The organism is Flavobacterium suaedae, assembly GCF_014642915.1.
GTDB classification, from domain to species: Bacteria; Bacteroidota; Bacteroidia; order Flavobacteriales; family Flavobacteriaceae; genus Flavobacterium; species Flavobacterium suaedae.
In genome coordinates, this window is the sequence record NZ_BMJE01000006.1 from 115,344 (window position 1) to 219,235 (window position 103,892).

Genomic DNA, 103,892 nt, shown 5'->3' on the forward strand with positions numbered 1-103,892 from the left:
AATGTAGCAGGGTATGACCGTACGCCTACACAGTTAACAAAAGCATTACAGTCAGAAGGTATTACGGTACATTTTGATGATGATGTAGTGCATATAGAAAGTTTAAGTAAAGAAAAAGAAAATACACTGGTTGTAGTAACACCGGCAGTGCCTAAAAATCATTCACAATGGAATTATTTCCTTGATAATGATTTTGAAATTAAAAAGCGTGCAGAAGTATTAGGGCTTATAACCAAAGGTACATTTTGCTTTGCTGTTGCAGGTACACATGGTAAAACAACCACATCTAGCATACTGGGGCATATACTGTATGAAAGCGGGGTAGATGTTACCGCATTTTTAGGCGGAATAGTAGAAAATTACGGTTCTAACTTAATTGGTAACGGGACTACTGTAACGGTAGTAGAGGCTGATGAATTTGACCGCTCCTTTTTACACCTACACCCGAATATAGCTTGTGTAACCAGTATGGATGCTGACCATTTGGATATATACGGTGATGCCACAGCTATAGAGGCTTCTTTTATAGAGTTTGCGGATAAAGTAAAAGATAAAAAGAACTTGTTTACACCACCCGCAATACCGCTTGATGCTGTAACAGTTGGTATAGATGATGATTCGGTATATGTAGCGAATAACGTGCATATAGAAAACGGCTGGTATGTTTTTGATATAAAAACCCCAACCGAGGTACTGAAAAATGTAAAGTTTGGGTTACCGGGCAGGCATAATTTAACCAATGCTATGTTGGCATTTGCTATGGCATATTCGTATGATGTAGCACCTGAAAAAATAGTAAAAGCGTTAGCCTCTTTTAAAGGGGTAAAGCGTAGGTTTTCATATCAAATAAAAACGGATGATTTAGTGTATATAGATGATTATGCACACCATCCTACAGAGATTGAAGCAGTGCATCAAGCAGTTTCGGAATTGTATGCCGATAAAGATGTTTTAGTGGTGTTTCAACCGCATTTATTCAGCAGAACTAAAGATTTTGCACAAGGTTTTGCAGAAAGCCTTTCGAAGTTTAAAAATGTGGTTTTACTGGATATATATCCGGCAAGAGAAGTACCAATTGAGGGGGTGACATCAGAGTGGTTACTGGGAATGATTACAAGCCCGGAAAAACAACTGGTAAGTAAACTGGAACTACTGGAATTAATGAAAAATACAACTGCTGATGTAGTAGTAACTATTGGGGCAGGAGATATAGGAGAAATGGTTCCTGAAATTAAAAAAGTATTAAATGAAAAGAATTAACTGGAATAACATAAGGCTTGTGGTAATACTGCTCGCAGTAGTGTTTCTGTATTCTTTTTCAGGAAACAGAAATGAGACAAGATGGCTTGAAAAATCAGAGGTTTCATTTGTTCAGCCGGAAAATTTTATTACCCTGGATGAAGTTAATAAGTTGTTGATACAAAATTATGACACTGTTACGGACATAAGGAAAGATAAGCTAGATTTGAATAAACTGGAGAAGTCTCTCGACCAAAATCCAATGATTGAGAAGGCAGAGGTTTACACTACAGTTGATGGTAAACTTAAAGCAATTATCAGGCAGAAAACGCCTGTTGCACGGGTTTACAAGGGGGCGAAATCTTACTATATAGATACGGAGGGGGGTGAAATGCCACTTTCTTCAAGCTACACGGCACGTGTGCCGTTAGTAACAGGAGCGCTTGATAGTGTAGAGCCATCAAGGCTACAGCAGGTACTTCTGTATCTGTACAAAAACGATTTTTTAAAGAAAAATATTATAGGCATACAGGTAACGCCAAACGGCAACCTGAAAATGCTGAGCAGGAATTATGATTATGTTATAGAGTTTGGGAAGCCTGTAAGTGTAGAAAGAAAGTTTAAAAACTATATGGCTTTTTTGCAGGATGCTGTAAAAAGTAAAGCTATAGAAGAGTACAAGACAATAAATCTGAAATTTACACAACAGGTTGTGTGCACCAAAAAATAAAATATGGAAAGAGATAGTATTGCAGTAGGTTTAGACATCGGTACAACAAAGATTGTGGCGATGATAGGAAAGGAAAATGAGTATGGTAAAATGGAGATTTTAGGCGTAGGCAAGTCTAAAAGTCTTGGTGTTGCCAGAGGTGTTGTAAACAATATTACCCAAACCATACAGTCTATTCAGCAAGCCGTACAGGAGGCTGAAGCAGATTCAGGATATAAAATTAACGATGTGGTGGTAGGTATAGCCGGCCAGCACATACGCAGTATACAGCATAGTGATTATATAAGCCGTAACAACCCCGAAGAAGTAATAGGCGAAAAAGATATTGATTTGCTTATTAACCAGGTGCACAAACTGGCAATGTTACCGGGAGAGGAAATAATACACGTTTTGCCGCAAGAGTTTAAAATAGACGGGCAAACCGAAATAAAAGAACCTATTGGTATGTATGGTGGCAGGCTGGAAGCCAGCTTCCACGTAGTAGTAGGGCAGGCATCATCAATCCGTAATGTGGGTAGATGTATTAAAAGCGCAGGGTTAGACCTTTCCGGTCTTACATTAGAGCCTTTAGCATCGTCTGACGCGGTACTTAGCCAAGAAGAAAAAGAAGCAGGTATTGCTTTAATTGATATAGGTGGCGGTACTACTGATTTAGCCATTTTTAAAGATGGTATTATCCGCCATACAGCAGTTATACCATTTGGTGGGAATGTAATTACTGAGGATATAAAAGAAGGCTGTTCGATTATAGAAAAACAAGCAGAACTGCTTAAAGTGAAATTTGGTTCGGCTTGGCCGGGAGAAAACAGAGACAATGAAATTGTTTCTATACCGGGGTTAAGAGGTCGTGAACCGAAAGAAATATCGCTTAAAAACCTGTCTAAAATAATACATGCCCGCGTGGTAGAAATTATAGAGCAGGTGTTTGCAGAGATAAAAGCTTACGGGCATGAAGATCCACGCAAAAAACTGATAGGCGGTATAGTGCTTACAGGAGGTGGTTCTCAGTTAAAGCATATAAAGCAGCTTGTTGAGTACATTACAGGTATGGATACTCGTATAGGTTACCCTAACGAGCATTTAGCAGGCGATTCGGATGAAGAAATTTCAAGCCCGCTTTATGCTACCGCAGTAGGTTTGGTTATGAACAGTATTCGTAACAATACCAAGAGTGCTACGCCATTGGTAGAAATGCAGAAACCTGTACAGGAGCCTGTAACAAGTGGAGAACCACAGTTTGACCCTGTAACTAAGCCTGAGGCTGAACAAGAAGCTGAAGCTGAAACAGCGACAAATGAAAAAGAAGAAGTGACAGAGTCGACTGAGAAACGTGTAAAACGTTCATTTTTTGATAAGTATATAGATAAAATAAAAGATTTTTTAGATAACGCAGAATAAAAACCCTATGAATATGAGCAACTCAGAATTTGGAAGTATTTCGTTTGATTTACCTAAAAATCAGTCAAACGTAATCAAGGTAATTGGTGTAGGAGGTGGCGGTAGTAACGCTATTAACCACATGTTTAAGCAAGGGATCAAAGGTGTTGATTTTGTAGTGTGTAATACTGATTCTCAGGCACTGCAAAATAGTGCGGTACCTAATAAAATACAGCTTGGTGTAAACCTTACAGAAGGGCTTGGTGCAGGTGCTAACCCTGATGTTGGGCAGCAGGCTGCATTAGAAAGTATTGAGGACATTGAAAAAATGCTTGATACGAATACCAAAATGATATTTATTACCGCAGGTATGGGTGGTGGTACCGGTACCGGTGCAGCCCCTGTAATTGCACAACTGGCAAAAGAAAGAGAAATACTAACTGTTGCTATTGTAACAATACCTTTCCAGTTTGAAGGTAAGGTGCGTGCAGAGCAGGCACAGAATGGTGTTGAAAAACTAAGAAAACAGGTTGACTCTTTAATTGTTATTAATAATAACAAGCTGAGAGAGGTATACGGTAACTTAGGCTTTAAAGCAGGATTCTCTAAAGCTGACGAAGTGTTATCTACAGCTTCAAGAGGTATTGCAGAAGTAATTACACACCACTATACTCAGAATATTGACCTTAAGGATGCTAAAACAGTACTGGCAAACAGCGGTACAGCTATAATGGGTTCTGCTGTAGCCTCAGGTGAAAGCAGAGCTAAGGATGCTATTGTAGATGCGTTAGATTCTCCGTTATTAAACGATAATAAAATTACAGGTGCCCAAAACGTATTGTTGCTCATCGTTTCGGGTACTAATGAAATTACTATTGATGAAATAGGAGAAATAAACGATCATATTCAGGCAGAAGCAGGACACAATGCCAATATTATAATGGGTGTTGGTGAAGATGAGTCTTTAGATGAATCTATTGCAGTAACTATTATTGCTACAGGCTTTAATATAGAACAGCAAAATGATATTGTAAATACAGAGCCTAAAAGAATAATTCACGCACTTGAAGAAGAGCAACGATTAGAAACCAGTTTTGCTCAAAAAGCTTCAACGCCTTCATTTGATTTTTCTCAGCCAGCAAAGGAAACTCAAAATGAGGAAACACAGCCAACTGCAGAGCAGGAGGATGAAAAAATAGTGTACTCACTTGAAGATGATGTAACTGAAAAAAAGCAGGAAGTTCAGGCGGTAGAGAATGACAAACCTGCGTCTGAAGAGTATATAAATGACCTTGATGTTTTCTTTGAAATTGTTTCTCCTGAACAGGAAAAAGCAAAACAGGAAATAAAAGACGTAAGAGATATTGAAGTTGTAGACCCTGAATTTGTTGTAGCACCTAAAAAAGAGGAACAGGTTACTTTTTCTTTTGATATTGCTAATGAAAGCCCAAAAGCTGAAATAATACATGAAGAACAGCCACAAAGCCGACTTTTTGAAACTACAGAGGAAATACGTAATATTCAGGTAAACGAAGCTGTACAGGTAAAACCGGAAGTTTCGGCTAAACAAGAAGCAGAGGTTATACGTTACTCATTAGAAGATTACTTAGAAAAAGAACAAGAGTTATTACAATCCAAGCCTGCTGCTAAAAAGCAAGAAGAGCCTGTAAGCGAAGAGCTAAACATAACGCTTAAAAAGACAGATGATGTTGAAACAGCTTCAAATACAGTAACTTCACACGAAGAAGTTTCTCCTGTAGAAATGACTATTGAGGAAACATTACGTATGAGGGCAGAGGAGCGTCGTAAAAAAATGAAGGACTTTAACTATAAATTCCATAATAATTCTTCATCTAAAATAGATGAGATAGAGAAAGAGCCTGCATATAAAAGAATGGGGATTGATTTAAATGAATCACGTACTGATAATACTAAGTCGCGCTTTTCTTTAGGAACAGATAGTAACGATGATTTACAGTTACGTTCTAACAACTCTTTCCTGCATGATAATGTAGATTAACTAACCCAAATACTATAATGTAAACCCGGAAATAGAATGTATTTTCGGGTTTATTTTTTTATCTTCGCTGGCAAATTTATAAAAATCTGTACCTATGAGTTTACAAACACAGATAATGGACGCTATGAAAAGTGCAATGAAGTCTAAAGACACTGTGGCACTTGAAGCATTAAGAGCGGTTAAATCAGCTTTATTATTAGCTAAAACAGAGAGTGGAGCGCAAGAAGAGCTTTCGGAAGTGCAAGAAATAAAAATATTACAAAAACTGGTAAAGCAACGTAAAGACAGTGCTGCCATATATGTAGAACAAGGACGTGAAGATCTTGCAGAACCTGAAATAGCACAAGCTAAGGTTATAGAGCAGTTTTTACCTGAACAAATGTCTGAAGAGGAGATTGAAGCTGTAGTGAAAAAAATTATAGCTGATAATGGTTTCTCCGGTATGGCTGATATGGGTAAAACCATGGGTGTAGCCTCTAAAGAGCTTGCCGGTAAAGCGGATGGTAAAACCATTTCTGCTGTTGTAAAAAAATCATTAGCATAAATAACTTTATACTAGGCCCCGTAGTTCAACTGGATAGAATATCAGATTTCGGCTCTGAGGGTTGGGGGTTCGAATCCCTTCGGGGTCACTTGATGGGACAAATTCAAAAATGATGAATTTGTCCCTTTTTTATTTCTATTTAAGTCTTTGTCTATCAGTGTGATATACTTGATTGCTTCATTAACTCGGGTGGTTCGATATTCAAATCCGTCAAAAGTTAGATTTTCAGGAAAGACCGAACCAATGATCTTTCTTTTTTGCGTAATTGTCCCTGTTTCATACAAATAGCCCAATTGTGAAAGATTGCTGATTGCCTTACCCCACAGGGGTTCCACGTTTTGCGTGTCTGTAATCGAACTTGTGAGTTTGGCTTCCAGCCTGTTTATTTTTTTATCGGCATCCGCTTTCATCATTCGGTAATCGTCCGCTTCAATATCACCACATAAAAGCAGTTCCCTGGCTTTACTCAGTTTATTGTTTTCATCCTGTAAACGAATTTTTAACTGCTGTATATTTCCGATCCTGTCTCTGGTTTTTGATTTATATACGGAAGTAATGACTTCTTTAAATAGGTTGAGCCTAGGAATGAAATACACATATTTCCCAATTTCGGAAATGATCTTTTCATTCATATCTTCGGCCTTGTGTCTGAATTTACAGCCACCAGAGCAATGGTAATAGTAATAATAATGGGAACGCCCTTTCGACTTGCTACCGGTCAGCATACGTCCGCAATCCGGGCAAATCACAAATCCACGTAATGGAAAATGAACATCCTCCTTCATTTTAGCCCGCATTACTTTTTTACGACCGTCGAGCACATCCTGTACATCATAGAACAAAGCTTCGGATATCAAAGGTTCATGTTGCCCCATCACCAGCTGGCTTTCTTCATCTTTGTATTTAGGTATAAATATTTTACCGCAATACATAGGATTACGGATAGCTGTCCAGAAATTATTCTTACTGCATTTCAGCCCCTTTTCCTTTGCCATTTTCCATACCTGCTCGGTACTGAACATATTTTTCGCCAACTCTTTGAATGCCCATTTCATAACATCGCTTTGGACTTCCCTTGGGGCAATATATTTTTTACCGCTTTCGTTGGATTTATTGATGTATCCAACCGGTGCCGTTCCCATCCAACGACCTTCTTTTTTAGCCCTGCGCATTCCATGAAATACATTCAATGCCCTTCTGTCATTTTCCACTTCAGGGGCAGCCAGATAAAAGGCAAGCATCATTTTATTTTCAGGAATGGATAAATCGAGCGGTTGCTCTACCGCCTGCGGTTCTACCCCCAATCGTCTCAATGTACCGATCATCTGATAAGCATCCCCTGCATTTCGGCTAAACCTGTCCCATTTGGTAAACAAGATCAAATCGGACTGTCCTCTGGATTTACGAAGGATGCCCAACAGTTTTGTCCAAGAAGGACGTTTTGGGTTGTTGTTGGACCACCTTTTTGAAAAGTTACTCATCAATAAAAATGGTATCAGTGATTTTGACCGGTCAGTCTACCTTCAACACTATAACCACAAGGAAAACATAAGAGCTGCCAATGCATGGTACCAGACCTTCGGTGAAGATATTGCACATAAGAAGGACTATACTAAAATTAAGAATCCCACAAAAGGAATTGCGTCATCGGCTAATTTTAAAATTTTGGATAGTTTTCTTTCCAATAACGTTGACGAACATGAAATGACGGAAATAACGGAATGCGGTCATTTTCTTCAAGAGGAGAAACCCGAACAAATTGCAAGGGAAATCTCGGATTTCTTGAAATAAAGTAACATAATTCAAAAAAAGCTGTATCAGACACATCCAAAAAATAATAACTGACCAGAATTCAAGCCTAATATTTAAAACCTAAATAATCAATTACAAAAAAACAATACTATTATGACAGAAAATAATAAAAAAATTCTACAGAAAGCAAATGAAGCTGTTTCTAAAGGCAATTATGAGGAATTTCTTCAATATTGCACTGATGATACTAAATGGACATTTATAGGTGATCAGGTTCTTAATGGAAAGGAATCCGTCCGAAAATGGATGTTCAATGAATACATTGAACCCCCAAAAAATGAGGTAAAAAATTTGATTACCGAAAACGATTACCTTACCGCAATCGGTAAAATCGCAGTGATGAATGAAAATGGAAAAAGCACTACATACTCTTACTGTGATGTATGGAGGTTTCGTGATGGAAAAATGGCTGAACTAATGGCCTTTGTAATCGAGCACAAGGATTAGAAAGACGGCAAATAATAAAAAAATTAACTAAACTTGAATTTAAAAACGTTTATCCTTGATTTGAAAACTATTTAAATTTACGTGCCATGTAGTTTTGTAAAAAACAAATAATATGAGCACACAGAAAGTCTGGTTTATTACAGGAGCCTCAAAAGGAATGGGGCTAGAAATTACAAAAGCCGTTTTAAATGACGGAGGAAATGTCATCGCGACAACCAGAAATACGGAACTACTTTTAGAACAAATTATAGATCACAAGGATCATTTATTTCCTGTAGAATTGGACATCACCAATGAAGGGGACATTGAAAATGCAATTTCCAAAGGCATTGAAAAATTCGATCGAATAGACGTAGTGGTCAATAATGCAGGTTACAACCTTTTGGGAAATATTGAAGAACTAAGCGATAGCGAGTTTAGGAAAACAATGAACGTAAATGTTTTTGCAATGGCCAGTATCATTAGAAACGTTTTACCACATTTGCGCAGGCAAAATTCCGGGCATATCATTAATACTTCCTCTATGATGGGCTATATGGGCTATGCTGGTAATGGAAGCTATAATGCATCAAAATTTGCCGTTATAGGACTGTCCGAGGCTCTTGCTCAAGAGGTTGCTCCTTTTGGTATTAAAGTGACCATTTTGGCTCCAGGAACCTTTCGGACAAATTTTATGAATGAGGAAACCCTTAATGTTGCGCAATATAAAATCGATGAATATAAGTTAGAGAAGCAGGTGGAACAGTTCACGGGATTTGATGGCCAACAATTAGGTGATCCCAAAAAATTGGCAGAGGTATTACTTCAGATTACGGAAATGTCTAATCCACCCTTGCATCTTCCATTAGGTTCTGATAGCTACTATGCTATTTTGGAAGTTCGTAAAAAAGAAAGGGAAGAAATGGAACAATGGAAAGATTTATCTTTATCTACTGATTTTAAACAAGCATAGTGTGAAAAAAGCTGCTCCTTATAAAATTAAGTCAATTTCTGAACTTCATAAGTTATTTGGACTGTCAAAGCCCTATCATCCATTGATAAGTGTGATAGATTTTGAACTTCTGAAGTTTGATGATAACAAAATTTGGAGCAGCTTTTTCTATGATTTTTATTGTGTAGCCTGTAAAAAAGGATCTTCTGGAAAATTCAGGTACGGACAAGGTAATTATGACTTCGATGAAGGTGTGATGAGTTTTACCAAACCTGGTCAAATTTTTTCAGTCACCAATCCTACAGATGACCCAGTATCGGGTTATATGCTCGTCTTCAAACCTGAGCTCATTCGGCATTATGAGTTGGGAAAGGTCATTGGAAATTATGGGTTCTTCTCTTATTCCACTGCGGAGGCCTTGCACCTTTCTGAAAAAGAGGACAAAATAATGATGAATCTTATGCATCAAATTCAGGATGAACTGAAAAACAATATTGATCATTATAGTCAAGATCTAATTGTTTCCCATATTGATCTGCTTCTCCATTATGCAAAGCGTTTTCACAATCGGCAGTTTCTGACACGAAGTGCAGTAAATAATGATTTAGTGGCAATGATGGAAGAATTAATTGATTCCTATCTAAAATGTGACGCTGCCCTTTCGGGTCTGCCCACAGTTAAATGCTTTGCGGAAAAGCTCAACGTTTCCCCTGATTATTTAAGTGATCTGTTGAGAAATGTGACAGGTAAAAATGCTAAAACACATATCCAAGAATCTGTAATTGATAGAGCTAAAGAACTACTCTCAACTACCGATTTAAGTGTTAAGGAAATAGCTTTTGATTTGGGCTTTGAGCATCCCCAATCATTCAGTACAATGTTCAAAAAGAATACCCAAAAGACCCCAATGCAATACAGGGCATTATTTAATTAAGGAAATTACTAGCCCATTACATGGAGAGGCATAAGCAATAAAAGAATGGATGTCTTGCTCAACTCAAATGCCGCTCCATAACAATTTAACTACAATAAATACCAATCTGATTACTTTTTAGGAAACGACAACTAAGAACTTTGCAACAGATTTAAAAGATAATTTAGTATGCAGAATCTTAAAGAAAAAGTAGTCGCTATCACTGGTGCAAGTAGCGGAATTGGAAAAGCCATTGCCACAAAGCTGGCTGCCGCGGGAGCAAAAGTAGTACTCGCCGCTCGCCGTGAAGAAAGACTAGTGGAAATTGTATCAACTATTACTGAAAAAAATGGCGAAGCAATTTATGTAGTGGCAGATGTTTAACATAGGGCAGACTTAGATAAGTTGGTTGAAAAAGCCGTAGCTGACTTTGGAAGATTGGATGTAATGGTGAACAATGCAGGGGTTAGTCAATTAAGCCAAATTGATGAACTTGATGTAGAAGGTTGGGAACAAATGATAAATGTAAACCTGAACGGTACTTTGTACGGAATGGCAGCAGCGATTCCCGTATTTAAAAAACAACAATCCGGACACATTGTAAACATCATTTCTACGGCAGGGCTTACCATAACCCCCACGATGGGTGTCTATGCCGGAACTAAAAATGCGATAAGGACAATTTCCGAAGCTTTTCGGCAGGAGTCTGATGGAACTGTCAGAATTACGGGTGTTTCTCCCGGTTTTGTCGATACGGATTTTGCCGAAAATATTAAAAACGACCAAATGCGAACTGCCATTTTGAAAAGTCGTGATGAAATTGCCATAAGCCCTGATGCAATTGCAGGTGCTGTAATCTATGCGATCAGTCAACCTAAAGAAGTGGAAATTGGTGATATTGTGATTCGACCAGCGGTTCAAAACTAAAAAATAGTTACCTTCAAGGTTATGGGAGCGAGTAACTCAGAAATAAAACCATTTAAAAGCATATCTGCATTAATGCGATATTTGGGGTTGCCCGCCCCACAACATCCCTTATTCACACTGGTAGATTATAATAAAACACCGCAACTGGAAATAAACAGTGAACAAAAATTAACTATTGATTTTTATAAAATTTCTTTTAAAAATAGTTTTAGTGGAAAAATAAAATATGGGCAGGATTACTATGATTTTGACGAAGGTGGACTGGCGTTTTTAAAACCTGGTCAAATTGTAACTCCCTATGAAGATATGGAAAGTTATGAAGGCTATGCTTTATATTTTCATCAAGATTTTATTCGCAAGTTTCCGGTAGGCACTGAAATTAAATCCTATGGTTTTTTCTCCTATAATGTTTCCGAAGCACTTTTTTTATCGGCCAAAGAAAAAGCTATTGTCGAGCAATTATTTCAAACCATAAATGCTGAATCCAGAGAAAACATCGATCAATTTAGTCAGGAGGTATTGGTATCACAATTAGCTTTATTGTTAAGCTACAGCAAGCGTTTTTATAACCGTCAATTTATTACCCGAAAAGAAATAAACCACGAAATTATAACCTCGTTGGATCAAATTTTGGAGCGGTATTTTCAAGATAAAAGCGGACTGGATAATGGCTTGCCTTCTGTAACATTTCTTAGCAACAAACTCGGTCTTTCCCACCGCTACCTGAGTGATTTGTTATGTTCTCTTACGGGACTAAACACTCAGCGATATATTCAGAAAGCTATCATAGAAAAGGCAAAAGAAGAACTATCAACAACCAATCTGTCCGTAAGCGAAATAGCCTATAATTTGGGTTTTGAATATCCCCAATCGTTCAGTACAATGTTCAAAAAGAATACCCAAAAAACCCCACTGCAGTTCAGGGCACTGTTCAATTGAAAAATACCGCTGGTACTGGAGAAGCAGTTGATCATTGGTAGATGTTCATATTCTCATCATAAATAGGACTTTCTATTGCTAAGAAATTCAAAATACTATGAAGGACATGGTGTTATGATAGTGTTTTATTTGACTTCAACTTTTTATAGTCATCTGATAACCATACTATAAAAATCCAATTCTTTAAACAACATTCCTTAAGTATTTCCAGTAAAAAATTTCCTCTAGATACTGTTCCACAGACACGGGCTTTCGACCCAATAGTTTTGCCATTTGTAAACTGTCACTATCTAATTCACCATGTCTTGTAGCCGAGGCAAAACCTCCTATTACTTTAGCACAAGCTTTAGGCATCCCCTGATCAATAACAGTTTTAAGAAAGGTATCTAGGCTAGGACTTAAATAAGTGATGTTTTTGCCAGTGATTCGAGAAATATATTCTGCTATTTCTGAGAAGGAATAACTATTTTCACATACACTATAGATCTTATTTTTGTGACCATTAGAGATTAAGACCTTGGCTGCGGTCTCGGCCATTTCACTCCGTAGTGCAAGACCTATTTTCCCATTACCGGCTGGCAGGTAAATTCCATGTAAAAAGATTTTGTCCCCCAAAAATAAAGGCAATATGTCCATGTAAAGTCCATTTCGCAAAATGGTATAATTTAGACCACTTTCTTTAATGGCATTTTCTGTTGCCAAATGAGAATTTAGTACAGACTCGATAAGCGAGAAATTTACTTTTTTATGATCCTGGCTTGTGTAAAGAATATATTTGACATTAGATTCTACAGCTGCATTCACAACTTGAATATGCTGCATACTGCGGTTTTCTAGTTCATTACTTGAAACAAAAAGCAATTTGTCAATACCAGAAAAGGCCTTTAACATTGAACCGTAATGATTATAATCGCCAAACACAATATTTACGTTTAAGGACTTTAATTTCTCAACTTTTGTATCGTCTCTAGCCATTGCATAAATCAAACTTTCATTCACCCCGTTTTCGATTAAAGATTCAACAACTGCATACCCATAATATCCGGTAGCTCCCGTTATTAATATTTTATCTTTTTTTTTCATTTGTTTTTAAGTAAGCTTTCTCAATTGATCTTAAAATTTGTAGGTGAAACCTATAGTAGGTGTGTTTTCGATATAGTCCGAAGAAATGGTCAACTTCTTTTTTCTTTCATAAGGTTTGGTAAACAAATAACTCATTCCAACACCTATTACAGCACCTGCTAGCACATCCCAACCATCGTGCTTGGTTGCTTTAATCCTTGTATATCCAACATATCCTGCCAAGAGGTAAGCAGGAACGCCGTATTCCCAACCATATCTTTTTTGTACAAATGCTGCACTGGCAAACGCAACAGATGTATGACCGGATGGAAAACTATTGCTATTTTCTCTATTCGGCCGCTCTTTGTTTATGGCTAGTTTTAAACCATACGTTAATACAATAGTGCCTGCCAGCGCTTTGGAAAATTGGTAAGTTCCTTTCTGACCATCTTTCCAAATGAATGTAGAACTCATAGCTAAGGCTGGCATTGTAACAAGCAAAATATCCCCTGCTGTCTTATGAGCATTTTGGGATGGAGTAAGGGGTTTTACCTGTCCATACGCTAGTGACGAACTCAAAATTACAATAGCAGCTAGGGCTTTAAAGCCGCACAGACTTTTTAATGAAATTGTGACGTTACGCATAAGTTTCAAAATGATGTATTTAAATAAGGATAAAGAGCATTTTCAACAAGAACCATCAGCGTATCGATTTTCACCTCCTTGGTATTTACGGCAATACTACCTTCGTTATAAGGCTTATATTTTTCTATGTCTGTAATTGAGAATAAACCAATGACAGGGGTGAGGGAAGAGCTAGCCAGATGCATTATTCCAACATCGGCTCCAATGAAAACATCTGTGCTTGCAATCATCGCTGCCAATTCCCGTATGTCGGTGAAATACAAAACAGGGATTTTAAAACTAATTTTAGAGACAGTTTCTTTCGGAAATACTTCAATGATGTTTACATCTGGAAATACTTTCTTTAAGTGTTCATATAAATTAAGCCACCATATTTCTGTATAGCATTTGGTATCGGTGGTATGGGTGTATAAGCAAATAGTTGGTTGTGCATTTTGCACTATATCATATACCAAACTACCGCCATTTATCAGTTCCTCATTCGCAAGTCTCAAATCCAAGTTAGCTGGGATCACATCATTTGACTTAAGCCCTATAGTGGGCAAAAACTCCCGCAAAGAATAGATCACTTGTTTTGCGATATGACTTTGTTTTTTATTTTTATGGCTATCTCCTAAAAACTTGAATGTTGCATTTGAGATTTTCGTAAATAATCTTCCAGAAAAAGATTCCTTGACGGCATTTATGGCCAAATCATATCTCTTGCTTCTAAGCTGTAAAATTGTTCTTATGTATTTTATGAAGTTTTTGAAAGGTTTCTTCGGAAATTCAATAACCTGATGAACATTTTCATAATTTTGATATAGCTGGATAGCACAAGATTGATTTACCAGCAAATCGATCTCACTATTTGGGAATGTGGATTCTAACTCCTGAATCAACGGGGAAAGCAACAGTAGATTTTCTAATCTATGATTAGGTCTACATATTAGGATTCTTTTTATATCATCATTGTTGCGGAGCGTTTCACTTATCTTATTTTTAAAACTGGAAGTAAGATATCTAAATGCCTTCCACTTTATAGCGTTAATGATTTTTTTCGGATTCATTTATAAAATTTTTGTGTTGAGCTTTCAGGGAGTTCATCAGTGCGGAAAATAGTAGGAAGAATAAAAGTGGTTCGGGGGTGCGTATTCAAAATTTATTTTTATGGCTAAATTTGATTCATTTAATCATCAATAATTTAAGGGTACTAAAACTAAATTTCATAAGTAAGTAATTATAAAAAGGTCGAAAACGACAATAAAATAAGGCTCTCACAGTAAATGAGGGCTTTTTTTGTGCGCAAAACAAACGTTCGCTTTTGTACTTTTTATTACCATTTAACTACCATTTAAAAAAGGTTTAAATAAGCTTTTAAAGCCGTTACTACTATATAGCCGGGCAAATATACCTGTTATTACCATAAATGCTGTAAAAACGCCTGTTTATGGTAGTTTGCGATGGCACTATGCAGGCATTACTGCAATTCATTTTAATACTACGCAATATGTTTAAAGCGAAATTTTAATATATATCCGTTTTACTATTGGGTTGGCAAATGGGTTGGCAAATGGGTTGACAAATAAAAGCATTAATATTTACTATAAATAACCCCGTAACAACGTTTAAAAACAGTTTAAACGCTAAAAAAAGGGTTAAAACCACCCCCAAAAACGCTATTTAAACACCTTAATACTATTTAATTAACTGATTTTAAGTTATTTAGTAATTTAACTCATCGAATTAACCCGAATACTGGCTTTTACCAATGCTAAAGCCCTTACCCGGCTCAGTTCTATATCCCTGTCCGGGTGGTGCTGGTTTTCGCTAACTAGCTTTATCCAGTCGTCACCCTTTTCGCTTTTTTGCAGCCATTTCACACTAACAATTTCGTCACCATCATAGTCAATACTTATAATGTACATTTCACCATAAATCAGTCCGTTTTTAATGTCGTGCATTTGTTTATACATCACAATATCGCCGCTTTTTAATAGCGGGTACATACTATCGCCCGTTACATAAACAGCTCCATCACACTTTGGCAGGTTTGGTATCTGTATATGGTCTATCGGCTTAGTTTCTTTACTATCCCTAAATAAAGTTACAACTCCAGCTGTAGCTTCCAAGTTGTATAATGGTATTGATTGATGCTGTTGCATGTTGTCAGTTTTAAGACTGTATACACTTACAGGTTCACTCATATATTTTTCAGAAATATCGGCATTTTTAATCATACTGCCTTTACCAGTTAAAAGCCAATTTAAATCCACTTCTTCAAACAAGTTTGACAGGTCTAAAATAATTTGATAAGAAGGGCTGTTATTTTTATCCCTTTCCAGTCTGTATAGCTTCTCTGCTGATTTATAGCCTAGTAATTTTGACAATTCCCCCATATTCTTTATGCCTTTATAATCGCATAACTGAATTAAATTGTCAAAAAAGTTTGTTTTTTTACTCAAAATAGTTTGTTTTACTCAAATTTGTTTGTATGTTTGTCCTGTACAAAAGACAAAAAATGAAAACAAGCAAACCTACAAAAAAAAGAAACAACTACAATGAGGATATCCTTAACTCATTAGCAAAAAAATTCGGCTATTCTGTAGACTATATAAGAAAGTGCTTGAGAGATGACCGTAAAGGAATTATGCCTGATGTAATTAAAAAAGAATACAAGTATTTAGAAAATATTGCTAAAAAAGCAGTTGAAACTAAAATTAATACCTCTGAATAATTATGAAGCCTACACCATTTGAATATTACGAGGGTAAGCTTGGTGTAAAAATCAGCTTCTTAATTTGTGACAGGGATTTTCACATGGATAGTTTAAAGGTTATTGCCTACAATACACTTTACTATAGAACAAAAAGGAAATCAAGCCCGGAACAGTTTTTACGCAGAGCTTCATTAAATAATGATGCGTTAGTACTGTTTTCATCTCTTTGCCAGGAATGGCGGGACAGGCTTACGGTAAAGTTTGGAAGCCCCAAGCAGGAAGTTAAAAAAAGCTGGTTTGCCCAGCATTACGAAGCGGATAAAAAAGCCTTTGATTTTTACATGGCCCACCGTTACGGAGAGGAAAACCGAAAACTTGATACTTCGCTGATTGAGCGATACACTTATAACGCTTCGGTGCTTAATACGGTTATACGTGTAAAAGCCAACCGCAAAGCCTACTGCCGAACGTTAGGATGTACTAAAGTTGATATTTGGGACAGCCTGAGTAAAGATGTAAATGCCTTTAGAGATGTAGAACACACGCTGCCCACTACTAAACGCGGTTTACAGATGAAAGTGAAAGCGTACCAGGAACAGGGTTACATCGCTTTAATTTCCGGTAAGTTAACCAACCAAAACGCCGCCAAAGTAAAAGAGGACACCCAAACGGCGTTACTTGATGAACTGCTGGCAAAACATACTAACCTTGATAATACACAGGTAGCCAACATATATAACAGTGTTGCAGGTATACAGGACTGGAAAACCATAACCCCGCAAACGGTGGCTAACCGCAAACAGGAAAATAACCTGGTTATTTATGCCGGGCGTAACGGAAAGGCGAAGCTGTTAGACCATAAGTTAATGCAGGTTAAACGTAAAGCCCCGAGTAAACCGATGCTTTACTGGACAATGGACGGGTGGGATGCTGAATTGCTTTACCAAAAAGCAACAATAAACGCACAGGGCAACACTGTTACCACCTACCATAACCGATTGACGGCTGTAATGGTGTTAGACCCTTATAACAAGTATATAGTAGGTTATGCCATTGGGGAACGTGAAAGCCCTGCACTTATAAAAGAGGCATTGCGTAATGCGATGCAGCATACTAAAGAACTGTTTGGGGATTATTACCGCCCGTACCAGTTGCAAACGGACAGGTACCAAATAAAGCACCTTACCCCAACCTATGAAGCCTGCACGGTACACTATACCCCGGCTAATGTAAACAGCAAAAAAACAAAGGTTATTGAGCCGTTTTTTAATCGCTTTAATAAGGAGTATTGCCAACTTTTTGACAATTGGAGCGGGCATAATGTGGATAGCGGCAGTAAAAACCAACCCAATGACGAGGTGCTGAATAAAATAAGAAAATCATTTCCTGATGAAAACGGATGCCGCCAGCAATTGATTGGTTCAATAGAAGCGGACAGGGCTAAAAAAGTAGCGGCCTTTGTTGAAAAATGGCAAGAAGTAGCGGAGGAGCACAAAAGTATAATGAGTTTTGAAACCTACCTGCAATACTTAGGCGAAAAAACAGGCTATACTAACAAGCTAAGCCCTTCCGGATTGTTACCCACTATTAACGGGATAGAGCGTTGTTTTGACAGCTTTGACATCAACTTCCGCAAACTATTCCATATTGATTGGTGTGTAATGTATGACCCTGCCGACCTGAGTAAAGTACTGGTAATGGATGCGGAAAGCAAAAGCGGCAAGTTTGTAAAGCTGCTGGGGAACTACTCCTTTGTACTTGATGAAATATACATACAGCCTATGGCACTTGCCGACCGTGTGGAAGGCGATGCAGCAGAAAAACAGCGTATTACTGATTACAACGATAATGTAATGAAATACATAACTAATGAGCGTGCTGATAATGCTGATGTGTTACACGAATTTTTAAGTAAACCCCAACTACAGGACACCCTTGCAAAACACTTGCTAGTTGACAGCTTAGGACACCACAAAGACCATAATAACAGCCATAAGATTAATAAAAAAGCGCAAAAGGTTTTGGAAGTACAGGAAGCAAGAACGGAAAAAGCCGAAGCCAGTGACTGGCGCACCCAACAAAACGACTACCACAAACAACGCATTAACCTTAACGACTATATATAATGACAACGGAAACTAAAAAACAGATTATAGAAGCAGCTTTAAGTTATATGGATGCGCACCAACTAAGCGCAAGCCAGCTAGCAACCAAAGCAAATGTAAATAAAGGTTACCTGAGCAAAATGTTACGTTTTGACTTTACGTATGAAGCAGGCGGAAAACAGGGTGACATATCCGCTCAAAATTTTATAGCCCTTGCCAACTGCATAGGTTTACCACTAACAAAGCAGTATTGGGAAATACGGGAAACCGAACAGCTTATACACGCCCTTAGTAATTTGAAAGATGCTAAAGAGCATGGTGCTACTAACGTAATAATAGGCGAAACCGGTTCGGGCAAAACGTTTACCATAGGCATTTTTGCAAAGCAACACCCGCACGACACTTTTGTAGTTAAGGTGGGCAGTAGCGACAATTTAGGCGACCTTATTGACAAATTGATTGATGCACTTAAAATTACTACCGGGAAAACCAAGAGTACAAAATTAAGAGCCATAGCAAAGCACCTGCACCACCTTAAAGGGCAGGGCTACAAACCCCAAATAATTTTTGATGAAAGCGAATACATGAAGCAGCCGGCACTATGTGCCATTAAGGAACTATACGACAGCCTTATTACGGTTTGCAGTATTGTACTGGTAGGTACTAACCAGCTACAGGAAAATATAGACAAACTGCGAAAGCGTAATAAGGCGGGCATACCGCAGTTTTACCGAAGAATAAAATTTGGCTACAGGGCATTACCGCATATTGACAGGAGTTACAGGAATTTCCTTACTGATATTGAAGACAGGGCATTGCGTGTTTTCCTGCAAAAAAATTGCGACAATTACGGAGAGCTACACGATGCGCTTGTACCCGCCATGAGAGAGGCAGACAGGTTGCGGGAACCGCTTACCGTGCAACTGGTTACTAAAGTATTAGGAATACCACAAAACATGCTGGCGTAATGAGTAAAAAGTTACCAAAAGTAATAACGGTAGCCAATGTATTGAACCAAAGTGTATCGCTTATTGATTTAAAAAGTATTGACACCGCATTATACCAAGCCTTCGGGAACGTTCAGAAACGTGGTGTTTGGTTTATATACGGCGGCAGTGGTAGCGGTAAAAGCAGCCTTGCACTCGCCATAGCAAGAGCGTTATGCCTTTCGGCTGATTTAAAAGGTATAATTAACGAACTGGAAGAAGAACTGGACGATTTAGACTTTATAAACCGCATAAAACTGTACAAAATGCAGGATGTAAAGTTTTTTAGCGCCGGATATGATTATGAGCAGCTTAACGAATACCTGGACAGGCGTAACAGCCCCGAAGTAGTAATTATAAACTCGGCAAGCTACTTTTTTAAAAAAGTAGAGCAGTATTTGGAATTTACCCGAAAGTACAAACGCAAAAAGATACTGATTATAACAGGGCATGCCAAAGGTAATAACCCTTACAGCGAACTGGAAGTAAAGATAAAATACGATGCCAATAAAAAAATATTTTGCTACGGCTACTTAGCCAATTGCCAGGGTCGGACAATAGGCCCTAATGGCGGTAACTATGTTATTTGGCAGGAAGGCTATGAAAAGGTTAGGGGAACCGAAATAAAAGAGGAAACTAAAAAGTAAGGATATGAAAGCAATTTATGAAATACTGGGGCTAACCCCACAACGTTACGAGGAGCTTGTAACTGACCTTTTTGTTAACTGGGCCGGAAAGCATTGCATTCGCCCTACCGATTATCAGCATATACTTGCCAACCCTGCTATTTCTAAATGGTTTCGTTCGGAGCTTAGTTTTATTGAGGAGGATTTAAAAGAAGATATTTCAGATTATGGAAGCGAAAAAATATCTCCCTATAAAGGTGAAAAAATATATGCAGTAGGTACCGAGCGTATTTTAAACCATTACCCTAAATCACTTTTAGAAGCTGCGCAACCGCTTAAACGAGGTGTAACACTAACAATACAAAGAGGCATTCCTATTTCATATTTAAAACTCAACTGATATGGATATACAAAGCAAAATACAGGAACTAAACGAGTGGTTAAAAAACAACCCACACCACCAAGACAGTACAGCAGTATTACAACAAAAGTGGGAACTGGAACGACAAAGTGAATTACAAAATGAGAGAGAAGGAACACATAATTAGCAGGCTTGCAGAGCTACATATAGCACTGCAATGGAGTACCCAACACGCCACTATGGAAGTTAGCACTGCATTAACCGTTGGCGAGCGAATTATGGTAAACCAGGAACGAGCCGCCCTTTTCAGAGAACTGGAAAACGATGCGAAAAACTTTAAACAAAGCCCCACGGTAGAAGAAAAAGTAACCGGAATACTATACCTGATTAAACGAATGAACTGGCAACCTAAAGATTAAAACCTATGACACGATTAAAAACAAAAAAAATAACAGTGAATTTTTTACAGCGAAAAAGTGCTGATTTTTTCAGAGGAAAAAGAGCAATAGTAAAATCAACACTTTTCAATGGACGAGGAGAAACATTAGCAGAAGGCACTATTGTGTTTATAAGAGGGAAAAATCATGATTTACCTACAAGCTGCCTTGATATTAAGCATGATGAAACTAAAATAAAAATGGATTGTGTTTTCTGCGAAAATTTAGAGCTAATAGAAAACCCCGAAGAAATAGAAGTAAACAACCCCGAAATTTTACAATAACATGGCAGAAAAACCAAAAACAGCAGCAGAGCTACGGCAGGAACTAGCTGAAGCAGAAGCACGGGAGCGTGCCGAGAACGAAAAGAACCGCAAAGCCTACGAAACCCTGAAAGATGAAACCGTTACCACCCTTTGCCGAGATGCTATAACACTTAATGCTGCCTTAGCAGATTTTAAAGAGCAGGCATTTACCGACACACAGGAAGTGTACAAACTGTTACAGGAGTATAGCGGGCGACACCGAGACGGTAAAGGTAACTTTACCATAGAAAGCAAAGACGGGCAGTATAGAGTGAGTTATAAAAGGCAAGGCAAATCGCACTTTGACGAACGAAGCCATCAAGCCGAAAAACACATTATCGACTTTTTCAACTCTAAATACGAGGGCGACCAAAACACCAAAGAAATGATAATGGCATTACTGGAACGTAAAAAAGGCGCACTTGATATAAACCTGATCCAAAAGCTGTATCAGTTTGAAGACAGGTTTGATGATGTTAACTGGAAAAAAGGAATATCACTCCTTAAAGAAAGTTACTCCTATAACCACAGCAAAGACTACATCAACTTTGAACATAAAGACAGTCGTGGCGAGTGGAAATCTATTGTATTACAATTCACAAACGTATAGCATGGCAGTAGAAATTATACAAACACAGGAAAATGTATACCGTGTTAATAATAAGTGCGTGTATATCGACAGCTATGACAATGCGAAGGCATTACAAGAATTAACCACCGCCGAAAATGAAGCATTTTTAAAGCACATAAACAGTAAAAATAAGTTGAGTTAGGTTAATGACGGTACCCGGTTGGCTGAGTTGGTTAAGCCCCTATAATCCCCCCCCCTTTAGGTGTACGCAGGTTCGAGTCCTGCACCGGGTTCTAAATTTTAAAAACAAAGTTTATGGATAACATTACCGAAAAAGTAAAAGAAGTAGTAGGCGGTCTTATAGACCAACGCCATAACTGCCGAGTAAAAACAGATGGTACAGAAGCCACAATTGAAATTAACATGATTGGAGCTTTAACCGATAAGCAAATTAAAGAATTACAGCCAATGGGGTTAATGACAATTAAACGCTCAGGCGCGGGGCTATCAATAACAATAAAAGGTAAAGTGGAAGCCTTAAAAAAACTATTCCCTTAAACCCGTAGTGGCACTTACTCAGGTTCGATACCTGAGACGGGGCGAATTTTAAAACAAAAGTTTATGCAAACAATTTATAGAGACAGTACAAACCACGATTTTGAGAAAACCAATCTTGTTACAAAGTATTCGAGAAAAGGTAATTATGATGATTACAAATGTACAAACTGCGGTATGAAAGGTAAATCGTATCGCCTTAATGAAATACAGGTTTCAGATACCTATTCGTCTTCTAATGTAGCGAATTGCAAAAAAGCTCCTTTATTCCAACCGCCAAAGAAGATTAAAATTACCCAATGCACAGCATCAGGAGAGGCGTTCAAAAATTTAACTAATGGTTCTGTACACGATGTTGTAACACCGCCCGAAGGTTATAAAAATGACTACAGAGGTGTTTGGGTAATGGGTGTTGGCGAACCTGTTAAAGTACTTAATAATGAATTTGAAAAAATAGAGTAATGAGTAAAGCAACATCAGTAGTAAGTATAGACTTTTTAGGGCTGTTAACAATAGTATTTATAATACTAAAACTAACAAATGTAATTAATTGGTCTTGGTGGTGGGTTACATCGCCTTTATGGCTGCCAATAGCAGGGGTGTTGGTAGCAGGAATAATAGGTTTTTTAATTGCTCTAATATTCAGTAAATAATGCAAGCAACTAAAGAACAAAAACAGCTAATACACATCAACACGCCCAACCGCGATACAAAAGAGGAATTTGTGCAATGGGCTACTGATGATAACGCAAAAACAAGCTGTAACGAGCTTTCGTTTGACGAGGCTAACAAGATACTGGTGCAGCTTAATTTAACGCCCCATAAGCCTAAAAATTACGCTGTATTTGATAAAAACAACAAACAGCACCGCACCATCCTAAGCCTGTGTATACAAAACGGGTTTTGTAAGCCCCACCCAAAGTATGGCAGGGTTGCCGATTTAGATGCTTTAAACACGTGGATGCACTCGGCAAAATGCCCGGTGCAAAAGCCCCTTAAAAAAATGGACGCAAAAGAAGTAAGCCGAATAATAGGCGCGCTTTCCGCAATGTTAAAAAAGAAATACAAATAATCATGACAACAGATATAACGACCATAACAGCAGTAGTGTTAATAATAGCTGCCTTTGTTATATTCCTAGTATTAGGAATATTTATAGGCGTAATACTGCACCGAAATAAAGATGTTGAAGACCCTACACTGAAAGGCTACCCAAAGTGCAGGTGTACCGATGGAACACACTGCGATTTATGGTGCATTGCTAAAGAAGTTTTTAAACGAAATTCCTAATGGCAAACTTAACACCCGCAGGAGGAAAAAACACTAAAACCTGCACGCACAGCAAACGAGTTACGCGAGTAACCTACGCAAGCGCAGGCTGTGAAGAAACAGCAGAATACTGCCGTGCCTGTGGTAAAAAATTAACCGATTATAAAATTGATTGCAGATGAGTACAGAAATATATTTTGCCTTTACTGGCGACAGAGGGCATAAAATAGAAATTAGAGAAATGAACGGTTTACAGCACTTTTTAGCCATGCAAAAATCAAAAGGCGATACCAATAAGCTAATGGAGGTATTACTTGAAGATTATGTCCTTATAAACGGCGCATCGGTTACTGTACCTGATTTAGAAAATATAAGCTGTGTTGATGTGCAACGAATATTTGAAGCCCTTGCAGCCCAAATACAGCCTATTAATGTAGGTAAAAAATGAAAGTCGAATTAAAACTAAAGCCCGGTAACCTTTGGTACTTGTCTAGTGTTTTAGAGCCTTTAACCAATATTACAAACAGTGATTTTGTACAGAAAACACACGACCAACGCACTATTACAAGCATACTTATTCCGGTGGCAGATGTTTTTACTAAGAAGTATAAAAACATAACCCGAAAATCTAACCTTTTTGATGCTGCTAAAAAGTATAAAGTAAGCCTGCTTTACCATGAGTGTAACGCGCTTAACCTGTTTTTAGCCGAAGCATGGAAGCAAGAAACAGACGATTACCGAAAACTACAGGCACACACTATAATGCTACAAATGGATAAACATTTTACGTAATGGAATTAAAAGACGAATTAATTACTGATTGGGAAACCATCATGTCAGGCATAAAGCAAACCGCCTCAAAAGTACCGGGGTGGAAAGTTAAAGTTTTAAAGGATAAGCATATAGTTATTAATAAGGATTGGAAAGTAATATGCCACTTTATAAATAATCAGTTTGTTGAAGCTGTAGTGTCTTATCAGGACGAAGACTATCTAACCGTACGGCATGTAAAACTATACACCGTAACCATCAATATAGTTTTGAACTATATAAAAATGAATACTTAGCTATGGAACAATTAACCACATACTTAGTTGAGGGCAGAGAAACAGGTGTTAAATTCCTGTTTAAATACGATTTAAACGGCTTTATAGCATCATTTCAGGTAACAGGAACACTAATGAACGAACAGCAAGTAAACTGGCTGTTTAAAGTACCCGAAGACGATGTTTGCCCGCGCTTTCCTGCAAAAGAAGCCGAATTTAAAATGCGGTGGATAGAAAGCAAGGAAATGAAAAAAAAGTTTGTAATAACCGTACAACCGCCCGATTTGAGCTTTGATGCTATGTGGCTTTTATACGACCACAAAGTTAGCAAACAGGATGCGCTTAAAGCCTATAAGAAACTTGCAAAAAACGAAGGCGACCTAATAAAGTGTTTTACTGCCATACCTGTTTACAATGCCTATATAGCAACAAAATCAACCGCCAAGCTCCACCTTTCCACCTACATAAACGGGCGCAGGTACGAAGACGAACTGCCAACACCAGTACCAAAATATAATAAACCAATTATCGGTAAAAACTTCAACCCGGTTATAGGCGATTTAGCAACTAAAAAAACAGATAAGTGATGAAAAAAATTAAAAGGATGCTTGCCTTTATGCTTAAAGACGAGTTAATAGAACTAGTAGAGCATAAGCATGTAAAACCCTACATACAAGTAGTGGAAGTAGCAAAAGAGTTTAATACTTTAAAACTTGAATTTGCAGTAAATGCAGATATAACTACCAACCAATTTGAATATGAAAACGCCTTAAACCAAGCCAAACAAAAGATGTTTAATGAGGTTGAAAAATGTATTCAGGTTTCATGTGCTCCGCTAATATCACATGAGTTTAGCCACCGCCGATTTGTGAGATTAACATTAAGAGTTCAAAAACCAAGCGTATGATACTACCATTCAGCACACAGTTAAACGGAAAGCCTACATACTTTCCTGAAAAGATAATAGCAGGGCTAAATAATTATAGCCTTATTGATGCGGAAACAGCCCATAAGCTAATGCTTGACTGTATTCTTAAAAAGAGTGGCATTTCTTACCCTATAAATTTTAATAGGGTATTAACACATACTCCAAAAAAGCACACAATACGTACCGACAAAAACAACCGTTGGCGTGCCGATATGCCAATACACTTTTACATTAATAACAGGCAACCGGATATGTTCCAGTTTGCGCCCGTTGTGCGGTGTGCAAGCGTGCAGGATATTCAAATAAACTGGTTTAGTGATATTCGTTCAACAGACCCATCTAAAATATCGCCTTTGAGGTTTAATTATGTTGATGTAATAGTTGACGGAAAATTAAAGAACATTGCGCAGGTAAAAATTTTATCACTTAACGATGGCTTTGAAACTATAGAAGATTTCTTTGCCTACTTCAATACCGACTTTACAGGCAAAATTATTCACTGGACAGACCTAAAATATTAATGATATGACAAAACAAGAGAGAATAAAAAAGAACCTTGAAAAAGTAGTTACACTTTTAAACAAAAATATTGATTTAGAATACGCTTTAATGCTCGAAGCTGCTGAAAGGTTTACCCACGAAGAAATAAATGTAGGCACGAAAAAAAAGCCCGTCATCAGGAAAGTAAAAATAATGCACTATACCGAAAACTTTACAGACGAAGATACAGGCGATACTGTACCAATACAACGTAAATGGATATGTGAAGTTGACGGCAGAAAGAGCGACGGTTGGGCAGTTATTAATTATCATACATTAGAAACAGTAGAAAGGATATGAAAAAAGATATTATAGGGAAGCAGGCAATTATTGATTGCCTCACAGAACAGTTAAGAGGGCTTGGTATAAAAGATATGTTACCAGGCAAAGAAGTAACAATCATTAACTACAACGGAAATTTAGAGCAGTTTGGCGACTGTTACGAGGTATCGGACGGTATGTTTCAAAACATTGGCTATGTAGTTCCATTAAGATGGCTAAATATTATTGAATAATGACACAAGAAATACAAAACACCGAAGCATTTAAAAAGCTCGCAAAGTTTCAGCAAACATTGCTAATAAAGCGCGATAACCGCATCCAAATACAGGATGCCATTATACAAGCCCGCAACATAGGTTACTTAGAGTGGGAAAGCAACAATAAAACCTTTCCACCCGCATGGAAAGGTATTGTAAAGGAGTTGGCACCAATAGAAATTAAAACACATGATGCAACAGCTTAACCTTTTTACCGAAAAAAACTGTTCCCATTGTGGGGAACCTATGGCACCCAACCCCAAAGCCCCGCACTTGGCTAATGGCTTTTACGACCAAGACACGCAGGAACTCGTACACTGGCACTGCAAAGCTACCCATTATGAAAAGAAGTATAAAAAAGGCATGGACGGCTTATATAGCGAGGTACCATTATTTTTATAAGTATGGAAACCCGTAAAAAATAAACCTATAAGTTTACTAGCTTCGCTCAAAACAAATAATCATGGATAACGAAAATGTAGAATATATAGATGCGGAAGGCAACCTATTATTTAAAGAAGTGATACCGTATGGTAATATCCCGCCCGTTGGCAGGCATGTAAAATGGCATACTTTTAAATGGGTAGTTTCGCACATCTTAGAAAACTGGGACAGCAAAAAAACAATAGTGACTTTGCAACTATTAACCGAAATTAATTAGCTTTGGTGTAATTAACATCAACTAAACAATTATGGGATTTTTAGATAAACAAATTAAAAAAATCGAAGAGAAATGTAAAGAAGAACTTAAAACTTTACTTTTAGAAGATGAAACTTTAGAAAAATTTTACCTAGTAAAAGAAGACTACTGTGCAATCACTAATTTAAGATTAATATTTGTAGATAACAGTTTTACAAGTAGTAAAAAAGCAACTACGGGAGTACCTTTTAATAAAATAAGTTTTGTTTCTTTAAAGAAAGGTGGAACTTTTACAATTTCAAAAGATGTAATAGTTCATGTAGGGAATAAGGATATTGAGATTGACTTATATGATACAAATCAAGCAATAGAAATATTTAAAATTATATCTAAAAAGATACTGTAATGAAAAAATTACTACTGTTTGCATTATTAATTATAAGCCTGTCATTACAAGCTCAGAACAAAGGCTATATTACAGGGCTAAAAAAATTGACATTGCAGGAAACATCTGAAATTGCCTCTGAAATTGCTTCATACTCTAATATGAAATTGCGGTTATATGAAGTTAAAGAAACCCCTGCAATACAAACATTATCATATAAATATGTCCCTGCTGAACTAACCGATGAACAGGTAAGTCATTATAAGTATTCTGCTGAGCAGGCTAAAAGCTTTATTATTGTTGATTTTTCGTTTTACATGGATGGCGAAAATAAAGATTTAGGCAATATAGGTGCTAAGCAATACAGGCTCAACGAGGTAAAAGCAAAATACAAAGTTGTTTTTACATATTGGAAAAAATACTTTCGACCTGATGCAGAACTTGTAACAACTATAAATAGTTATAAACACCAAAGATTTAAAGACTATGAAAGTAAAATAGATAGCTATATACGTAAAAATGGCGATATATGGGAACTCCACAATAATTAAATAAAAACCTCCTTTTCGGGAGGTTTTTTTATATCTGAAAAAATGTTATTTTTGTCATTATGTCAGGTTCAATGGATAAGAGTGTCAGTATAAATACATTAAGGCGTTATAAACTCATAGTAGAGCTTTATAAAGAGCATAAAACGGAGGATATACCTACTACACGTGTACTGAGAAAATACATTTATCCTAAATACCCTATTTCCCGCGCTACCCTATACACTATTTTAAACACTCCTGTAGATAAGCTAATTAAAGATTATGAAGCTGGCAGAACATTAAAAATGAGTTTTTAAACATTGTTTAAACCAATGGAATAGGTAATTAAATATTCCTGTATACCATCGTCGCGCCTTACCTTTCTTAAATTTACCCTTATTAAATTGTCATGTCCCGGCACAGGTCGAAACCCGTGTATTTTTTTGTGGACCTGCTCAATAATTCTATGTATTTTAAATGCTTTCTCTTTTTGAAAAACAGGTGCTTTAAGGCTTGAATTTGTTAACTTTAAGTTTGCCACCCTTAATACAATTGTACTTATTCCCTGCTGCCTGTTTTGCGGTTCTGCACTCCTGTCCCTGCCAATATCCGAAAAATCGGAACTCTGTATATCAATTATACAGCACGGCCATTTAACCGGGCAGTCATTCCCGTAGCTGTCAAGTTGTCCCCAGTCTTCATCTATATAGTTTAATTCCTCAACTGTATTAAGCTGTTCGTATAGTGCCTGTAATACTTCTATCATTTTTTAAATTGTTTAGCAAGTTCATTATTAAATTCTGCCATGTTTCTGTCAATAACATCTTTTACAATACCTGCTACCTGCGGGTGGTTACCAACCATTTGCCTTTTGGTTACTTTTATTTTATGCCCTACTTTCATTAAAGCAAGTGCTTTCCATTGTGAAGCCTGCACCCCTTTAGCCTGTTTATACATTGCCCAAAAATACCGTTTCATTTTTTCGGTTACGGTAATTTCGCCCCCCTCGTTATGTATAGCTGCGTAAGGCAAAGAGCTTGTAAAACTAATAGTGTTCTTTTTTACATCATATTCTATGCTCCTTCGCAGGTTCCCGCTACGCATCATTAAAGAACCTTTATTATTTATCAGTTTTGCTTGTGGCCACTTATCAGTAAAAAAACCTTTCCGCTCAAAATTTCGGTCAAACTCGTCGAGCAGGTCAACAGCCAGGTCTTGCGCTATGTTGTTTTCAAGTTCATCAATTTGCATTACTAATACTGTCTTTTACCTGTTTTGCTCCTTTAACTTTACTGTATGGGTGCTGTGGCGGAAATATCACTTTTTGCATACCGGGATTAAAACGGAATATTTCCAATTTGTTTTTATTGTCTTTGCCTATTTCGGTTGTAGCAGCTTCGCCTGCTTTATTTGCTGTTTCGCTGTTGCTTGCTTCATACTTTTGTTTAGATACCTGCACGGCATTACAACGGCATCGCCACCCGTTAGGAGGGTAATAATACAGCCAAAAACTATCGTCAACAGGTAGTGTAATACTATCCAGTGCCTGATGCGATTCTCTTACTCGGTCATCTTTAGCTGTTCGGTATTGTAAATAATAGCGGTCGGATGTTTTTGCCCACTTTGCAGCCATTTGTGATGATGTAACTGCAAACTGATACTCTGCCTCCAAGTAAGTACGGTTATAGTCTTCTTTCATTGTCGCAACATCTTTAGCAAAAGCCGAAAAGGGTTTAACGGTTCCTTCATCAGTTAGCAACTGGCGCGATGCTTCAAATAGCTGTGCATGTGTTTTAAAAGCTGAAAACAAGTAAATGTCATCCTGTAAACGTGTAAGCATTTCATCAGGAATAACATTATCGGTAATAGCTGCTTTAAAAATTGTAGCTGTTTCATTTATCAGGTCGGCATATTCCTTTACTTCTGTAATTGTATCAGGGCTATATTTACCGTTTTTATGCAGCCGTTTAAATGCTTTTTCAACAGTGATTAAAAGCCGTTTAAATTTGCCCGGTGCCAGTGTGGCTTTTACAGGTGCAGCTTTGCAGGCATCGCAATTACAATCGTATAAAAAAGATAGCCGGTCGTGCAATGCCCCAAAGTACCCGTCCCATACTTTGGGGCTTACAAAAAATTTGCCCCAAAATTTAAGGTTTCATTTTTTTGCTGCTTTTTTGCTTCTACAGGTATGCCAAATTTATCGGCTATCCAGTCAACAGGTATATCATAATTGTTTAATAGCCCCTGTGTCATTTTCCATAACTGCGCAATGTCTTCCGCTTTATCATACACAAAAACAGCATCACCTTTTACTATTCCTAACGCCTGTACTGCAGGTATTACGGTTGTGTTCCACTCCTGCTCAAGCAGTGTTAAGTCACTATCGGTTAAATCTTGTAATACCTCCTGTGCGCTTTCGTCTTTGCTTCGGTTTCCGTTTTTAGTGTCCTGCCCAATAATAGCACCTGATATTACCATTGATGTTTCATTGTTACAAACTTGTATAAGGTTATTATATACATCACCATTTGTAACCACACCTTTAGCAAACTCAAATTCCTCCATAGTATCAATAATGAACCATGCAGCAGACCCCATATCCTGCATCATTTTTTCGCCCCGTCTTAACATAGACAGGTCCTGTGTGTTTGTTTTCATTACACGTGGCGGAATACCTACTATTTCGCAAAGTTCACTCCAACAACTTTGTGCAAATCGTTTCATTAGCACATGCGGAACACAGGAGTTTAATATACCTAAATTGCCTTTTTCGCCAAACTCTAAAATCCATTTACCGTATTCAGGTAATTCGCGGTAATTATAATGTTTGTCCTCTTTATAATCAGGGTAAAACTTGCCGTTAACAGGATCTATATTGGTACGTTCAAAAAGGTTGCATACAAGTTGTTCGCCTTTCCATTCAAACTCTGTTACAGAATGACCGTAAAACCTGCTTTCAAGTATATAGCGGTTAAGTTCTGCCACCCACTTAGCATTTTGTAATAATGCTGTTGCTTCCTCATTTATATTGCCTTTACTGTCTTTAATGGTAAAAGTGGCTGCTAAGCTCTTATTAATCCTGTTTTGTATTTGGGACTGTAAAAGTGCATCCATAGTAATTTCCAAATACAATAATTGAAGTGGAAAAAACTTAGGGTCTTCGCCTTTTCTTGCCATATTAAGAGCGTTGTTCCAGTCCTTAATATCCTTACGGGTACGGGGTATGGTTTGCGGTGCAATACTATGATAAAGACCCGAACCTGAACTTTTATTAGTACCTGTTTTGGCTTTTAACTGTTGCTCTTTTTGTTTAAATCCTATTTGCTCCATTATATGCCGTGATTAAATTTTTTGCGTGAGCCGTAGCTCCATGTAGGTGTTGTGCTTTCGTCGTTAATAGTGACAGTAGGCAGGCTATCCAGTATTACTTCGCCTTTTGCTACTCTTACAAGCCATGCCGTAGCGCGGTCGTAGTTGCTTTGCGCCCTGTCAAACAAAATATCAGCATTACACAGGTGTACCAAGTGAAACTTGGCTATTGTTACTGCGTGTTGTACTATTATAGCATCGCGGTCGCTTCCTGTGGCATTAAAAATAGTTGCCACATCATAAAGCGGTCGTCCGTCAAAGCTGTCTCTATTGTTTAAATTAGGGGCTAAATAACCTCTTGTTTCCTGTTCTGCTGCTGCCAATGCCTGCAAAACAAGGTCATTATTTCCCTCTGTAATTTGGTCTATTTGATAGCCGTATATTACCTGTTCTAAATCGTCCGGCTGTAAATACATACTAATTGGTTTTTACTGTTAAATCCCAAACGCTCGGGTTTCCTTTTACACTTTTGGTTACTGTATAATGCCATTTGGTGGCTGTGATATATTGGCAGCCCTATAATATCTACACCTATGCAATAGGTTACAGTAAGCAGTTTTACAAAAAATCGTTTTTTCATTAGTAGTGATAGTTTTGTCTTGCACCTAAACTGTATCGTGTTTCGGCACTCATAGTTCTGTTTTGTATAATCCAAACGCCCCCTTCCAAAAGGTCGGGACCGTCCATAAATTTTGAGTTTGGTGCAACCCCTACAAACTGCTCTTCCATACGCTGCATGTGCGGGTTGTTTTTTTCGTCAATATTAAAAACAAGGTCGCCCCCTCTCCATATAGGTTCAAGGGTTCCCTCTATACGTGTAAACTTGTCGCCTTTCGGGCGTGTATCTAGCGAAACGGTAAGCCTTTTGTTTCGTTCCCTGCCAACGGTTAAAATGAGTTTTTTTAGTACCTGCTCATAAAAAGGATTTTGCAGTGAGTTGTTTTCAAGCCAATGCCTGCATGTATCGATATTGTTTTTTAAACACCAGTCTTTTGCATCGTACATAAAACCTACAAAACGGCTTTGGCTCATTATATCCAACCAAATTTTATACAGGTAATACTTGCCGTCTTTATAGCCTATAACACCAACCCCCTTAGTTGAGCCGGACGATGTAGTACTGCTTTTATCTTTATTTGATGTCGCAGGGTCGGCATAGGTTAAAACCTGCTCGCATTGCGATAATGGCGGGCATTTACCCCAAACGGCATTTTTAAAAATGTCGCCAATTAAAACAGGGTTGTTGTAATACTCTTTTTGTTGGGAACTGGTAGAAAGAGGCTTTAATGCCCGGTCTATCATTTCCTCTGTATTTTTACTCGGCCATGTACTTTTACCGTTCTTATCTCGTATGTTAATAATTTCGTGTGTATCAGCTTTTTTGCCCAGTTCGGTAATACAGCAGTATTTAGCTATAATGTTACCGCAGGCAATAATTAAAAGCGGTACCGATATGGAACGTGTAGGTATTAAAGCCTGCTCTATCCATTCAATTTTAGCTTTTGTAATTTCAGGATTACGGCATTCTTTATCCGTATCAATATCATCAATAAGTATAACATCAGGTCTAATAGCCTCGTTACGGGTACCACGTGGCGACTGCCGTGCACCTAATGCGCGAAAAGCAAGACCGGAACGCGTTTTAAATTCGCCTTCCTCCCAACTGCCTAAATTCTCCTGTATGCCATAATCGTTAATTATACGTTGGTTGTTTTCCAATGTAAGGCGGTAAGGTTCCAGTAGGCGTGCAGCATCGTCCCGCGTTGCCGAAACCATTAATACATTCCTTTTTTTACCTGTTAAACCTAAGTAAAGCACCTCCATCATGGTACGGACAGATTTTGAAAGCTCACGCGACCAGGAACGCACTTCGTAATATTCAGGGTTATTTAACACCCTTTTAGTTGCTTTTATATGGAATAGTTCAGGTTCTGCCGTATAGTAGTTAGGAAAGTAGTATTTAAACCACTTTTCGGGGTGCTTTTCCAGTTGCTCAATACGTTTTGCTTTTTGCGCTGCTGTTTCATTAAGGTCTATAGGGGTGGCGCGCTTGGTGTTTTCTTTAAACTCCTGCCATTCGTTTAAAATAACCTTATCACTTTTTTTAGCCATACTATTTTAGCATTGAGGTTATGTAAGCATCGGCTATATCTGTTATTTTCTTTGCAAGCTCATTATCTATTTGCTGGGCAAACTGTATTAGCTTTTTACAAACTTCAACAGTATCGCCCAAACTGGCTTCCGTTTCCAGTCTGTTTATTGATGCTGTTATTTTAGCAATAACGTCTGCATCTTTTGTAGTAGCAACATTGCCCACTCGTATAGGGAAGTCTTCCGGGTTAATAGGTGGCAGTTCCAGCTTTTCATTCCCTTTGGCATCTTTAACCTTTACAGGCTTTAATAACACATCAGGAATATCGCGCTGTATAGGTCGTGTTAATATTTCGTTGTTAATGTTTTCAAGCTGGTCGTATAATGCCGATAGCTGTGATTCCTTAGTGGTAAGCATTGATTTTTTAAGAGTTTGCCAACTCTCCTTTTTAATCCAGTTGCTTAACGTTTTTTCGGTAACACCAACACGTTTAGCTATTTCTTTTTGTGTGAAATTATTGTTTACAAAGAGTGTTTTTGCATACTCTTTTTGTACCTCTTTTGACCTTGCCATATACTTCTATTTATAGCAAAATTCACGTAACAGTACCCGCCTGCAAAAAAGGTGTATTAAAACTGTACAAGGTTGTAAAGTTTTAATACACAGTTGTTCAGAAGCTGCACAACTAATTTTTTTAATGCTGTAGCGCACTAATCTTTGTCACTCTAAACGAATAACCAAGATGGCGAAAGGCAGCAAACCCTTTGTTCTTAACGACGAAAACACAGTTAACTCTTACGGCTTTAAAGTCAGTACCGATGGCATTGATTTATCACGCTTTGAGAAAAACCCCGTAATGCTGTCCGACCACAACAACAGCAACAGTGCTGTACTGGGCAGGTGGGCAGAGTGGAAAAAAGAAAACGGCCAGTTAACCGCCTATCCTGATTTTGACAGTGATGACGAAGATGCTAAAAAAGTAGAGCGTAAAGTAGAAAACGACTTTATAAAAGGGGCATCCATAGGCATACTGTTTAAGGTGGAAGACCTTGTTTTTGCTGATGATATGGTACTGCTTAAAAGATGTGAGCTTATAGAAGCATCTATTATTCCTGTACCCTCAAACAGCAACGCGCTGCGCCTTTATGTGGAGGGTAAAGAAGACAAACCACTTTCTGAGAAAGAAGTAAAGGAAATGTGCCTGAGCCTACAGGGAACCGAACCAAACTTTAATAATGAAAATGAAATGAAGAAAATCATTCTTAGCGTAGGAGCGTTAGTTGCTCTTGGACTTGAAAACGCATCAGCTAAAGACGGTATTGATGAAGCCGTGCTGGAAGCTAAAATAATGGAACTTTCAAACTCTAAAAAAGAGTTAGCAACTCAGGTGCAAAACCTTACAACTGCCAACAAAGCATTAACCGATGCACAGGAAGCTGCTACACTTGCTGCTACAACAGAGCTGGTAGATGAAGCTATAAAAGCGGGTAAAATAACCGCCGAAGCAAAAGAACAGTTCCTTTCGCTTGGTAAGGCAGATTTACCCCTGTTAAAATCAACGCTTGGTGCTATACCTGCAAAAACATCACTAGCGGGTAAAACACAGCCGGGCGGAACTGCCCACGAGGGTGTAAAAACAATGGAAGACTTCCAAAAGCTATCGCATGCGGAACAACTTTCATTTAAGAATGAAAACCCTGACGAGTACCAAAAAATAATAACAACCATAAAATAACAGAACATGCCAGCAAATTTTCCAGAAATATGGGAAGCACAGGTACGCAAAATACTAACTACGCAGGATATAGCCCCGTGGTTAGACGGTATACCGGAGCTTGATGCAGAAGTTTATACGCTTGGGGCGGGTACAAACACGGAGAAGAATATTATACATATTCCTATCGAGACAATGCGCCCCGAGGTTTTAATCAACAATACTACCTATCCTTTAGAAGTACAGGAACATGAAGATGGTAGTTCCACGGTAACACTTGATAAGTACCAAACACAGCCTACAAGTGTTAGTGACGATGCTGTAATGGGCGCATCTTACGACAAGATAGAAAGTGTTACACAAGGGCACCGCAGGGAGATAGCTATTGCTAAAAACAAAAAAGCAATACACGCACTAGCCCCGGCAGCAGACAGTGAAACTACACCTGTAGTAAATATTGTTGATGGCGATGTATACGGTGCTTTAGTTGACCTTAAAAAGAAATTTGACGATGCCGAGTTCCCTATGGAGGGGAGGCGTGTAGTACTTTGTTCAGACCATACAACTGTTTTATTAAAAGACAGGCAGCGTTTTGCCAACCTGTTGGTAGACCACAACACAGGAAAACTAAACCAGGTAATTGCCGGTTTTGAAATATACAGCTACTTAGGTATGCCGTATTACGACACCAACGGTAATAAAAAGCCTTACAAGGCAATACCTGTAGAAACAGATAAACAGGCGAGTATTGCATTTTGTGTATACAACGTTGCTAAGAAAACGGGTAATACAAAACAGTATTTTGGAAAATCTGAAATCGACCCAATAAACCAAACCAACTTGTTAGCTTATCGCCACTACTTTATTGCTACCCCTGTAGAGGATAAATACATCGGCGCAATACTGTAAAAATGTTAACAGAGGTATTAATATCACTAGCGACAGCAGTAATTACTGCTGCTGTCTCCTGGTTTTTTGCAAGGCGTAAAAATAACGCTGAGGCAAAAATAGCGGAACTGGATGCAGCCAAAGCAACAGCCGGTGTATATGAGAACCTTTTAGATGCAGCCACTACCCGCCTAAACGAACAGGTAGAACTAAACGAAAAGCAGCAACAGCAAATAAAAACTTTGCTGCAAGCAAGGCGGGAACAGGATAAACAAATAAACACCCTGTTGGCAGCACTGGAAGAACGCGACCGAAAAATAAAGGAGCGGGACACGAAAATAGACCACTTGGTCGATGAACTTGAAAAAATAGCAGCTAAGCTGAAACAATACGAAAAGAAACCAAAACACCAATAGTATGGGAAAGTGGAAAATCGGTTATACCGAAGCAAAAACAGTAAGCTACGCAGCCAGTATGGATGCTGTAGTAAAAGAAAGCCGAACGATTTTAAGTGTTGCCCTAACCGGTAACGGAACCTTAAACATAAGCAGCGATGCACGACCGTTTATTGGTGCCGAAATAATTGTAAAAGCAACAAGCGATGCAACCGCTCGCGATTTAACCTTTGGTACAGGGTTTACAGCCCCAACGCTTACAGGCGTAATAAACAAAACTAAAGTACAGCACTTTGTTTATGACGGGTCTGCATTTGTACCCGTAGCAACAGCAATACAAATAGACTAAACCAACAGTAATGATGGAGGCCATATTAAAAAGACAACAGTCCGACGATAAACAAACATTAGGCACGCTTGAGGTCTTTGATAAAGGCAGGAAAGTATTTGAGTGTAAAACGCTCGAACTGGACTGGCAAAATAACAAACGCCGAGAAAGCTGCATACCCGTAGGGGTTTATAACGTGGTTACACGCACATCGGCTAAATATGGTCTTCATTATCATGTTACCAATGTACCTGCTCGTAGCTTTATTTTAATACATCATGGGAACTACAATAAAGATATACTGGGTTGCATTTTGGTTGGCTCGGCTCATATTGATATTAACGGCGACGGTTATAAAGATGTAACTAATAGCCGTAACACCTTAAAGAAGTTACTAAAAGCATCTCCAAACGGATTTACACTTACAATACAATGAAACTAGAGCGTAATTGTTGGGCATTGTGGTTTTCGGTATTACTAATACTGTTTTTTGCTACAAGCTGCCGAACTATAAAAAACACGAAGCAAGTACACGAAACTATACAGGACAGTACTTGGGTAAAAAAAACCATTAAACCTGTAGATACCACTATAACAGTACCGGCACAATATGCCCGAATAGCTGTAAACTGGGATGCGCTAACCGAAACCCCTGTAATTAATAAACAGGGAAAGCTAACAGCCAAAGTAAGCAGGCAGGGCGATACTATAATAGCCGAATGTAACCAGGAACAACTGGAACTAACTATACAACTGCAAAATGAACTACTGGAAGTATATAGGCAGAAAATAAAAAATACTACTAAGCAAGAGGTAAAAACAATTACTACAACAAAAACCCCATGGTATTGGTGGCCATTTATAATACAGGGCATTATTGCCTTTATAGGCTTGCTAATTGGAGGTATAACACCATTTATAAGAAAAAAACGAAAACAAGATGAAAGATAAAGTTTTTGAAAGCAACCCAAAACTGCAACACTATTTTAAAACAGCCGACGGACAGGCGTTTTACAATGAACCTGATGCAAAAAACCACGCTAAAACGCTAACTGATAAAACGGTTACACCCGTTAATCGTGCTGACTATAATAGCGAAGAAACTCCAAAGGAAGTAATTAAAATATATGTTGAAGAAGCTGTCGAATTAATCGAAAAGGCGGAAACATTAGAAGACATTAAAAAGTTTGAAAACGATAAGCGCGTAACGGTTAAGGCTGCGTATGAGGCTAGAAAAAAAGAGTTTGAAGAAAGCGTTAAACAACCACAAGACGAAAAAACTGATTAACAATGGCACGACTACCGGGAATAGCAATAGAATTTCAAAACGGGCAACTGGGGCAGATAGTTGAAACGCCCGACGGTGTTTTTGGCTTGCTTGCCAGTGCTGCTGCCGTTGCCGATACTTTTGACCTTAACACACCTTACAGCGTGCGCGGTATGGTAGATGTTGCTGCGCTTGGCATAACCGCAAGTGTTGATAACTATGCACTATATAAAACGCTGAAAGAGTTTTATGCCGAAGCGGGCGAAGGTACAGAGCTTTGGTTAATGGGCTTTGCCCGCGATACTAAAGTTAGTGACTGGTTTACACCGGATGCAGGTACAGGCAGAACTCCTGCCGAAGACTTACTGGATGCAGCAAACGGAAACTTAACCATGCTGTTTACAACCTTTTTTCCTGATGGCGATTACGTGCTTACACTTGATGAGGGTATTGATGCCGATGTTTGGGCAGCTATGGCAAAGGCGCAAACCTTAGCCGATAACTACACAACGCAAAAATTCGCACCGTTCTACACATTATTTGAAGGGTACGGTTATGACGGTAATAAAGTAACGCTTAAAGACCTTACAGAACTATCGTATAACCGTTGCCAGTTGTTACTGGGCGATACAGAACTAAGAACAGGAAGCCCGGCCAGTAAAGGTGCTGCGGTAGGTGTATTAGCAGGGCGCAAAGCAAAAAGTCAGGTGCATGTAAACCCGGGTAAAGTTGCAGATGGTCCGCTAAGTAATATTACAGCCTATATACTTGACACGCCTGTAGAGCAGACAGATATAGCAGCGTTACACGATAAAGGTTATGTAACCTTTAGAACGCACACAGGTAAAAGCGGTTATTACTTTACTGATGACCCTTTGGCAACAGAGCAGGATGACGATTACCGTTATGGAACTAACCGAAGGGTTATTGATAAAGCCTACCGAAATGCACACCTGGCATTAATTGATTTCCTTTTAGATGATACAACCGTAAACAACGACGGAACCATATCGCCTATATATGCCAAAACAATAGAAGGCAAGGTTATCAATACCATTTATACCGCCATGACTGCGAACGGCGAATTGTCGTTTGATGTTACCAACCCTGCCGACAGGGGTGTAATTTGTAAAGTAGACTTAACACACAATGTTACTTCTACCAGTAAACTTAAACTTTCACAACTACAAGTTAGAGCAAAAGGCTATAACAGGTATATAGATGTACCGCTTGGCTTTTTACCTGTAACTGCAAATAATTAATAAATATGGCATTTGACAGCAGAGAGTATGGTTGGGGCGATGTAACCGTAATATATGGCGGTCGTGACCTAACACGAATAAGAGGTATAAAGTGGAGTCGCAAAAAAGAACGCGAGGAACTATATGCCAAAGGTAATGACCCTATTACAATACAGGACGGTAACAATAAATATGATGTTGAGCTTACAATGACACAGGCAGAGTTCGATGCCATTGAAGCAGCAGCAGGAAACGATATTTTTTCTATAAGTGCTGATATTGAGTTTTCTTTTGGAAACCCGCTTAACGGCGATGCGATGAAAACCCACCGTGTTATAGGTTTCCGTGCAACAGAGGACACTTTAGAATTAAAACAGGGCGATAAGTACGGCGAATATACCGTGCCGGGTATTGCACTAAGAATTGATAAAAACGTATAAACACATGCAAACAAAACCAACAGAAGTAACACCGGAACACATTGCCGACTGGAAAGCCAAGCATGGCGATGTATATGAACTTAAAATTACTGATGAAGACGGGCAAACAAAAAAAGCCTATGTAAAAAAGCCCGGACGTAAAACTCTAAGTTATGCTTCTACATCAGGACAAACAGACCCGATGCTGTTTAATGAAATAGTACTGAAAGAATGCTTTTTAGGCGGTGATGATGTGCTTACCGATGATGATGACTTCTTAGCTGCGTCTTCTCAAATAGGAGAACTAATAAAATTTAAGGAAGCAGAGCTGGTAAAGCTCTAAGGGCTGCGGAGGTAAAAGAAGACGAATTTGTAAGGATTAGTAACGCACAACTGCGTTACTATTTCCATATACAAGACCCCGACAGCCTTACGGATAACGAGTGGTGCTCACGGATTAAAGAGTTGGAATATATACGCAAAAAAGAAGCGGGAAAATAGCCATGTCTAACAACCTATTTAATTACATATTTAAAATAACAAGTAACGGCAATGCTGTAACTGCCGAAATGGGCAAACTTCGCTCAGGAGTAGACAAAGTTACAGGGGCTGTCAACAGGTTAGACAATAATTCGCAAAAAGCATTTAACAAAATGCAGCGTGATATTAAGGCTATAAAGCTCGATGCTATACTTAATCAGGTAGACAGAGTAGCTACCGGTTTAAATACCCTTAACGCTCCCGGCTTGGCACTTAATGCCAATATGAAGGAACTGGAAGCCATTACAGGCGTAACCGGAAAACGCTTAAAGGAGATTGAAGGGTATGCCAGGCAAAATGCTAAAACCTTTGGCGGTTCGGCATCACAATCCGTAGAAAGTTATAAACTCCTGCTTAGCCAGCTCACACCCGAAATTGCAAAACAGCCGAAGGCGTTAAAGGCTATGGGTAGTCAGGTTTCAGTTCTCTCTAAACTAATGGGAGGCGACCAGGTGGCAGCAACCGAAGTGTTAACAACAGCACTTAACCAATATCAGGTATCACTTGATAACCCTATTAAGGCATCTGCCGAAATGGCAAACATGATGAATATTATGGCTGCTGCTGCTCAGGAGGGTTCAGCAGAGTTACCACAAATAAAAATGGCTTTGCAGCAGGCAGGATTGGAAGCCAAAACTGCTCATCTACATTTTGCTGAAGCTAATGCAGCAATACAGGTACTGGATAAAGCAGGTAAAAAAGGAAGCGAGGGCGGTGTGGCATTGCGAAATGTTTTAGCTTCTTTAAATCAGGGGAGATTTTTACCCAAAGAAGTACAAACGGAATTACAACAAGCGGGCATTAATATTAATATGCTTGGTGACAAGTCGCTTACGCTTGCCGAGCGTTTAGTTCCTCTTAAAAAAATAATGAACGACCAGGCACTTGTTAGTAAAACATTTGGTAAAGAAAACAGTGCAGCAGCTATTGCATTAATATCGGGTATTGATGAAATGCAAAGGCTTACGGGTGCTATACAGGGTACAACTTCTGCATACGACCAAGCCAACAAAATAATGGAAAGCCAGGAGGAAAAAAACGCCCGCCTAAAAGCAAGTATTGACGATTTTAAAATCTCAATGTTTAATGCTACAGATGGTGCGATAGGTTACGCCTCTGTACTGGGTGATGTTGCCCGCGATGTAGGAAACCTTATGCCAATATTGGCAGGTGCCGGAAAAGTAGTAAGCACATTAACCAACTCACAAAAATTATTGGCCTTATGGACTTCTGTTGTTTCAGGAGTTACAAAGATATGGAGCGGTGTGCAGGCTGTGTTTAACGCTATTATGGCTATGAACCCAGTTGTGTTAATTACACTTGCTATTATAGCCCTTATAGGTGTTATTTATTGGGTAGTTACCGCTACTGAAGGTTGGGGCGAAGCGTGGAAGCATACCGTAAACGGTGCAAAGCTCATCTTTAAAGCGTATGTGGAAAGTGTGAAGCTCTACTTTAACACAATGGTTAACGGTATAATGATAGGTCTAAACTATGTTAAAAAGGGTTGGTACGAGTTTAAAAATGCTATGGGTATTGGCGATAAAACCGAAAACAACAAAATAATAGCCAAAATTAATGCTGATACCGAAGCCCGTAAAAAAGCGATTGTTGACGGTGCTAAAAAAGTAATGGATTATGGCAAACAGGCAGCCGAAGAATTTAAGCTAGCCACCATGTCTATTAAATGGAAAGAAAAGGACGAAAAAGACGGCATAGGTGTTCCCGGTATACCCGGTATGTCGCCACAAGCAACAAACGGAAACGGTGCAGGAACTAGCGGGCTTGCAAACGAAGGTAAAAAAACAAATTCAGCTATTGCTACAGGAGGTACAAAGCATAATTATATAACGGTTACGGTTAAAGAAATGATAGGTATTAAAGCTAATACTATTACTGGCGACCGTAAAGCAGCAGAAAAAGCAGGCGAAGGCACAATTGATGAATTGCTACGTGTAACAGCTATGGCAACAACAGCAGGTAGTTAAAAATGGGATTAGATAATACAGATATATTATTCGCATCGTTAGTAGGCAGTAAGTTAGCCGAGCAAATACCCCGTTTAAATGTGGTGCAAAATGAGCTTGGTAAGCATGCATTACCGCTTATACCTTTTCTGCCAATTAAGAAAGATGTAAAGGTTACGCAGCATGAGTATTCCCAGTTTGACAATCAATGGAAATCAGATGCTGCGCTTCCTGAAGAAAAACAATTTTTTCCGCTTTCCTTTTCTGTAGATGAAGGAAACACATGGTATTTATTGCCTTATGAAACTATGATAAATATTTCAGGTAGAAATAACTTAGTAAGGCGTAATGTAGCAAAATGGAAAAAAAGCGCAGATTTAGAGGACAGAAAAGGAACGGTAAAGGAGCGATGGAGTTATGACGATTATGAAATAAACATTACGGGGATTCTTATAGGCTCCCTAACTACTGGTAATGTAGAAGACTGTTATCCTATTTCTGATTTTTTAAGGTTAAAGGATTTAATAGCTAATTGTAAAGTGAGGATTAAGTGTACCCCTTTAGAGCTATTAGGAGTTAATTATATAGTAATAGAAGATTTTTCACTCCCTTTTACAAAAGGCGAAAATGTACAGGCCTATACTATAAAGGCTTATTCTGATTACAAATTCAGTCTAATACTTACCTAGATGTACTTTGAAATGGATTTTGATATAACATTTTTAACAAACGGCATAGAGCATAAATTGCTAACACTTGCCGAATGTGAAATTGTTAGCAGTGTTGATAACCTTGCAGATACCGCTACTATAGTATTACCTGAAGCGGTATTAAATGAGGTTGTTTTAAACGATGTACAAAGTAAAATCGGGCGCGGTTCTGAGGTGGTAATTAAGTTAGGGTATGATAATAATTTGGAAACTGAATTTACAGGTTATGTAGATAACATTACCACGAATGACAGTACATTAAAAATAATTTGCATTGATGCGCTTTTTCTGTTTAGGGCAGCAGTACCAAATATTGAATTAAAACCAACCGGTATTAAAAGCATAGCGCAGTATGTAGTTAATAATATAGATAGCTCATTTACGGTTAACTGTGATTATGATATTAGCTACGAAAAATTTACAATATATCAGGCAACCGGTTATGATGTACTTAAAAAAATACAGGAAGAAACCAAAGCCAATATTTTTTTTGATACGGCAAACAAAGTACTGCATATACACCCGCCTTATGTTGAAAAGGGTGGCGATGTAAAGTTTTCAATGCATCACAATATAGAGCAGTCCTCGCTTGAATATAAAAGGGCAATTGATAAGCGTGTTGAAGTAACAGTTGAAAGTACTGATTTAAACGGTAATGTAACAAGTATAACCACCGGAACAACAGGAGGCGATAAGGTTACTATTAAAGTGGGTCCTATGAGTAAAGCTGATATGCAAAAGGTAGCGGATGCAGCTTTAGTAAAAAATAGTTTCGACGGGTATGAAGGTACTTTTGACAGTTGGTTAATACCTGTTGTACGACCTACTTATACAGCCGAAATAATAGACCTTGATTATGATTTTAAAAACGGTAAATATTATGTAGTTGCTGTAACTACTTCTTTTAATGATAGTGGTGGCAAGAGAACAACAACACTCGGTATAAAACTAAGCAATGGATAAACTGTCACAACTAAAAAAGCAATTACAACAAATAGTTGGGGCTAATCCTAACCTGCCTATAAGGGGTGTTGTTACAGCCGTAAACGGGCAAAGTTGCTCGGTTAAGTTGGCAGGAGGTTTAGTAATTACAGGCGTTAGGTTAAAAGCAACAATAGGTAACGGCGCAGATTATATGCTTATAACTCCCGCTATTAATACTAATGTGTTATTGCTTAGCGGAAACGGCACACTGGACGATTTGAGTGTAATAAAAGCCGACAGCGTACAAAAGGCAGAATTTAGTATAAGCGGTCTAATAGTATTACTGGATGGCGACGATGGAAAGGTACAAATACAAAATAATGAGGCAAGCCTTAAAGATATTTTTTCAGATTTAACGGAGTTGCTTAGAGCTTTTAAAGTGTATACACCGATGGGACCATCAGGAACAGCATTACCTGATACCGCAACTGCTATTGATGAATTTGAAACAAAGTTTAATAACCTTTTAAAGTAGTTTTAAATGGCATTAAATACAGAAGGTTATAAAGCCGAAATATTGGCTTTAATAACAGAAATGCGGGAACGTACAGAGATAAGCGATGAAGAATATGCTGACCGATGGGCGCAAGCAACAGAGCAATATATTAAGAGCGCAACAATAAATTATTTAAGTGGTCTTATAGCTCCCACAGGGGCAGTAACAGGAACGTTTAACGGAACTATAGAGTAATGGCAAAACAAACAGGTATACAGCTTACAGACGATGCAAATACAGGAACTGTTCTCGATTTAAAAGTACAACCTAAATATGATGCATCAGGTAAAATAATAAGCGGTCTTGTAATAGGTAATACACTTGAGCAAAATAAAGCACTTATACTTTTAATGAAGCCCGGCGATTTAAAAAGTAAACCCGATTTGGGTGTAGGTCTTGAAGATATGCTTTTAAGTGATAATTATTTGGAGTTTCGTCACCGTATAAGAGAACATTTTGCAAAAGACGGGCTTACTGTTACCAGGCTGGATTTATATGAAAATAAACCTATAGTAATACAGGCAAATTATGACAGTTAAGCAAGGACAAAATTTTTTAGATATGGTATTGCTTGGCACAGGCAGCATTGAAAATGCCTTTGCAATGAGCCTGCTAAATAATAAAAGTATTACTGATGAGCTTGTTGTTGGCGAAACTATAGAACCAACACCGATAACTAACCCCGCTGTTGTAGCTATATGGGGTAAAAAATGGCAACCTGCATCAGCGTTGTCAAATGCAAATACAGCACTAATTATACCAGCAGCAGGTATTGGAGCTATGGCAATAGAGATTGATTTTATAGTAAGTTAATATGGCACGAACAATCACAGAAATAAAAAACACTATTACAACTGCGTTTATGGCTAATGAGACGATTGCCGGCTATTATGGTTTTGCTGTAGGTGCTTCGTTTACTGAAACTTTTTCGCTTGTTAGTTTTGAAAATATGCTATTTGATGTTATTGCTTATGCACACTACTTTCATGAGCAAATTTTTTCACAACATACTACAGAGATAAATGAAAAAATAAGAACCCAAAAAATAGGCAGGCTGCCTTGGTACAGGGAAATGGCTCTACTATTTCAGTATGGCTATAACCTCGTTCCTGACTATGACTACTATGATAATACAGGTCTTACAGTTGAACAAATAGAAACATCTAAAATAATAAAGTATGCAGCAGTTGCAGAGGCAGAACAAAGTAATACGGTTATCATAAAAATATCGGGCGAAAACGCCCCTGTAACAGATGAACAACGAGAAGCCTTTGAAGACTATGTAAACGAGTGGAAAATAGCAGGAACGGATATACGTATTATTAATTATTTGCCGGATAGACTGTATTTAAACATACAAGTAAAACGCGATGCAGAAATATTAACAGCCGAAGGTATGAGTGTTGCAAATGGTAACTACCCTGTACAGGATGCTATAAATGAATATTTGACCGAGTTACCATTTAACGGCGAATTGAAACTCTCTGCACTTATAGATAAGCTACAGGTAATAAATGGCGTAATTGATGCAACCGTGTTTAGTGCGCAAACTTCTTGGATAGACCCCGCAATCGATGATTATGGCACGCCTGTAGAAGTTACCGTAAGCACTATACCGGAGAGCGGTTATTTTGAAGTAGTAACCTTTGATGATATAGAATATGTGGTATAGTGTAGATATGCCCCGCCTTGCGCTCATGCTATTGCCTTCTGCCTTTAGAAAGCCATTTTTGGCAGCAATGGCACAAATAAACATTAAGCCAACCGAAGCATTACACTACAATTGGAAACTATGGCGAAATGAAAATATATACAAACTGGAACACACGGGGCAGGTGTGTTATTTACGCAAAGCCCTTAACGATAAATACGACCAGTCATTAAGGCGAATATATATAGGCAGCGGAACACTTTATAACACACCATACCTGCACACCGAAGCAGAAGCACAAAACAAATATGGCAGTACTGAAAGCGAACCGGGTACAATATGGCTAAGAACAGAAGCCGAAACAGCCGAAACGGGCGTTGACTTTATTGTATGGGTACCGCCCGATGTTTACAATACAGAACTGGCAGGCTTAGAGGCAACAACTGATTTTTATAAAGCAGCCGGAAGGCGTTACAAAATAATGATTATACCATAGAAAATGAATACAACCGATTTTATACAAACGGGCGGTTTTCCGCTAAAACTGGAACGCTTAAACGAACTACAGCAGGACTACCAAATATTACAAGTGTTTGGCGAGCTTGCAGGCAATTACACCATATTAAAAGGCTGTGAACAGGTAGGCAACATAATAAAGGAAGGTTACCTGTACATAAATGGCGAGGTTGTTAAGTTTAATCAGTCATATTTGCCTGTTGCACCTGCTACGCCTGCAATAGTAATAACCGAAACGGAAATCTCTCGCGAGTTTGAAAACGGCGAACTTAAAGCAATAAGAAAATTGCGTACTGCCACTTTTGGCACATCGGTAAACAGTATTTTATGGTCGGCATTTAAACGTGTAACGGCAATAAAAGATTTACAAAGTCGCATTTTACCGCCCGGTACCAACCCGCAATTATTTTCAGGTAGTATAAATGCAATACCTACAGGTTGGCAACTATGTGACGGCACCAACGGAACGCCAGACCTTACCGGGCGTTTTATAGTAGGTTACGACCCAAACGACACGGATTATAACACTATTGGTAACACAGGCGGAGCAAAAACAGTATCGCTAACCGCAGCACAGAACGGACAGCATACCCACACGGCAACGGCTAATAGTTCCGGAGCGCACACGCATGGGATAGATTTAAATATTAACAGCGCGGGCGATGGCATACCCGCTTTAGAGCGTGGTAACTCAGTACAAAATCAAAATTATACTACTAAACAGGCAGGAGAACACTCGCACTCTATAACTGTACAACCTTCAGGTGAAGGTGCACCCCACGAGAACCGCCCGCCTTACTATACATTAGCTTATATAATATATACAGGATAATATGGCAACACTATCAGAAATAAAAAACTGGTTTAAAACAGGCTTAAAACCCACACAGGCGCAATTTTGGGCAACTTGGGACAGCTTTTTTCATAAAGACGACGTAATACCGCAAAGCAGCATTCAAGACCTTGATAGTACACTTGCAGCAAAAGCAGAAAAAAGCCAAACAGATGGGCATGCTGCCGACTTAGATGCGCACAACCTTAACGCCCGCCTTTCAGGTAAAGCAGATGCGGTACACACACATGAAATTGCCGATGTAAACGGCTTGCAGGACGCGCTTGATGCGCCGAGTTTTGACAATACTAAAATACCATTACCTGCTCAGCTTCCCGCAAGTGAAGAAGTTGTTAAACTTGACCAAAACGGTAACTCTACCACTATACCAACGTATGAATTTTTTAAAGTAGACCCAACGAATACAGAATATGCCACTATTGATGAGTTAGTTAATATTGGAGGGCATAGCATAGCAAACGGCATTATAAAAGGCGTGCAGATTATGTGCCCAAATATTAATCCACCTAGAATATACGTGAGATATGGCGATAATGAAACCGATTGGCAAGTGATTAATTTAACTATAATACCTGTTTCGTAATGATAGCAAAAACAGCCGATAAAATAAATACGATTGGAGGCTTCATACCTATTATAACACCCGATGGCGAAATCATTTTAAAGTTCCGTACGCATGGAACCTGTTTCCCTGCACGTGCGGATGGCTACACCACCCGTCCATCGTATTTTCAAGTGCTTTCATACCCCACTGTAGATAACAAAGTATATATTGATTACAGTGATGGCACAGGCGAACACGAATATACATTTAAGCCAAATAACGATTTCAGGGGTATTTCTTTTCGATGTAATAGTACATCAGACCCGACCCAAGTTGCTGTTAATACAGGTGTGTACGGAGTAAAACCAAATGATGGTTTTGGCGGAGGCGAATTTGGTTTACACTTTTACCAAGACTTAGCCAATGCAGAAAAAATAAACACGGTGGACCATGCTTATACACAGGAGCGCGATGTATATATACGCTTTGAAAACACAGCACAAATACAAAGTGTAATATTTTACAATATAGTATTACTGGGTACATTTCCATCATTGGCAAAGCTCCGTAACTTAACCGAACAAATGTTGATTTTAATGCCTGGTATAACTGCTTTCGAAAATCAGGCTTTAAGCACACTGTTACAGCGTATTTCATTAGCCGATTTAGGTATATCATCAAACACGTTGCCATTATGGATAAAGAACAGCCCCGTTAAAGATTTGAATATTGACAGCTATTTAGTTACCAATACCGCGCAAGAGTTTGAAACCGAAGTTATAGAACCCTTAAAAGATACCCTTGAAATTTTAAGCATGGATGGCGTACCTATGAACTATGCCCTTCCTGAAAGTTTCTCGGAAATGACTAAATTAAAAAGTTTCTCATTAGAGCGTGATTATGCTGCTGAAAACTTCGCGTTCCCGGCAGACCTGTCAACACTTACAGAATTTAAAATACTTAGCCTTAGTGAAAGGATAAAACTTCCGTTAGCACAGGTTAAAAGGTTTATACATGAAGTGCCGACAACAGGTAAAAATATAAATATCCGCACATTTGGCGCAACACCTACAAGTAAAGATTTTGTTCTTGATGCTGATGACTATTCCGTTGAAGAACTTAACGCTTCTTACGGTAGGTGGAATAATGGTATACCGCCAACGTGTGTAGGACAAATGAAAGCATTAAAAAGAGTTACTATATATGGGAGTTATAACTATACAGTAGCTACCAGTTACAACCTAACCGGTTGGGGCGACTTTTCAGGAGCTACAGCACTTGAAAGCATATATTTTGACTGGCAACAGAAAATGAACCTTAATTTCCCGGCTTGGCTCACTAACCTGCCAAACTTTAAAACATTTAGCTGTACCGCATCATTTGAAACACAGCAGGCGTTTGATGACTTTGTTGATAGTGTTTACAGCTTCGTTACGGCTAATGCTTCACTTGCAGCAGGGAATACACCCTTTAGGTATATGAATATAATTGCTTACGACAGCAGCCGAGCAGTTAACAGTTGGACACCTAGCGGAGTGTATCAAGAACCTGCGGGCTACGCGCAGAACAGTAGCAACGGAACCCCGACCACACCAATGGAAAAAATGTATTGTTTAATTAATAATTATAATCACTCATGGAATGTCAAACCTACATGATTACCCACTACCAAAATGAAATAATCTCGGTAGTGCCTTACAATGGCGGTACCATTTATGGTAACCCCGACAATTACAAATTAAAGACCAAGTGTGAAGCACTTGACTACTTTGCAGGCTTCGATAATTACGATAAGATTGAAGCACTGCCGGACGACCAAAACTGTCCTTGCTAAAAAGTTGGGGGATTTAAAAAGTCCCCCGACAAATTAAAAAACTTCTCACGGTAATTTTAATTTAGCAACAAAGCCACAGTCGGAGGACAAAAGTCTTCTGGTTGTGGCTTTGTTATGTCTAATAATTACCGTGAGAGGTGCAAATATAATCAATCATCAATCAATAAACGAAATGAATAAAAAAGTGTTTACAAGTGCTCCTTTGCCATTTATGGGGCAAAAAAGAAGATTTATTAAAGAATTTAAAAGCATATTAGAAACATACCCAAAATGGTATATATGTTGACCTGTTCGGCGGTAGTGGCTTGCTTTCGCATACTGTAAAAGCCAAATACCCTGATGCTACAGTTGTTTATAACGATTATGATAATTATAGTGAACGTCTTGCAAATGTTTCTAAGACAAACAAACTGTTAAACGATTTACGTGCTATTGTAGGAAGTTTTAAACGAGAAGCAAGGCTAACACCCGATTTAAGGGTAAAAGTTTTAGAGAGAGTAAAAAAAGACGATGATAGCGGTTATGTTGACTACATAACACTATCTAGTTCTTTAATGTTCAGTATGAAGTACGTGCTGAACTATGAACAACTGGAAAAAGAGGCACTCTACAACAACGTTAAAAAGAATGATTACGTTGTTAAAGGCTATCTTGACGGCTTAGAAGTGGTAAGAGCAGATTATAAAGAACTATTTGCTCAGTATAAAGACTGCGATAATGTAGTATTCTTGGTTGACCCTCCGTACCTATCAACAGAGGCAGGAACGTATAAGAATTACTGGAAATTGGGCGACTATCTCGATGTGCTTAACGTTTTAAAATGTAATAATTACTTCTATTTCACATCAAATAAATCGCATATACTGGAACTATGTGAATGGGTAGAAACCAATACAGGTGGTGTAAATCCTTTTAACGGTGCTACTATGAGTACAACAGCGAACCAAATGAGCTACACAGCTAGTTACACGGATATAATGTTGTATAAATAAATAAAAAGCCCCTTAGTAGGGGCTTTTTTGATAATACGTGTCGCGGTGCATAGCGTTATCCTTAACGGCGTGTTGATGTCCATACGGTATTATTCTATAGCAAATATAGTGTTTAAATAATTTATATATTTGCATATACTTATCCCATAAGGGTGCGCTGTAGGTTGAAAAGGAAAAGAAGGCGTTAAAAAGTATTGCTCTTTGCCACCTGAATACTTAAGGAACAATACATAAGTATAACAGTATATAGTAAAACCGCCACAGTGGCGGTTTTTTTATGTTTTAAATACAGTTTAAACGCTGATTAAATTTAGTTATATTTGTGTGAAAAAAGTGAAATTTGGTTTTTAATTTAGTGAAATTTCGATTTTGCGATTATAAATTCCAAACACGCACTATCATCCCTTAAACCGACTTTCTATACTATTCAATCGTATATGATGTAGTATCAAATTCGCTTAGCCTAAAATATCCCAATACTTCTTCGTTGGGATCATTGACATTGATACAATTTCCCTTTAACTGTACCGGAGTAGTTGGAAAAGGTCCGTTGTCCTCACTTCCAGATTGTTGGATGAATATGTTCAAATAGTCATAATAACGTTGTGAAATACCATACACATTTATATCTACAGTTGCTCCGGTTACATAGTTATCATTATCGTTCTCAATAAAATTTTCATTGCCATCTGTAAATTCATCGCTAATCACAGCAAGGGACGGTATTGGTAAATTGGACGGAATAAATTCACCCAAATAATAGTTTTCAACACCTGCTGGATCATCAAAAAATACTTGAAGTTGAATTTCTGAGTCATCACCAGAACCTTCAACTCCTTGCTCCACTCGATTAATATCTGATACTGCAATCAAGGTTTCGGTTGCCGTGTAGGAATTTCCGTTGTAAAGAATTTCCAAAGTGTAGGATGCATTTAATTCAGGAACGAAGTCGGTTGCCGTGTAACTACCATTATTCTGGTCAAAAAACACAAATATGGATCCGTCGTTCTCTTTCGTTACCGTTACTGATGCTCCTGTAACAGGGACATCTCGATTGTTATCAAAATAAGCAGTTGATTCTCTTAGATAAATAGTCTGTGTTTCTCCCGAAGTGCCTTTTTGCCAGTTAATAGACGCATCAACCACTAATCGTGCGCCGCCGTTTGGAACATCTACATCTATGACATCGGTACAAGAGCTTAATAATCCTATTAGTATGAGGAGTGCCCCTAATTTGTTATAAAAATTTATACGTTTCATTATTTTTAGAATTTAAAGTTGTAGGTTACTGAAGGAACAATACCAAATATGGAAGTACGAGTGGCTTCATTAATGCCTGTCTCCTGGTTTTGGCCAAAGGAAATAGAGGCTGCATTCATTCGGTTATAAGCGTTGTATATACCGAATACCCATTCGCCTTGCCATTTTCTATCTTTATTTTTTCGAGGTGTTAGGGTTGCGGAAAGATCTAACCTGTGGTAGGCCGGCAGTCGGTCTGCATTCCTTTCAGAATAAGTAGCCACGGATAATCCGTTATATATAAACTGTCCGTTAGGATAGGTAACAGGTCGTCCTGTCTGGAATACCATATTGGCCCCAAATCGCCACTTTTCGTTGAGTTTGTAACTTCCGGTAAACGAAAAGTCGTGAGTTCTGTCCCAGTTAGAGCTATACCATTTCCCATCGTTAATGCCCAATCCGCCTGCTGCTCCGCCTGGTGTACGCTGTTGTGATTTTGACAATGTGTATGAGATCCAGCCTGTAAAATCGCCTTTATTTTTTCGCAATAAAAATTCTAATCCATAGGCACGGGCTTCACCAGTTAAAATTTCGGTTTCAATAGTGTTTTGGGCTATAAGTTCTGCGCCATTGATATAATCTACCCGATTGTCAATTGTTTTGTAATAGGCTTCAGCTTCAATCGAAAACATATTTTCCTTGAAATTTCTGAAGTAACCTACAGCATATTGATCTGCAATTTGTGGTTTAATAAACTTTCCGCTAGGTGCCCAAACATCTAATGGAGTAGCTGATGTGGTGTTGGAAATTAAATGCAGGTATTGAGCCATTCGGTTATAACTGGCTTTCAAAGAAGATTTCTCATTTAGCTGATATGAAAGTGCCAACCGAGGTTCTAAATTGTTGAATGTAGCTATACTTTTTCCCTTGCCGAACTCGGTACTCGAAATAGGGTCGGCACGTTCATAAATGCCCAACTCTTCGTTGTAAACTACTGGTAAATTATTAGCGTAATTGTTTAAGGTTTGCTTTCCTAGTCTATTGAAGTAACTGAAACGTAAGCCATATTGAGCGGTGAGCTTATCAGAAATTTTATGTTCTAAACCTGCATACACTCCAGCTTCTAAAGCAAATTTGTTATCTAATTTCTCTGGATTAACGCCTGATTTTTCATCTAAAGGATTAAGTTTTCCTGGGTTAAAGTTGTAATAAATACCACTTACTCCAAAATCAAATTTTAATTTTTCGCTTGCATAATACCCTAAATCATAGCGTATATTATAATTGTTGATATCCGACTTCCAATCAATTCCTTCAATGGGAATTTCCAGGTTGTAATTATATCGACTGTATATTAAGGATGCATTGGAGAATAACTTGTTATTGAAGATATGGTTCCATCTCAAGTTTCCTGAGAGATTTCCGTATGAATTCGTAAAAATTCCTTCCAGGTCAAAGTTGTCATTGCCCAAATAACCAGATAAATATAGTCTGTTTTTTTCGTCGATTTCATAATTTGTTTTCAGGTTCAAATCGTAAAATCCGGCTCTACTATCTTCACCAGCTAAGGCTAAAAATATATTGGCATAAGCAGCTCTACCGGCCATTAAAAACGAGCCTTTGTCTTTAAACATTGGCCCTTCTGCCGCCAGACGACTGGAAATAGCACCAATTCCGCCAGTGAGTTCATATTCTTTACTATTTCCGTCTTTTTGACGTATATCCAATACCGAAGAAGCTCTTCCTCCATAGCGTGCAGGAATGCCCCCTTTATAAAGTTTAACATCCTTAATAGCATCAGCATTGAATACGGAGAAGAAACCAAACAAATGGGAGGCGTTGTAAATAATAGCTTCATCCAAGAGAATTAGGTTTTGGTCTTCTGCACCACCGCGTACATTGAAGCCCGAGGCACCTTCGCCGGCGTTAGTAACACCGGGTAGCAATTGAATGGACTTGATCAAATCTACTTCACCCAAAACAACAGGTATTTGTTTAATATCCTTCGTTGAGAGTTTTGCTACACTCATTTGTGGTGTCCGAAGGTCTACTTTCTTTGATTCTTCGGATGTAATGATTACTTCATCCAATTCAGTGGCATCTTCTTTAAGTTCAATGTCTAACTTTTGGTCAGCGTTCAAGTTTATATCCCTTTCAAAAGTTGTAAATCCTAAGTAGGAAATGATTAAGGTATAATTACCTTCCGGCGCTGTGATAGAATAAAAACCATACTCGTTTGTAGTACTTCCAATTGATGTACCTTTTAAAAGGACAGTTACCCCCAAAAGTGTTTCACCGTTGGCAATATCTTTAACTACACCACTAACTGTATGTTTTGTTTGTGCAAAAAAGATTACCGGACACAACATCATCATCACAAATAAGGCAAGTCCTTTTCTTGACCTTAAGGGGTTTAATTGCTTTGTTTTTGTCATAATTATTAAAAATTTTTAGATTAAGGTTTTCATTCAACCGGGATAAAATTAGACTTGTATGCATAGCAATTAAAATGAAGTAGGTTTTGAATACGCTTTCAGTACTTGTTCATTATAGTTTTTAGATTAAATAACTGATTTTCATATTTTTAAGTTTTAATTATTGTGGGTTTTAAAAGGTTCTAAATGCGCTTTTCGTACTTGGAAAAGCCCTAATTGAAGAATTTGTGGCTTTTTTGCTTTTGAAGTGGTGATGATTTGTCAGTTGAAGTTTTGGCTTAAAAAACTAGGCTAATGCAATTAACCCATTGCTTATTTGGCAATATTATTTGAAGCTATCCATTTCCATATACCCACGTTCATACTCCCATTATATTAATATTTAGGAAATGTATGTAAGTATATAATCCGATACCCGGTAGAAAGAAGAAGCTTCTTTTAATTTCTAAAAGATTTTTTGAAAACTGATTTGCAATGTGATTCTTCTTTGAAGTATGGAATAAGGAGAAAAGGTAAGATCTAAGCGATTGAAGTTAATGACTTTTTAAAATCACTAGGAGTAACCCCATATATTTTTTTAAAGGTAGTGTTGAAAGAAGATTTAGATTTGAAACCAACTTCATTGGCAATGCCCATAATAGAATAATTCTTAAACTTATCATCCTTTAGACATTCTACAAATTCTTCAGCTCTATATTTATTCATACAATCCTGAAAATTGGATTTTAAATACACATTCAAGACTTCAGATAAATATTGTCTTGGAATACCCATTTTTTGAGCTACTTGGTTCACCGTTATATTGCTATTGGTATAAAGCTTCTCATTCTCCATAAGCCTTAAAAATTCCCTTTTATAAGCCTCTGCTTTGGATTTACTAAGACTTGAAGTTTTATAGGTCTTGGTATCGGCCTTTGGTAGTACAGATTTTGGTGATACAACAAGCTTAAATAAAATCATATATAGAAGTACCGCTGATAATCCGATTAACCCATAACTTTCGAAAAATGAGAGATTATTATGATCGTTCGTTATGATAAATGAAATTTCGTGTATTAGATGCAATAAAGCATAAGGCACTATAAAAAATAGCATCCATCTTTCCTTTTTGTTTTTGATGATGTCATAAATAGTATAACCTAAATAAATCAATAGGGTGACGCCTGCCAGAATTTCTCCTATAATTAACCATATGTTTTCGCCAAAGTCATTGAAGTCTTCTACAATTTGAAGCGTAATAAAAAATAAATAAGGGATAAAATATAGAAAATCCCTGAGTTGAAATTTATCCTGTTTTGAGTTGTGATACTTTATAAGTAAAAAGAAAAGTGTAATTATTAATGGAGACTGGAAAAAATACCAATTGGCATTAGGAAGAAAAAGGTTAAAATCATCATCTCCAATTACATTTAAAAGTAATGAAATGATTGTTCCTAAAAGCAATAAGAAATTTACCCGCTTGTAACTTTCTTGTTTAACAATCAGTACGCTTAAAAGAAACAATCCCTGCGTAAGGGCGATTATTTGAATTATTTCTAACATAAATAATAGAACACTTTCTCCGAACAGGCTAAAATAATTCAATAAAACTAAAATCGATTGAAAATGTTTTTAAAATAAGTGAAATCAAACATTCCATCAAAAACTTGATTATCAATCTATTTCCTTGAACTATTATATACATTTTTCAGATTCATATCTATTAGGTAACGGAAATTTTGACGAATGATTATGATTGGCTTTTAATATTTTGCAACTTGAACTTAATTTTTTGTCTTTAACATCTACAAAGGCAATAATCTGGTTCGTATGTTTTCCTAGGGTTTGAAAAATCCTCTTTTATAGCTGGAGCCACAATAATGAATGACAGTAGCCTTATATCTTAATAATTCAGTTAAACTATTCATTTATATGACTGAATTGGTTGATTTTTTCTGTTACGGATTCTGAAAATATTATTACAATCTGCCAAATTAAAATTCCAAGTAACCTCTTTTATTAATAAGTTCAAATACCTTGTTAAAGTTTTAAACTTATTTTCCTTTGTATTTATGGGAAGAGAATTGTTTTTTGCGTTATTTTAATTTCATTAAACAAAAATAATTTTTGTTTAAAATAGTGTCATTCAAAAGTATTTCATAAGATTTATCCCTTATTTATATATTTAGCTAACTTTACAAAAAATATTCTTGAAGCGTTTTGCTTTAAGTCCGGCACTGAAACTTAGGAACTTTCGATAACAGCAGGACAACAAGTGAAGAACGCTCATGCTACTGCGTGGGCGCACTTATTGTTGTTGGGTTTCCTAAGACCTCAGTGCTATAAGTTGCTGCCTGCGCTATTTTTATCAGGCGGCCTTAATCTAAAAATAGTATTGATATGAAAACCACCGCCAAACATTTCCCGGGATTTCAGTATTCAGCTTCGGAACTCCTCAAATACATTACCGTAGCAAAAGATTTTACCTTAATGCTATCATCAGGAGAGTTTATTAAATTTACTCCCATTAATGATTCTTTATTTGAAGATTGGCTCATAGCCAACAAGGTTCAAAATATCAGAAAAGAAGAAGGCTGGATAACCGAATAACCAGCCTGAATACTTTACTTCCCTTTTCCTAACTCATTCAACTTTTCATTGAGTTCAATAAGTCCGGCTTTTTCGAGATACTGACCGGCAATACTTTTCAATTCTTCCAGATTTTCTTCGGGCACATTAGATAGAAGTCCATCATTTTTCTCATCATCTTTCACTACCAATCCACGCTCAATTACATGGTTTAGTAATAGCACATTTTTACGTGAGATCCTCAAATCAATCTTCACTGTGTCATTCATGCCAGGGATACTTAATATCGTATCATAAACTTTGGCTACATCATTTGTTGTCAACATAATCACACGTTTTTAAATTATTCAACATTCATAACAAAAGTATTAAGAGTAAAAGAAATCATCCTCATCGAAATATGGAGGAAACAATTATCATAAATAAAGAAATAAACAGAGCACTACAATTATCAAAACAGGTTGTGAGATGGGAAAGAATTCTGTGACAGTACAACTTTCAGTTTTGAGATATCATTCCGATAAAGAAATGTTACAACCGTCTATTCCGAGAACAAGATTTAGTTATTAAAAAATACTTATAAAAGTCTAGTTAAAGCCAGCCCGAAATTCTACCGGGCTTTGACGAGTCTTCTGTTTGAATAAACGGCTGAAAGATTGTGGATGCTCAAAACCTAACTCATAAGCGATTTCACTAATAGATGAATTGGTACTGGAAAGTTTCTCTTTAGCAATTTCTATCAGTTTATGATGGATATGATGTTGGGCACTTTGTCCCGTAATGGCACGTAGCATGTCGCTCAAATAACTGGACGATAAATTTAATCGTTCTGCCATAAGTTGAACGGTGGGCATTCCGTGAAGTAGTAACTGCTTTTCTTGGAAATCCCTTTCTAAAAAGGCTTCAAATTTTTCTAATAAGTCATTATTTACTGCTTTTCGGGTGATGAATTGACGTTTGTAAAAACGATTGCTGTAATTCAATAAAGTTTCTATCTGAGAAATAATGACATCTTGGCTAAAATCATCAATTCTATTTTGCAATTCTTTTTCGATGTTTTGAAAAATGGGAATAATAATTTCCTTTTCTCCCGTGGACAGGTGCAGGGCTTCGTTAGTAGTATAGGAGAAAAAACCAAATTGCTTTATCTTTTTCGCTAAGGGATATGTTAACAAAAAATCTGGATGTACAATGAGCGTGTAACCAGAAAAATCTCCATTGCTGTCGCTACTTTCGGTGACTTGGTTAGGAGCTACAAAAAACATTCCACCATCTTCAAAATCGTAATAATGCTGTCCATATTTCAGCTTTCCGTTTAAGTTGCTTTTGAACGAGATTTTGTAAAAGGCCGAAGTGCGTAAACTTTGTATTTTACCTGCAACCAATTTATTGTGTTCATTATTTATTAAACTAACCAAAGGATGTTGAGGCTTGGGAAGCCCCAATATCCGATGTAATTCAAAGAGAGAATCGTAATGATACGGAAGATTTTTATCCTTTTTCATCTCATAAATTTAATGAATTATCACCAGGGAATCTCCCCGGTTTCCGGATTGTTATCTTCGCAGAAAAATTTACCCGTCGGCCCGTCATTATCAAGTAAAGTATATTTCAAAATATGTTGTGCTCCGGTTTCTACTGTTGCCGTCCCTAAATGATGATTGAAATCTGTAGCGGTGGAAGGCGGACTTACCGCATTTACTTTGCAATTGGTATCACGCAGTTCAAAAGCTAAAACAATAGTGTACATATTGAGTGCCGCCTTTGATGACTGATAAACAGCTCCTTTGTACTGATAGTATTTATAGCTTGGGTCGCTATGCAACATCAAAGAACCTTGACTGGAACTCACATTGGTAATACGCGGTTCCGGAGATTTTTTCAACAAATCGATAAACGCTTGTGTAGTTCGAATAACTCCATAAACATTGACATCAAAAACTTCTTTAAACTTTTCTACCCCTGTTCCGGTTGCCGTATGCATAATTGGTTTTTCATTTACAAATTCAATCCCGTTGATTCCGGCATTATTGATGAGAATATCCAAAACATCTGTTTTTTTTCCAATTTCGGTACGGGCATTTTGAACCGATTCCTGACTGGTAACATCTAATTGGATGGCTTCCACCTTGTCGATTCCCTGTGCTTTCAATTTTTTTACTGCCGCTAATCCGTTTTCCAAATTTCGACTTCCCATATACACATAATAACCCTGTTGCGCCAATTGTTTGGACATTTCAAGACCAATGCCTTTATTGGCTCCTGTAATCAATACTTTTTTCATCTGATATTGTTTTAAATTTTGATACTACAAAGTTCAAAACACACGATGATAAAGACTTAACTGAAATGAGGAATTCCGTAACGAAATTACTGTAGTGTTGGAAGTATTATTAATCAATATACCTTGAGCAACCCATGAGAGATTAAATTTTCACAATTGATTCTTAAACGCCTTTAAATGTCCTATTCAAAATATATAGAGGATAGGTAGGTGCCATATCACTTGTTTAACTTTACGTCAGTAAACTGAATAGTGAAAATGAAAACGTGCGGTTATGGATTTCAGGAAACAAAAACTTTCCATTGCGGAAGCAAAAGAAATGGATATGGTTAACTACCTATCCTTATTAGGTCATGAACCTTCAAAAATCAAGGGCAATGACTATTGGTACCGTTCTCCGCTACGGCAGGAAAAAACACCCTCTTTTAAGGTTAATCGAAAGCTTAACCGATGGTACGATCATGGACTTGGTAAGGGGGGTAATATTATCGATTTTGGGATTGCATATTTTAGTTGTTCCGTTGGAGAGTTTCTAAACAAACTGCATGGTGGATTTTCTTTTCAAAAGCCCTTAAAAAATATTCCTAAAATAAAAAATGAACCGGAGCATCAACTTAAAATTTTAAAAGAGATTGAGCTTAGTTCTTATGCACTCATCCGCTATTTGGAACAGCGAAAAATTTCTATTGAAATTGCAACCCATTATTGTAGGGAAGTACATTATGAACTGAATGCCAAAAGCTATTACGGGATTGGTTTTAAAAATGATTCTGGTGGATTTGAAATACGTAATCCTTATTTCAAAGCAAGCAGTTCTCCCAAGGACATTACCACTATAAAAAATGGCTGCGATGAGGTGGCTGTATTCGAGGGCTTTATTGATTTTCTTTCGTTCAAATGTATCAGTAGAAATGAGCTAAATAAGACTCCTGATTTTGTCATTTTAAATTCCCTTTCCCTGTTCGAAAAAGCACGTCCATTTCTGGAATCGCACAAGTCAATAAACCTGTATTTGGACAATGATGCTGCCGGGAAAAAAGTTGCTAGGGAAGCATTGTCTAATAGCAAGAAATATAACGATCATAGCAAGCTTTACCAAAACCACAAAGACCTTAATGACTGGCTTGTGCATATTGGAAAGCAGCAGAAGAAACGCTTAGGGAATAAACTGTAATCGTGTTGCTAAGCATTTTTGAAAACTTCACTATTTAGAAAATTGCCAAAATCCCTGAAAGTGAATAATAAGCATCTGGGAGACTTTGGCAAAACGACGAGTTTGCAACGTTCCTGCAAACGGCAAGATGAACGGTTGTTAAACAACCGACATCTTGCTGCCTATCACTCGGAACTCGTGGGCAGGGCGTATAGAATGAATTTTTGAGTTTGATAATAGGATAAAGGAGAATGAGATGGAAGGAAAAAAATCAAACAGGACACGCATTATCGGGCTGCGGTTAACACCCGGTGAGTATGAAAAAATCGAAAAGAAATGGCAAAACAGCACCTGCCGAAAGCTAAGTGAATATGTTCGTCACAGCCTTTTTGATAGGCCTATTGTAACGACGTATCGCAACCAATCTGCCGATGATTTTATGGCAGAAATGGCTCAGCTTAGAAAAGAACTTAACCACGTAGGCAACAACTTTAATCAGGCGGTAAAAAAGCTCCATACACTTCAAAAAGTTACAGAATTTAAAAGCTGGCTGATTGCCTACGAAGTAGAAAAAAGAACCCTGTTCAATAAGGTGGATGAGATCAAAAAACACATCCAAAAAATGGCAGAAAAATGGTTGCAGTAATCAAAACAGGGCACTCCATTCACCGCATTTTAAACTACAATGAGAACAAAGTAAAGCAGGGAGTTGCGGAATGTATCGGGGCAGGGAATTATCCGGTTGACCCGGATAAAATGAGCTTTACGATGAAGCTGAACCGCTTCTTAAAACAGATGGAATTAAATGAAAAAACAAAGCGGAACAGCGTCCATATTTCACTCAATTTTGATGTTTCAGAGAACTATTTATCAAAGCAAAAACTGCTTGAAATAGCCGATAGTTATCTGGATAAAATCGGTTTTGGTGAGCAACCTTATCTGGTCTATCAACACCACGATGCAGGACATCCGCACATCCATTTGGTCACTACCAATATTGAAGCGGATGGCAAACGAATTGACTTGCACCATTTGGGCATTCGTAAGTCTGAACCCGCCCGAAAAGCATTGGAAAATAAGTTCGGTTTGGTGCAGGCCGAAGCTCAAAAAAAAGATAAAAATTATCAGTTAAAACCCATAGCTGTCGGCAAGGCTATGTATGGTAAATCGCAAACCAAAATGGCTATCCAGAACATTCTGGAAAATGTGTTGATTCCCTATAAATATACCAGCCTTCCGGAGCTGAATGCAGTACTCAATCAATACAATGTAAAAGCAGAACGGGGAACGGAAAATTCAAAGGTGTATCAGACTGGCGGATTGCTATACCGGGTACTGGATGCTGACGGGAATGCGGTAGGTGTCCCCATCAAAGCCAGCCTGTTTTATAATAAACCAACCTTGAAATTTCTGGAGCAGAAATTCAAAGAAAATGTGGAGAAACGAACACCTTTTAAAAGGCGGATAAAAAATGCTGTGGATAAGGAATTGTTATCAAAAAAGCTATCCATTCCAGAACTAATATCTGCATTGGAAAAACAGGGTATTCATATCGTACTCAGGCAAAATGCTAACGGAATTTTATACAGGATCACTTATGTAGATCACCAAACCAAATGTGTTTTTAACGGGAGCGCTTTAGGCAAAGCCTATAGTGCCAAAGCCATTCAGGAAAGGTGTTTGTCGCAAGGGGTTTCAGGACAGGATTTGCTATGGCATCCCGACCCGAAACAAAACATTGGGTTACAGCCACAGACTACCGCTGCGGCAGAAACCAAAGAAGCTGGTGAAAACTTTCAATATGCTACTATACCAACAGGAAAAGAAAATGTATTAGAGGTGTTGACCCAGGCAGAAAACACCTCGGAGTACCTGCCCAATCAGCTTAAAAAGAAACGTAAAAAGAAGAAAAAAAGAAACCTGAATAATAATCAGTAAAAAAATAAAGCTATGGCTATGCACACCGGAGAAAATGAACAGGCGCTGAGAAAGATACTGGATATGACCAGGCTCATCAGTATTACCATATTAATCATCCATTTCTATTATTACTGCTACAGTGCTTTTGAACTATGGGGATGGCAAAGCAGATTTAGTGACCGTATTTTAAGCAACATTTATAATACGGGATTGTTCAGCAATTTTCATAAATCGAAATTAATTGCGCTAAGCTTTTTGGGTATATCCCTTTTAGGAGCTAAAGGGAAAAAGGATGAAAAGCTTAACCACAGAACAGCTTTTGCTTACCTGCTTACCGGATTGCTTATTTATTTTATCAGTTACCTATGTATGAAGTTGAATACTCCTATAATAACGACTGCTATTTTGTACATGGCACTAACTGGAATAGGCTTTCTGCTGGTGTTGACCGGAGGAACATTACTCTCACGAATCATCAGGGATAAAATTAATAACAAGGATATTTTTAATAAGGAAAATGAAACCTTTCCACAGGAAGAACGGCTTTTGGAAAATGAATATTCTATAAATCTTCCTGCCCAATACCAATTAAAAGACAAGCAACGGAAAAGTTGGGTCAATATCATTAATCCATTTCGGGCGATTATGGTATTGGGAACTCCCGGTTCCGGTAAATCCTACTTTGTGATACGTCATGTGATTACCCAACATATCCGTAAAGGGTTTACCATGTTTGTGTACGACTTTAAGTTTGATGACCTTTCCAAAATAACCTATAATACCTGGCTGAAAAATCAACATCGATATACCAAGCCCCCGGCATTTTATGTGATTAATTTCGATGATCTTACTCGCAGTCATCGTTGCAATCCCTTAGAGCCTTCAGCGATGACCGATATTACAGATGCGGCAGAAAGTGCCCGTACTATTTTGATGGGATTAAACAGGGAATGGATTAAACGTCAGGGAGACTTCTTTGTGGAATCCCCTATTAACTTTCTAACGGCTATTATCTGGTATCTAAAAAAATACAAGGATGGAGAATTCTGTACCTTACCACATGTGATAGAATTAATGCAGGTAGATTATGATAGCCTGTTTACTTTGCTTCGTACAGAAAAGGAAATTGAAGTACTGATAAATCCTTTCGTTAATGCATATCTGAATGATGTTATGGAACAATTGGAAGGTCAAATTGCCTCAGCAAAAGTGGCAATGGCAAGGCTTTCATCACCACAATTATACTATGTGTTATCAGGAAATGATTTTAATCTGGATATTAATAATCCGGATGATCCAAAGATTGTATGTATGGGAAACAATCCACAAAAAATACAGATTTACGGAGCAGTATTATCGCTATATGTAAACCGGTTAATTAAGCTGGTGAACAAAAAAGGAAAGCTAAAGAGTAGTCTCATTTTTGACGAGTTCCCAACTATCTATCTGAACAATATGGACAGCTTGATTGCGACTGCCCGGAGCAATAAAGTTTCTACCTGTTTGGGTATTCAGGATTTTAGTCAGCTCCGCAAAGATTACGGTCGAGAGCAGGCAGATGTGATTATGAATATTACAGGTAATATCGTTAGCGGTCAGGTTACAGGTGATACTGCCAAACAACTATCGGAACGCTTTGGGAAAATTATGCAGGACAGGGAAAGTTATTCCATCAATAGTGGGGACACTTCGATTAGTCGATCCAAACAATTGGAAGCAGCCATACCACCTTCCAAAATATCGGGGTTAAGCTCCGGTAAATTTGTGGGTATGGTTGCCGATAATCCAGATTGTAAAATAGATCTGAAGGCTTTCCATTGTGAGATCATTAATGACCATGACAGCCTTAAGCGTGAGGAGCAAAATTATAAGGACATTGAAGTCATCCGAAAGCTGGATTCGGGTATGGTACAGCGCAACTACTTCCAAATCAAACAGGATATTCAGGACATTATACAATCAGAAATGGAACGATTGCTGAATGATCCGGAGTTGAGCCATTTGATTATAAAAAAGATATAACGAAAAGGAGAATTCAACAAATGAATGAAATTCAACCTACAGTTGAAACATTGCTAAGTATAGATCAAAAATTGAACTAATTGATTTGATTCTATGAATTTAATTGTTTGAAAATTTTCCTTCAAAATATTTTATAGATTTTAATTGATTTTTATCGTCTAACCAAATGATATATTTTCTAACTTTTTGGCTGTGTTCAATTTCTTCAATTTTCTTGTTTAGAGGATTTTTTTTAATAAAGTGAGTTGCCATCCAAAATAATTTCATACTGTTTTTATTTAATTCATCAAGTAAGATATTTTTATCAATCAAAATCATGGATTGATGATCTCCATAGCTAAATCTTTCGGTATTAATTTCATGATAAAATCCTACTATATCTGAATTGATATTTAGATAACTATTATTATCTAATTCTGAAATACTAAGTAGTTTTCTGATTTTTTTAGACGGTATGATAACTTCTTTTTCTCCATCAACGGTATCTTTCATTACTCTGGTGAGACAAGTAAAAACATGTTTACCCCCATAAAACTCAGTTTGATTATAATTTTCATCAATCCAATCCATCCAGAACAAATTTGAAGGATTAGTGTAAGTATCGGTATCAGGACTTCCAAAATTATTTAAATGGATAGATTTTGAGTTTTGAGAAATTTGTTTTATCAATAAATCAAAATCTTTCTCATTTATTAGATAACCGTAACAATCAATAAAGGAATTAATTGTTTCTGATGAATTGGTTAAACCTGTACTTTGGTATATAGACAAGTATTCTTTTTCAATATCTGAATTAAAGTCTAGATTATTGTACTTAAGCCAACTGTTAAAATCTATTGTAGGGTTAGTATCTATAATTTTATCAATCTCAATTCCGATATTTTCTAAATTATTGATTTCAGGTGCTAATTCCTCTTTTATTATCCATGATGGCGGGTTAAAATATTCATCGACCTGGTTTTCAAGATTGGTTTGTAAATCTTCCACTGGATTACTGATATGTACAATTTTAGAATAATCATCAATCCAATTAAATTCCCTGTTTTCATCATCGTATTCATAAGGTAAATAATCAGATAGGTATCCTTTTAAATAATGAACGGCTAACCAAACATATTTTTCTTCAAAAGTAAATTTTTCACTCTTACTTCCGTGCGTTGCATCAGTATTAACATATCCTGTACTCCTATTAAAACCTAATGATTTTATATATGCTATTGCCGTAGCCATTCCCCATGTTCTTGCTGATGTACTGTTATTGATTAATAGGCTATATTTCTGGTAAAAATCTGTGATAAAAGGATTCTCTTTATCATAAGAAAGCGAATTAAATCCTGTATCAATCGACAAAAAATCATCGTACGCTTTTTTTATTACATACCATGATAAATCATGACCAATTGGATAAGATTCTTCTTTAGGGTTATTTATATATTTTTCATCAACTCCCAAAAGGATTAAATTATCTTTATGGGCAGGACGTGATTTTTCAACTTCTAATTTAGAAATTAAATTATACTGAAATGCTCTTTCAACTATAGCTCTGAAACCATATCTTACTACTACATTTCTATATTTATCGGTGTTACTGAAAATATTATTCAGGCTCCACAAAGCAAGTTCATGAATCGCACTTTCGTTTTTACATTTAGTTGCAACTCCCAAAGTTATTGAAGCTAGATCTTCGAGGATTTGTGACTCGTCAACAGGTAACATTAGGTCTAAAAGTTTTTTAAACTCTGAAGGAAGAATTAGTGCCCATTTGGTTAGTTTACCTCGTAAGTTTTCACGTAATTTTTGATCAAGAGTCGTAAATCCCCATGTGTATATTAACGGAAGTCCATCAAACATATTTGTTTCATCTAAATCGAAGTTATCATTAAGAATAGAGGTTAATGACCATTGTGACAATCTATATTTACTTATGTTTAATTTCTTAGACATTATATTACTTTCATAATCGTCGAATCCAGACCAAAACTTATCTCTTTCAAAATGATTTGTAATATTTTTAAGAATATTGTGAAGGTACATTGCGTTAAACGAACTATCCTTATCGTATGAAAGCGGTATAATCAAATCTTGTAAAATTTGAAATCTTTTAATATAATTCTTGTGGAAAATTTCTGTAATCCAGTTTTTATATGTACAACTTATTTCATTTGGTACAGCATATAAAGCATTTAATTGAAGTTCAAAAATTTCATCTTCTGTAAAACCATTAGTTAAAAAATCATCAATTCCGATTAATCTGTGTTTTTTAATAAATATCTCATTTATTATATCCTGAATTATTCTTCGATTTGGAATAAAATCCGAATGAGGATTATAGTATTCATCATCTAATTCTGTTGAAAGCGGAATTGGATTAAAAAGAGAATCGGGTAAACAATCAATTTTTCCATTTATTATGTTGCTACTTATTTTACTTGAAACTATAATTTCAAGAATTGATTGATAACTGAAAGTATAAAAACTTTCTTTTGTCTCTAATATGGAATCAGAGCCTACATTTCTCTCATATTTTATGAGGATTCCGTTATTAGATAAAAACTCAATTAAAAGTTCTATCTCATTGCTATCTAAATATTTTAACTGGTTTTCAATTTCTAAATCTAAAATTTGAGTATGACTTACTTCAGAATTATAATAGAATAAATCGGATATTGTGTTTAAAAATTCTAAAACAGCATTTCTCGATTTTGCTTTTCTTGAATCTAATGATTCTAAGTATTCCTTATTTATTCTATCAATTTTTAAATTGATAAGTTTAGAAGTGGTTGTTTCAACAATTTCGGTTCTTTTAATAGTACTGCCTTGATATGTTTCACAAAATAACTTTAAAGCAAATAAACTATCCAGTCCTTTTATAGATTGATAATTTTCAATGGTGATGTTATATTTTTCGAAATATTTTTTAGCAACATCTTCAACTTTTACATCACCCTCTCGTTTTAGTCTTAATTCCTTATAGTTTTTTTGGTAATTGGGTAACCTTTGATTATTATAAAAATATTCTCTGGCACTGAAAACAAACCGAATTCTTTTGTATTTTCTTGTTATTTCAAGGGCTTCATTAATTCTATCATACCAATTTCCATCATTCAAAATATCTTCTTCAAGCCCATCAATACAAATTAATACATTTGTATTTTCAAAATTGGTAACATTTTCTGAAGCTAATTGACCATCTTTCCCAATAGCTAATATTTCAAGAGCATTGAAAATTTCATTTTTATTCCAATTACTCAATTCTAATTCTTGAGATAGTAATTGTGTCCAATCTTTTGAATTAGCTCCCTTAGCCTGAATTAATATAGCTGGTGCAGATTTATTTACACATTCTTCTACTGCGTAAGCTAATCCAAGTGTTTTTCCTGTTCCCGGTTTACCTAATATTAAGCTGGTTGATATTGTTACTAATTTATTTTCAATTTCAAAATATGAATTAATAACATCTGTGCTAAGTTCTCTCAAACTAATTTCCAATTTATCATAAATTGGTTTTAGGATATTAGTGGGAGTTACAGATTTAAGTTGTTCAACAGTATCTTCAATAGTATTTATAATTGGAATTTCTTCATCCGCATCAATCGTTAAGTTAGGTTCAGTTCCATTTAGTAATTTTGCTTCTAATTCAGAAGATTTCACCATTAAATCTTCTATAAAAGAATTAATTTGTTGAAGTTTTTTGGTTAATTCATCTGACTTTAAACTCTGATTGATGAATTTTTCAGAAATGCTTATAGCATTATTCGCTTTATTTTTAAAGTCAAGAATTTTTACAAGGATTTTTTTTCTAAAAGGTAGGCTATAAAGCTGGCTTTCTATTAAATTCTGAATATCACCTTTAGTATGTAGATCTCCAACATATCTTTCTTTTAACCAAAAATTAGTTTTTTGTAAATTAAATTTGTCTTTTAAAAATTTAGAATGGATTATTTCTTTTTCAAACCAATATTTATGAACTCCCTCATTTTCGGTTTTTTGTAATTCTTCTAAAATAGAATGCTCAAACCACCAAGTGATTTTAAGATTTGGGTAGGAGTTTTTTATTTCTTTTTCAAAACTTTCAATTCTTACATCTTCACTATTTTGTGTAGGTTTTTTTCCTTTCCCAATTTTAACCGAACTAACATTATGAGGAATGCAAATAATATATTCAATAATACTTGATCTTATATTTAAAGCAGTAGTTATGGACTTTTTTATTTGATTTAATTCATTCCTATCTAAAGCCTGTTTAAACCATTTTGATTGAATGGCAATAAAATTACCATTTGATAATTTACCATAAGCTTCAATTCCTCCATCACCACCTGCGCCATTTATTACTTTAAATTCGTCAATCGAGTTTGGATATTCTTTTAAAAGGAATCTTTCAAAAAGTTGATTACATAGCGTTTCAAATGAATTTTGATAACTTCCTCCATAGGTATTAAATGAATCCCACATACATTTTATTATATAATTATGATACCCGTTGGGTATTTAGAAAAGGGTGTGCAAACTGTTAAAATCCAGTAAATTGTAGTAATCACACTATAATTTATATGCACAACTTTTAAGCAAATTACGACAAAATACTCAAGGTTTTAAAAGGATTGGATTGTAAAATGGATTATTTAAATCAAATACGCAAACTTAAACTGAGTGATAAACAACTCATTGCCATTGACCTAACATCAGAGTGTATGAGCTACTGAATGATCCGAGATTGAGTCATTTGGTGGTCAGGAAACAGAATATGAGGTTTGAAGTTTTTTTAATATATCCATAGAATTATAAAATTTAATGAGTAATATCAGATTCAAATATATTTTTACGAGAATCCGTATAAGTTTTTAATAAATAATTCTAAATTTATAATTCTAACCGTTAAACTGTAAATGAAATACTTTACTTTCTGTAAATAGTTATTGTTTCAGCTAAAATAGAAATATTCCCCTTAAGAGTTTTAATGGATTTTGATTCAACTTGTTAATGTATTAGTAAAGAGAAGAAATTAATATGAGTTTAAAAAGTGATATTGAAGGAATTTTTAGAAAAAATACAGGCTATGCTGAACCTGAACATGCAATAAATCAGGCTGAATCATTAAAATCTTTATCCGTTGATCTTTACACTGATTCAAAAAGGTTTGTTTATGAATTACTACAAAATGCTGATGACTCAGTAATACCAGGAGTGTCAGTAAAGGTGGGAATAAGGCTTTTTGATGATTTTCTAGTTGTAGCACATACTGGTAAACCTTTTGACAAAAGAGATTTAAGAGGCATCTGCGGTGTTAGTGATGGAACTAAAAAAAAGTCAATTGAAAAAACAGGTTATAAAGGTATAGGTTTTAAAGCTGTATTTGGGCAATCAGATAAAGTAGTTATTTATTCAAATGGAGATTATTTTAGATTTGATTCAAATTATCCTTTCGGGTGGAATACTAAATGGGGAGATAGTCAGCAAAATTGGGAAAAAGATAATGATAGGTCATTTTATTATCCTTGGCAAATTATACCAATATATACCGAACTCGAAGAGGTTGATGAAAGAATCAACGCCTTTATAAGTGATAGTGGGTTTACAGTAGCAACTATTATTTTATTGTCAAAGGGCAAAGATGATGTAAAAAAAGCAGTTGAAGAATTATCATCAAATGTCAATATGTTTTTATTTCTTAAAAACATACAAGAATTAGACTTTAACATAGCGACTCCAAATATTATTACGCTAGATAGAGAGCAAGATTCTACATCTGTTGAAATTAAACACAATGGAAATACTAAATTTTCATGGATAATTAAATCGGTTAAAATACAAGTTCCAACAGAAATAAGCTTAAAATTAAAAGAAGAAAAGAATATCCCAGATAAACTTTTGAATGCTACTGAAACAGAGTTAACATTTGCAGCAAAAATAGATCAAGATACAATTCAAAAGTTAAGCAGTGATGAGAGATTACTTTATTCATATCTTCCTACAGAAGAAAGAAAATATACTTTTCCCGTCTTAGTCAATGGTAGCTTTGTGATGAGTGCAAGTCGGGAAACATTACACGAAGACTCAAAATGGAATAATTGGCTCTTTGAGAATATTCCTGCTGAATTATTAAATTGGATTTCAGAATTGGTACGTGAAAAATTTGGACAGAGTGCTTATGAATTGATACCAATAAAATCATCTATCAGCAATCTTTTAACTTCATCTTATCAAAATGGTTTATCAAGAGCACTCAATTCAATTCCTTTTATTATTTCGAATAAAAATGAATTAATTAGAGCTAATCAAGCAATAATCGACATTACTTCAATGTCAAAAAGAACTTTTATCACCGAAAGTGCTACAAGAGAATTTGTCATTGATAAAAATAACATTCAAACAATTCATACAAATCCTTTTTTACCTTACACCGGATATGTCCAAATTTTGAAAAATAGTGGTGTTTCTGTTTTTGATTGGGAAGATGTGCCAAAATTGTTAGAATCTAGTGCTTTTCAAAAAAGGCATTCGAGTACTAATAATATTCAGCTAATTCAGTTTTTTAAACAACAATGCGAAATAGAGAATCCAAAAAATATTAATGAAAATAGAATAAAGAATTGGTCTTTTATTCTCGATCATAAAGGGAATATTCTTCCTCCATCAAACATTTATTTTCCAACACCTGACGATGAAAATTGGGATGACCCCGACAGTGAAATTTCGTTTTTGCATGCCGATGTTCAAAATTTTTTACTCCAAAATCCTGAAACACGGAATTGGTTAGAAAAGATAGGTGTAACTGAAAAAACAGATCTTTCTTATCTCAGAAAAACTATCATTGCTAATGCATCTGTGTATAGTACTCTCGAAAATACATTGGGTACAATAGCGACCATTTTTAGTCTCTATACTAAAAATGAAATTGGCAAAGATGAGCTAGAAAAACTATCTGAACTAAAACTATTAACCACTAAAGGCAGTCTACTATCAGCAAGACTCTGTTACTTTTCCGACACCTATAATCCAAGGCTTAAATTACAGACGGAGTTCCATGATGATATTTTTATTAGTGAAAGCTATTTGTCTGATAATGCTGAAAAAGACGAGTTGAGACGTTTCTTTAGAATGATGGGTGTGAAAGATGGTATAACAGCTATATCATATCCTAGAACGAGCAAGTTAGAGTTAACTCAACAATATCAATTTTTAAATGATTATTTCGAAGAAGAAGATAAATCTTTTACGCCTTATCTATCAACATTTCAAGCCAATGAATATTCAGGATTAACAACTTTACTTTTTCTTGCCAAATCCAATGACATCAATTTCTTAAAAGTTTTCTGGTCAGATATTATTAAATATATAAGTATTGAAGATTTTAATACACCTGCAATAGCATATTGGGGGCAACAAGGAAAGAGAGGAAGAACTGAAGGTAATGAAGTGGAAAATTATTTAAAATGGTATATCCAAAATAATGATTGTATTCCTACTCTGATGAATTCAACCGAAAAAGCAAGTGAGGTATATATTAACACTGAAGATATTCTGACTGTATCAGGAAGCTATTTACCAATATTTTTTGAGAATGAGCTAACTCAGGATTGGAAAGCCTTTTTTAATTTCAAAACGAAATTATTATTAGAAGATTACTTAGAAATATTGACGAGGATAGCTTCTGATACTAACAAGGATGGTAAGGTAAAGAAAGAGAACGTCACTCGCATTCAATCCATATATAAAATTCTATTAGATCAATGCAATAATTGGAGTCAGGAAGATATTTTAAAAGTTGAGGAATGGGCAGATAATGGCTATCTACTAAGTACTAAAAATATTTTTGTTGAATGTCACAAGCTTAAATTTTTCATAGATGGCAATGAATCAATTTTTCAAGATCAGTTTTCTTTTTTAGTGATTAACGCTGAAAACAAGCAATCTTCCTCTTTAGAATTTTTCTTAAAGTGTCTTAAAATAAAAATACTGAGAGAAGGTGATTTTGAATTGATACATTCCGAAGAAGAAACTTGTTTCAATTTGATTGATAAATTGAAGTCAATTGTTCCTTACTTCAAGGCATGGCTTGAAACTCAATCAAACGAACACAGTACTAGAGATTCATTAGAAAATCTTGAGCAAAATATTAATGTGCTAAATGTTTTTCAAGCTGATGAACTCAAAATCAAATATACTGATGTTGATTTTATAAAGAATGTAAATGTACATTTTAATAACTTAGATCTTTTTGTTACAACTCCTTGGAATAGCAATAGTGTCTTATTGAAGTTACCTGAAATCTTATGCCGATATTTTTATCTGTGGGGTCACGACAAGAAATTGGACTTTTTGCTAAGATCAAGCGAGAACGAAATTCAACAACATTTTGCACAAGAAAATATCAGTATTCCTGAAAATAATGCAAATATTTCACCTAGTACTGAACATAATCACAGCGAAGATGATTCTCAGCTAGTAGAAGGAACAGCTGGTAAGTCTATTATACCTTCTAATTTCTATCATTTGTCAAAGTCTGATTTTGACTCATTAAATTATGCCAAAAATATTATAGATAGAGCTGTAAAGAACGTTATTAAATATCTACAAAACCTTCCAGAATATGATTGTGATAATCTTTATATAATAGCAGAAAGTGTAATAGGTGGTATTAAAAAAAATGGTAACGAAATAACAGTTGTAGCAAGACCGTCTGATGATGATTTTATTTTGTTATACTATACATCAGAGTTTGATGTTCTTGAATACGTCGACGCTGAACTATGGTGTGAAGATGGCTTACATACACCTAAACAGTTAACATTGGGTCAGTTACTAAAGAAAACAGGTATTAACAAAATTCCTGTGAAAAATATTCATGTTTCTAACTCAGAACTTGATGCACTACTAACCACTCCCAAGAATGAGGAATTAGAATTTAATGCAGTTCCTTTTGTTCCGCAAAAGATAGCTCAAATTATTTCATCATTTGCTAATACCAATGGTGGATTATTAATATTTGGAATTAAACAGTTAAATCCTAGTAATAATAAAATAGTTGGTCTAAGTGATGATTTCAGAATTGATAAGATAACTAAAAAAGCGATTTCATTACTTCAACCTATTCCTACCGTTGAATATGACTGGGTACAAATGGAAGATAAATCTATTTTTATGATCAAGACTACTAAATCAGAAACTGATATCTTACTTGATAATATAAAATATATAAGAAAAGAATCTAAGTCATTAGAGGAAACATCAACCAAATCTAGCACGACATTACATGTTCCAAGCTTTGATAAAACTATTGCAATTATTATCGGAATTGAAAACTATTTTCCAAAGAATAATATATCATCTGTTAAGTATGCAAATGCTGATTGCCAAAAGTTTAAAGAGATACTAATAAATAATTTAAGGGTAGAGGAAGATGCAATCTATATGTTTATAAATGAAGAGGCTCTTAAAAATTCCATAGAATATGAATTAAAGCAACTATTTTATAGCTTAACCGAAACTGATAGATTGATTTTTTATTATGTTGGACATGGTTTTCACAATGGTATAACTAATTATTTATCGACTTACGATATGCACAGAAGTAATATATCAGAAACAGCAGTTTCATTGAGAACAATTTTATTAGATCCATTACAAAAGTCAAAATGTAAAAATGCACTTATTTTTATAGATGCCTGTGCACAAAGTTTTCAAGATGAATATGAAAGAAATCAAATTTCTAATATTAATGAGGAAGAATTACTACTTTTTTCCACTGATTTTCCTCATTATGCCACTTTCTTATCCTGTCAGACTGGTCAAAGCTCATTTTCAAGTGACAATTTAAAAAATGGTATATGGACGTATCATCTCGTGGAAGGTATAAAAGGTAATATCCTAGAAGTAATTAAAGCTAATAAATATATTACGGATAGGTTACTTAGCGATTATCTTTCGATAAGTGTAGCCGAATATACAATGAATGAACTAGGAAAACATCAAAATCCAAAAACAATATTAGATTCAAGTTATGAAAATGTTATTGTAGAATTTAATCTTTAAAGCCGGTTAACCGGTATCTTCTAAATTTTATAGCTCTAATTAATAAAAACCGATATTAAAATTTTTTAATGAAAAATAAAGAACTATACACCAAATACGACCTCCTACTTCCCTCAAAATTTGACGGAGGCTATTTGATTATTGCTCTTTATGAAAAAATTAAAAACCGTGAAATAGAGGAATACTTCACTCAAAATGAGATTAACGAAATTTTAGTAGATATAAAAGTTGAATTTAATCTGGATTCAATTCGTCCATGGACTAATATTAAAGATAACCTTTTCCATTACTTCCTGCGAAGTCATCCCGATGAGCCGTGGAAATATTACCTGACAGACTACGCTAAAAATGTAGTGGATTTAATGGTAAGTAAATTAGAAAATCCATATAAGAATCATCCACTCAAAAAAAGTGTGCAAGCCTCATTTACCATACTGCATGGTGAAATCAATACTATTGAAGAGCTTGAAAGAAAATTTGGGAGAATATTTATACAAGGCTCAAAGAAAATAATTACAGATCATTTAGAAGCGTTGGAAGATGAATTGCGTGAAGCATATCAAAAACTAAACGATATTCTTCGAAAAGAGGACCAGCAAAGTGCAACTATTTTGGTTAGAGAGTTTACTGTTATATTTAGAAAGTTTGGAGAAAGAGCGGAAGATATCACAGAAGCTATTATTTCCAAAGACAAGTTTCTTGATGACTTACTAAATGTCGTGGATGAATTCTATAGAAGGATGGAAGATGATGGCAAATTTGATATCAACAATTTACAGAAAAGTAAAAATGACTGGGTAAAGGCTCAGGAAATATATATGGATATCAGAGATTTTTTCAATTCGGTAGACCAAAAAGTACATATTATCCGTAGACAAATCAATCACGCAAGTGAAAAACTAACAGAGTTACAGGAACAGTTTTCTGCCAGAGCATTTTTTAGATTACAAATAAAAAAGCTACATCGGATAGTCTTAGAAAGTTCTCAATACACTAGTGAGGGAGTCAAGTTTAGTAACAATTTTCCACTAAAACAATTGGTACATGAGCCTGTCCGAATGCTGTACCCAAGATATTATGAGTCTGAGCCTCCCAAACCTAATATCATCGTGAACGTTGAGGTTGATGAAACGTATGAACGTAGTGAAAAGCAGAAAATAGCAAAAGAAATTAACCGTCAACAAATCATCAATCAATGGGTTGATAAAGCCAAAGATATTCTAGAAAATAATGGTCAGTTGTCTATAGCTGAACTTATGAATAGTATCGTGGATGAAGAAAAAGACTTGTCTATCGCTTATCAGGTAGCATCCCTTATGACAGCTTACACTTCGGAGAGTAATGAAGTGTTTATCGATGTAGAGCAAAAAATCATTTCCTTATCACAACAAAACCTATCCTTATGGAAAACGAAAATCATGAAATAAACGATTATACTTTTCTATCAGAAGAAAGTGTAGAAAAGCATTTTGCAGACATCAATATTCTGTTGTTATCAGGAAAACATATTGATCACAAGTATTATTTGGAATATACCGTACTGGAAAGCTATGAATCACATTGGAGAAATTTTTACAGCAGATTATACAAGCTTAATCTTGTTGCTGATATCTCTGATAGAAGTAGATACTATTATCTCGATTTTACAGAAAATGGGAAAGGAAAATTAAGTGATGCAAGCCGCAATAAAGAGATAACGGAATTACAAACATTGATTGGATTAACACTTTTGGATATGTATTACCAGAAGTACTTTGATGAGGAAAAGATCATTTACTGGAACGACATTAAAATACAAATTCTAGAGAGTGACCATCAGGAAGCATATAAAAGGATTTTATTCAATGATATAAGGGATTCTTATGATGAAAAAGAATGGAGTACTGTAGAAAACAAATTTGGTAAGACGATAGACAGTTTTGATAAATTAGGCTGGGTACAAAAGCAATCCGGACGGAATGAAGAATTAGTCTTTGAAATAAGACCAGCCATTCACCGTTTAGCCAAATTGTATCCGGAGGAGCTTCAGAATTTTGAGTCATTTAGCCAACAACTTAAAAATGATGAAGTGCTATGAGTTATCCTAGAATTTACTCCATATCTACCGTCGGTATTCTGAAACACTATATACATGACTACCTCTTTCATCCAACAAGAACAGATTTTGTTGGTGCAAACGGTGTTGGAAAATCCATTATTGCCGATTTACTTCAAATGATTTTTGTCTATGATAAAGACCTTATCAAATTTGGCACTGATGGAGTAAAGAAAGAAGAACGACAAATCAATACACTTCCGTATAAAACTAAATGTGCTTATTGTTTCTTGAATATTGAGATAAACCCAGGTAAATTTATAACCATCGGAATACAGTTAAACAGTCTGAAAGGCAAGCGAATCGTACCTTTTGTTATTACGAAACAGGCGGATATAAACTTGAAAATACATGAATTGACGCTTGAAAAGGAAGAGCTGATTTTCGCTAAAAACTTATTAAAAGAAAAAGAGAATGGACATAAAGAAATAGTAGATATACAGGATTTAGCATTATTTCTTTATGAAAAGCATGGACTTCGATTGAATTTCTTTAGTAATAATGAAAGTGTTAGTACATATTATAAATTTCTTTATGATAAAAACATATTACCTCTCAATCTTAGCCAAGGTAAAAACTTAAAAGCTTTTGCTAAGGTAATACAGTCCTTTTCAAAAGCTAAAACACTAAATTTAAGCGGTAATCAGGCTTCCAGAAACTTAAAAGAATTTCTCTTTGAAGAATCTGATGAAGACATTCTTACCAACTTTCAAAAAGAGCAATCCGAACTGGAAAAGATATTAAGAGAATATGAAAGCCTGAATAAAGACATTCAAAATTTATCCGATAAACAAAAAAGATTAACCAATTTAAGAGAGTTGGAGCTGTCTCACAAAGTAAGATTTAAATCTTTTAAAGAAGCTGAATTGCAAAACGTCTATATAGAATTAAAAAAACTACAGGATAGAGAATCGGCAGGAAAAGCACTGATAACGAAACAAGAAACTGAATTTACCGAACTAAAAACGGCTATTGAAACTCTCCCAGCTGAAGAAGAAATAATAAAAAAGAGTTACGAGAAAGCGGATGAAAATTTTAATATGTTTAACCGATATCAAGACTTATCTAACAGTATAGAAAGGTTGGGTAGAGAAGTCGATGAACTTAAAATGTTTATCCGTCCTGAAGTAGATGATAGTTGGAAGAATGAGATACAAAGAATTGATATTTTAAGTAGAAACAATGAGGACATTAAAAATGAAATCACTTTTGCACGACCTTATTTAGAAAAATACATAACACTTGAAAAAATTGTCCAAACCCGAAAAGAACAATCGGATATTCTAGATGAATTAAAATCATCCTTAAAAAATGATAAGGCAACCAAAGAAAAACTATTAGCATTACTGCGGAACAATGATGAAAAAGGTCTTTTACATTGGTATATCAAAAACTTGCCAGCGTTAAATGATGAGCAATTACATGCTATTTTGTATTACGCCACCATACCTGTTTCTGAAATTGATAACCCAGACAATTCATCTCAGTATATCAATCCTGATGAGCTGGTTAATAATTTTAAAACTATCCCATCTAAAGAAGGTCTTTGGTTAAAACTGGGGGCATTAAACCAATTTATACAGTTTAATACAGATGCAACGCTACTGGGAGACAAAGCAAATCTGGAACAATCTGTACAACAGTTAATTCAAAAATGGAACAGAGAAATCAGCTCAATAAATACCAAACTGGAAGCATTTGAGAATATAGTAGATGGAAAGCCTTACAATGTAACCTTATTTGACTCTTTTTTTGATGTTTCTATCGCTGCATTTAGCAATATTGAAAAATTAAAAAATGCTGTAGCCTGTATTTTACAGATTGATGAAAAGACCTCTCAATTGCAATCACAAAAGAAAGAAGAAGAAGAAGAACTATTGCAAATTAAAGATAAATTTAAGGTTGAATATGATGAGCCAGATGTAGTAAAAAAGGTGTTGCTGAAGGTTCGTAAAGAATGTGACCAAAAGAGAGTTCAGTTTTATCAAGAACAAGGAGCAAAACAAACAATGTTCGAAACTTTGGAAAGTAAAATAAAGCGTGATAAACAAGACTTGCAGATAATTATTGACAATCTGACTACGAAGGAAACAGAATTCACTACGCTCAATAGTACTTATTACGAGTATTTCCAAGAGAATGTAACAGACTTTCCTTTAACATTTAAAAATACCGAGGAATTGGAGCGTGCCTCTAATGATTTCTGGGATGAATATAAAACAGTATTTATCGGCATTTCGAATTCATTTGAAGAAACGAGTGATGAGAAGAATCCGGCAGTACAATTAACGATTAAAGACAAGGATTTTTCATTCAGGGTTTTGGAAGAAGCATTATTAGGGAATAAAATCAAATCTACTGATGATATCACTACTGCTTTAGACGAAGCTAATCAAACCCGAACAACCATAGCCAATGGTATCAGGGACAATATGATTAAGATATTTAGTAGAACTACTGAGCGATACGAAAAATATGATGATCAGGTGAAAAGAATAAATGCATTCTTTGTTGATCGAAAGATTAGTAACAAGTTTTATTTCAAACTCGATTTTGATAGGAATAAAGAACTAAAGATAGATTATATCAAGCAGATAGCTTATGAGGTTCGTAATACAGCTACAAAAGGAGAATTACAGTTTGGACAATCTATAGTAGATTTTATCGAAGATTTTTTTAGGAAACAAGCAAAAATCAGAAACAAAGTTCCCATTGATAAATTACTAAATCCCAAAACATACTTTGAACTGTCCGCTAAGCTCACGGATCAGTTTGGAACAGAAGTTCCTGGTAGTACCGGAGAATCTTATTCAGCTATTGCGCTACTGGGGATAGCAAGACTCTCTGCTGTACAAAAGGAAAAGCGTAATGGTTTAAGATTTATTATTTTAGAAGAATTGGGAAGTCTTGATAATACCAATTTTAATACTTTTCCTGCAATTGCAGAGGAATTCCAATATCAGATAATAACAATGGCTCCTCATACATTCAATATCGGATTGTCTGATGAATGGTATGCCCACCACTTGATTAAAGGAAAAGAGGATGACAATATCAACTATTGCCCTTCAGCTTCCTATTTTAAAACAAAAGACAATAACGAAGATTTGAATATCTATATAAACAGAATGTAAAATGAATTGGATTGAGTTAAGAGCGTTAAATAATTTATATTCAAACGGTGAGGTGAAGATAAATGATACTTTAGCGAAAAGTGGTGAAATTAATTACCTTATTAATTCTCTCAGAATACTTGACAGAACACATAATAAGCTTTTTGTTTTAGAGGGTTTTGCTGAGATATATGAAAAAGATTATTTGGAGGAATATCACCGCTATGAAGCTTTTTTATCAGATAATAAATTATTAAAACCTCAGCTTCGATTTGAAGAATCTGATATTCAAATCCTAATTGGGATAAAAGAGGATATGGACAATGGCAATTTAGAGCCATTGAGGGAACAGATTATAAAGAATGAAGCTACTGTTAGAATTGTATCCCTTATGTTTTTCAAAAATGAAAAGTATTTGATAGGAAAAGACGCTTTAATCAATGCTGTGAAATTACTTTTGGATATTGATGAATTAGCTGATGATAAAGATCTACAATACAAATATGTATTGGAGTGTGTCAATCCGAAGTGCATTGTACTATGTGAAAATATCGATTTTTTAAAGCGTCCTACGTTAGCCAGAGCTAATAACATAGAACTCTGGTATGCTGGTGGTAAAAATGTAAACAAATTGGATTTTGTCGATACAAGGGGACTTACTATTTACTATTCTTGTGATTGGGATTATGATGGTCTATATATAATTTATCCATTAGTAAAGGAAAAAATACCAGATATTCGACTACTTACTCCCAATGCTATTCCAAAAGGAATTATAGAAACAGAGCATAATAGTAAATGGGAGAACATTAAGGATAGAAATATAGATTATCTGTTAACTCCTAAGCAAATAAGTGTTTTGGAGGAGCTTGTGGTTAATAACCAATGGGTTATAGAAGAATCTAATAATCTAATTGATATGCTGAAGACTCGAAAATCTATATTCTAACTCATATGTAGAATAGTAAAATATACTAAGAAGTAAGTGATTTATTGATTTTTTAAAAAAAGTTGAGCCTACCCTACCATATTTTGAGTAGGATAAAAAAGTTCTTAATAAATAGCTTTGTATTTGACAAAATGCAGAGCGAAAATGGAGCGAGGAGAAACTCAGAATGTAGAATATAAACAGGCTTGGAGAGATGAATATTTGAAATGGATTTGTGGATTTGCCAATGCAAAAGGCGGGTATATTTACATTGGCATTGATGACAATGGAAATATTACCGGTGTAGATAATTATAAAAAGCTGATGGAAGACATTCCAAACAAGTCTGTTAACCATTTAGGACTTGTGGTTGATGTGAATCTGCATGCGGATGAAGGAAAAAACTATCTTGAAATTATTGTTCCGATTAGTAATGTACCAATTGCTTATCATGGAGTTTATCATTATCGGAGCGGAAGCACCAAACAAGAACTTAAAGGAATTGCATTGCAAAACCTGTTACTCAATAAAATGGGAAAGAAATGGGAGGATATGGCTGTTGAAGGAATAACATTTTCTGACCTTAATGATGAGAGCATCCAAACATTTATTATCAAGGCGATTGAGAAAGATCGTATTCCCCCAAATACCCTAAACATTGGCAAAGAAACACTATTCAAAAATCTCGGCCTTCTTACAGAACATGGGCAGCTAACAAATGCCGCCGTTTTATTATTTGGGAAAAATCTAATCAAGGTATCAGTAACAGCAAGTTTCAAGATTGGACGATTTGGAAAATCCAGCCATGATCTTTTGTTTCAAGACATCGTTGAAACTAATATTTTTGAGATGGCTGATAAAGTAATCGAAATCCTTAAAACCAAATATTTGGTTAGACCTATTTCTTATAAAGGATTGGAACGAATGGAACCTTTGGAATATCCGGAAACAGCCTTAAGGGAAGCGATTTTAAATGCTATTATTCATAAAGATTATTCCAGTACTTATACCTTTCTTAGAGTGTATAATGATCGATTACATTTATGGAATCCGGGAACTTTGCCAGAGGAATTGACAATTGATAAACTAAAACAAGAACATTCGTCCTATCCAAGAAATCGAAATATAGCCAATGCTTTTTTCAAAGCTGGTTATATTGAATCCTGGGGACGAGGAATAAACAAAATCATTGATGCTTGTAAAGAGGCAGGATTGCCTGAACCGATTATTGAGGAAGATCAAGGTGGGGTAAGTGTTACTTTTCTAAAGGATATTTATACAGAAGAAATTCTGAAAACATACAATCTTGAATCTCGACATATTAAAGCTTTGTTATTTATAAAAGAGAATGGTCGGATTAATAATAAACAATACCAAGAACTTTTTGAAATCTCCAAGAGGATGGTGTCTTATGATTTACAAATGCTTGTTGATAGGAATTCTATAACCAAAATAGGTTCTACCGGAAAGGGAACCTACTATGTTCTCCAAAGGGGCAATAAAGGTGCAAAATCACCTCTAAAGGGGCAATAAAGATGCAATTGCACCAAAAATCTATGTTTAACCATTGGTAAATAAGTGATTTGATTTTTTTTAAGCAGCTAGTATATCAGCTAAAAGCTTTAAATCTTCTATTAATTGGTTCGAGTTTTGTACCATATCGTTCACAATAGTATAGTAAGAAAAGAAAGCTCAGTTTTTTACTGGGCTTTTTTGTTTTTACATACACTTTAAATTACTTTTTTATAGAGTATTGTTTTATACAAAAAATCTGACCATGAATTATGGAGCATTTTCCTAAAACTCTTCAAAGTTTTGGTTTTCAGTTTAAAAATATCTTTTTACATATACATTGTATAACTATGTATTTTATAATACCTTTGCAAAGTGAATATAGGTTTTTTACATAAATGGAAATCTCAGGTAAAGAAAGGAACACTTGCCTTTATTGCCTTGAATGTTTTAAAAGATAATGAATATTATGGTTATGAATTGATTGAACAAGTAAAAAAACATACAAAAATAGAGATTGCAGAAGGAACTTTATACCCCTTGTTGAACCGGTTGAAAAAAGAGAATTTAGTTACTTCCAAATGGGTAGAACAAGAGTCCGGTATCCCCAGAAAATATTATACACTAACACCTACGGGAGAAGAAACCTTGCTGCAAATGCGAACATTTTGGTTTGATCTGGAAAAATCTATTAAAAAAATATCAAAATGAAACCTATAAAATTTACCCATACAACAGCTCAAAAGATTTATGACGACTATATATCGAGAATTAAACGAGTCACGGCTCCTTTAAACAAAACAGATAGGGAAGAAATTCTAATGGAATTGAATAGTCATATCTATGAAGGGATGATAGATAAAACCGGTGAAAATGAAATTGAAAATTTAGTTAATCTAATTGAGAAATTAGGAGCTCCGGAAGAAATTTTAAAGCCTTTGGTTGCTCAAAAAAAACTGGAACAAGCTACAAAAACATTTAACCCCACACATATATTTAAAGCCCTGCTCCTGAATATTTCCAATGGGGTGGTTTATGTATTTTTTGCCTTGTTATATTTAACGCTATTTGGTTTTGTATTTCTAATCATAGAAAAGATAAAAAATCCTGATAATGTTGGTTTATTTTTCAAAAATGGACATTTTCATTTATTGGGGACAAGAAAACCTGATACGTTGCAGGTACTAGGACTTACTGAAGTTTTGGGGGACTGGTTTATCCCTGTAATGCTACCAAGTATTATTGTACTTTACATCTTAATCACCCTGCTACTCCGACTTAAACGAAAAAGTAAAAAAATTTGATTAATTACATCGTATAACAATGTACTTAGTTAAACTATTAAATCATAATTATGAAAAGTATAACATTAACACTCATTCTGTTTTCATTTTGTCTCATTACATATTCTCAATCCGGTCTTCAAGACATTAAAGACAAATATGAGCCATACTATAAGGCTACAAATATTAAAATGGGAATATTACTTAAAAAAGATGGTCAATTTTGTTCACAACGCTTAAATTTTGAAAATAATGATAACACTGTTTTCAATATAGGGAGTGCCACAAAAACCTTTACTGCTGTTTTAATTTTGCAAGAGGTTGAAAAAGGAACGCTAAAACTATCAGACAGCATAGGGAAGTTTCTAAGTCCTATTAAAAATATTCCTTCTGATATAACCATTGAGCAACTATTAAGGCATCAAACAGGACTCGCTGAAACAGTAGGTGACCAAGAATGGGATAGTTATAATATACCTAATGATAGTTTGTTAAGAAGAGACGTTTTAAATAACGTAAAACCTAGACATAATAATAAAATTGGAAAGTTTGAATACACCAATACCAATTACATTTTGCTGGGCGAAATACTTGAAAAAATTAATGATAAAAGTTATTTCGACTTGCTTGAAGAACGGATTTTTAAACCGTGTCATTTAGAGTATACTTATCCCTATGTTTCCAAAAACATACCTCAGTTAGTGCATCCTACAGACGAGAAAAATGAATCAGACCAGTTTAATGGCATTAATTATAAGTTTTTTGCTGATTATGCTTTTTCAGCAGGAAGCATAGCATCTACTTTAAAGGATATGGCAACGTTTTACGAAAATCTTTTTGAAAAGGAAACATTGATAAGTAAAAGGAGTCTTCAAAAAATGACTGGTTTTAAAGGTGGAGATTATGGTTTAGGACTTCAAAAATTAAAAGTGAGCGGAATTGAATACTGGGGGCACGGGGGTAATAATTATGGATATGCCTTTCGTAACTATTATAACCCCAAAAGTGGGGAGATGATACTCTATTTTATAAATCGATTTAGGGTACCGATGAAAAATAGCCTGCTAAAAGATTTAGTTGCTGTACTGGATAGTCGACCTATACAGCAATTCAGAAAAAATATAGTTGATGAATTTAAAGATTTTGAAGGAGATTATGTATTAAAAGGTCCGGATTTACCATTCACTATATTCGAGAGGGACAATTTACTATACTTTCAAGTCGAAAATTTAAAAGTTCCGCTAGTAAGCTATGAGCCAACTATTTTACTGGATGTCTCTTCAGGAATCAAATTCACTAAATCAGAAAATAATCCAAATCAACTTATATGGTCACAAAGTGGACAAAAACTGAAAGCTGTAAGGCAATAAAAATAAAAACCTCCAACTTTAAAGTTGGAGGTTTTTATTTTGTTATAGTAGTGTAATTTATCTTCTGCCTACAGCAAGCCTGTATAAGATACCAATAATTGCAAGTACTAATAATATGTGTATTAGTGAGCCTACTGCATCACCAAACCCGAAAAAGCCTACAAGCCATCCTATAATTAAAATAACAACGATTAACCAGATTAAATCTCTCATAATAAATGTTTTTAATGTTAGTAGTATAAAATTACTTAATATGTTTGGAGCTATCTGTTTAATTAAGAAGTCTTTAATAGTCAAAGTTTTCTTAAAGTTTTCAATAGCTTAAATAAATTAAATAATACGGGGGTAATAATTTATTAATAAGTATTTTTGCATAACATTATATTATTTCCATGCAAACTCCTTTAAAAATTGCAGTAGTAGGCTCGGGTCTTGTAGGATCGCTATTAGCAATATACTTAAAAAGAGCAGGTCACACAGTACATGTTTTTGACAGAAGTGAGGATATTAGAAAAGTAAGATTTTCCGGAAGGTCTATAAACCTTGCCATGTCACACAGAGGTTGGAAAACCCTGGATGACTTAGGGCTGGGAGACGAGATAAGGCAAATAGCTATCCCTATGGAAAAGCGTGCTATACACTTGCTGGGTAAACCGCTTACCTATCAATATTATGGTAAAGATGGCGAAAGTATTTATTCCATTTCCCGAGGGGTATTGAACCGAAAAATGATTGACTTGGCAGAGCAAGAAGGTGTTGAGTTTGTTTTTGGTACTAAAGTATGGGATGTTGACTTACCTACTGCTACACTTCATTCAGGCGAGAGTGAAAGAGGAGAGTGGCAAGACCATGATTATGATATAGTGTTTGGTGCTGATGGTGCTTTTTCACGAATAAGACACAGAATGCAGCGTCAAAGTTTATTTAATTACTCTCAGGAGTTTTTAAATATAGGATACAAAGAGCTAAATATACCGCCAAATCCTGATGGTACACATAAGCTGAATAAAAACTCATTACATATATGGCCGAGACAGGACTTTATGCTTACAGCATTGCCTAACCTTGACGGGAGCTTTACATGTACTTTATTCATGCCTTTTGAGGGAGAAAACTCTTTCGAATCACTTACAGATAAAGAATCGCTTGAAAAATTCTTTGCAGAGCATTTTCCATCTACTATAGAGGTAATACCGGAATTGGTGGAAGACTTCTTTAAAAACCCTACCAGTACACTTGTAACAATGAAGTGTTACCCATGGACGTATAAAGATAAAGTAGCTTTAATAGGCGATGCCTGCCATGCTATAGTTCCTTTTTACGGGCATGGAATGAATGCCGGTTTTGAAGATATTACAATACTTAACCAGTTGATTCAGGAGCATGGAGACGACTGGAGCCTTATATTTAAAGAATACGAGAAGAGCCGTAAGCCTAATACTGATGCAATAGCAGAACTGTCTTACAGGAACTTTATGGAGATGAGCTCTAAAACAGCTGATCCTAAGTTTTTACTACAAAAGAAAATTGAAAAACATTTCTCTGAAAAACATCCTGACAAATGGATTCCTTTATACAGTAGGGTTACCTTTAGTTACAGACCCTATAGCGAAGCATTAACTATTGGTGACAGGCAAAAGGCTATTATGGATGACGTAATGCATATGGATAATATAGAGCAAATATGGGATAGTCCGGAAATTGAGGCTAAAATTTTAAAAATGTTATCTGAATAAATAAGCTAAACTTATACTTCCTTAACTTTTTCTTCTCCTTTAGGTAGTTTTAAAATTACTCTTAAGGTGGAGTCATTTGTAAAGTAACTCATAACCCAGTTTATAAAAATAACTAATTTATTTTTAAGGTTTAGTATAAGCATTATATGTACCAGCATCCAAAAGAACCATGCAAATCTGCCTTGAAAACTAAATTGAGGTAAATCTACTACAGCCTTTCTTTTACCTATAGTAGCCATGCTTCCTTTATCTTTATATTCATAAAACTTAAGAGGTTTCCCTTTTAGTTTTAATTTAAAGTTTTCAGCAAGGTGCACTGCTTGGCTTATAGCAACGCTGGCTAGTTGAGGGTGTCCCTTAGGGAAATCCCCGGTTTCCATGTATGCTATATCGCCTATGGCATATATATCAGGAGTATTAATAAGTTCATGCAAGCGGTTAACCTTTATCCTATTTCCCCTAACTAAAGCTTCTTCAGGAATTCCGTTTAGTCTTTTACCGGTAACCCCTGCAGCCCATATAACATTTTTAGATTTTAATTCTCTACCGCCTTTAAGTTGTACCGTTTCACCGTCATAACTTTCAACCATAGTGTTAGTCTCTACAATAACACCTAAATCTTCCAAATACTCCTGTGATTTCTTTTTAGAAGCATCACTCATATTGTTTAAAGTATTTGGCAGTCCTTCCAACAAGTATACTTTTAAATCAGAGAAATCCATATCGGGATAATCCTTCGGTAATACATTTTTTTTCATTTCAGCTAATGCCCCGGCAAGTTCTACCCCTGTAGGACCTCCGCCTACTACTACAAAATTCAGCATAGCTTCAAGGGCTTTAGGGTCAGCTTTAATAGAATCTTCAAAAGTTTGCAGGATGTGGTTTCTTAATTGTAATGCTTCGGGAACAGATTTCATAGGGTAAGCATATTTTTGTAGCCCTTCATTCCCAAAATAATTAGTACGCGTGCCAAATGATAGCACCAAATAGTCATAACTGAAATTACCAATAGAAGTTGATAATGTTTTTGTATCTGGGTTAACTTGTGTTATCTCCGCAATTCTTACTGTGGTATTTTTATACTCTTGAAATATTTTTCGTAATGGGAAAGATATGCTTGTAGGTTCCAGCCTTGCAGTAGCAACCTGATACATCAATGGTTGAAATTGATGATAATTATGTTGGTCGATAATTAAAACTTTGTAATCAGTGTTTTTTAACTCCATTGCAAGCCTTAAACCTGCAAACCCTGCTCCGGCAATTACTATTGTTTTTTGCGTTTCTCTTTCCATTTTTCCTGCTGATTTTTTATACAATTTCTTATTCTTACTGCCTTTTAATTAAAGAATTGAGAAAATAGTACAGTGTATACTATACAAATTTACCGATATGATAGCGTGATTATGTGAAATTAGTTATAAAATAAGGGGGTGAATAAAAAATATAATGCTTGCACAATAATTATTGTATAATTATGTTATTTATAAATAATCTATTTTAAATTAATAACATTCTTAATTAATAGTGGATTCTTGTTGTAAAAAATAATTTATTGTGAAAAAGACAGGCATTTGTAATGAAAACGTTTTCCTACATCAGTAATAAATTACTGTTAATAACGGACAAAATATTTTTTTTTATTTTTTTTTATTGCTTAAAAAATTAAATTTGCCAATCTTATATTAATAAGTTGTTAAACAACACGAAACTATTATTTAAAAAAAATCAAAAACTAAATTTTTTAGAAAATGGCAAACGCATCTATTCAGAAGGTTGAAAAAAAAGGTGGATCATCTAAGGGGTCTAATTTATTTGCAAGTCTCGCTATAATCCTATGTCTTGTAACCGCTGCACTTGTATGGAAATATGTAATGGGAGACCCTTCAAATTTCCAGCACGGTGATCCTGAAGGACACCCAAAACCAGGTAACTACCTTGCAATGGTATATAAAGGAGGATACGTTGTACCGGTACTTATGGGGTTATTCTTAATGTCGATAGTATTTTCAATCGAGCGTCTGTTTGTTCTTAACAAAGCTAAAGGTAAAGGTAACGTTGAGGCTTTCGTTCAAAAAGTACAAACTCAAATTGCAGCAGGTAACATTAACGAAGCTATGGCTGAGTGTGACAAGCAACAAGGTACAGTTGCTAACGTTATAAAAGCTGGTTTAGTAAAATATGAAGAAGTGAAAAGAGAAGGTTTTGATAGTGAAAGAGCTGAAGCTGCTATACAGCAGGAAATAGAAGAAGCTACTTCTCTTGAAATGCCAATGCTGGAGAAAAACCTTGTAGTTATCTCTACACTTGTATCTATTGGTACACTAACAGGTCTGTTAGGTACGGTAACAGGTATGATTAAGGCGTTCTCTGCACTGGGTGCTGGTTCTACACCTGACTCTGCTGCACTTGCAAACGGTATTTCTGAAGCACTTATTAACACTGCTACAGGTATTGCTACTTCTACAGTAGCGGTAATTGCATACAACGCATTTACATCTAAAATTGATAAATTAACTTACTCTATAGATGAGGCTGGTTTCACAATCACTCAAACGTACAGACGTTTCAGAGCTCGTGCTAACAACGCATAATTAGAGTTTTAAGTTAAAATATAAATCATGCAGAATAATGATTTTTAAAAATCCCTTTTCTGCTTTATACTAAAAATATAATGGCTAAAGTAAAAGTATCTAAAAAGAGCACAAGGATAGATATGACCGCTATGTGTGACGTGGCGTTCCTACTATTGTCGTTCTTTATTATGTCTGCTACTGCAAAACAGCCAGAGCCACACCCTGTAGATACTCCTAACTCTACTGTAATAGAAAAACTTCCGCCGGAAGTAGCTGTTATAACAGTGGGAGACGGGCAGGCATACTTTAATATCCCTGGTAAAGAAGTTAGAATAGAAACGCTAAAGCGTATATCTAGCGAATACAATGTTGCTTTTACAGAGGAAGAGTATGAGGCTTTTGGTAACCTGCAAGGCTTTGGGGTTCCTTTAAATCAATTAAAAGGGCTTTTAGCTATGGAAGCTTCTGAAAGAAATAGTGACAATATTCAAAAAGGTATTCCTTTTGATACTGTAAATAATCAGTTAGGGAGCTGGGTAAAACAAGCCCGTGAAGCTAACAGAGCTATTTTAGATGAAAAAATTGCAAGTGGCGAAGAAGTAGAAGAATATAAAGACCTTGATATTGCAATTAAAGGTGATGCGGAAGAAGATTACCCAACTGTAAAAAGGGTAATTGATATACTACAGGAACAGAAGAAAAACAGATTTTTTCTTGTAACTGGTTTACGAAACGAAGATTTCTAATAAGAAAAAAGATATTATAAAATGGCAGAATTAAATACTGGCGGCGATGGCGGTGGCAAAGGCGGCAAAGTAAGGAGTAAAAAAATGAATCCTGCTGTTGACCTTACGGCAATGGTGGATTTAGCATTCCTTTTAATTACTTTCTTTATGCTTACCACAACGTTATCTAAGCCGCAATCTATGCCTTTGGCAATGCCGGATAAAGATCCTAAAAAAGATACACCTGAAGACGTACTGAAAATTGATGAGTCTCGTTTGATGACTATTCTTATAGGTAAAGACAATACTTTATTGTGGTACGTAGGTAAATTTGGAGAGTATATTGTAGAGCCGGAACAAGCAGAGTTTGGTAAAGATGGTATACGTCAGATTTTATTAAAGCAAATAGCAAGAGCTAATGCAATAACAGCGAGAGAAGGTAAACCTGATGAAGGCTTAATTGTTAATATAAAAGCCAGCGATAAAGCTAACTACAAAAACCTTGTAGATATACTTGATGAAATGGCTATAACACACCCACAGCTTTATGCTATAGGTGATATTACAGATCCGGAAGTTGAATTGTTGCAAGAGAAAGGTTTATACTAATCTATTGCGAATCTAAAAAATATAACTATGTCAAATAACATATTCAAAAAGCAATGGGTAGACATGGTGTTTGAAGGACGTAATAAAAAGTATGGAGCCTATAAACTTCGTACTGATAGTCCTAAAACAACCGTTCGAGCATTGATTATTGGTATCATTCTTTTTGTGACTGCAATATCAAGCCCTAAAATATCAAGTTGGTTGGGTGATAACCTTAAAAAAGGTGATAAAAAGGATGATGTAGATAAAATAATTGAGGTGGTAGACATACCGCCACCACCACCGGAACCTGAATTACCACCGCCACCGCCACCAGTGCAGGAGGAGGTATATCAGGCACCTAAATCAGTAGTGGAAGAAGTTAAGTTTAAGCCTCTTGAAGCTGCTAAAAAGGAAGAAGTTCCGGAAGATCCACCAAAAACGGAGCAATTTAAAGAAGCTGACCCGAGTTCAAGAAACGCGGAAGCCAGCCCGACAGGTGATATAAACATTGGTAAACCATCAGGAGATTTAGATAAAGGTGTTGAAGCACCTGACAATGCAGTATACAACTCTGCAGGTCTTCAGGTACAGCCGGAATATCCGGGTGGTATGACAGAATTCTATAACTATGTAAACAGAAACTTCAGAATTCCGGATATTGATCAGGATATGACTGCAAGAATTTATGTTTCTTTTGTTGTAGAAAAAGATGGATCTATGACAGGTATCAAGGTTCTTAGAGACCCTGGTTACGGTCTTGGTAAAGAGGCTGAGCGTGTACTTAGATCTATGAAGAAAAAATGGAGTCCTGGTATACAAAACGGTAAACCGGTAAGAGCTTCATACAATCTTCCTATAACTATTAATATTAGATCTTAAGCAAGATTATATAGTAATGCTTAGAGACAGAAAACCTCAATATGAACGACAGAAATCGCTACAACAGCGATTTCTGTTTGTTTTAGGATTAGTCTTTTTTTTACTCTATTTAGCTTTAGGGCTTATGATTATTTTTTGGAAAGACCTTCCTTTAAATATTACCTATAACGGCAGACTGGCTTTCGGAATAGTATTGATAGTATATTCTATTATACGTTTTATTCGTTTGTTAAGGAGGCGTTAATCTTTAAAGTTTATGAATTACAGGTTTAATATTTTTGCTTTTTTTGTTGTGTTGTTTTTATCATCTTGTAAAGGTGATAAAACAGTTAACGAAAACCCTAAAGAAATTGAAGAGACTTTTACTACGGGTTATACTACCATATATGTTGATAATAGTATAATGCCAATAGTAGAAGATGAGCTTGCGGTTTTTCAGAGTCGTTATCAAAGAACAGAAATTAAACAGGTAAATAAGCCTCAAGATGACGTAATAGCAGCTTTATTGAGTGATTCAACCGAGGTTGCTGTAATGTCGCGAAAGCTTACTGAAAAAGAAGAGCAATATTTTAGAGATAAAAATGTTGAACCTGAAGTTACAGCCTTTGCTGTTGATGCAATTGCTTTTATAACTAATCAAACTTCTAATGACTCGATAATAGAGCTTGAAGAAGTATATAAAGTTTTAAAAGGTGACAATTCAGCCAATATAAAGAGCTTGGTGTTCGATAATGCTAAATCAAGTATTTTAGAACACCTATTAGACAAAGCAGGAGTTAAAGAAGTGCCACAGGAAAAAGTATATGCTTTTAAAACCAATGAAGAGGTTTTAAAGTATATAAATGATAACAAAGGAGCAATAGGTGTTATAGGTGTAAACTGGCTTGTACAACCACCTGTAAAAGTAAAGCCTTATATAGATAGCGTTAAAGTTTTAGCAGTTAATAATACTAATGCTAAAAAAGATGCAGAAAAAGGATATTTCAAGCCTTCTCAAAGCAATATTGCAGCAGGTTTATACCCTTTAACAAGAACACTATATGTGTTAAATTATCAGGGTAAAGATGGTCTGGGCACAGGTTTTGCAATATATGCCAGTGCAGAGGATGGTCAGCGTATAGTATTAAAATCGGGTTTAGTGCCTGTTACAACGCCTACCAGAGACATTGAGATAAGGAATGAATGGTAATATATTTTAAAAATTATATATAATTAAAGAATAATAAAATGACTAAAATGAACAAACTGAAATACGTTGGTTTATCGTTATTGTTTTTCGGTGTGGCGAATGCCCAGGATGCCGAAGGTGCAAAAAAGGCAATTGATGCTGAGAAATATCAAAAAGCGAAATCAATTTTAAAATCTCTTATTAAAGAAAACCCTGATGAAGGGAAAAACTATTTTCTTTTAGGAGATGTTTACCTTAAGCAGGAAGAGAAAGACTCTGCTGCTATGTACTTTAATAAAGGTAAAGGAGTAAAAAAGGATGAAGAGTACAACCTTATTGGTTTAGCACACATTAAACTAAATGAAGGCAATACTGCTGCGGCAGATACTCAGCTTAAAGCAGTAGAAGATGAGCTTAGAAGAAGAGATGTAGAGCAGCTTGTTTATATAGGGCGTGCTTACATCGAGTCAGATAATGCTAACTACAAGAAAGCTATATCGTTTCTTAACAAAGCAATTGAAAAAGATGATGAGTATGCAAAAGCTTATTTAGCATTGGGAGATGCTTATGTAGGCGATGAAAACTATAGCGAGGCGTATAAAGCATACCGTAACGCATTTAGGCTGGATAGTTCATTACTTAGAGCTAAATTACAACTAGGTGTGATTACAAAAAATACAAGAGCAGCTTTCCCTGAGGCTGTAAGTGCTTTTGAAAATATTTTATCAGCAGACCCTAACTATGGTCCTGCATACAGAGAGCTGGCAGAAACATATTACCTGTGGGCTAATACTGATACTTCTAAATATGACCAGTACATAAATAAGGCACTGGACTATTATAAAAAGTATATGGAGTTAACTGATTACTCGTTAAACTCTCGTATGAGATATGCAGACTTTTTAGTACTGGCAAGAGATTATAAAGCGCTTGAAGAAGAGGCTAAAAAAATGCAGGAACTTGATGAAGTTAACCCAAGAATACTGCGTTATCTATCATATTCAGCTTATGAAAATGGTAACTATGAGGCGAGTATGAAAGCAATGAATGAGTTTATGTCTAAAGTTGAAGATGACAGACTTATTGCAAGGGATTACCTTTACTTAGGTTTAGCAAAACTAGCTTCTACAATTAGCACTGATGCCGAAGGAAACTCAATTGTTAGTGACGAGGAAATGTTTAACGGAGCTATAGAAGACATTAAGAAAGCAGCCGAAATGGATATAGAAATTACTAATGAGTTTAACGCTATTGGTAAAAAGCTATTCGGTCAGCGATTATACGGTCCTGCTTCAATAGTATTTGAAGTTGCAGCTGAAAACCCTGATAACAGAAATGCATTTTATGATAACTTTTATCTTGCTTATTCAGTTTACTACGATCACGTAAACAAATCGGAAGAAGACAGAGCAGAAAATATTGAAAGATTAAAAGTGGCTGATAAAGCATTAGACAGAGTAATTGAACTTTCACCTGATGCTCAGGATGCTTTCCTTTTCAAAGCGAGAATTAACCAATTTATGAAGTCTGAAGAAGCCTATGCTGAAATGGCAAAAGCTTATGATGAGTATATAAGAATTGTAACTGAAGCAGGAGCTGAATCAGTTGAGGAAAACAAGAAAAAGCTAATAGAAGCATATGAAAATGCAGGAGCTTACTACCAGGTACTTGATAAAGAAAAAGCAAAAGAATACTTTACACAAGCACTTGAACTTGACCCTGAGAACGAGTATGCTAAGCAGCAGTTAGAAGGTTTGGAATAAACCATTTAAATTATATTTATAACCGCTGCCATAGTGCAGCGGTTTTTTTATTGCCTTGATATTAATATGTATCTTTGCAGCCTATTTTTATAAAGATGTTGAAGAAAGAAATACAAATAGCAGTAGATAAAGGAGAAATGCTCCCTTTAATGGAAGAATTCTATACTATACAGGGAGAAGGCTTTCATACCGGTACTGCTGCCTATTTTATTCGTGTAGGAGGATGTGACGTCGGGTGCCACTGGTGCGATGTAAAGGAAAGCTGGAATGCCGAGTTGCATCCGCCAACAAATACTGATGTTATAGTAGAAAATGCAGCTAAAAATGCTAAAACTATTGTAGTAACAGGAGGGGAGCCTTTAACCTGGGATATGAACCCTTTAACTACAAAACTTAAAGAGAAAGGTTTAAATGTGCATATTGAAACATCAGGCGCATATCCTGTAACGGGACATTGGGACTGGTTTTGCCTTTCTCCTAAAAAAACAAAGTTACCTGTTCAGGAGGCTTATGATACAGCACATGAGTTAAAGGTTATTATATATAATAAGCACGACTTTTTATTTGCTGAAGAGCAGGCAGAAAAGGTAAATGAGAATGCTATACTTTTCCTGCAGCCGGAATGGAGTAAAAGAGAGCAAGTTACACCACTTATTGTAGATTATGTTATGAATAATCCGAAATGGCGTGTATCTTTACAAACACATAAATACTTAAATATACCATAAATTTAAATCGTAGAACATGAAAAAATTACTATTAGCGGCAGCTTTCATTCTTATGGCAAACTTTACTTTTGCACAGAGTGATGCTTTTAAAGCCGACGTTAAAACGCTACTTGAAGTTTCAGGAGGTATGGCACAGATTGAAGTAGCTAAAAAGCAGGTTATAAGCATGGTTCCTGCTGACAAACAAGAAGAGTTTTCTAAAGAGTTTGAAGCTTCTATACAACCAATTCTTGAAGCTCAAAAAGATTTTTATCTGAAAGAATTTACTCACGATGAAGTTAAGCAGATGATTAAGTTTTACCAATCGCCTGCGGGTAAAAAACTTGCTGATAAATTACCAAAACTTACAGAGTCTACAATGCCTGCAATACAGCAATGGACAATGGAGCTACAAAGTATACTTATGAAATATCAATAATAAGATTGATAAAATAGAATTGTAATAGCAAAAGCCCTGAAATATAATTTTAGGGCTTTTTGTTTATATTTAGTTTCCAATTTAAAGCATTCCTAAAATGAAGGCTATTTTACTATCCCTATGTTTCCTATTCTGTTTTTCTGTGGCGAATGCCCAAATAGACGAGAAAATACACAGCTTAATTTCAATCACTACTGATACAGAGCGTTTAGAGGGTATAAAAGAATTAATGTTGTATGATGTGCTGGATATTGAAAGGGAAGCATTTTCTAAAGAATTTGATATAATAGTATTTAACTACTACAAAAAACTCCAAGAATATTACAAAGCAAACTATACTGAAGATGAAATAGATCAATTGCTGAGTTTTTATGATTCTCCTGCAGGTAAAAAGCTAATGGCTGACCAAAGAGAATTATTACATGGAAATTTACTACCAAATAATGACCTTAATGCAAGAGTAAAAGAAATAAAAAAAGATAAGTAGCATTTATGGTACGGATTGTTATAATAATACTATGTTTGGTTTCGGTTTCACTGCAGGCTCAAAATAAAGAAGTGGAACTGCTGATTAAGAATTTAGATGTGAATTACTTTTTAGAATTGGAAAAGGAGTATGAAAAAATGTGGGTGCAGCCTCAGCATGAAGAACAATTCATAAAAGAATTTGATGCGATGACTCCTGAATATTTAAACGATATTAAAAAGTACTTTAAAGAAAGGTATACAGAAGAAGAACTTAAAGAAATTACTCAATTTTATGATTCAGAATTGGGTAAAAAAGTACTTAATAATAACCAAGGGTTTATTGATGTTGCTAAAAAAGCTTACAGCGAATGGATTGATGATTATATGGAAGTTAGATCCAAATTAATGCATGGTGATTATCAAAGGCAGTAAAGTTTAGCTAAATAATCATAATGAGGTCCTTCCATAACTAATTCGCATTGCAATCCGTTGGCTATAACAGCATTTTGTAAAGTATTATAATCAATATACATCCAGTTAAAAGGTTCTTCGTGTTCACCTTTGTAACTAATATTAAAAACTACTTCGCCATAATAATCATTATCAGTAGGAATCCAGCGTCCGCCATCTTCATCCTCGTCAAACATATATATAATATCAGAAGAGTCAAGTAAAACCTGCCCGCCATCATTTAAAAGCGATTTTATTTGCTGTAAAAAATCAGAAATTTTATTCAGCCTGCCACACATACCCGCACCGTTCATTAAAAATAAGATAGTGTCAAATTTTTCACCTTCCATTTTCATTACATCCTGAGTGATAGCTTTGTTTACGCCACGTAATTTACACGCTTCTATAGCATTAGCAGATATATCAACAGCAGTAACATCCAGTTTTTTTTCATTTTGCAGGTATAAGCTATGGCTACCGGCACCACAGCCCACATCAAGCACTTTCCCTTTAGCCATTTGCAGGGCTTTTTGCTCCAGTTTCGGCATATTATTGTAATCTCTGAATAAATAAGCAACATTCATTTCATCTTCTTCGGAGATTGATGTTTCTGTAATAAGATCTTGCGGATTGTTATTGGTTTGGTAATCCAGTATGGCTTTGCCGAAAAGGTCTTTCATATTTTTATAGTACTTTTACGCCTTGAAAGATGATAATGTAAACCATGATGGACGATTTTTTAAAACAGCTTCCAAAGCTTGCCAAAGATAAGCATAACGAGAACAAAAAGTTTTTTGCAAAGCTAAAAAAGAAGGCTCCTAAAAACATGGACTACATTATGCAGGAATTACATGAAGAGGAGTTTGAAAGGACAGATTGCCTTACTTGTGCTAATTGCTGTAAGACTACAGGGCCGTTGTTTACAAATGCTGATATTGAGCGTATAGCAAAACACTTCAGATTAAAGCCACAGCAGTTTATTGACCAATATTTACGTGTTGACGAAGACAACGATTATGTTTTGCAGGAAGTTCCTTGTACTTTTTTAGATAGTGAGAACTACTGCATGATTTATGATGTTCGCCCGAAAGCATGCCGCGAGTTTCCGCATACAGATAGGAAGAAATTTCAACAGATAAGTAACTTAACACTTAAAAATGTTGCTATTTGTCCTGCGGCTTATAATATTGTGGAGGAAATGAAAAAAACTATAAAATAGCAAGTGATTACATTTGGCATAATCACTTGCTTTTATTTACTTAAAATAAGGATAGAGTTAAGCGGCAGCTTCTTCAGTTCCGCCGTAATGCTTTAACTCTTCTATTATACCTTGTATGCATTGCATTTTAACTTCTATATAATCTAAAAGTTCGTCAATTTTATCTTTAATAAAATCTAAAAAGTCAATAACATCTTCTATATAATCTTTTACTTCATGTATAAAGCCAAGTATATAGTCAATTACTTTATTTATTGTTTCAGGAATATTCATAGCGCTGCTTTTTTATTTACATGATGAAATTACAAAAAGTACTACATACAAAGAAAAACTTTGTAATAACATTAAGAATCTGTGTAATTAGGAACTAATCATAAATAAGATATTTTTTTCGCATAGCTTTAAAATCTTTTAGTCCGTTACCCCAGCTTTTTCTTATTTCTTCCTCTGTTTTCCCTTCCTCTATTTGTTTTTGCAAGGTAGTAGTGCCGGCTAGTTTAGTAAAAAAGCTATTAAAGAATTTTGACTTTTCTTGTGTAACCGCATATGCATTTAATAACCACTTTAATTCTAACTGTTTTGGTTTTTTTGCTTGTGTAAGGTTTACACCATAGCAAACCTCTCCGTTATACAAAGGATTCTTTGCTCCTTCGTTAGGTTGTGGGGTAAAGCTAAATCCTGATTTAGGTAGATATGGTGAGCCATATACCTGAAACTGCATATCAGTCCCCCTGCCAACACTCACATTAGTACCTTCAAAAAAACAAAGGCTAGGGTATAAAGCAATAGATTGATCATTCGGTAGGTTAGGGGAGGGTTTAACAGGAATATGATATTCCGTATCACGACTGTAGTTAAGGCAAGGTATTACAGTTAACTGGCAAAGTATGCCATTGTTAAGCCACTCTTGTCCGTTTATCATTTTAGCATATTCACCTATAGTCATGCCATGCAAAACAGGTATAGGGTGCATGCCTACAAAACTTTTATGCTCTTTTTCTAATATAGGACCATCTACAATTCCGCCATTCGGGTTAGGTCTGTCTAATACTATAAGTGGAATATTGTTTTCAGCACAAGCTTCCATTACATAATGTAATGATGATATATAGGTGTAAAAACGTGCGCCTACATCCTGCAAGTCAAAAACCATTATGTCTATACCCTCCAGTTGTTCGGGCTTTGGTTTTTTATTATTGCCGTAAAGCGAAATTATTGGCAGTCCGGTTTGGGTATCCTTACCGTCTTTAATCAGTTCTCCCGCATCGGCAGTTCCGCGAAAACCATGCTCCGGCGCGAATATTTTTTTTACGTTAACCTCTTTACTTATTAAAAAATCAACAATACTTTCACGGCGATACTGTATTGTAGTTTCCGAAGAATTGGAAAATGTCGTGTCAGTAACCACTATAGTACCTGTCTGGTTAGTAACCACTCCAATTTTTTTACCTTCCAGTAAAGGTAAATATGCCTCGTAGTTTTCAGCTCCTGTTTTTATAGGTTTATTTTCTTGTGTAATTATATTACCTCTGTTCTCTTGGCTAATGGCTAACGACTTTTCATTTTTTACAGAATTTCCGCAAGCAGCTAATAATATAAGTGAGAATAAAAATGTATTTTTGAACAAAGAATAAGATACCATATCAATTGAATTTAGAATATTTTATTGCCCGCAGGCTGGTTACTGCCAAGAACCATAAAAGTAGCATATCCGCACCAATAATAAAAATAGCAATTATTGCTATTGCTATTAGTGTTATGATGATGATAATTGCTGTTGCAACAGGTGTGGGGCTGCAAGATAAAATACGTGAAAAAGTATCAGCGTTTAACGGACAGATCATTATATCAAACTATGATGATAATATGTCTGAAGTTAGCGTGTCTCCTATACCTATAGAACAAGATTTTTATCCTGAGTTTAAATCTGTAGAAGGCATAAGCCATATACAAGGCATAGTGTCAAAGGCAGGAATTATCCGTACAGAAGAATCTGTAGAAGGTATTATATTTAAAGGAGTAGGAAAAGATTACCGTTGGAATGATATAAAAGAATATATAACATCGGGCAGAATACCCAACCTACAGGATAAACTGAATAATGAAGTTATACTTTCTGAATACCTTGCTAAAAGGTTAAAATTAAAAGTAGGAGATAAGTTCAATACTTTTTTTATGAAGGAAGATGCTAATAGTATGCCCAACATGAGAGTTTTTGAGTTGGTTGGCGTTTTCAATTCAGGGTTTCAGGAATTTGATGCTACTTATGTAATAGGCGACATTCGCCATATACAGCGCATTAATAAATGGAGAAATGGCGAAGTAGGCTCTTTTGAAGTTTTTATAGATGATTTTGATGAGTTAGAGAAAAAAGGATTCGAAGTATATAACGCCATTCCTTCTACACTTAACAGCAGGACCATATCAGAGAAATATTATACCATTTTTGAATGGTTAAAACTTTTTGACTTTAATATATTCCTCATAATAATAATAATGGTAGTAGTAGGTACCATAAATATGGTAGTAGCATTATTGGTATTAATATTAGAGCGTACCCAAATGATAGGCATGCTAAAAGCACTCGGAGCTAATAACTGGAGTATGCGAAAGGTGTTTTTGTATAACGCATCCTACCTTATTATAAAAGGTTTGCTTTGGGGTAATGCTATTAGTTTAGCATTAATTTTAATTCAAAAGTATTTTAAAGTAATAAAACTACCACCCGAAAACTATTATGTAACCGTAGCACCGGTAACTATTGATGTTCCTGCAATATTACTGATAAATGCAGGCACTGCAATAGTGTGCTTACTGCTGCTACTTATACCATCTTATATAATTACAAAAATATCACCTGTAAAAGCCCTAAGGTTCGACTAATAAAAAAGCCCATACAATTGTATGGGCTTTTAATTTACTTAACTATATTAAATTATTGATTTTTAGTCTCTATTCTTTAAGAAGGAATTTAGTATCCTTAATATCACCATTCACTACCAATGCTACAGTATAATAACCGTTAGCCAGGTCGCTAATATTTACACTCGTTTCATTACTGCCGGGATCAATTTCTACCGTCATCACTTCGTTGGTTTCATAACTTCCGTAGAATACTAATTGTGCGTATTCAGCATTATTTAATCCGTAGTAAACAGTAACTTCATCAGATGCAGGGTTAGGAGACATTGTTTCTATAAAGTTTCCTTCCTCCGCTTCATCAGGACTTCCGTTATGGGTGTTGATTATATAAGTTTCTCCACCTGTAACTTCTTCTGATTCCGCATCCCGCTGCACTACATGATAAACATATCGTGCTTCTTCAACTTCTTGTCCGGGTTCAAAATTAAATCGTAACGCCATAATTCCTGTTTGTTCAGGTTGCAGTTCCAGCACTATCTGAGCAAAATCGCCATATATAACACCTTCGCCATTATCCATCATTTCAATACCTTCAGCTTCCTGTCCGGCTGCTGCCCAAGCTTCAACTAGAGCTTCGTTCATTTTGATTCTCACTTCTGCCTGCTCAAAAATAGAAGGATTTCCTATTGCTTCATTTTCTTCTACATTTTCTTCATCAGGTAATAACTGAAGTATAACCCTTTGAGGTTCTTCTGAATAGTTTTCAACAACAACAGCACCGCCAATTTCCACTTCTACAGGTCCCGGATCTACAGGTCCCGGATCTGCATAGTAGTCAACAATTGAAATATTTTTCCATGCAATGTTATTATTCTGTTTTACATTATACGCATGGCTTGCTGTTTCAGGGTATGTCATAGGGTCGCCCGATGCTTCAATTCTGCTTAATAGACAGAAGTGCCATTTGTCATTAGGAGTAATAGAATTGTAATCGGCAGGGTTAGGTACTACCCACGGTACAGAAAGTATCACCTCCTGATTAGGTGCTAAAGGAGGTATAGTAACCGCCCCAATTTCATCACCTCTTAACTGTCCTCCACCAAATGTACTTCCGTTCCAGCTTGTAGGCCATTGCACCGATGTTCCGGCTTTTGTCCAGTACAACCGTACCTTCTCAGTACCTGTAGAAGTAAGGCAACCTCTGTTTCTTACTCTTACATATACAGTGTTAGGATTTCCTACAGAGCTATACTCAGGATTTTGGTGTGTTAAACCATTATCCGCATTTTGTCTTACCCATATATCAGGACTTCGCCATAATTGAGTTGTAACAGTATTTGGCTCAATTCCTGTGTCAGCAGCAGAATCTTTTGTGTATAGATCTAAACCTGCGCCATAACCATAGGTGTTAATAGCTATTTTAAGAGCAAGATAAGCATCTATAAGTCCATACCCCATTTGGTTATTCCATACACCATTGTTTCTTCCGGGAGTTGCACTATAGGTATAACCACCTATTTTTTTAGTAGCAGTTTCCAATATATCTCTTACTTGTGCACCACTTAAGCAGTTGTTTACCGAAAGTATAAGAGCAATTGTTCCTGTAGCATGTGGTGCAGCCATAGAAGTACCATTCATGCTACTCGTACCATTAGTAGGTATGGTTGAAAGAATATTACTTCCCGGAGCAACAACATCAAGCATACCTCCATATCCGGAAAAAGCGGAACGAGTTCCTGATGATGTTATGGAACCCACCGTAACAATATCTTGATGGAAATTACCAGGGTAATCAATTACAGCACCTGAACCACCATAATTACCTGCAGCAAAAACAACAAGCGTACCTTTACCGCCTCTACCAAGATTTATGGCATTCATTATTGCATTTTCAAGTATTGCACTTTGTAACTGACCGTAGAAGGCACCACCTTGGTCTCCCCAGGAATTATTAATAACATCAGCCCCGTTTTGCCAAGCCCAGTTCATACCACTTGCAAGTTCAGCCGAAACATTAGGGGTTAAACCCAAAGTGTGACTAACACTCATTAACTCTGATTGAGGAGCTACACCTACAACCTGTAAATTATTATCTTTAACAGCCGCAACAGTCCCACCTACGTGAGTACCATGACTTCCACCACTATATACACTTGGTGAAGTACCTGAATTACAATCAAAACTGGAAGAATGAATGTTTGCAGCTAAATCATTATGAGATTTATAAATACCTTGGTCAAGTATAGCCACGTTAACACCTTGCCCTTCTGTAACAGTCCAGGCATCGCAGGCACTAATATCAATATTAGGATTAGTAGAATTTTCAAGACCCCATAAACTACCAAACTGAGGGTCGTTAGTACAAGAGTGCTTAAAGTTGAAAACAAAAGCAGGATCAATGTCCGCAAACTTATTAGTCTCATATATTAAGTTAGCAGCCTGCACAGAAGTAATAGGTTTTTGCGCCTCTACAGAAAGAATATACCATAAAGGCATATTAGGCACCTGCTTTACAATTTCCACATCAAGTTTTCTGGCAGTCCTTTTTAAAGTAGAATAATCGCCTTCATTTTTAAGCTTTACATAAAAATAATTAGAAGTACCTATTGGCTTAGCATCACCCCTCTCAAAGTAAGGAGCAACATGCTTTACATTTTTAACAGCCCTTAAAGCCTGCACTGTTTTTGCATATGCATTATCGTCAGGCATAGACTCAAATTGAAGTTGGATGAACTTTTGAGGTTTGTTTCCCGAGTTGTCCTCGTGTACATTAATAGCTGTAAACCCAAGTTTTCTTAATGCATCAGTATTAAAATCTGTTTCAGTTGTAATGTTTAAAAATTGCTTATTTAATGTTAAAGGTATTTTTTGTCCATTATAATAGTAATAATTATTGTTTTGAGCATTGGCGTTGGAAAGACCAAATACCATTAAAACCACGATGAATAGTAATTTTTTCATAATGTATAATTTATGTTAATAATTTTTTTGTGGATGAATAGCGAGAAATCACCTCAAGGAGGGTGAGCAGAAGTAAGTTTTAAAAAACTAAAAGAAGATATTATTACGTATTTATATGTCATAGTAAAAAACTAAAATTAAATCAGGGTAATAATATAAAAGGAAGAACTTTTTATACTAAAAGCAGTATAAATTTATATCTAAAATCATTGATTTAAGACTTTAAAATGCTTATTAACACATATTTAACTTAAAATATTTAACATTTATATTGTTATGTAATATATATTTGAGAGTATTCTTATCTTTTTAATGAAAAAGCTGTTTACTATAGGATTTTTGAGCTTGTATAAAAACAACAAAAAAAACTTCAGCATCTAATATTAGGTAAATCAACAAGTTGAGCTAAAAGATTAAAAAAAGGTTAAAAAAACCTTAGCAAAACAGTTGCAAAAGCCAAAAAGAGTATTACATTTGCACCCGCTTA

The 103,892-nt window shown here is 35.9% G+C and carries 118 protein-coding genes, 1 tRNA gene and 3 pseudogenes (1 of these 122 only partly in view); 96 read left to right on the forward strand and 26 right to left on the reverse strand.

All coding sequences use genetic code 11. From position 1 onward, the window contains the following. The 6 genes from murC to IEW45_RS11865 all read left to right on the forward strand — a co-directional run. Window positions 1–1,260, forward strand: the 3' portion of a protein-coding gene (gene murC / locus IEW45_RS11840) for a UDP-N-acetylmuramate--L-alanine ligase (RefSeq protein WP_188621466.1). The gene continues 93 nt to the left of window position 1, outside the view; 1,260 of the gene's 1,353 nt are visible here — the last part of the coding sequence; its start codon lies beyond the left edge, outside the window; it ends in the stop codon at window positions 1,258–1,260. Further along, a complete protein-coding gene (locus IEW45_RS11845; protein ID WP_188621467.1) occupies window positions 1,247–1,969 on the forward strand; it encodes a cell division protein FtsQ/DivIB in 723 nt (240 codons plus the stop codon). Before murC ends, IEW45_RS11845 begins: the two co-directional genes overlap by 14 nt. Window positions 1,970–1,972: 3 nt before the next feature. After that, window positions 1,973–3,367, forward strand: a complete 1,395-nt coding sequence (ftsA, locus tag IEW45_RS11850; RefSeq protein ID WP_188621468.1) for a cell division protein FtsA — start codon at window positions 1,973–1,975, stop codon at window positions 3,365–3,367. 13 nt (window positions 3,368–3,380) lie between these two features. Next, window positions 3,381–5,366, forward strand: a complete 1,986-nt coding sequence (gene ftsZ, locus IEW45_RS11855) for a cell division protein FtsZ (protein ID WP_188621469.1) — start codon at window positions 3,381–3,383, stop codon at window positions 5,364–5,366. Window positions 5,367–5,460: 94 nt separating this feature from the next. Further along, a complete protein-coding gene (locus IEW45_RS11860; protein WP_188621470.1) occupies window positions 5,461–5,910 on the forward strand; it encodes a GatB/YqeY domain-containing protein in 450 nt (149 codons plus the stop codon). A 14-nt stretch (window positions 5,911–5,924) separates the two neighbouring features. Further along, a tRNA-Arg gene (locus tag IEW45_RS11865) sits at window positions 5,925–5,998 on the forward strand. Here the strand turns inward: IEW45_RS11865 and IEW45_RS11870 are convergent. After that, the gene (locus tag IEW45_RS11870) at window positions 5,952–7,391 is read right to left on the reverse strand and encodes a recombinase family protein (protein WP_229665947.1); all 1,440 of its coding nucleotides are present in this window, start codon (window positions 7,389–7,391) and stop codon (window positions 5,952–5,954) included. The two genes, IEW45_RS11865 and IEW45_RS11870, sit on opposite strands and share 47 nt — an antisense overlap. Here IEW45_RS11870 and IEW45_RS11875 point away from each other — a divergent pair. The 6 genes and pseudogenes from IEW45_RS11875 to IEW45_RS11905 all read left to right on the forward strand — a co-directional run bounded on the left by IEW45_RS11875 (window position 7,276) and on the right by IEW45_RS11905 (window position 11,879). Next, the gene (locus tag IEW45_RS11875) at window positions 7,276–7,701 is read left to right on the forward strand and encodes a hypothetical protein (protein WP_188621471.1); all 426 of its coding nucleotides are present in this window, start codon (window positions 7,276–7,278) and stop codon (window positions 7,699–7,701) included. The genes IEW45_RS11870 and IEW45_RS11875 overlap by 116 nt on opposite strands. Window positions 7,702–7,815: 114 nt before the next feature. Further along, window positions 7,816–8,169 carry a nuclear transport factor 2 family protein gene (locus IEW45_RS11880; protein WP_188621472.1) on the forward strand — a complete coding sequence of 118 codons (354 nt, stop codon included), beginning with the start codon at window positions 7,816–7,818 and terminating at the stop codon, window positions 8,167–8,169. Window positions 8,170–8,281: 112 nt separating this feature from the next. Beyond that, complete coding sequence (locus tag IEW45_RS11885) at window positions 8,282–9,121, forward strand: SDR family NAD(P)-dependent oxidoreductase (protein WP_188621473.1); 840 nt, start codon at window positions 8,282–8,284, stop codon at window positions 9,119–9,121. A 1-nt stretch (window position 9,122) separates the two neighbouring features. Beyond that, a complete protein-coding gene (locus tag IEW45_RS11890) occupies window positions 9,123–10,034 on the forward strand; it encodes a helix-turn-helix domain-containing protein (protein ID WP_188621474.1) in 912 nt (303 codons plus the stop codon). 168 nt (window positions 10,035–10,202) lie between these two features. Further along, window positions 10,203–10,940 (forward strand): annotated as a pseudogene (locus tag IEW45_RS11900) (SDR family oxidoreductase). Between the two features lie 21 nt (window positions 10,941–10,961). Continuing rightward, window positions 10,962–11,879 (forward strand): helix-turn-helix domain-containing protein, encoded by a 918-nt coding sequence (locus tag IEW45_RS11905; protein WP_188621477.1) that lies wholly within the window; start codon window positions 10,962–10,964, stop codon window positions 11,877–11,879. Between the two features lie 183 nt (window positions 11,880–12,062). On the opposite strand, the gene IEW45_RS11910 is transcribed toward IEW45_RS11905, so the two are convergent. The 4 genes from IEW45_RS11910 to IEW45_RS11925 all read right to left on the reverse strand — a co-directional run bounded on the left by IEW45_RS11910 (window position 12,063) and on the right by IEW45_RS11925 (window position 16,030). Then, a complete protein-coding gene (locus IEW45_RS11910) occupies window positions 12,063–12,962 on the reverse strand; it encodes an SDR family oxidoreductase (RefSeq protein WP_188621478.1) in 900 nt (299 codons plus the stop codon). Between the two features lie 30 nt (window positions 12,963–12,992). Then, a complete protein-coding gene (locus tag IEW45_RS11915; protein WP_229665948.1) occupies window positions 12,993–13,586 on the reverse strand; it encodes a phosphatase PAP2 family protein in 594 nt (197 codons plus the stop codon). Between the two features lie 5 nt (window positions 13,587–13,591). After that, entirely contained in the window at window positions 13,592–14,635 is a 1,044-nt protein-coding gene (locus IEW45_RS11920) for a glycosyltransferase family 9 protein (RefSeq protein ID WP_188621480.1), read from the reverse strand. Between the two features lie 663 nt (window positions 14,636–15,298). Then, entirely contained in the window at window positions 15,299–16,030 is a 732-nt protein-coding gene (locus IEW45_RS11925; RefSeq protein ID WP_229665942.1) for a S24 family peptidase, read from the reverse strand. Between the two features lie 56 nt (window positions 16,031–16,086). Here IEW45_RS11925 and IEW45_RS11930 point away from each other — a divergent pair, with 56 nt between their 5' ends. From IEW45_RS11930 to IEW45_RS12080, 31 genes and pseudogenes are all read left to right on the forward strand, one after another. After that, window positions 16,087–16,302 carry a hypothetical protein gene (locus tag IEW45_RS11930; protein WP_188621481.1) on the forward strand — a complete coding sequence of 72 codons (216 nt, stop codon included), beginning with the start codon at window positions 16,087–16,089 and terminating at the stop codon, window positions 16,300–16,302. 2 nt (window positions 16,303–16,304) lie between these two features. Then, the gene (locus IEW45_RS11935; RefSeq protein WP_188621482.1) at window positions 16,305–18,410 is read left to right on the forward strand and encodes a hypothetical protein; all 2,106 of its coding nucleotides are present in this window, start codon (window positions 16,305–16,307) and stop codon (window positions 18,408–18,410) included. Continuing rightward, on the forward strand, window positions 18,410–19,357 hold the full coding sequence (locus IEW45_RS11940) for an AAA family ATPase (protein WP_188621483.1): 948 nt from the start codon (window positions 18,410–18,412) through the stop codon (window positions 19,355–19,357). Before IEW45_RS11935 ends, IEW45_RS11940 begins: the two co-directional genes overlap by 1 nt. Further along, the gene (locus IEW45_RS11945; protein ID WP_188621484.1) at window positions 19,357–20,022 is read left to right on the forward strand and encodes a hypothetical protein; all 666 of its coding nucleotides are present in this window, start codon (window positions 19,357–19,359) and stop codon (window positions 20,020–20,022) included. The genes IEW45_RS11940 and IEW45_RS11945 overlap by 1 nt, the downstream gene beginning before the upstream one ends. 4 nt (window positions 20,023–20,026) lie before the next feature. Next, window positions 20,027–20,401, forward strand: coding sequence for a hypothetical protein (locus IEW45_RS11950; RefSeq protein WP_188621485.1), 375 nt, complete (start codon window positions 20,027–20,029; stop codon window positions 20,399–20,401). Window position 20,402: 1 nt separating this feature from the next. Beyond that, the gene (locus IEW45_RS11955) at window positions 20,403–20,549 is read left to right on the forward strand and encodes a hypothetical protein (RefSeq protein WP_188621486.1); all 147 of its coding nucleotides are present in this window, start codon (window positions 20,403–20,405) and stop codon (window positions 20,547–20,549) included. Beyond that, window positions 20,524–20,781: a hypothetical protein gene (locus IEW45_RS11960; RefSeq protein WP_188621487.1), complete on the forward strand. Its 258-nt coding sequence runs from the start codon at window positions 20,524–20,526 to the stop codon at window positions 20,779–20,781. Before IEW45_RS11955 ends, IEW45_RS11960 begins: the two co-directional genes overlap by 26 nt. A 5-nt stretch (window positions 20,782–20,786) precedes the next feature. Beyond that, on the forward strand, window positions 20,787–21,083 hold the full coding sequence (locus tag IEW45_RS11965; RefSeq protein WP_229665943.1) for a hypothetical protein: 297 nt from the start codon (window positions 20,787–20,789) through the stop codon (window positions 21,081–21,083). A 1-nt stretch (window position 21,084) separates the two neighbouring features. Continuing rightward, window positions 21,085–21,714 (forward strand): DUF3164 family protein, encoded by a 630-nt coding sequence (locus IEW45_RS11970; RefSeq protein WP_188621489.1) that lies wholly within the window; start codon window positions 21,085–21,087, stop codon window positions 21,712–21,714. A gap of 1 nt (window position 21,715) precedes the next feature. After that, window positions 21,716–21,877, forward strand: a complete 162-nt coding sequence (locus tag IEW45_RS11975) for a hypothetical protein (protein ID WP_188621490.1) — start codon at window positions 21,716–21,718, stop codon at window positions 21,875–21,877. A gap of 12 nt (window positions 21,878–21,889) precedes the next feature. Further along, window positions 21,890–21,968, forward strand: a pseudogene (locus tag IEW45_RS11980). Window positions 21,969–21,990: 22 nt separating this feature from the next. Then, the gene (locus tag IEW45_RS11985; RefSeq protein WP_188621491.1) at window positions 21,991–22,233 is read left to right on the forward strand and encodes a hypothetical protein; all 243 of its coding nucleotides are present in this window, start codon (window positions 21,991–21,993) and stop codon (window positions 22,231–22,233) included. A gap of 63 nt (window positions 22,234–22,296) precedes the next feature. Next, on the forward strand, window positions 22,297–22,692 hold the full coding sequence (locus IEW45_RS11990) for a hypothetical protein (RefSeq protein ID WP_188621492.1): 396 nt from the start codon (window positions 22,297–22,299) through the stop codon (window positions 22,690–22,692). Beyond that, window positions 22,692–22,883: a hypothetical protein gene (locus IEW45_RS11995; RefSeq protein ID WP_188621493.1), complete on the forward strand. Its 192-nt coding sequence runs from the start codon at window positions 22,692–22,694 to the stop codon at window positions 22,881–22,883. The genes IEW45_RS11990 and IEW45_RS11995 overlap by 1 nt, the downstream gene beginning before the upstream one ends. Continuing rightward, entirely contained in the window at window positions 22,883–23,302 is a 420-nt protein-coding gene (locus tag IEW45_RS12000) for a hypothetical protein (protein WP_188621494.1), read from the forward strand. The genes IEW45_RS11995 and IEW45_RS12000 overlap by 1 nt, the downstream gene beginning before the upstream one ends. Window positions 23,303–23,304: 2 nt before the next feature. Continuing rightward, complete coding sequence (locus tag IEW45_RS12005; RefSeq protein WP_188621495.1) at window positions 23,305–23,520, forward strand: hypothetical protein; 216 nt, start codon at window positions 23,305–23,307, stop codon at window positions 23,518–23,520. Continuing rightward, window positions 23,520–23,681 carry a hypothetical protein gene (locus IEW45_RS12010; RefSeq protein ID WP_188621496.1) on the forward strand — a complete coding sequence of 54 codons (162 nt, stop codon included), beginning with the start codon at window positions 23,520–23,522 and terminating at the stop codon, window positions 23,679–23,681. Before IEW45_RS12005 ends, IEW45_RS12010 begins: the two co-directional genes overlap by 1 nt. Then, window positions 23,678–23,947 (forward strand): hypothetical protein, encoded by a 270-nt coding sequence (locus tag IEW45_RS12015; RefSeq protein WP_188621497.1) that lies wholly within the window; start codon window positions 23,678–23,680, stop codon window positions 23,945–23,947. The genes IEW45_RS12010 and IEW45_RS12015 overlap by 4 nt, the downstream gene beginning before the upstream one ends. Further along, window positions 23,944–24,291: a hypothetical protein gene (locus IEW45_RS12020; protein WP_188621498.1), complete on the forward strand. Its 348-nt coding sequence runs from the start codon at window positions 23,944–23,946 to the stop codon at window positions 24,289–24,291. Before IEW45_RS12015 ends, IEW45_RS12020 begins: the two co-directional genes overlap by 4 nt. Next, window positions 24,291–24,566 (forward strand): hypothetical protein, encoded by a 276-nt coding sequence (locus IEW45_RS12025; protein ID WP_188621499.1) that lies wholly within the window; start codon window positions 24,291–24,293, stop codon window positions 24,564–24,566. Before IEW45_RS12020 ends, IEW45_RS12025 begins: the two co-directional genes overlap by 1 nt. Before the next feature lie 2 nt (window positions 24,567–24,568). Next, on the forward strand, window positions 24,569–25,132 hold the full coding sequence (locus IEW45_RS12030; protein WP_188621500.1) for an LvrA C-terminal domain-related protein: 564 nt from the start codon (window positions 24,569–24,571) through the stop codon (window positions 25,130–25,132). Continuing rightward, window positions 25,132–25,452 carry a hypothetical protein gene (locus tag IEW45_RS12035; protein ID WP_188621501.1) on the forward strand — a complete coding sequence of 107 codons (321 nt, stop codon included), beginning with the start codon at window positions 25,132–25,134 and terminating at the stop codon, window positions 25,450–25,452. The genes IEW45_RS12030 and IEW45_RS12035 overlap by 1 nt, the downstream gene beginning before the upstream one ends. Then, window positions 25,449–25,994 carry a hypothetical protein gene (locus IEW45_RS12040; protein ID WP_188621502.1) on the forward strand — a complete coding sequence of 182 codons (546 nt, stop codon included), beginning with the start codon at window positions 25,449–25,451 and terminating at the stop codon, window positions 25,992–25,994. Before IEW45_RS12035 ends, IEW45_RS12040 begins: the two co-directional genes overlap by 4 nt. Before the next feature lie 4 nt (window positions 25,995–25,998). Beyond that, a complete protein-coding gene (locus IEW45_RS12045) occupies window positions 25,999–26,313 on the forward strand; it encodes a hypothetical protein (protein ID WP_188621503.1) in 315 nt (104 codons plus the stop codon). After that, the gene (locus IEW45_RS12050; protein WP_188621504.1) at window positions 26,310–26,528 is read left to right on the forward strand and encodes a hypothetical protein; all 219 of its coding nucleotides are present in this window, start codon (window positions 26,310–26,312) and stop codon (window positions 26,526–26,528) included. The genes IEW45_RS12045 and IEW45_RS12050 overlap by 4 nt, the downstream gene beginning before the upstream one ends. After that, entirely contained in the window at window positions 26,528–26,758 is a 231-nt protein-coding gene (locus IEW45_RS12055; protein ID WP_188621505.1) for a hypothetical protein, read from the forward strand. Before IEW45_RS12050 ends, IEW45_RS12055 begins: the two co-directional genes overlap by 1 nt. Continuing rightward, a complete protein-coding gene (locus IEW45_RS12060) occupies window positions 26,742–26,954 on the forward strand; it encodes a hypothetical protein (RefSeq protein WP_188621506.1) in 213 nt (70 codons plus the stop codon). The genes IEW45_RS12055 and IEW45_RS12060 overlap by 17 nt, the downstream gene beginning before the upstream one ends. Window positions 26,955–27,015: 61 nt before the next feature. After that, entirely contained in the window at window positions 27,016–27,213 is a 198-nt protein-coding gene (locus tag IEW45_RS12065) for a hypothetical protein (protein WP_188621507.1), read from the forward strand. Between the two features lie 31 nt (window positions 27,214–27,244). After that, entirely contained in the window at window positions 27,245–27,598 is a 354-nt protein-coding gene (locus IEW45_RS12070; RefSeq protein WP_188621508.1) for a PH domain-containing protein, read from the forward strand. Next, the gene (locus tag IEW45_RS12075) at window positions 27,598–28,128 is read left to right on the forward strand and encodes a hypothetical protein (RefSeq protein ID WP_188621509.1); all 531 of its coding nucleotides are present in this window, start codon (window positions 27,598–27,600) and stop codon (window positions 28,126–28,128) included. The genes IEW45_RS12070 and IEW45_RS12075 overlap by 1 nt, the downstream gene beginning before the upstream one ends. Before the next feature lie 71 nt (window positions 28,129–28,199). Then, window positions 28,200–28,424 carry a hypothetical protein gene (locus tag IEW45_RS12080; RefSeq protein ID WP_188621510.1) on the forward strand — a complete coding sequence of 75 codons (225 nt, stop codon included), beginning with the start codon at window positions 28,200–28,202 and terminating at the stop codon, window positions 28,422–28,424. Here IEW45_RS12080 and IEW45_RS12085 read toward each other — a convergent pair. The 8 genes from IEW45_RS12085 to IEW45_RS12120 are packed head-to-tail and all read right to left on the reverse strand — an operon-like array spanning window position 28,421 to window position 34,141. After that, window positions 28,421–28,873 (reverse strand): hypothetical protein, encoded by a 453-nt coding sequence (locus IEW45_RS12085; RefSeq protein ID WP_188621511.1) that lies wholly within the window; start codon window positions 28,871–28,873, stop codon window positions 28,421–28,423. The genes IEW45_RS12080 and IEW45_RS12085 overlap by 4 nt on opposite strands. Further along, window positions 28,870–29,358 (reverse strand): phage virion morphogenesis family protein, encoded by a 489-nt coding sequence (locus tag IEW45_RS12090; RefSeq protein ID WP_188621512.1) that lies wholly within the window; start codon window positions 29,356–29,358, stop codon window positions 28,870–28,872. Before IEW45_RS12090 ends, IEW45_RS12085 begins: the two co-directional genes overlap by 4 nt. After that, window positions 29,348–30,199, reverse strand: a complete 852-nt coding sequence (locus IEW45_RS12095) for a phage head morphogenesis protein (RefSeq protein ID WP_188621513.1) — start codon at window positions 30,197–30,199, stop codon at window positions 29,348–29,350. Before IEW45_RS12095 ends, IEW45_RS12090 begins: the two co-directional genes overlap by 11 nt. Before the next feature lie 32 nt (window positions 30,200–30,231). Further along, complete coding sequence (locus IEW45_RS12100; RefSeq protein ID WP_188621514.1) at window positions 30,232–31,437, reverse strand: phage portal protein family protein; 1,206 nt, start codon at window positions 31,435–31,437, stop codon at window positions 30,232–30,234. Further along, window positions 31,437–31,892 (reverse strand): phage protein Gp36 family protein, encoded by a 456-nt coding sequence (locus tag IEW45_RS12105; protein ID WP_188621515.1) that lies wholly within the window; start codon window positions 31,890–31,892, stop codon window positions 31,437–31,439. The genes IEW45_RS12100 and IEW45_RS12105 overlap by 1 nt, the downstream gene beginning before the upstream one ends. Further along, entirely contained in the window at window positions 31,868–32,056 is a 189-nt protein-coding gene (locus tag IEW45_RS12110; protein ID WP_188621516.1) for a hypothetical protein, read from the reverse strand. Before IEW45_RS12110 ends, IEW45_RS12105 begins: the two co-directional genes overlap by 25 nt. Then, a complete protein-coding gene (locus IEW45_RS12115) occupies window positions 32,056–33,588 on the reverse strand; it encodes a hypothetical protein (RefSeq protein ID WP_188621517.1) in 1,533 nt (510 codons plus the stop codon). The genes IEW45_RS12110 and IEW45_RS12115 overlap by 1 nt, the downstream gene beginning before the upstream one ends. 1 nt (window position 33,589) lies before the next feature. Then, complete coding sequence (locus IEW45_RS12120; protein ID WP_188621518.1) at window positions 33,590–34,141, reverse strand: helix-turn-helix domain-containing protein; 552 nt, start codon at window positions 34,139–34,141, stop codon at window positions 33,590–33,592. A gap of 169 nt (window positions 34,142–34,310) precedes the next feature. On the opposite strand from IEW45_RS12120, the gene IEW45_RS12125 reads away from it, so the two are divergent. The 24 genes from IEW45_RS12125 to IEW45_RS12240 all read left to right on the forward strand — a co-directional run bounded on the left by IEW45_RS12125 (window position 34,311) and on the right by IEW45_RS12240 (window position 50,907). Then, the gene (locus IEW45_RS12125) at window positions 34,311–35,303 is read left to right on the forward strand and encodes an HK97 family phage prohead protease (RefSeq protein ID WP_188621519.1); all 993 of its coding nucleotides are present in this window, start codon (window positions 34,311–34,313) and stop codon (window positions 35,301–35,303) included. Window positions 35,304–35,309: 6 nt separating this feature from the next. After that, entirely contained in the window at window positions 35,310–36,191 is an 882-nt protein-coding gene (locus IEW45_RS12130; protein ID WP_188621520.1) for a phage major capsid protein, read from the forward strand. A gap of 2 nt (window positions 36,192–36,193) precedes the next feature. After that, window positions 36,194–36,586: a hypothetical protein gene (locus tag IEW45_RS12135; protein WP_188621521.1), complete on the forward strand. Its 393-nt coding sequence runs from the start codon at window positions 36,194–36,196 to the stop codon at window positions 36,584–36,586. 1 nt (window position 36,587) lies between these two features. Continuing rightward, window positions 36,588–36,914 carry a hypothetical protein gene (locus tag IEW45_RS12140; protein ID WP_188621522.1) on the forward strand — a complete coding sequence of 109 codons (327 nt, stop codon included), beginning with the start codon at window positions 36,588–36,590 and terminating at the stop codon, window positions 36,912–36,914. Window positions 36,915–36,924: 10 nt separating this feature from the next. Then, the gene (locus IEW45_RS12145) at window positions 36,925–37,329 is read left to right on the forward strand and encodes a DUF5675 family protein (RefSeq protein WP_188621523.1); all 405 of its coding nucleotides are present in this window, start codon (window positions 36,925–36,927) and stop codon (window positions 37,327–37,329) included. Next, complete coding sequence (locus IEW45_RS12150; protein ID WP_188621524.1) at window positions 37,326–37,844, forward strand: SH3 domain-containing protein; 519 nt, start codon at window positions 37,326–37,328, stop codon at window positions 37,842–37,844. The genes IEW45_RS12145 and IEW45_RS12150 overlap by 4 nt, the downstream gene beginning before the upstream one ends. Then, the gene (locus tag IEW45_RS12155; protein WP_188621525.1) at window positions 37,834–38,181 is read left to right on the forward strand and encodes a hypothetical protein; all 348 of its coding nucleotides are present in this window, start codon (window positions 37,834–37,836) and stop codon (window positions 38,179–38,181) included. Before IEW45_RS12150 ends, IEW45_RS12155 begins: the two co-directional genes overlap by 11 nt. Before the next feature lie 2 nt (window positions 38,182–38,183). After that, on the forward strand, window positions 38,184–39,422 hold the full coding sequence (locus tag IEW45_RS12160) for a DUF2586 family protein (protein WP_188621526.1): 1,239 nt from the start codon (window positions 38,184–38,186) through the stop codon (window positions 39,420–39,422). A 5-nt stretch (window positions 39,423–39,427) separates the two neighbouring features. Next, a complete protein-coding gene (locus tag IEW45_RS12165; protein WP_188621527.1) occupies window positions 39,428–39,841 on the forward strand; it encodes a hypothetical protein in 414 nt (137 codons plus the stop codon). A gap of 4 nt (window positions 39,842–39,845) precedes the next feature. Then, on the forward strand, window positions 39,846–40,163 hold the full coding sequence (locus IEW45_RS12170; RefSeq protein ID WP_188621528.1) for a hypothetical protein: 318 nt from the start codon (window positions 39,846–39,848) through the stop codon (window positions 40,161–40,163). A gap of 160 nt (window positions 40,164–40,323) precedes the next feature. Next, window positions 40,324–42,348 carry a phage tail tape measure protein gene (locus IEW45_RS12175; protein ID WP_188621529.1) on the forward strand — a complete coding sequence of 675 codons (2,025 nt, stop codon included), beginning with the start codon at window positions 40,324–40,326 and terminating at the stop codon, window positions 42,346–42,348. 2 nt (window positions 42,349–42,350) lie between these two features. Next, window positions 42,351–43,016, forward strand: coding sequence for a DUF6046 domain-containing protein (locus tag IEW45_RS12180; RefSeq protein WP_188621530.1), 666 nt, complete (start codon window positions 42,351–42,353; stop codon window positions 43,014–43,016). 12 nt (window positions 43,017–43,028) lie between these two features. Next, window positions 43,029–44,000, forward strand: coding sequence for a hypothetical protein (locus IEW45_RS12185; protein WP_229665944.1), 972 nt, complete (start codon window positions 43,029–43,031; stop codon window positions 43,998–44,000). After that, the gene (locus IEW45_RS12190; RefSeq protein ID WP_188621532.1) at window positions 43,993–44,496 is read left to right on the forward strand and encodes a hypothetical protein; all 504 of its coding nucleotides are present in this window, start codon (window positions 43,993–43,995) and stop codon (window positions 44,494–44,496) included. Before IEW45_RS12185 ends, IEW45_RS12190 begins: the two co-directional genes overlap by 8 nt. A 6-nt stretch (window positions 44,497–44,502) precedes the next feature. Next, window positions 44,503–44,712, forward strand: a complete 210-nt coding sequence (locus IEW45_RS12195; protein WP_188621533.1) for a hypothetical protein — start codon at window positions 44,503–44,505, stop codon at window positions 44,710–44,712. Continuing rightward, a complete protein-coding gene (locus IEW45_RS12200; RefSeq protein ID WP_188621534.1) occupies window positions 44,712–45,056 on the forward strand; it encodes a hypothetical protein in 345 nt (114 codons plus the stop codon). The genes IEW45_RS12195 and IEW45_RS12200 overlap by 1 nt, the downstream gene beginning before the upstream one ends. Next, window positions 45,046–45,330 (forward strand): hypothetical protein, encoded by a 285-nt coding sequence (locus IEW45_RS12205; RefSeq protein ID WP_188621535.1) that lies wholly within the window; start codon window positions 45,046–45,048, stop codon window positions 45,328–45,330. Before IEW45_RS12200 ends, IEW45_RS12205 begins: the two co-directional genes overlap by 11 nt. A 1-nt stretch (window position 45,331) precedes the next feature. Further along, window positions 45,332–46,189: a nucleotidyltransferase gene (locus tag IEW45_RS12210; protein WP_188621536.1), complete on the forward strand. Its 858-nt coding sequence runs from the start codon at window positions 45,332–45,334 to the stop codon at window positions 46,187–46,189. A 7-nt stretch (window positions 46,190–46,196) separates the two neighbouring features. Beyond that, window positions 46,197–46,664, forward strand: coding sequence for a hypothetical protein (locus IEW45_RS12215; RefSeq protein WP_188621537.1), 468 nt, complete (start codon window positions 46,197–46,199; stop codon window positions 46,662–46,664). 3 nt (window positions 46,665–46,667) lie between these two features. Further along, on the forward strand, window positions 46,668–47,516 hold the full coding sequence (locus IEW45_RS12220) for a phage baseplate protein (RefSeq protein ID WP_188621538.1): 849 nt from the start codon (window positions 46,668–46,670) through the stop codon (window positions 47,514–47,516). 1 nt (window position 47,517) lies between these two features. Next, the gene (locus tag IEW45_RS12225) at window positions 47,518–48,120 is read left to right on the forward strand and encodes a hypothetical protein (protein WP_188621539.1); all 603 of its coding nucleotides are present in this window, start codon (window positions 47,518–47,520) and stop codon (window positions 48,118–48,120) included. Then, the gene (locus IEW45_RS12230) at window positions 48,120–49,739 is read left to right on the forward strand and encodes a leucine-rich repeat domain-containing protein (protein WP_188621540.1); all 1,620 of its coding nucleotides are present in this window, start codon (window positions 48,120–48,122) and stop codon (window positions 49,737–49,739) included. Before IEW45_RS12225 ends, IEW45_RS12230 begins: the two co-directional genes overlap by 1 nt. Continuing rightward, window positions 49,736–49,915, forward strand: a complete 180-nt coding sequence (locus IEW45_RS12235) for a hypothetical protein (protein WP_188621541.1) — start codon at window positions 49,736–49,738, stop codon at window positions 49,913–49,915. Before IEW45_RS12230 ends, IEW45_RS12235 begins: the two co-directional genes overlap by 4 nt. A gap of 305 nt (window positions 49,916–50,220) precedes the next feature. Then, on the forward strand, window positions 50,221–50,907 hold the full coding sequence (locus IEW45_RS12240) for a DNA adenine methylase (RefSeq protein WP_229665945.1): 687 nt from the start codon (window positions 50,221–50,223) through the stop codon (window positions 50,905–50,907). Between the two features lie 423 nt (window positions 50,908–51,330). Here the strand turns inward: IEW45_RS12240 and IEW45_RS12245 are convergent, their stop codons facing one another. The 3 genes from IEW45_RS12245 to IEW45_RS12255 form a co-directional block, all read right to left on the reverse strand. Then, the gene (locus tag IEW45_RS12245; protein WP_188621542.1) at window positions 51,331–52,167 is read right to left on the reverse strand and encodes a DUF4249 domain-containing protein; all 837 of its coding nucleotides are present in this window, start codon (window positions 52,165–52,167) and stop codon (window positions 51,331–51,333) included. Window positions 52,168–52,172: 5 nt separating this feature from the next. Next, window positions 52,173–54,581 carry a TonB-dependent receptor gene (locus IEW45_RS12250; RefSeq protein ID WP_188621543.1) on the reverse strand — a complete coding sequence of 803 codons (2,409 nt, stop codon included), beginning with the start codon at window positions 54,579–54,581 and terminating at the stop codon, window positions 52,173–52,175. 519 nt (window positions 54,582–55,100) lie between these two features. Continuing rightward, window positions 55,101–56,123 (reverse strand): helix-turn-helix domain-containing protein, encoded by a 1,023-nt coding sequence (locus IEW45_RS12255; RefSeq protein ID WP_188621544.1) that lies wholly within the window; start codon window positions 56,121–56,123, stop codon window positions 55,101–55,103. A gap of 837 nt (window positions 56,124–56,960) precedes the next feature. On the opposite strand from IEW45_RS12255, the gene IEW45_RS12260 reads away from it, so the two are divergent. Continuing rightward, window positions 56,961–57,170, forward strand: a complete 210-nt coding sequence (locus IEW45_RS12260) for a hypothetical protein (protein WP_188621545.1) — start codon at window positions 56,961–56,963, stop codon at window positions 57,168–57,170. 14 nt (window positions 57,171–57,184) lie between these two features. Here IEW45_RS12260 and IEW45_RS12265 read toward each other — a convergent pair whose 3' ends face one another. The 3 genes from IEW45_RS12265 to IEW45_RS12275 form a co-directional block, all read right to left on the reverse strand. Further along, window positions 57,185–57,394 carry a hypothetical protein gene (locus IEW45_RS12265; protein ID WP_229665946.1) on the reverse strand — a complete coding sequence of 70 codons (210 nt, stop codon included), beginning with the start codon at window positions 57,392–57,394 and terminating at the stop codon, window positions 57,185–57,187. A 342-nt stretch (window positions 57,395–57,736) separates the two neighbouring features. Next, on the reverse strand, window positions 57,737–58,654 hold the full coding sequence (locus tag IEW45_RS12270) for a helix-turn-helix domain-containing protein (RefSeq protein ID WP_188621547.1): 918 nt from the start codon (window positions 58,652–58,654) through the stop codon (window positions 57,737–57,739). A gap of 20 nt (window positions 58,655–58,674) precedes the next feature. Further along, the gene (locus IEW45_RS12275; protein WP_188621548.1) at window positions 58,675–59,433 is read right to left on the reverse strand and encodes an SDR family oxidoreductase; all 759 of its coding nucleotides are present in this window, start codon (window positions 59,431–59,433) and stop codon (window positions 58,675–58,677) included. Between the two features lie 274 nt (window positions 59,434–59,707). On the opposite strand from IEW45_RS12275, the gene IEW45_RS12280 reads away from it, so the two are divergent. The 4 genes from IEW45_RS12280 to mobC all read left to right on the forward strand — a co-directional run bounded on the left by IEW45_RS12280 (window position 59,708) and on the right by mobC (window position 64,528). Beyond that, window positions 59,708–60,607, forward strand: coding sequence for a DUF8464 domain-containing protein (locus IEW45_RS12280; protein WP_188621549.1), 900 nt, complete (start codon window positions 59,708–59,710; stop codon window positions 60,605–60,607). Between the two features lie 235 nt (window positions 60,608–60,842). Beyond that, window positions 60,843–61,232, forward strand: a complete 390-nt coding sequence (locus IEW45_RS12285) for a plasmid mobilization protein (protein ID WP_188621550.1) — start codon at window positions 60,843–60,845, stop codon at window positions 61,230–61,232. Further along, a complete protein-coding gene (locus IEW45_RS12290; protein ID WP_188621551.1) occupies window positions 61,220–62,524 on the forward strand; it encodes a relaxase/mobilization nuclease domain-containing protein in 1,305 nt (434 codons plus the stop codon). Before IEW45_RS12285 ends, IEW45_RS12290 begins: the two co-directional genes overlap by 13 nt. Before the next feature lie 18 nt (window positions 62,525–62,542). Next, window positions 62,543–64,528 (forward strand): conjugal transfer protein MobC, encoded by a 1,986-nt coding sequence (gene mobC, locus IEW45_RS12295; RefSeq protein WP_188621588.1) that lies wholly within the window; start codon window positions 62,543–62,545, stop codon window positions 64,526–64,528. A 99-nt stretch (window positions 64,529–64,627) separates the two neighbouring features. On the opposite strand, the gene IEW45_RS12300 is transcribed toward mobC, so the two are convergent. Next, window positions 64,628–68,983: an NACHT domain-containing protein gene (locus IEW45_RS12300; RefSeq protein ID WP_188621552.1), complete on the reverse strand. Its 4,356-nt coding sequence runs from the start codon at window positions 68,981–68,983 to the stop codon at window positions 64,628–64,630. Window positions 68,984–69,111: 128 nt separating this feature from the next. Here IEW45_RS12300 and IEW45_RS14915 point away from each other — a divergent pair. From IEW45_RS14915 to IEW45_RS12345, 10 genes and pseudogenes are all read left to right on the forward strand, one after another. Then, window positions 69,112–69,228: pseudogene (locus tag IEW45_RS14915) on the forward strand (IS982 family transposase); the annotation flags it as partial. Between the two features lie 310 nt (window positions 69,229–69,538). Continuing rightward, window positions 69,539–74,563 (forward strand): sacsin N-terminal ATP-binding-like domain-containing protein, encoded by a 5,025-nt coding sequence (locus tag IEW45_RS12305; protein WP_188621553.1) that lies wholly within the window; start codon window positions 69,539–69,541, stop codon window positions 74,561–74,563. Between the two features lie 68 nt (window positions 74,564–74,631). After that, window positions 74,632–75,990, forward strand: coding sequence for a hypothetical protein (locus tag IEW45_RS12310; RefSeq protein ID WP_188621554.1), 1,359 nt, complete (start codon window positions 74,632–74,634; stop codon window positions 75,988–75,990). Beyond that, window positions 75,966–76,640 carry a condensin complex protein MksE gene (locus tag IEW45_RS12315; protein WP_188621555.1) on the forward strand — a complete coding sequence of 225 codons (675 nt, stop codon included), beginning with the start codon at window positions 75,966–75,968 and terminating at the stop codon, window positions 76,638–76,640. The genes IEW45_RS12310 and IEW45_RS12315 overlap by 25 nt, the downstream gene beginning before the upstream one ends. Next, entirely contained in the window at window positions 76,637–79,792 is a 3,156-nt protein-coding gene (locus IEW45_RS12320; RefSeq protein WP_188621556.1) for a hypothetical protein, read from the forward strand. Before IEW45_RS12315 ends, IEW45_RS12320 begins: the two co-directional genes overlap by 4 nt. A gap of 1 nt (window position 79,793) precedes the next feature. Further along, entirely contained in the window at window positions 79,794–80,720 is a 927-nt protein-coding gene (locus tag IEW45_RS12325) for a hypothetical protein (RefSeq protein WP_188621557.1), read from the forward strand. A 144-nt stretch (window positions 80,721–80,864) separates the two neighbouring features. Next, complete coding sequence (locus IEW45_RS12330; RefSeq protein ID WP_188621558.1) at window positions 80,865–82,232, forward strand: ATP-binding protein; 1,368 nt, start codon at window positions 80,865–80,867, stop codon at window positions 82,230–82,232. 354 nt (window positions 82,233–82,586) lie between these two features. Then, window positions 82,587–82,922: a PadR family transcriptional regulator gene (locus IEW45_RS12335; protein ID WP_188621559.1), complete on the forward strand. Its 336-nt coding sequence runs from the start codon at window positions 82,587–82,589 to the stop codon at window positions 82,920–82,922. Further along, window positions 82,919–83,515 (forward strand): HAAS signaling domain-containing protein, encoded by a 597-nt coding sequence (locus IEW45_RS12340; RefSeq protein ID WP_188621560.1) that lies wholly within the window; start codon window positions 82,919–82,921, stop codon window positions 83,513–83,515. Before IEW45_RS12335 ends, IEW45_RS12340 begins: the two co-directional genes overlap by 4 nt. Window positions 83,516–83,565: 50 nt before the next feature. Further along, window positions 83,566–84,864 (forward strand): serine hydrolase domain-containing protein, encoded by a 1,299-nt coding sequence (locus tag IEW45_RS12345; RefSeq protein ID WP_188621561.1) that lies wholly within the window; start codon window positions 83,566–83,568, stop codon window positions 84,862–84,864. Between the two features lie 57 nt (window positions 84,865–84,921). Here IEW45_RS12345 and IEW45_RS12350 read toward each other — a convergent pair whose 3' ends face one another. Then, window positions 84,922–85,077, reverse strand: a complete 156-nt coding sequence (locus IEW45_RS12350) for a lmo0937 family membrane protein (RefSeq protein WP_188621562.1) — start codon at window positions 85,075–85,077, stop codon at window positions 84,922–84,924. Window positions 85,078–85,256: 179 nt separating this feature from the next. Here IEW45_RS12350 and IEW45_RS12355 point away from each other — a divergent pair, with 179 nt between their 5' ends. After that, on the forward strand, window positions 85,257–86,600 hold the full coding sequence (locus IEW45_RS12355; protein ID WP_188621563.1) for an FAD-dependent oxidoreductase: 1,344 nt from the start codon (window positions 85,257–85,259) through the stop codon (window positions 86,598–86,600). Between the two features lie 11 nt (window positions 86,601–86,611). Here IEW45_RS12355 and IEW45_RS12360 read toward each other — a convergent pair whose 3' ends face one another. After that, window positions 86,612–87,892, reverse strand: a complete 1,281-nt coding sequence (locus tag IEW45_RS12360; RefSeq protein ID WP_188621564.1) for an NAD(P)/FAD-dependent oxidoreductase — start codon at window positions 87,890–87,892, stop codon at window positions 86,612–86,614. A 456-nt stretch (window positions 87,893–88,348) separates the two neighbouring features. On the opposite strand from IEW45_RS12360, the gene IEW45_RS12365 reads away from it, so the two are divergent. From IEW45_RS12365 to IEW45_RS12415, 11 genes are all read left to right on the forward strand, one after another. Further along, on the forward strand, window positions 88,349–89,191 hold the full coding sequence (locus tag IEW45_RS12365; protein ID WP_188621565.1) for a MotA/TolQ/ExbB proton channel family protein: 843 nt from the start codon (window positions 88,349–88,351) through the stop codon (window positions 89,189–89,191). 80 nt (window positions 89,192–89,271) lie between these two features. Further along, window positions 89,272–89,919, forward strand: a complete 648-nt coding sequence (locus tag IEW45_RS12370; RefSeq protein ID WP_188621566.1) for an ExbD/TolR family protein — start codon at window positions 89,272–89,274, stop codon at window positions 89,917–89,919. Window positions 89,920–89,940: 21 nt separating this feature from the next. Then, window positions 89,941–90,507 (forward strand): ExbD/TolR family protein, encoded by a 567-nt coding sequence (locus IEW45_RS12375; RefSeq protein ID WP_188621567.1) that lies wholly within the window; start codon window positions 89,941–89,943, stop codon window positions 90,505–90,507. A gap of 27 nt (window positions 90,508–90,534) precedes the next feature. Then, a complete protein-coding gene (locus IEW45_RS12380; protein WP_188621568.1) occupies window positions 90,535–91,368 on the forward strand; it encodes an energy transducer TonB in 834 nt (277 codons plus the stop codon). A gap of 16 nt (window positions 91,369–91,384) precedes the next feature. Beyond that, window positions 91,385–91,612 carry a DUF485 domain-containing protein gene (locus IEW45_RS12385; RefSeq protein ID WP_188621569.1) on the forward strand — a complete coding sequence of 76 codons (228 nt, stop codon included), beginning with the start codon at window positions 91,385–91,387 and terminating at the stop codon, window positions 91,610–91,612. 12 nt (window positions 91,613–91,624) lie between these two features. Continuing rightward, window positions 91,625–92,557: a PstS family phosphate ABC transporter substrate-binding protein gene (locus IEW45_RS12390; RefSeq protein WP_188621570.1), complete on the forward strand. Its 933-nt coding sequence runs from the start codon at window positions 91,625–91,627 to the stop codon at window positions 92,555–92,557. A 47-nt stretch (window positions 92,558–92,604) separates the two neighbouring features. Next, window positions 92,605–94,299: a tetratricopeptide repeat protein gene (locus tag IEW45_RS12395; protein ID WP_188621571.1), complete on the forward strand. Its 1,695-nt coding sequence runs from the start codon at window positions 92,605–92,607 to the stop codon at window positions 94,297–94,299. A gap of 95 nt (window positions 94,300–94,394) precedes the next feature. Then, the gene (locus IEW45_RS12400; RefSeq protein ID WP_188621572.1) at window positions 94,395–95,027 is read left to right on the forward strand and encodes a 7-carboxy-7-deazaguanine synthase QueE; all 633 of its coding nucleotides are present in this window, start codon (window positions 94,395–94,397) and stop codon (window positions 95,025–95,027) included. A 16-nt stretch (window positions 95,028–95,043) separates the two neighbouring features. Then, window positions 95,044–95,445, forward strand: a complete 402-nt coding sequence (locus IEW45_RS12405) for a DUF2059 domain-containing protein (RefSeq protein WP_188621573.1) — start codon at window positions 95,044–95,046, stop codon at window positions 95,443–95,445. Between the two features lie 142 nt (window positions 95,446–95,587). After that, window positions 95,588–95,932, forward strand: a complete 345-nt coding sequence (locus IEW45_RS12410) for a DUF2059 domain-containing protein (RefSeq protein WP_188621574.1) — start codon at window positions 95,588–95,590, stop codon at window positions 95,930–95,932. Between the two features lie 5 nt (window positions 95,933–95,937). Then, window positions 95,938–96,345, forward strand: coding sequence for a DUF2059 domain-containing protein (locus IEW45_RS12415; RefSeq protein WP_188621575.1), 408 nt, complete (start codon window positions 95,938–95,940; stop codon window positions 96,343–96,345). On the opposite strand, the gene IEW45_RS12420 is transcribed toward IEW45_RS12415, so the two are convergent. Then, a complete protein-coding gene (locus IEW45_RS12420) occupies window positions 96,333–97,043 on the reverse strand; it encodes a class I SAM-dependent methyltransferase (protein ID WP_188621576.1) in 711 nt (236 codons plus the stop codon). The two genes, IEW45_RS12415 and IEW45_RS12420, sit on opposite strands and share 13 nt — an antisense overlap. A 47-nt stretch (window positions 97,044–97,090) precedes the next feature. Here IEW45_RS12420 and IEW45_RS12425 point away from each other — a divergent pair, with 47 nt between their 5' ends. Further along, window positions 97,091–97,582, forward strand: a complete 492-nt coding sequence (locus tag IEW45_RS12425) for a YkgJ family cysteine cluster protein (RefSeq protein ID WP_188621589.1) — start codon at window positions 97,091–97,093, stop codon at window positions 97,580–97,582. A gap of 57 nt (window positions 97,583–97,639) precedes the next feature. Here the strand turns inward: IEW45_RS12425 and IEW45_RS12430 are convergent, their stop codons facing one another. Continuing rightward, the gene (locus IEW45_RS12430) at window positions 97,640–97,855 is read right to left on the reverse strand and encodes a hypothetical protein (RefSeq protein ID WP_188621577.1); all 216 of its coding nucleotides are present in this window, start codon (window positions 97,853–97,855) and stop codon (window positions 97,640–97,642) included. A gap of 94 nt (window positions 97,856–97,949) precedes the next feature. Next, entirely contained in the window at window positions 97,950–99,224 is a 1,275-nt protein-coding gene (locus IEW45_RS12435; RefSeq protein ID WP_188621578.1) for an exo-beta-N-acetylmuramidase NamZ family protein, read from the reverse strand. Window positions 99,225–99,229: 5 nt separating this feature from the next. Between IEW45_RS12435 and IEW45_RS12440 the strand changes: the two genes are divergently transcribed. After that, the gene (locus IEW45_RS12440) at window positions 99,230–100,465 is read left to right on the forward strand and encodes an ABC transporter permease (RefSeq protein WP_188621579.1); all 1,236 of its coding nucleotides are present in this window, start codon (window positions 99,230–99,232) and stop codon (window positions 100,463–100,465) included. A 69-nt stretch (window positions 100,466–100,534) separates the two neighbouring features. On the opposite strand, the gene IEW45_RS12445 is transcribed toward IEW45_RS12440, so the two are convergent. Continuing rightward, window positions 100,535–103,405, reverse strand: coding sequence for a S8 family serine peptidase (locus IEW45_RS12445; protein WP_188621580.1), 2,871 nt, complete (start codon window positions 103,403–103,405; stop codon window positions 100,535–100,537). Window positions 103,406–103,892 lie beyond the last annotated feature (487 nt).

Coding starts and splice junctions, on each gene's coding strand:
- IEW45_RS12280 (WP_188621549.1), top strand. CDS start 59,708: ATGGATTTCAGGAAACAAAAACTTTCCATTGCGGAAGCAAAAGAAATG.
- IEW45_RS12170 (WP_188621528.1), top strand. CDS start 39,846: ATGCAAACAAAACCAACAGAAGTAACACCGGAACACATTGCCGACTGG.
- IEW45_RS11985 (WP_188621491.1), top strand. CDS start 21,991: ATGGATAACATTACCGAAAAAGTAAAAGAAGTAGTAGGCGGTCTTATA.
- IEW45_RS12270 (WP_188621547.1), bottom strand. CDS start 58,654: ATGAAAAAGGATAAAAATCTTCCGTATCATTACGATTCTCTCTTTGAA.
- IEW45_RS11930 (WP_188621481.1), top strand. CDS start 16,087: ATGAAAACAAGCAAACCTACAAAAAAAAGAAACAACTACAATGAGGAT.
- IEW45_RS12015 (WP_188621497.1), top strand. CDS start 23,678: ATGAGTACAGAAATATATTTTGCCTTTACTGGCGACAGAGGGCATAAA.
- IEW45_RS11975 (WP_188621490.1), top strand. CDS start 21,716: ATGGCAGTAGAAATTATACAAACACAGGAAAATGTATACCGTGTTAAT.
- IEW45_RS12305 (WP_188621553.1), top strand. CDS start 69,539: ATGAGTTTAAAAAGTGATATTGAAGGAATTTTTAGAAAAAATACAGGC.
- ftsA (WP_188621468.1), top strand. CDS start 1,973: ATGGAAAGAGATAGTATTGCAGTAGGTTTAGACATCGGTACAACAAAG.
- IEW45_RS12230 (WP_188621540.1), top strand. CDS start 48,120: ATGATAGCAAAAACAGCCGATAAAATAAATACGATTGGAGGCTTCATA.
- IEW45_RS12355 (WP_188621563.1), top strand. CDS start 85,257: ATGCAAACTCCTTTAAAAATTGCAGTAGTAGGCTCGGGTCTTGTAGGA.
- IEW45_RS12380 (WP_188621568.1), top strand. CDS start 90,535: ATGTCAAATAACATATTCAAAAAGCAATGGGTAGACATGGTGTTTGAA.
- IEW45_RS12285 (WP_188621550.1), top strand. CDS start 60,843: ATGGAAGGAAAAAAATCAAACAGGACACGCATTATCGGGCTGCGGTTA.
- IEW45_RS12075 (WP_188621509.1), top strand. CDS start 27,598: ATGAAAAAATTACTACTGTTTGCATTATTAATTATAAGCCTGTCATTA.
- IEW45_RS11995 (WP_188621493.1), top strand. CDS start 22,692: ATGAGTAAAGCAACATCAGTAGTAAGTATAGACTTTTTAGGGCTGTTA.
- IEW45_RS12160 (WP_188621526.1), top strand. CDS start 38,184: ATGGCACGACTACCGGGAATAGCAATAGAATTTCAAAACGGGCAACTG.
- IEW45_RS12325 (WP_188621557.1), top strand. CDS start 79,794: ATGAATTGGATTGAGTTAAGAGCGTTAAATAATTTATATTCAAACGGT.
- IEW45_RS12110 (WP_188621516.1), bottom strand. CDS start 32,056: ATGAAAAAACGATTTTTTGTAAAACTGCTTACTGTAACCTATTGCATA.
- IEW45_RS11935 (WP_188621482.1), top strand. CDS start 16,305: ATGAAGCCTACACCATTTGAATATTACGAGGGTAAGCTTGGTGTAAAA.
- IEW45_RS12035 (WP_188621501.1), top strand. CDS start 25,132: ATGAAAAAAATTAAAAGGATGCTTGCCTTTATGCTTAAAGACGAGTTA.
- IEW45_RS12390 (WP_188621570.1), top strand. CDS start 91,625: ATGAATTACAGGTTTAATATTTTTGCTTTTTTTGTTGTGTTGTTTTTA.
- IEW45_RS12020 (WP_188621498.1), top strand. CDS start 23,944: ATGAAAGTCGAATTAAAACTAAAGCCCGGTAACCTTTGGTACTTGTCT.
- IEW45_RS11905 (WP_188621477.1), top strand. CDS start 10,962: ATGGGAGCGAGTAACTCAGAAATAAAACCATTTAAAAGCATATCTGCA.
- IEW45_RS11970 (WP_188621489.1), top strand. CDS start 21,085: ATGGCAGAAAAACCAAAAACAGCAGCAGAGCTACGGCAGGAACTAGCT.
- IEW45_RS11920 (WP_188621480.1), bottom strand. CDS start 14,635: ATGAATCCGAAAAAAATCATTAACGCTATAAAGTGGAAGGCATTTAGA.
- IEW45_RS12385 (WP_188621569.1), top strand. CDS start 91,385: ATGCTTAGAGACAGAAAACCTCAATATGAACGACAGAAATCGCTACAA.
- IEW45_RS11885 (WP_188621473.1), top strand. CDS start 8,282: ATGAGCACACAGAAAGTCTGGTTTATTACAGGAGCCTCAAAAGGAATG.
- IEW45_RS12010 (WP_188621496.1), top strand. CDS start 23,520: ATGGCAAACTTAACACCCGCAGGAGGAAAAAACACTAAAACCTGCACG.
- IEW45_RS12130 (WP_188621520.1), top strand. CDS start 35,310: ATGCCAGCAAATTTTCCAGAAATATGGGAAGCACAGGTACGCAAAATA.
- IEW45_RS12395 (WP_188621571.1), top strand. CDS start 92,605: ATGAACAAACTGAAATACGTTGGTTTATCGTTATTGTTTTTCGGTGTG.
- IEW45_RS11860 (WP_188621470.1), top strand. CDS start 5,461: ATGAGTTTACAAACACAGATAATGGACGCTATGAAAAGTGCAATGAAG.
- IEW45_RS12400 (WP_188621572.1), top strand. CDS start 94,395: ATGTTGAAGAAAGAAATACAAATAGCAGTAGATAAAGGAGAAATGCTC.
- IEW45_RS12225 (WP_188621539.1), top strand. CDS start 47,518: ATGGCAACACTATCAGAAATAAAAAACTGGTTTAAAACAGGCTTAAAA.
- IEW45_RS12310 (WP_188621554.1), top strand. CDS start 74,632: ATGAAAAATAAAGAACTATACACCAAATACGACCTCCTACTTCCCTCA.
- IEW45_RS12145 (WP_188621523.1), top strand. CDS start 36,925: ATGATGGAGGCCATATTAAAAAGACAACAGTCCGACGATAAACAAACA.
- IEW45_RS12125 (WP_188621519.1), top strand. CDS start 34,311: ATGGCGAAAGGCAGCAAACCCTTTGTTCTTAACGACGAAAACACAGTT.
- IEW45_RS12255 (WP_188621544.1), bottom strand. CDS start 56,123: ATGTTAGAAATAATTCAAATAATCGCCCTTACGCAGGGATTGTTTCTT.
- IEW45_RS12085 (WP_188621511.1), bottom strand. CDS start 28,873: ATGATAGAAGTATTACAGGCACTATACGAACAGCTTAATACAGTTGAG.
- IEW45_RS11990 (WP_188621492.1), top strand. CDS start 22,297: ATGCAAACAATTTATAGAGACAGTACAAACCACGATTTTGAGAAAACC.
- IEW45_RS12370 (WP_188621566.1), top strand. CDS start 89,272: ATGGCTAAAGTAAAAGTATCTAAAAAGAGCACAAGGATAGATATGACC.
- IEW45_RS11915 (WP_229665948.1), bottom strand. CDS start 13,586: ATGCGTAACGTCACAATTTCATTAAAAAGTCTGTGCGGCTTTAAAGCC.
- IEW45_RS12340 (WP_188621560.1), top strand. CDS start 82,919: ATGAAACCTATAAAATTTACCCATACAACAGCTCAAAAGATTTATGAC.
- IEW45_RS12090 (WP_188621512.1), bottom strand. CDS start 29,358: ATGCAAATTGATGAACTTGAAAACAACATAGCGCAAGACCTGGCTGTT.
- IEW45_RS11910 (WP_188621478.1), bottom strand. CDS start 12,962: ATGAAAAAAAAAGATAAAATATTAATAACGGGAGCTACCGGATATTAT.
- IEW45_RS11845 (WP_188621467.1), top strand. CDS start 1,247: ATGAAAAGAATTAACTGGAATAACATAAGGCTTGTGGTAATACTGCTC.
- IEW45_RS12050 (WP_188621504.1), top strand. CDS start 26,310: ATGAAAAAAGATATTATAGGGAAGCAGGCAATTATTGATTGCCTCACA.
- IEW45_RS12105 (WP_188621515.1), bottom strand. CDS start 31,892: ATGTATTTACAGCCGGACGATTTAGAACAGGTAATATACGGCTATCAA.
- IEW45_RS12210 (WP_188621536.1), top strand. CDS start 45,332: ATGGCACGAACAATCACAGAAATAAAAAACACTATTACAACTGCGTTT.
- IEW45_RS11880 (WP_188621472.1), top strand. CDS start 7,816: ATGACAGAAAATAATAAAAAAATTCTACAGAAAGCAAATGAAGCTGTT.
- IEW45_RS11960 (WP_188621487.1), top strand. CDS start 20,524: ATGAGAGAGAAGGAACACATAATTAGCAGGCTTGCAGAGCTACATATA.
- IEW45_RS12030 (WP_188621500.1), top strand. CDS start 24,569: ATGGAACAATTAACCACATACTTAGTTGAGGGCAGAGAAACAGGTGTT.
- IEW45_RS12060 (WP_188621506.1), top strand. CDS start 26,742: ATGATGCAACAGCTTAACCTTTTTACCGAAAAAAACTGTTCCCATTGT.
- IEW45_RS12175 (WP_188621529.1), top strand. CDS start 40,324: ATGTCTAACAACCTATTTAATTACATATTTAAAATAACAAGTAACGGC.
- IEW45_RS12055 (WP_188621505.1), top strand. CDS start 26,528: ATGACACAAGAAATACAAAACACCGAAGCATTTAAAAAGCTCGCAAAG.
- IEW45_RS12350 (WP_188621562.1), bottom strand. CDS start 85,077: ATGAGAGATTTAATCTGGTTAATCGTTGTTATTTTAATTATAGGATGG.
- IEW45_RS12185 (WP_229665944.1), top strand. CDS start 43,029: ATGGATTTTGATATAACATTTTTAACAAACGGCATAGAGCATAAATTG.
- IEW45_RS12005 (WP_188621495.1), top strand. CDS start 23,305: ATGACAACAGATATAACGACCATAACAGCAGTAGTGTTAATAATAGCT.
- IEW45_RS12320 (WP_188621556.1), top strand. CDS start 76,637: ATGAGTTATCCTAGAATTTACTCCATATCTACCGTCGGTATTCTGAAA.
- IEW45_RS12040 (WP_188621502.1), top strand. CDS start 25,449: ATGATACTACCATTCAGCACACAGTTAAACGGAAAGCCTACATACTTT.
- IEW45_RS12235 (WP_188621541.1), top strand. CDS start 49,736: ATGATTACCCACTACCAAAATGAAATAATCTCGGTAGTGCCTTACAAT.
- IEW45_RS12260 (WP_188621545.1), top strand. CDS start 56,961: ATGAAAACCACCGCCAAACATTTCCCGGGATTTCAGTATTCAGCTTCG.
- IEW45_RS12205 (WP_188621535.1), top strand. CDS start 45,046: ATGACAGTTAAGCAAGGACAAAATTTTTTAGATATGGTATTGCTTGGC.
- IEW45_RS12070 (WP_188621508.1), top strand. CDS start 27,245: ATGGGATTTTTAGATAAACAAATTAAAAAAATCGAAGAGAAATGTAAA.
- IEW45_RS12135 (WP_188621521.1), top strand. CDS start 36,194: ATGTTAACAGAGGTATTAATATCACTAGCGACAGCAGTAATTACTGCT.
- IEW45_RS12065 (WP_188621507.1), top strand. CDS start 27,016: ATGGATAACGAAAATGTAGAATATATAGATGCGGAAGGCAACCTATTA.
- IEW45_RS12195 (WP_188621533.1), top strand. CDS start 44,503: ATGGCATTAAATACAGAAGGTTATAAAGCCGAAATATTGGCTTTAATA.
- IEW45_RS12245 (WP_188621542.1), bottom strand. CDS start 52,167: ATGAAACGTATAAATTTTTATAACAAATTAGGGGCACTCCTCATACTA.
- IEW45_RS12215 (WP_188621537.1), top strand. CDS start 46,197: ATGCCCCGCCTTGCGCTCATGCTATTGCCTTCTGCCTTTAGAAAGCCA.
- IEW45_RS12045 (WP_188621503.1), top strand. CDS start 25,999: ATGACAAAACAAGAGAGAATAAAAAAGAACCTTGAAAAAGTAGTTACA.
- IEW45_RS12155 (WP_188621525.1), top strand. CDS start 37,834: ATGAAAGATAAAGTTTTTGAAAGCAACCCAAAACTGCAACACTATTTT.
- IEW45_RS11945 (WP_188621484.1), top strand. CDS start 19,357: ATGAGTAAAAAGTTACCAAAAGTAATAACGGTAGCCAATGTATTGAAC.
- IEW45_RS12000 (WP_188621494.1), top strand. CDS start 22,883: ATGCAAGCAACTAAAGAACAAAAACAGCTAATACACATCAACACGCCC.
- IEW45_RS12115 (WP_188621517.1), bottom strand. CDS start 33,588: ATGGCTAAAAAAAGTGATAAGGTTATTTTAAACGAATGGCAGGAGTTT.
- IEW45_RS12405 (WP_188621573.1), top strand. CDS start 95,044: ATGAAAAAATTACTATTAGCGGCAGCTTTCATTCTTATGGCAAACTTT.
- IEW45_RS12420 (WP_188621576.1), bottom strand. CDS start 97,043: ATGAAAGACCTTTTCGGCAAAGCCATACTGGATTACCAAACCAATAAC.
- IEW45_RS11965 (WP_229665943.1), top strand. CDS start 20,787: ATGACACGATTAAAAACAAAAAAAATAACAGTGAATTTTTTACAGCGA.
- IEW45_RS11940 (WP_188621483.1), top strand. CDS start 18,410: ATGACAACGGAAACTAAAAAACAGATTATAGAAGCAGCTTTAAGTTAT.
- IEW45_RS12275 (WP_188621548.1), bottom strand. CDS start 59,433: ATGAAAAAAGTATTGATTACAGGAGCCAATAAAGGCATTGGTCTTGAA.
- IEW45_RS12430 (WP_188621577.1), bottom strand. CDS start 97,855: ATGAATATTCCTGAAACAATAAATAAAGTAATTGACTATATACTTGGC.
- IEW45_RS12200 (WP_188621534.1), top strand. CDS start 44,712: ATGGCAAAACAAACAGGTATACAGCTTACAGACGATGCAAATACAGGA.
- IEW45_RS12435 (WP_188621578.1), bottom strand. CDS start 99,224: ATGGTATCTTATTCTTTGTTCAAAAATACATTTTTATTCTCACTTATA.
- IEW45_RS12080 (WP_188621510.1), top strand. CDS start 28,200: ATGGATAAGAGTGTCAGTATAAATACATTAAGGCGTTATAAACTCATA.
- IEW45_RS12190 (WP_188621532.1), top strand. CDS start 43,993: ATGGATAAACTGTCACAACTAAAAAAGCAATTACAACAAATAGTTGGG.
- IEW45_RS12415 (WP_188621575.1), top strand. CDS start 95,938: ATGGTACGGATTGTTATAATAATACTATGTTTGGTTTCGGTTTCACTG.
- IEW45_RS12290 (WP_188621551.1), top strand. CDS start 61,220: ATGGTTGCAGTAATCAAAACAGGGCACTCCATTCACCGCATTTTAAAC.
- IEW45_RS11870 (WP_229665947.1), bottom strand. CDS start 7,391: ATGAGTAACTTTTCAAAAAGGTGGTCCAACAACAACCCAAAACGTCCT.
- IEW45_RS12330 (WP_188621558.1), top strand. CDS start 80,865: ATGGAGCGAGGAGAAACTCAGAATGTAGAATATAAACAGGCTTGGAGA.
- IEW45_RS11950 (WP_188621485.1), top strand. CDS start 20,027: ATGAAAGCAATTTATGAAATACTGGGGCTAACCCCACAACGTTACGAG.
- IEW45_RS12345 (WP_188621561.1), top strand. CDS start 83,566: ATGAAAAGTATAACATTAACACTCATTCTGTTTTCATTTTGTCTCATT.
- IEW45_RS12220 (WP_188621538.1), top strand. CDS start 46,668: ATGAATACAACCGATTTTATACAAACGGGCGGTTTTCCGCTAAAACTG.
- IEW45_RS12315 (WP_188621555.1), top strand. CDS start 75,966: ATGGAAAACGAAAATCATGAAATAAACGATTATACTTTTCTATCAGAA.
- IEW45_RS12140 (WP_188621522.1), top strand. CDS start 36,588: ATGGGAAAGTGGAAAATCGGTTATACCGAAGCAAAAACAGTAAGCTAC.
- IEW45_RS12365 (WP_188621565.1), top strand. CDS start 88,349: ATGGCAAACGCATCTATTCAGAAGGTTGAAAAAAAAGGTGGATCATCT.
- IEW45_RS12165 (WP_188621527.1), top strand. CDS start 39,428: ATGGCATTTGACAGCAGAGAGTATGGTTGGGGCGATGTAACCGTAATA.
- IEW45_RS12120 (WP_188621518.1), bottom strand. CDS start 34,141: ATGGCAAGGTCAAAAGAGGTACAAAAAGAGTATGCAAAAACACTCTTT.
- mobC (WP_188621588.1), top strand. CDS start 62,543: ATGCACACCGGAGAAAATGAACAGGCGCTGAGAAAGATACTGGATATG.
- IEW45_RS12025 (WP_188621499.1), top strand. CDS start 24,291: ATGGAATTAAAAGACGAATTAATTACTGATTGGGAAACCATCATGTCA.
- IEW45_RS12425 (WP_188621589.1), top strand. CDS start 97,091: ATGGACGATTTTTTAAAACAGCTTCCAAAGCTTGCCAAAGATAAGCAT.
- IEW45_RS12445 (WP_188621580.1), bottom strand. CDS start 103,405: ATGAAAAAATTACTATTCATCGTGGTTTTAATGGTATTTGGTCTTTCC.
- IEW45_RS12100 (WP_188621514.1), bottom strand. CDS start 31,437: ATGGAGCAAATAGGATTTAAACAAAAAGAGCAACAGTTAAAAGCCAAA.
- IEW45_RS11955 (WP_188621486.1), top strand. CDS start 20,403: ATGGATATACAAAGCAAAATACAGGAACTAAACGAGTGGTTAAAAAAC.
- IEW45_RS12360 (WP_188621564.1), bottom strand. CDS start 87,892: ATGGAAAGAGAAACGCAAAAAACAATAGTAATTGCCGGAGCAGGGTTT.
- IEW45_RS12150 (WP_188621524.1), top strand. CDS start 37,326: ATGAAACTAGAGCGTAATTGTTGGGCATTGTGGTTTTCGGTATTACTA.
- ftsZ (WP_188621469.1), top strand. CDS start 3,381: ATGAGCAACTCAGAATTTGGAAGTATTTCGTTTGATTTACCTAAAAAT.
- IEW45_RS12300 (WP_188621552.1), bottom strand. CDS start 68,983: ATGTGGGATTCATTTAATACCTATGGAGGAAGTTATCAAAATTCATTT.
- IEW45_RS12180 (WP_188621530.1), top strand. CDS start 42,351: ATGGGATTAGATAATACAGATATATTATTCGCATCGTTAGTAGGCAGT.
- IEW45_RS12250 (WP_188621543.1), bottom strand. CDS start 54,581: ATGACAAAAACAAAGCAATTAAACCCCTTAAGGTCAAGAAAAGGACTT.
- IEW45_RS12375 (WP_188621567.1), top strand. CDS start 89,941: ATGGCAGAATTAAATACTGGCGGCGATGGCGGTGGCAAAGGCGGCAAA.